The sequence below is a fragment of the Ochrobactrum sp. 19YEA23 genome (assembly GCF_029909865.1).
Classification (GTDB): domain Bacteria; phylum Pseudomonadota; class Alphaproteobacteria; order Rhizobiales; family Rhizobiaceae; genus Brucella; species Brucella gambitense.
Genome location: NZ_JASAMQ010000001.1, coordinates 459,061 through 574,403, shown reverse-complemented (window position 1 = coordinate 574,403; position 115,343 = coordinate 459,061). Strand labels below are relative to the sequence as shown.

Below are 115,343 nucleotides of genomic sequence, written 5' to 3'. Positions count from 1 at the left end.
TTGGCAGCGAAGCGATCCGCCACGTCGGGCCGCGCTTCTGCGCCAACCAGCATATTCCCGCGCGAAACCTCAATCTCGTCTTCGAGCACCAGCGTGACAGCCTGGCCTTCCGAGGCGCGAGGCAGATCACCGTCATAGGTGGCAATGCGCTTCACGCGCGACTGCTTGCCGGATTTGGCCACGACAACCGTGTCGCCCGCCGCAATCGAACCGGAGGCCACCGTGCCGGAAAAGCCGCGGAAATCCAGATTGGGCCGGTTCACATATTGCACCGGGAAACGGAACGGTTTGGCTGCGGCTTCCGTATCGATGCGCACGGTTTCCAGATGCTCGAGCAGATGCGGTCCCTGATACCAGCCGATGCGCGGCGACAGGCTGGTGACATTGTCGCCGAAACGCGCCGAAAGCGGGATCGGCTGGATGCTGGCAAAGCCAAGGTCCTTGGCGAAGCTCATATAGTCGGCAACGATGCGATCAAAGGCTTCTTGCGAGAAATCGACAAGGTCGATCTTGTTGACCGCCAGCACAATATGGCGAATGCCAAGCAGCGAGGCGATGAAGGAATGGCGGCGCGTCTGCGTCAGCACACCCTGCCGCGCATCGATCAGCACCACGGCCAGATCGGCGGTCGATGCGCCCGTCGCCATATTGCGCGTATATTGCGCATGACCCGGCGTATCAGCGACGATGAACTTGCGGCGCGGTGTCGAAAAGAACCGATAGGCGACATCGATGGTGATGCCCTGCTCGCGCTCGGCCTCCAGACCGTCAACCAGCAGCGCAAAGTCGAAATCATCATCCGTCGTGCCGAACTTGCGGCTGTCATTCTTGAGCGCGGCAAGCTGATCTTCGAAGATCAGCTTGGTGTCATAGAGCAGACGCCCGATCAGCGTCGACTTGCCGTCATCGACAGAACCGCAGGTGAGAAAACGCAGCAGCGTCTTGCGCTCCTGATCGGCCAGAAACGCGGTCACGGCTGCGCTGGTTACGGAAGGCTTGCCAAAAGGCTTTATCGCGGCATTCATCAGAAATAGCCCTCGCGCTTCTTCTTTTCCATGGAACCCGCTTCATCGCGGTCGATGGCACGGCCCTGACGTTCCGATGTGCGGGCGATCAGCATTTCCTCGACAATATCCGAAAGGCTTGAGGCGCTGGATTCAATTGCCCCGGTCAGGGGGTAGCAGCCGAGCGTGCGGAAACGCACAAGCCGATCTTCCACCTTTTCACCATCCCGCAGCTTCATGCGGTCGTCATCGACCATGATCAGCATGCCGTCGCGCTCCACCACAGGACGGCGGGCTGCAAAATAGAGCGGCACGATGGGAATATTTTCCTGCAAGATATACTGCCAGATATCGAGCTCGGTCCAGTTCGACAGCGGAAAGACACGGATCGATTCACCGGCTGCAACGCGCGTATTGTAGACTTTCCACATTTCGGGACGCTGGTTCTTCGGGTCCCAGCCGTGCTGCGCATTGCGGAATGAGAAAATGCGCTCCTTGGCGCGAGACTTTTCCTCATCGCGACGCGCGCCGCCAAAGGCCGCATCGAACTTGTACTTGTCGAGCGCTTGCCGCAGACCCAGCGTCTTCATCACATGGGTATGGACATTCGAACCATGGCTGAAAGGGCCGACGCCATCGCGCACGCCATCTTCATTGATATGGACCAAGAGTTCGAAGCCCTTTTCGCGCGCCTGTGCATCGCGAAACTCGATCATTTCGCGGAACTTCCAGGTCGTATCGACATGCAGAAAGGGAAATGGCGGTGGCGCTGGATAAAACGCCTTCATCGCCAGATGCATCATGACGGACGAATCCTTGCCCACCGAATAGAGCATGACCGGATTGGAAAAGGTTGCTGCAACTTCGCGAAAAATATGGATCGCTTCTGCTTCGAGACGCTGCAGATGCGTCAGGTTCTTGGTCAGGGATGCATGATGCACGACATTTACTCCCGGAAACCGGATAGAGACGAGAAAGCAGGATTACGGTTCTGACGGAGCGAAATCGGTACCCTGACTAAGTTGGCCGCATTGTCGTGAAAAGAAGCCCAAAAGTGAAAGAACGCTTTCGCGTATTCCGATGAACCTGCGCGAAAAACTTGCAGTCTTGGCCACAAGGCGGGAACAAACTTGCGCAGCCGGCAAAAAGCGAAATTTCGCTTAAATGACGGAAAATCCTACTAAAATTGTGATATTTAGCGCTTTTGGAGAGCAAAAGCCGGGTAAATTCTTGCTCAAAAAGCTGCGCGCCACACGAGCATCACCCGATGCGCGGGACGGATAGGCGCTCATTTTCAGAGGAAGATCTTGAAAGCACCCAACGGGCCAAACCGCCGTGGGGCTTAGAGTGGATCAGAGCAGGCCGAAGGTGCGTGCCTTCGCAACAGCCTGAACCTTGTTCACGGCAACAAGCTTGGTCAGCACGTTGCTGATATGAAAATTCACGGTACGCGTAGAAATATTGAGGATCGCCCCGATAATCTCGGCAGTCTTTCCTTCACTCGTCCAACGCAGGATTTCACGCTCACGCGCCGTCAGGCAAACTTCACTGGCACAATTCATACGCGGCACATTGACCAGTGTGAACATCGACAGATGCAGAAGATTGGTCACCATCTGCAACTGACGCCGCAGCGCTGTGACCTCGGCTGCGGTCAGCGGCTGGCCACTGCGCAGGAATGTCAGCATTCCAAACACGCCCTGAGCAGCCCAGCACGGCTGCGAAATGCCCACCTTCAGTCCATAGCTTTGCAGATCGGCCCATAATTGCGGCGTGTCGGCAAAAAGCTTCGGCGACCAGACCAGCGGGTCGATACTATGCAGACCAAGCCGGACCAGCGGGTCGACCTCGACATATTTCTTGGCGGTATAAAGTTCAGTCCAGCCTTTCGGCATGTCCTCGTGACGCACCCATTTGACCGCCCCATTCAAGGACGGAACCGACATGACATATGAAACATGGTCAAAGCCGATTTCGCGGGCATATTTTTTTACATATTCAAACAGCTTGTCCGCATTATCCGCAGACTGCATGGCATCGCATAACAATTCCCATTTCATTGCTGCCATCCTAATAATGTTTTCAATAACTTACGCACAATACAGCTTTTACGCTCACAAAATTCCGAACGCACAACCTTAAATAGCATTTTCCTGTAACTCTCTCCAGAACGATTGTTTTCAAAAAAGCTGGAACCTTGCGAAAAACAGCCGTTTTTAAACAGTTCTGGCGGCGGTCGATGAGAAAGCGCCAAAAATAAAAAGGGCCTCGCATCGCAAGGCCCTTCTTCTGTTGGTTGTAACAGTTTTTTCGACTATGCGGCTTCGTCGGCAACATCACCCGGAATGTAATTGAGGATCGGTGCAAGCCAGCGCTCGACGTCGCGAACGCTCATGCCCTTGCGGCTCGCATAATCCTCAACCTGATCGCGCTCCACCTTGGCCACACCGAAATAATAGCTTTCCGGATGGCCGATATAGAGGCCCGAAACCGACGAGCCCGGCCACATGGCGTAGCTTTCGGTCAGTTCCACACCGGTCTCAGCCGTGGCATCAAGCAGACGGAACAGCGTGGTCTTTTCGGTGTGGTCCGGCTGGGACGGATAACCCGGGGCCGGACGAATACCCTGATAAGGCTCGCCGATCAGCTCTTCCGGCGTATAGGTTTCATCCGTTGCATAGGCCCAGAATTCGCGGCGCACACGCTCATGCATCAGTTCTGCAAAGGCTTCGGCAAAACGGTCGGCCAGCGCCTTCACCAGAATGGCGGAGTAATCATCATTGGCGCGCTCGAAACGCTCGGCAATGGCAACTTCGCCAATGCCTGCCGTAACAACGAAGCCGCCGACATAATCCTGCTTTCCACTTTCGACCGGCGCCACAAAGTCGGACATGGCGACATTCGGACGGCCATCGCGTTTGCTGAGCTGCTGGCGCAAGGTGAAGAAGGTCGCAAGCTCCTCTTTCCGGCTTTCGTCGGTGAACAGCCGGATATCGTCGCCCACCGCATTGGCTGGCCAGAAGCCGACCACGGCTTTCGGTGTAAACCATTTTTCGTCGATGATCTTCTTGAGCATGGCCTGCGCATCGGACCAGAGCTGGCGCGCGGCCTCGCCCTGCTTTTCATCCTCAAGAATCGCAGGATAACGCCCTTTCATCTCCCAGGTCTGGAAGAACGGCGTCCAGTCGATATAGCGCGCGATTTCGGCCAGATCGTAATCGTCGAAAGTCTTCGTGCCGGTGAAGGTTGGCTTTACGGGAGCAAAGCTGTCCCAGTCGAGCTTGTGCGCATTGGCGCGGGCACGCGCTATCGGCAGGCGCTGTTTTTCCGCTTCGCTGCGGGCATGCGCTGCGGCGACCTTCGCATATTCATCACGAACGCCACTGACATAATCGCCCTTGGCTTCCGGCGACAGCAGGCTGGACACGACGCCAACCGCGCGGCTGGCATCGATGACATAAACCGCCTGACCGCGCTCGTAACGCGGGTGAATTTTCACCGCCGTATGGACACGGCTCGTCGTCGCCCCGCCGATCAAAAGCGGAATGTCGAAACCTTCGCGCTCCATCTCCGCCGCCACATGCGCCATTTCGTCAAGCGATGGCGTGATGAGGCCGGACAGACCAATGACATCAACCTTTTCGTCACGGGCGACTTGCAGAATCTTCTGCGAAGGCACCATGACGCCGAGATCGATGATTTCATAATTGTTGCAGGCCAGCACGACACCAACGATATTCTTGCCGATATCGTGCACGTCGCCCTTCACGGTCGCCATCAGCACCTTGCCGGCGCTCTGGCGTTCTTCGCCGCCATTGAGGCGCTTTTCCTCTTCCATGTAAGGCAAGAGAACGGCCACCGCCTGCTTCATCACGCGGGCAGACTTGACCACCTGCGGCAGGAACATCTTGCCCGCGCCGAACAGATCGCCAACCACGTTCATGCCAGCCATCAGCGGACCTTCGATAACGTGAAGCGCCCGCTCGGCAGATTGGCGCGCCTCTTCCGTATCGGCTTCGATAAATTCGGTGATGCCGTTGACCAGCGCATGGGCAAGGCGCTTTTCCACCGGCCATTCGCGCCAGGCGAGATCCTGTGCCTTGGCTTCCTTCGAACCGGAATCGCGGAAACGTTCGGCAATTTCCAGCAGACGTTCGGTCGCATCCGAACGGCGGTTCAGCACCACATCTTCGCAGGCCTCGCGCAGTTCCGGATCGATGGCATCATAAACCGCCAGCTGACCAGCATTGACGATGCCCATATCCATGCCCGCCTGAATGGCGTGATAGAGAAACACGGCGTGCATCGCCTCGCGCACCGGCTCATTGCCACGGAACGAGAATGACAGGTTCGACACGCCGCCCGAGACATGGACATGCGGCAAGGTCGTCATGATCTGCCGGGTCGCTTCGATGAAGTCGACACCGTAATTATTGTGCTCGTCGATACCCGTCGCTACCGCAAAAATATTCGGATCGAAGATAATGTCTTCCGGCGGGAAACCGACCTGCTCGGTCAGAATCTTATAGGCGCGGGTACAGATTTCGATCTTGCGTGCTTCGGTATCGGCCTGTCCGGTCTCGTCAAACGCCATGACCACGACCGCCGCACCATAGGCGCGAACGAGCTTGGCATGATGAATGAAGGCTTCCTCGCCTTCCTTCATCGAGATGGAGTTGACCACCGGTTTGCCCTGAACGCATTTCAGGCCAGCCTCGATGACTTCCCATTTGGAGCTGTCGATCATGATCGGCACGCGGGCGATATCCGGCTCGGCAGCGATCAGATTGAGGAATTCAACCATCGCCTTTTCGGAATCGATCAGGCCTTCATCCATATTAATGTCGATGATCTGGGCGCCATTGGCCACCTGATCACGCGCCACATCAAGGGCAGCGGCAAAATCACCGGCCTTGATCAGCTTGCGGAAACGGGCGGAACCGGTCACGTTGGTGCGCTCGCCGACATTGACGAAGGGAATGTCCTCGGTCAGCGTGAAAGGCTCAAGGCCGGAAAGACGCATCAGCGGCTCGACCTTGGCAGGCTTGCGCGGCGGGTGTTTTGCAACGGCCTCGGCAATGGCGCGGATATGTTCCGGCGTCGAGCCGCAGCAGCCGCCAACCACATTGACCATGCCGTCGCGGGCAAAGCCTTCGATCTGGGCGGCCATCGCTTCCGGCGTTTCGTCATACTGGCCAAATTCGTTCGGCAGACCGGCATTCGGATAGGCGCAGATGAATGTGTCGGCGATATTCGACAATTCATCCAAATGAGCGCGCATGGCATTGGCGCCCAGCGCGCAGTTGAGACCAATCGTGAACGGCTTGGCGTGACGCAGCGAATGCCAGAAAGCCGTTGGCGTCTGGCCCGACAGAGTGCGGCCGGAAAGATCGGTGATCGTGCCGGAAATCATCACCGGCAGGAAAATGCCCTTCTCTTCGAACACTTGCTCCGAAGCGAAAACGGCGGCCTTCGCATTCAGCGTGTCGAAGATGGTTTCAATCAGGATGATGTCGGAACCACCATCGATCAGCCCACGAATCTGCTCGGCATAGGCGATGCGCAGATCGTCAAAGGTGACCGCGCGGAAGCCTGGATTATTGACATCCGGCGACAGCGAGGCGGTACGGTTTGTCGGTCCAAGCGCACCGGCAACGAAGCGGCGACGACCGTCTTTCTGTTCGGCGCGCAAGGCGGCACGACGGGCAAGACGCGCACCGTCGCGGTTCAGCTCATAGACCTGCTCTTCCATGCCGTAGTCGGCCTGGGCGATCGTCGTGGACGAGAATGTGTTGGTTTCGAGAATATCCGCGCCTGCAATGGCGTAAGCGTAGTGGATTTCCTCGATAGCCTTTGGCTGGGTCAGCGTCAGAAGGTCATTATTGCCCTGAAGCTGGCAATCGCAAGCGCCGAAACGCTCGCCGCGAAAATGCTCTTCATGGAAGCCAAGGCCCTGGATCTGCGTTCCCATCGCGCCATCGAGGATCAAAATACGCTCGCGCGCTGCCTTCGTCAGCGCGGCCAGCACCTCCGAACCATCCGGCTTTGCAGCCGTTGCACCGAAGAGATCGTCGAGAGAAGACGCCATAAGAGTACCGCCTGTATTCTGATATGCATAATCGCAGAAGGACGCTTAATGACATAAACATATCTTTATGTCAATTATTGATCGGCTTTCAGGGCATGATATGTGCACCCAAGAAAGAGGCCGCTCAACGATGTGACCTCTCGGATTCACCTCACCGATCTGTTGCCGGACAGAAAGAAATCGTGACCGCTGAAAGCCACCGCTCCGCCACAATGGACAAGCAAAATTTCCGCACGGATGATTTGCTTTTATTAGGAGCGACCTATGAAAAGGTTTGGTTATTCCCTGTTTGCCGCGTGTCTGTCGCTTGGCATGGGTCTGTCAGCCGCCGCCGGGACGGCCAATGCAGCGCAACCCTCCCTGATGGCGGCACCGACCACCGCGTCGGCACAGTCCTCAACCCCCAATGTGCAGACCGTGCAATATTACGATTATCGTGGCGACCGGCGCTATTGGCGCTATGACCGGCCGCGCTACCGGCCCTATTATCGGCATGACCGTCGTTACTGGGGCCCGGGACCGGTTTATCGTCATCGTCCGGCGCCAGTCTATCGCGGCGGCAACCCGCATGTCCGCTGGTGCTACAACCGTTATCGGTCATACCGCGCCTATGACAACACCTTCCAGCCCAATTACGGGCCGCGCCGCCAGTGCTATTCGCCTTATCTGTGAGGCCGCAACCAACGAAGAAAGCCCCGCAATGCGGGGCTTTTCTCTAAACTGTCACGAAATATTTATGGCTGCTCAGGTAACATAGGCACCGATGGAAGCCGCGACCAGCCCGATTGCAACGGCAATCATCACGCCATAAACGCGCGGCTTGTCGAAAAGAACGGCGAAAGCTGAAAACCAGCCCACGACTGCCGCACCGAGCGCGAAGAGAAAACCCGGCTTGTCGCCATGATAAAGGTTTGCCGCCATCAACCCGCCGATGATCAGCGCGCCGAAAACGATCATTAACCCCGTGGCGTAACGCTCATAATCGTCCATTTAAATTCCTCGGTTCCGATCTCGCGAAAACTGCGACGGAAACTTATATCGACCTGTTTGGCCATTTAAGGGCATGGAATCTCTCACACCGCCATCCTGACCTTCTCGCTCACACAATCATTATTCGTGGCGTTCTTCAACCATTTCGCAGCGCCATTCGCTGCAAATGTTACAACTTATCGTTTGAGATCGCCGTTCAGTCGTAAAATCCATGCTATATTGAACCCATGGAACCGTCTGGAATCACCATTTTTGAAACACCTATTGGGGCGTGCGGCATTGCCTGGCGCGGTGCGAAAGTCATTGGTGTTGAAATCGCCGATACAGACGAGAAAGAAACCCGCTACCGTCTTGGTGAGCGGGTGGGCGAACAGTTCCCTGAAGCGCAGGCCGAAGTGCCAGCCTTTGTGGCGCAAGCGATCGAAAAAGTGCGTGTGCTTCTCGACGGCGGATCACCGGATTTCTCGGAAACGCCGCTGGCGCTCGATTCGCTCCCCGAGCTTAACCGGCAGGTTTACGAGATTATTCTCGAACTGAAAGCCGGTGAAACCACCACCTATGGCGCGATTGCGAGACGGCTAGGCGATGTCAGCCTGTCGCAGGCGGTCGGCTATGCGCTTGGTAAAAACCCGTTTCCGATCATTGTGCCCTGTCACCGGGTTCTCGGTTCCAACGGCAAGGTCGGCGGATTCTCGGCAGCTGGCGGAACTGCCACGAAACTGAAGCTTCTCAATATTGAGCGCGCCAAAATCTCCAGCGAGCCCGATCTGTTCGGCGGCCTGCCGCTTCAGGAACGGCCGCAGGCGGAGTGGTAACTACTCTTTACCGCTGACCACATCAGCCGAGAAGCGCAATTCGCGCATCGGGCGCACCAGCTGCGTCGTCGCATCGTAGGTCGGATGTTTCTTGAAAGCGAAAAGCGCTTCTTCATCCTTGAACTCGGCATAGACCACGAGATCGATGCGGTCGCACATCGGATCGACCCTGGAATTCGGCAGAACTTCGAAGACTTCGGAATACGGGATGGTGGCAAGCTGCTCCAGCCCTTTCCTGACTGTCTCGATATCCTGACCTTCCTTAACGCTGAAAAAAACAATGTGCCGGATCACGCCTCAACTCCCTGTAAGTGACAAGGCGTATCTAGCGCATCAAGACAGCCAAAAGAATGGCAAATAGTTGCGGGTCGCCACGCGCCTAATTTCGTTCCTGAGCTGGTGAAAATGGTGGCTTTCGAGAACCGGAGCGGAGTGTACTCCAGCATAGTCCCGAAAAGTTGCAGACTTTTCGGATAAGACTATGCGTCAAAGAAAGATACGTGAGCACCGGAAGCGGAGACGCATAATCCCAAAAAGTTGCAGACTTTTTGGATAAGATTATGCGCAAAAAAGTGCCATTTGCAGACGCTCAGGGGCGAAATTCAGCCCGCTTTCACGCGACGCCAGGCAAACCCGCCTTCTTCCGGCACGGAACCACGCCCCGGCTGGTAGTAGCCGGGTGTATCAACCAGACGGTTTTCGCCGAGACGACCTTGCGCAACCTTGTTGGTTACCTGAAGGCTGTCGAAACCGGTGCGCAGCATCAAGGCGGCCTGATCGATCAGCACATCGCCAACAGCGCGCAACTCGCCGGTAAAACCTTCGCGGCGCAAAATCTCGGCCTTGGAATAGGAGCGACCGTCATTGAAAGCCGGGAACTGCAAGGCGATCAGCGGCAGGCTGCCCAGATCATCCAGCAGCGGTTCAATTGCTTCGCCCGGCGCAACCGAAACGCCGATCCGGTGATTGGAGGCGCGGCGGCGCTCTTCATCCAGTCCGAGCCAGACGGCCAGCGGAATGATGATCGCCGGGGCGTCGCCAGCAGCTTCCAGATCGTCGGCAAAGACATAATCGTCTTCGCGAAAGCCCTCGGCAGACCAGAGTTTGGTTTCGTTGATATCGCTCATTTCCGGTCACCTGCTCCCAAATTCTTCAAGCTGTCGGACAGACCCGACAGGTGGATGCCGCATTCTGTCTTTTCCGATCCCGCCCAGCGTCCGGCACGCTGGTCTTCGCCGTCGTTCACGGGCCGCGTGCAAGGCATGCAACCGATGGAACGGTAGCCCTGCGCAGTCAGGGGATGCGGCGGCAGATCATGCTTTTCGGCATAGGCCTTGAGATCGGTTGCCTGCAAACGCGCCAGCGGATTGATACGAATGCGCGGGCCGACCGACTCAAACACGGGCAGGCTTTCGCGTGTCGATGCCTGAAACTGCTTGCGGCCCGTCATCCAGGCCCGATAGGGCGCGACGGCGCGCGCCATCGGCTCAACCTTGCGGATGAAGCAGCAGCGGTCCTTGTCGGTCATCGACAGCGCGCCGAACGGATCATCCGCCTTGATGCTGTCCTCCAGCGGCAGGATATCCTGCACATCGGTCAGACCCAGCCGATCCACCAGATCGTGACGATAATCGAGCGTCGCCCGAAAATGCTTTCCCGTATCGAGAAACAGAACCGGGGTTGCAGGGTCGATTTCCGAGATCATGTGCAGGAGCACTGCCGATTCCGCCCCGAAGGAAGACACGACCGCGATCTGCCCCTCATAAAGTTCACGCGTGACGAGCGCGATCACTTCCTGCGGGGTAGACGCACCGTGGCTGGCCTCCAGAAGGCGGGCTTCGGCGCTGGCACTTTCTTCAGCATCAAGCTGCACGGCTTATTTCTCCATAAAGCGCGCGTTTGAACGGCTCCATGCCGACGCGGCGATAGGCGGCGAGGAAGGTTTCCTCCGGGCTTTCACGCAAGGCGAGATAGGTATCCACCACCGTTTCGATGGCATCCACCACTTCTTCCGACGAGAAGCCGCGACCGGTGATTTCACCAATGGCCGAATGCTCGTCCGCCGAACCGCCAAGCGTGATCTGATAGAGTTCCTCACCCTTCTTCTCAACGCCCAGAATGCCGATATGGCCAACATGGTGATGGCCGCAGGCATTGATGCAGCCGGAAATCTTGATCTTGAGATCGCCGATTTCAAGCTGGCGCTGCTGATCACCGAAACGCTCGGAAATGCGCTGTGCCACCGGAATGGAGCGCGCATTGGCAAGGGCGCAATAATCGAGACCCGGGCAGGCGATGATGTCGGTGATGAGACCGGCATTCGCCGTCACCAGACCATCCGATTGCAGCAGATCGTAGACAGCTGCGAGATCGGCCTTGGCCACATGCGGCAGAACCAGATTCTGCTCGTGGCTGACGCGGATTTCATCAAAGGAATAGGTTTCGGCAATATCCGCCACCAGTTCCATCTGCTCGGCACTTGCATCGCCTGGAATACCGCCAATGGGCTTCAGTGAAATGGTGACAACCGCATAATCCGGGTTTTTGTGCGGCGTGACATTGCGCGCCACCCAGCTTGCAAATTCCGCATCGGCCTTCTGGGTGACCGCCAACACTTCCCAGCCTTCCGGCCTCTGCGGCAGGTTCGGCATGCGGAAATAGCTTTCGATGGCATCGATATCGCGCTGCGGCAGCTTCAGCTCGCCGTAACGAATATCTTCCCATTCGGCATCAATCTCGCGGGTCAGTTCTTCGACGCCCGTTTCATGGACGAGGATCTTGATACGCGCCTTATATTTGTTGTCGCGACGGCCATGCAGATTATAGACGCGCACGATGGCCGTCACATAGGTCAGCATGTCCTCGAGGGGCAGGAAGTCGCGGATTTTCTTCGCCACCATCGGCGTGCGACCCTGACCGCCGCCAATATAGACGGCCAGCCCCAGATCGCCTGCCTCGTTCTTCTTCAGCTGCAAGCCGATATCATGCACCTGAATGGCGGCGCGGTCGTGCTCTGAACCCACAATGGCGATCTTGAATTTGCGCGGCAGATAGGAAAATTCCGGATGCAGCGACGACCACTGGCGCAGAATTTCTGCAAACGGACGTGGATCGGCCACTTCGTCGGCGGCAGCGCCTGCGAAATGGTCGGCAGTCACGTTGCGAATGCAATTGCCGGATGTCTGGATGGCGTGCATCTCGACTTCCGCCAGTTCTTCCAGAATGCGCGGCACATCCTTCAGGGCAGGCCAGTTATACTGGATGTTCTGGCGCGTGGTGAAATGGCCGAAGCCACGATCATAGTCGCGTGCAATCGATCCAAGGCGGCGCAGCTGGCGGCTCGACAGCGTGCCATAGGGGATGGCCACGCGCAGCATATAGGCGTGCAATTGCAGATAAAGGCCGTTCATCAGACGCAGCGGCTTGAACTGGTCTTCGGTCAGCTCGCCAGTCAGGCGGCGCTCGACCTGATCCTTGAACTGGGCAACGCGGGCCGCAACAAAATCACGGTCGAATTCATCATAACGGTACATAGTCTAAATCCAGTTCAGAGCATTTCCTGCAAAAGTGGAAACCGGTTTTGCGTCCGGAAATGCGTCAACAGATATTACGAGGCGCGCTTCAAAGCAGGCTTGTCGAGAGGCAGATCACCAAAGGTCACGATGGTCGGGCCGGACAGGCGGATGCGCTCGCGCAGGCGGATCGGGTAAAGCCCCTCCTCGCGCTCCTCGACATCGATCACATTCACATCGACGACCAGATTGGCTTTCGCTGCAACCTTGCCCGCCTCTTCAAGCGCCGTCACGGCTTCCGCATGGCGGGCGATCAGCGCGCCATCGATGGTCTCCTGCCACGAACCGTCGGCACCGAGCCACACAGCCTGCCCGTCGATCAGCCGGTTTGCAGTGAGAACTTTTACGACCATTTCCAAACTCCAAACTTATGTTAACCGCGCATCCTGCGGGTTTAGGCTGCGACGGAAACCGGCTTGAGGGCCAGCGCTTCGGCTTTGTCGATTGCGGCACCGGCGACGGCATCGCCAATGATCACCATGACCGGGCCGGAAAGTTCCTTGCGGTTTTCCAGATCCGGCAAATCCTTCAGCGTGCCGTGGAACAGGCGCTTGTCCTGTCGGCTCGCATTTTCCACCACCGCCACGGCGGTATCTTCGTGCAGGCCCGCACCAATCAGCCGCGCAGCAACCGACGCCGCGACCGTGGAGCCCATATAGACGGCAATGGTTGCACCCGAGACGGCGAGCTTCGCCCAGCCCGGCAGCACATCGCCCGTCATGTCATGACCGGTGGTGAACACCAGCGACGAAGCAACACCACGCAATGTCAGCGGCAATTCCATATCGGCAGCGGCGGCAAAGGCTGACGTAATGCCGGGTACGATTTCGAAACCGATACCGGCAGCACGCAGCGCCGCCATTTCTTCGCCTGCGCGTCCGAATACCAGCGGATCGCCGGATTTCAGCCGCACAACGCGCTTGCCTTCGCGCCCGAGCGTTACCAGCAGGCGGTTGATCTCTTCCTGGCTTTTGGAATGGCAGCCCTTGCGCTTGCCAACGGCAAGGCGCTCGGCGTCACGACGGCCCATGGCAATGACGCCTTCGGGCACCAGCGCATCATGCACGATGACATCGGCTTCCATCAAAGCGCGATGGGCGCGCAGGGTCAGCAGATCTTCAGCACCCGGACCGGCGCCAACCAGCCAGACATAGCCGGCTGCATTGTCACGCTGCTCGATCATATCGCTCGCAGCCTTGTAGGCTTCCACGCGGTCGCCATTTTCAATGGCGCTGGCAACGCGGCCCGAAAAGAACCCGCGCCAGAAACTGCGGCGCGCCAGACCCTTGGGCAGTACTCGCTCGACCAGCGGCCGCCAGCTTTCGGCGAAATGCGCAAGCTCGCCAAGGCGCGGCGAAAAGGCAGCATCGATACGCGCACGAACCATCTGCGCCAGAACCGGAGCGCTTCCTTCCGAACCAATCGCAATCGTCAGCGGCGCACGGTTGACGATGGCAGGCGTCAGGAAATCGCAAAGTGCTGGACGGTCAACGACATTGACCGGAACCTTCTCGGCCTTGACCACGGCAGCAATGGCGCGATCCTGCGCTTCATCGCCAGTCGCCACGAAAACCAGCTTTGCGCCCTCGACATGTTCCGGTGCAAAGGGTGCAGCAATATGCTCTGCACCATGGCTCGCGATGAAATCGGCCAGATGGTGTTCCGTTTCTTCGGCAATGATGCGAAGACGTGCGGATGTCTGCGCCACGAGGCGCGCCTTGTTCAAAGCTTCCTCGCCGCCGCCAACGACGACAACCACCTCTTCCGACACCCGGAAGAAGGCAGGAAAATCAGCCAGTAAACGCTTTTGCGGTAGAGACACGGCGCGATCCTTGGGAGCATTTCCAGCGAAAGCCGATACCGGTTTCAGTTACGGAAATGCGTCTGGTAAAAAGATGGCGCCATTATCCATGGAGAGCGGGAGATTTATAAGAAACGGGCTTGCGCGTGAAAATCACGGCGAGCATCACTTTTTCTCAAAACGGTCGATTGCGGGATTTTAATTTCCCATAAGGCCAGAAATATATCCCACAATTTTTATAGGGTTTACATAGGCTTATAGATAAGCATCGCTCGTGAAAAAGGCCGAAACGTGTTTCGGCAGGCGGCGCGGCAGCACGGCAATCAGATCGAAACGCAACGACAGACGGGCATGATCGGGCTGGCGTTGCAGCCAGAGATCGGCTGCGGCTTCGATACGGCGCATGGCCTGCGGTGTGACCGCGAGATGCGCGGCTTCCAGGCTGCTGCGCGCCTTGACCTCGACAATGAGCACAAGATTGCCCCGCCGGGCGATCAGATCGATTTCGCCGAGCCGGGTTCGATAGCGCCGCGCGACAATGCGAAAACCTTTCAAAAGAAGTAGTACAGACGCAAAGCGTTCGGCGCTGTGTCCGCGAAAGAAAGCAATGCGCTTTTTCTCGCGGAGGTCTGTCATCGCTGATCCGATTTCAGTTGCATGAGGCGCTGATAGAGAACCGATTTCTGCCCGCCGGTCATGCGCGCGGCCTCGCCTGCAGCCTTGGATGGCGGCAGTTCGTCTGCAAGCGACAGAAGCAGCTTGTCGATATCTTCCTCGCTTTGCGGAATGGTGTTGCCCGTCGGCGGACCGACCAGCAGAACCACTTCACCGCGAATGCGGTCTTCACCGTCAAACTCTGCTGCAAGTTCACCCAGTGGCGCGGTGCGAATGGTCTCATAGGCCTTGGTCAGTTCGCGACAAAGCGCGCCCAGACGATCCGGCCCAAACACTTGGGCCATTTCGGCCAGCGTCGCCGCTGTCCGGTTTGGCGATTCATAGAACACCAGCGTCGCATCGATGCCCTTGAGGCTTTCGAGCTTCGTCTGCTTTTGCCCGTGCTTGGATGGCAGGAAGCCGCAGAACATGAAGGCGTCGGTCGGCAGGCCAGAAGCGGCAAGTGCGGCCAGAACCGCGGAAGCACCCGGAATGGGGACGACGCGAATACCCGCCTCGCGTGCTTCGCCAACCAGACGAAAGCCCGGGTCGGAGACAAGCGGCGTGCCCGCATCGGACACCAGCGCAACGCTTTTGCCCGCTGACAGCGCGGCAATCAGCTTCTCGCCGGCTTCGGCGGCATTGTGCTCATGATAGCTGATCGGACGGCGGGAAATGCCGTAACGGTCGAGGAGAACGCGGGTCACACGTGTATCCTCGCAGGCAAGAACATCGGCTGCGGCGAGTGTTTCGATGCCGCGCAGCGTCATGTCGCCAAGATTACCGATCGGCGTCGACACGATATAAAGTGCTGGCTCCAGCGGACGGGCGCGCATGGCTGTGCCACCCACCACATAATCGCGCCGTCCCTCGTCAATATTCTGGGCGCCCATATCTTCAGTCATTGCTTATCCCTCATGCCGCGAGATCCGCGACCAGCGCATCCAGCACCAGCGCACCGTCCGGCGTCGCGCGAATGATGCTGCCGCCCATCGGCTCGATCATGCCCTGGGTGATCAGTTTCGCCAGACGCTTCTGGTCAATGTCATGCCCCGACAGCCGCTTGTAGCGATCCAGATCGATGCCTTCGCGCAGGCGAAGCCCCATCATCAGGAACTCATCGCCCTCCTGCCCGCCATCGAGATATTCTTCCTCGATAATGCCGTGGCCGCGTCGTTCAACCTTGTCGAGCCAGGTTTCCGGATGCTTTTCGGTAATCGTCACCGTGCGAACGTCGTTTTCCACGAAACGCCCATGCGCGCCGGGGCCGATGCCGACATATTGCCCATAACGCCAATAGACGAGATTGTGCTGTGACTCACGCCCCGGCACCGCATGATTGGAAATCTCATAGGCCGGGAGACCATGCTCTGCCGTTACCCTTTGCGTTTCTTCATAAAGTGCCGCGGCGTGATCCGGTTCCGGTGTGGTCAGCTTTCCAGCCTTCCAGAGATTATAAAACTGCGTGCCTTCCTCGATGGTCAGCTGATAAAGCGAGAGGTGATCGGCGGCCAGTCCGATGGCCTCCTTCAACTCTTCGCGCCAAGCCTCCATGCTCTGGTTCGGGCGAGCATAGATCAGATCGAAAGACAGGCGCGGGAAAATCTCGCGCGCCAGGCGAATAGCCGCCTTCGCTTCCTCAACCGAATGCATGCGCCCGAGACGGCGCAAGTCGGGATCGTTGAGCGCCTGAATGCCGAGCGACACGCGATTGACGCCTGCCGCGCGATAGCCGCGAAAACGATCGGCCTCCACGCTGGTCGGGTTGGCTTCCAGCGTCACTTCGATGTCGGGTGCGACAGACCAATGCAACGCAATATTATCGAGAAGTGCGCCCACCGTTTCGGGCTGCATCAGCGATGGCGTGCCGCCGCCCAGAAAAATGCTGGTGACCGTGCGCGGGCCAGTGCGCTCGCGTAGCGTTTCCATCTCGCGCCGGAACGCTTCGGAAAACCGCGCCTGATCCACCGGCTTGTGACGGACATGGCTGTTGAAGTCGCAATAAGGGCATTTGGCCAGACAGAACGGCCAATGCACATAAACGCCGAACGCATTTTCCCCGTTCACCCGCGCGATAGGAAACGCACTGGCTGTATCGATCGCCTGCAAAGGGGGAAACAGCTTGTTCATTTCGCGGAAGCCGGCTCCACGTTGAGCGCCTTTTCGGCGAAAAGCTTGAAGGCGCGGGCGCGGTGCGACAGAGCCTCGGCGTCGCCCGGCTTCCAGCCATGCTTCTCGTCGGCGGTCATTTCGCCAAAGGTCTTTTCGTGACCATCCGGCAGAAACACCGGATCATAGCCGAAGCCGGTCGTGCCGCGCGGCGGCCAGATCAGCACGCCTTCCACTTCGCCACGGAAATAATCCGCTTCGCCGTCCGGCCAGGCAAGGCAGATGACAGAGACGAAACGCGCGCCGCGCTTGTCTGCGGTCGTGGCACCCTTTTCCTGCAAAAGATCTTCGACCTTGCGCATCGCCATGTCGAAATCGCGCGTGCCGTCTTCGGTCTCGGCCCAGTTGGCCGTGTAGACGCCCGGCTCGCCGTCCAGTGCATCGACCATCAGGCCGGAATCGTCAGACAATGCGGGCAGGCCGGTGGCTTCAGCCGCAGCAAGCGCCTTGATATAGGCGTTTTCCTCAAACGTGGTGCCGGTCTCGTCCGGCTCCGGCAGGCCAAGTGCTGCAACAGAGCTGACATCGAAGCCGAACGGACCGATCAGCCCGTCGAATTCCTTCAGCTTGCCTGCATTATGCGAGGCGACAATCAGCTTGCCTTTTTCCAGCGTTCTCATTTTCAATTCCATAGTTTGGGTTCGGCAATCTCCAGCGAATTGCCGGATGGATCGCGGAAATAAATCGAATGTGCGCCATTGGGCCAATCGAAATCGGCCTCAATGGCGACGCCATGCTTTTCCAGATGTTTCCGCCAGCCCTCGATCTCGGCGCGGCTTGCGGCAAAACATACATGACCCGGCCCCGTCGTGCCATGTGGTGGCACCGGCAGATGGCACGGCAAAGGCGGCTTCAAGGTTTCTTCCGCCTTGAAGAGCAGCAAAATGCCCTCACCACAGCGGAAGAAAGCATTGCGCTCGCTGAGCTGGCCCACCGGTTCCAGCCCCATCGTATGGCGATAGAATTCTACCGCCTCTGCGACGTCGCGGACATAGAGTGCCGTTTCAAGAATACGTGCAGCGCGCATGGATCAGGTCTCCTCATTCAGATGGAGCAGACACTGTCCTAGCAGAGCCTGTTCCAAAAGTCGTCCTGTGCGGCTGCAAATACGCTTTTTTGAGTGAGGCTCTTAAGCGACGGCCATTTTCTGCAGCGACACAAGACGATCGACACCGCTGCGCGCCAGCTTCATCAGATTCAGGAACTCTTCTTCCGAGAAAGGCGCGCCTTCGGCAGTGCCCTGAATTTCAACAATGCCGCCAGCGCCGGTCATGACGAAATTGCTGTCGGTCTGGGCGACGGAATCTTCCGCATAATCCAGATCGAGAACAGGAGCGCCTTCATAGATGCCGCAGGAAATGGCGGCGACATGGTCCTTCAGCACCTTCTCGACCCGCACCATCTGGCGCGCTTCCATCCAGCGCAGGCATTCATGCAAGGCCACCCAGCCGCCGGTGATGGCTGCGGTGCGCGTGCCGCCATCGGCCTGAATGACATCGCAATCCACCGTGATCTGTACTTCGCCCAGCGCCTGCATGTCCACGACAGCACGCAAGGATCGTCCGATCAGACGCTGGATTTCCTGGGTGCGTCCGCCCTGCTTGCCAGTGGCGGCTTCGCGGCGCATGCGGTCGCCGGTCGAACGCGGCAGCATGCCGTATTCCGCCGTGACCCAGCCCTTGCCGGTGTTGCGCATCCAGCCCGGCACCTTTTCCTCAAGGCTTGCCGTGCACAGAACATGCGTGTCGCCAAATTTGACCAGGCAGGAGCCTTCCGCATGTTTGGAGATGCCGCGCTCGAAAGAGACGGCGCGCATTTCGTCGGCAGCACGCTTGGATGGACGCATATATTAATTTCCTTGATCGAGTTTTTGGGGAGTCAAAGTCTTCCGTGCGGCTTTTTAGGCTCCCCGGGCGCAAATAGAAAGGAATTTTGCGCTTCGCCAGCCCAAAGACATGTCGAGAAGTGTTGAGAGGAATGCCAGTATGGAGCTAAAGCCTTTGACGCTTAGCGCCGCAACCTTATATTTAGGGCAAGCAATCAACAGGTTCGCCGCTCTATCATGATGAAATCGCCTGAACATCAGCTTTTGAATTCGCTCGACCAGCGGTCGCGCGAAATTTTCCGGCTGGTCGTCGAGAGCTATCTCAACGACGGCGACCCGGTCGGTTCGCGCAATTTGTCCCGCCTGCTGCCGCATTCGCTCTCGCCAGCCACCATTCGCAATGTGATGAGCGATCTGGAGCATCTGGGGCTGATCTATGCGCCGCATGTGTCGGCGGGTCGTCTGCCGACGCAGATCGGCCTGCGCTTTTTCGTCGATGCCTTTATGGAAGTCGGCGATCTGGCACCGGGCGAACGCTCGTCCATCGAGGCGCAGGTGCGCGCCGCCGGTAACAGCAATTCGGTCGAGAGTGTACTGACCGAGGCAAGCCAGGTCCTGTCTGGCCTGTCGCGTGGCGCAGGTCTCGTGCTCGCCACCAAGACGGAAGGCGCGCTCAAGCATATCGAATTCGTGCGGCTGGAGCCGACCCGCGCGCTTGCCGTGCTGGTGATGCAGAATGGCGATGTGGAAAACCGCGTCATCAATCTGCCGGTCGGCATCAGCGCATCGCAACTGGTCGAGGCGTCGAATTTCCTCAACGCCCATATTCACGGCCATACGCTTTCCGAAGCCAAGGCCGAACTGAAGGTGCTGATGGAGGAAACCCGTCAGGAACTGGACCAGCTTTCGCAGGAACTTGTCGAACAGGGCCTCGCCGTCTGGGGCGGCACCGGCTCCGACCAGCCGTCGCGGCTGATCGTGCGTGGTCGCGCCAATCTTCTGGAGAACATTCACGCGCAGGAAGATATCGAGCGTCTGCGCCATCTCTTCGACGATCTGGAAACCAAGGACGGCATGGTCCAGCTTCTGGATCTGGCCGAAACCGGTTCAGGTGTGCGCATTTTCATCGGCTCGGAAAACAAGCTGTTTTCGCTGTCCGGTTCATCGCTGGTGGTCGCGCCCTATCGTGACAGCGAACAGCGGGTCATCGGGGCGCTCGGCGTCATCGGCCCGACCCGCCTCAATTATGCGCGTATCGTTCCGATGGTGGACTATACGGCCCAGATCGTGTCTAGACTTTTGCGGTGAGGTGTCAATCTTACCGGGTCACCAGAAATTAAGCCTTGATTTTAATGGCCTGAAACTCGATATCCGCCCCAGAAGATATTCAAGACGGAAGAAGCATTATGTCTGACGAAAAAAACAAAACCCAGAACCCCGATCTTGAGCAGCGCGACATCAACAATCCTCGGGATCGTGAGGCGCTGAACCGGGCTGCCGCCGATTTCCTGAAAGCGCGCAAGGCGGAAGCCAGCGCCGAAGTTGCGGAAGACGAAGCGGACAATGCGGCTGATGAAACCGCAAACCGGATTCTCGCGCTCGAAGCCGATAACAAGGAACTCAAGGATCAGGTTCTGCGCGTTGCTGCCGAAATGGAAAACCTGCGCAAGCGCACCCAGCGCGACGTGCAGGATGCCCGCACCTATGCGGTGACCAATTTTGCCCGCGACATGCTGTCGGTTTCCGACAATCTGCGCCGCGCCATCGACACCATTCCGGCAGAGATGCTGGAAGCCGACGCCAGCCTGAAGTCTCTGGCCGAAGGCGTGGAAATGACCGAACGAGCCATGTTGCAGGCGCTGGAACGTCACGGTGTCACCAAGCTTGAGCCGGAAGGCCAGAAGTTTGACCCGAATTTCCATCAGGCCATGTTCGAAGTGCCGAACCCGGATCTGCCGAACAACACCGTGGTGCAGGTTGTGCAGGCTGGTTACGCCATTGGTGACCGCGTCCTGCGCCCTGCCATGGTCGGCGTTTCCAAGGGCGGCCCAAAGGCTGCTGCCGAGACCGGCGGCGCGGAAGGCGACAGCTGATAAGCAGCGTCATCGAAATTACAAAAAAAGCGGCGGTCCATCCGCCGCTTTTTTGTATCTGCTGACCTGCGTTCATACAGCCATATTGCCAAGGCGCGCAGAGCAATAGAAAATCGCATCACATATCTTGCTGGGGGAGCCGCGTGACCGTCGTACAGTTTCTGAACTTTGCGGGTGTTTTCGTCTTCGCGGCAACAGGCGCGCTTGCCGCCTCGCGGCGACAGCTCGACATTGTCGGCTTCATCTTTCTTGCCAATATCACCGGTATCGGCGGCGGAACGCTGCGCGATCTCATCCTGAGCACGCCTGTTTTCTGGGTTCAGGAGCCGATCTACCTGCTGGCGGGCACACTGGCCGCCTTCGCGGTCTACTTTACCGCCCATATGGTGGAATCACGCTATCGCGTGCTGCTCTGGCTCGATGCCATCGGTATGTCGGCCTATACGGTAATGGGTGCGGCCAAGGGGCTTGCGCTCGGCGTCAGCGCGCCGGTGGCCATCGTCACCGGCATTTTTACAGCCACACTCGGCGGTATCCTGCGCGATATGGTGGCTGGAGAGCCATCGGTGATCATGCGGCGGGAAATTTATATCACGGCGGCGCTGGCCGGAGCCTGCCTCTATGTCGGGCTGGCGCGCCTTGGCGTCGACCCGTTCTTTTCGGCAGTGGTCGCGGCGCTGACCAGTTTTACCGTGCGCGGCGGAGCGCTTTATTTCGGCTGGAACCTGCCGGTTTATAAAAGCCGTCCCGGCCGCACGGAAGAAGAACTCCAGCGCGACCGGATCATTCGGTCCGAATAGTCAGATCAAATCAGGCCGGCCTGACTTGCAGCAGCCTGAAGGCTGAGCAGCGGACGCGGGCCCATCTGCTGGATGATGAGACCGGCGGCAAGCGAGCCGAGCCGTGCGCAATCTTCCAGCGAGCGGTCCTTGGTATAACCATAGAGGAAGCCAGCCGCATAGAGATCGCCTGCGCCGGTCGTGTCGACCAGTTCGTCGATCTCGATTGCGGGAACGGTCAGCGTCTGATCGGGCGTCACAATGACTGCACCCTTTTCTGAGCGCGTGATGATCGACAGCTTGCAATCCATACGCATCGAGGCAATCGCCGTTTCGAGCGACTTGGTCTGGTAGAGCGACTTGGCTTCGTCCTCATTGGCGAAAACGATATCGACCGTGCGCTTGCGCATCAGGTCGAGGAACTCTTCACGATAACGGTCCACACAGAACGGATCGGAAAGCGTCATGGCCACTTCATGGCCCGCCTCATGCGCGATCTTCGAAGCCATCACGATGGCTTCCTTGGCGCGGGGCGGATCCCAGAGATAGCCTTCGAAATAGGTGACCTTGGCATCGGCGACCTTGGAGGTCTCGACGTCTTCCGGTCCAAGCTCGACGCAGGCGCCGAGGAAAGTATTCATCGAGCGTTCGCCATCCGGCGTCACGAAAATCATCGAGCGGGCGGTCGGCGAACCCTTTTCCAGCGGACGCGTATCGAAGGCCACGCCCTGTGCGCGGATGTCATGCGCGAAGACACGTCCGAGATGGTCGGTCGCCACCTTGCCGAAATAGGCGGAGCGTCCGCCGAGGCTGGCGACACCTGCCGCCGTATTGCCCGCGCTGCCGCCAGACATTTCGGTCGCCGGACCTGCAATGCGGCTATAAAGCAATTCTGCGCGATCGGCATCGATCAGGTTCATTGCACCTTTGACGATACCGTTGGTTTCGAGGAATGAGTCGTCCGTACGCGAGAGAATATCGACAATGGCATTGCCGATGCAAAGAACGTCGAATGTGGCCATGAGCTCGAAAAGCTCCCCTTTTTTCAATTCTCCAGCCCGCCCTTCATCTGGGCAGGGGGAGGCTTTGGCGCCAGCTATCTATCCTGCACATGATGCGGTGGGATAGATATTCGGGTGCGGGTTTAGCCTTTTGCTCTCTCTTTGGCTACCCCGCCGCGATCCTGCGATGTGGGTAGCCCGGCTTGCACGGCCCGTTGGCCGTACCTATTTTCATTTCGTCCACAGCCAAAACAGGCTCAAAACGGAAAAAGAATGATCATAGACGCCGCCTTGAAAGCCCTGAATCGTCTGCTGACGCCGGAGTTTCGCTCGGTTTTCTGGAAGACTCTGGGTTTGACGCTTTTGCTGCTGGCCGGTCTCTGGGTCAGTATTCGTCAAATCTTTTTTATCTATGCCTGGCCGTGGATGGAGCAATTGCTGCCCGGCATGCCTGCATGGGCAGGCTGGCTGGGTATTGTTGCCGCCATCGCGGCGGGGCTTGGTCTAGCGCTTGTTCTGGCGCTGATGATCGCGCCCGTCACGGCGCTGGTGGCGGGTCTGTTTCTTGATGACGTTGCCGAAGTGGTCGAGCGTACGGATTATCCGAACGACCCGGCAGGCAATGCCCTACCGCTTGGACGTTCCATCGTCGTTTCACTGAAATTTCTCGGCGTGGTGATCCTCGGCAACCTTGTGGCTCTCGCCCTGCTGTTTGTGCCGGGGATCAACCTGATCGCCTTTTTCGTCATCAACGCCTATCTGCTCGGGCGCGAATTTTTCGAATTCGCCGCCATGCGCTATCGCACCGAATCGGAAGCCAAGGCGCTGCGCTCCCATTATGGCGTGACGGTCTTTCTGGCAGGCCTGCTGATTGCCGGTTTCATGGCCATTCCGCTGGTCAATCTGTTGACCCCGCTTTTTGCAGCAGCGCTGATGGTACATCTGCACAAGGCCATTTCGCAGCGCGAGGCTGCCAGACCTGTCAGAACTTACGCCTGAGGCGGAAGCGGAATCAGCGCGGCAGGCACATCGCAGGTTTTTTCCGGCGACTTGCAGATATCGGCGATGACACAATGCTCGCATTCCGGCTTGCGCGCCTTGCAGGTATAGCGCCCATGCAGGATCAGCCAGTGATGGGCGTGCAGCATATATTCCGCCGGAATGACCCGTACCAATATGGCCTCGACCGCATCCGGCGTCTTGCCCGGTGCCAGACCGATCCGGTTGCCGATGCGCAATATATGCGTGTCCACCGCCATGGTCGGCTGGCCGAACGACATGTTGAGCACGACATTGGCCGTCTTGCGCCCGACACCCGGCAGCTTGACCAGCGCGTCGCGGTCGCCCGGCACCTCACCGCCATGGTCGCGGATCAGTGCTTCCGAAAGCAGGATGACGTTCTTCGCCTTATTGCGCCAAAGGCCGATGGTGCGAATATAATTGCCAACCTTTTCCTCGCCCAGCGCCAACATTTTCTGCGGCGTGTCGGCGACGGCAAACAGACCGCGCGTTGCTTTGTTCACGCCCGCATCGGTCGCCTGAGCAGACAACACCACCGCCACCAGCAAGGTGAACGCGTTCACATGCTCCAGTTCGCCCTTCGGTTCCGGGCGCTGCACGGAGAAACGGCGGAAGATTTCGTGAATCTCGTCGGCCGTATAAAGCGTACCGGCCACGCGGCGCGGGCGGCGAACGGCAGAGCTCGCTGCCGGGCTGCTTGCGGCGACGGAAACGGTCACGGGCGATTTGATTTTGGCCTTTTGCATTCTGTCTCTATACTGAGGTCTGTTCCTGGAAGACAACCCGCAGCTTGACGCAGGCGGTTTTCAGATCAAGGGTTCAGACTTTGATGCACCATCCAGACGGCGCTGAACCGGACAGGTTCGAGACCCCTATTTTTGAAGCCTTGCTGACGCCCTATCGCTCACTGGGACGCACGGGCTTCACCGTCCTGATGGCAGCACTCATCGCGTGCTGGCTGTTTGTCGGCATTCTGTTCTGGTCCATCGGTGCATGGCCCATCTTCGGCTTTTTCGGCCTCGATGTGCTGCTGATCTATCTGGCATTTCGCTGGAACTACCGCTCCGCCCGGGCTCGTGAAGAGATTTCCGTTTCGCGCGCAGCCCTGCATATCCGCCAATATGCCCCTTCCGGCAAAATGACGGCGCATCGGTTCAATCCGTTCTGGACACGCTTTCGCGTGGCGCGAAAGCCGGATATCGGCATTACGGATATGAGCGTTGAAAGCCGCGACAAACATGTCGCCATCGGCAGTTTCCTCAATCCCGACGACCGCGAAAATTTCGCCAACGCCTTTCGCGCAGCCTTGGCCGAGGCACGACGGTAGAGCGCGTTTCAGTATGTGCTAAGTTTGACACTACCCGCCCCGCAACAGTGGCGGGTATCGCCCTCCCCCATCGTCGTTTTACGATATGACGAAGGGGGATTCCGGCATTGGCCCTTGAAGTCGGGCTTTTCACAAGCCATATCAGTTAGCGGAGAGATACGCCGAACGGGTTCTCTTCATAACGGTCGCTTCTCATCAAGGACTGATGCAATGACAAGAATGACTCCGTTTTCGAGCCCTCTCTTGCTCGGATTCGACACGATGGAAAAGACACTCGAACGGATTGCCAAATCCGGCGATGGCTACCCACCCTATAATATCGAACGCCTGCGCGGTGAAACAGGCTCCGAGCGCTTGCGCATCACGCTTGCCGTGGCAGGTTTCTCCAGCGAAGATCTCGACGTCATGACGGAAGACAACCAGCTTGTCATTCGCGGGCGGCAGACCGACGACACCGAACGCGAATATCTGCACCGCGGCATCGCGGCCCGTCAGTTTCAGCGTGTGTTCGTGCTGGCCGATGGCATGCGGGTGCTGGGTTGCGAGTTGAAAAACGGTCTTCTCGCTGTCGACCTCGACCGACCGGAACCGGAACGGCTGATCAAGAAAATCAACATAGCTGTGAAAGACTGAAAAACGTTCAGGTTTCGTTCAGTCATTAAGGCTATGATAACTATCGTGAAGCTCTGGTGCGGCATAGCCGTGAATGGTGTGCCGCTCAAATGGAGGCTAAGACCATGAACAGACAGGTTCTCACCGAAAATGAATTCGCTCATCTGGGCGAAGGTGAAATTGCCTACGTACGCAAGATCCGCTCCGACGATCTTGCACGCAGCTTCCCCGCTCTCCCACCAATCGAGCCTGGCCTTGAACTCTGGGCTCTCTTTGGCGCAAGCGGCGAGCCGATTGTGCTCTCCGATGTCCGCGCCACGGCGTTGCAAGGCGCACACGAACACGAATTACGCACGGTGCTGCTCAACTAACATGGCAGCCTTGTTGAATGTGCAGTGATAGCGGCTCCACCATGTAGAGCCGCTATCGCGATCATTGTGTGATTGTCGTGATTTAACGGAAGTTATTGTTTATTGCTTCGCGCAGCGCTCATTAATGCTGCTCACGCATCTCTTATATGCTTCATGAAACGCGTCTCCGTGTCCGTCCTTAATGGCCTCTTGCTGAGCCTTGTCGCAAGCCGCCATTTCCCGCTTGAAGCACTGATCAGCACTCTCAGCATTCGCTGGCAAGGTACAAAGCGCAACAGCCAGCATAAAAAAAGTGAAAATATACTCTCTCAAAGTATTAAAAGGCCCCTCTTAAATCCTGAATTAATCCCTTCAATCATGAATAAATCGACTATTCCGGCTTTATAATATTTCCTTCACACATAATTGTTCTTTCCCGGACACACCCTAGATTTACTTCTGAGAATAGATCTGGATGTTTCGCATTGCAATACTTCACCGCCGCATCGTAACAAACCTTAAATTCCTCAGATGAGGCAGCACTCGAAATAGACGAAAAAGCAACTAATGAAAAAATTAATTTCTTCAATTTATATTCCTCAGAATTTTTAATTGGAAACTATATAGTTATAGCGAGTATATAATTATATATTTACAAATTTTATTCTATAGTTAACTATTTTTAAAAATTTAATTTAACCGCCGAAACCCGGGCAAAATGGCATTTTTCTCGATAAACAATCATGATAATCGGCATTGAACTCCAATAAATCGCTCCCGTGCTCTGCGGTACACTCTTTGGCGACACGTTCAGCACACTCACCTTTAGTTTCTTCAGCACAAGCAGCACCTGAAAACATTGCCGCGACAATCAAAGCTGAAACATATTTCTTCAATTTATTTTCCATCAATATGAGTCTTACAAAATCCTTCTACATGAATGCCATCGCTTGCATAATCCATATATAATGTGAGCCTAATAATACTATGTGGCATGGCTGAAATAGAAAAAGCCGCCACTCTGATGGAGTGACGGCTTCGCTAAAATCGGTTTCAAAGCGCCGGTACAAACAAATCCGGCGCTTTTAGTCTCAGGCGGCGTTGGAGGCCGGCTGGGCTGTCAAAAATGAATAGAGCGCCTGTGCATCATGGGTGCCTCGCAGCTTGGCGACCATATCCGGATCGCGGAGCATACGCGCAATGCGCGACAAGGCTTTCAGATGATCAGCCCCGGCATTTTCCGGAGCCAACAGCAGGAAAACGAGATCGACAGGCTGATCGTCCAGCGCCTCGAAATCAACCGGCGTTTCAAGGCGCGCGAAGATACCGGCAATCTTGCCGATATTCGCCAGCTTGCCGTGTGGAATAGCCACACCGCTGCCCACCCCGGTCGAACCGAGGCGTTCACGCTGGAGAATTGTTTCGAAAACTTCACGCTCAGGGAGACCGGTCAGTTCCGCAGCCTTTTCAGACAAAATCTGCAAAAGCTGTTTTTTGGAGCTGGCTTTCAGCGCGGGGATAATCGCCCCCGGCTGAATCAGATCACTAAGATCCATTCTCTCCGTTCCTTCTTCAATCAGGCCGTTTTCGGCCCGGTTTTAGGAAGCGCACGCAACTACCCACGAATGGGCCCGCCCTTCACAGCGGTTACGCATAACGTGCGCTTCGGGTTTGCCGTCAGACGCGAGGCGCGGCCTGGCGGGTAACCGTCGATGGGTCAACCCAGCCGATATTGCCGTCCGCTCGACGGTAGACGATGTTTACTTCATCATTGCCCGCGTTCCGGAAAACCAGAACCGGATTTTCAATCAGATCAAGCTCGACCACCGCCGAAGCCACCGACATGGTGCGCAGGGCGACAGACGTTTCCGCCACGATGGTAGGCGCATAATCGGCCGGAAGCTCCTCCTCTTCCTCCGGAAGCGGTGCCATAACACGATATGCCACGTCGTCATAGATCGCATTTGGCTGAGTAGCCGTACGCGACTTCAGACGGCGCTTATAGCGCCGAAGGCGGGTTTCAATCTTGTCCGCTGCCGCATCAAAAGCCAGCTGCGGATCCTGCGCATCACCAGTACTTTGTAGCGTCGCACCACTGTCGAGGTGCAATGTACAATCCGCACTGAACCGTGAGCCGGACTTCGAGACCGTTACCTGCCCGGAAAAGCCATGATCGAAATATTTGCCGACCGTTTCATTCACCCGATCTACGATCCGGGTTGTGAAAGCTTCACCGACGTCCATATGCTTTCCAGATACACGCAGAGTCATTTGGCACACCTCATTTGCGTTACACCACAGGGCTTAGTCTAATCACAAGGCAAGCGAAGCGCAAAGCGAACCGTCATCAAAGATGGCATTCATCCTACGGGTTTTTCAGACTTGTTCCGGTTTGCCGGTCAGAGCCTTGAAGCACCTTCAAAATCCACGCTTTTCCGATCAAAAACCGGTCAAACGGCACCTTGAACATTCCTTGTCTTATGCAACGCCCCAAACGCGTGATCGTTGCCCTTTCTGCTAAACTGCCTTTCCTTTAAGCAATCGGACATCCGCTAACTCTTTCAGAAAAAGCCGATGCATATTTTGTGCCACATTCGCAAAAGCCCGCAAAACCGGACTAATCCAGCTTTTTCGGGCAAGCGCTGCAGCGCGAGCCGGGCTTCTATTGATTGAAACGTCGCTTGTCAATTGGTCCTCCTGCCAGTTGGCCAACCCGAAGCGCTGCCGGTTCTCCCGATCATGATCGATTTTTTCTGATCGAACGGCGCTTCAAGTTCAAAATTTCAGAGCCTTCTTTTGGGTTTGAACCGGTCAAAAATCGCTCTGGAGGTACAATCGTCTATTCCAGACCACCGGGTAACCGGTGGTTTAAACAGTTGTTTTGACACACATCTCGTCCGAAAACAGCTTCGCGTTCCGGGATGCGCTCATCAAGAGACAGAAAGCTTGGCTTTCTTCTCGCGCCTGCGCTGAACCGATGAAGCAATATTCATCGATTCCCGATATTTTGCGACAGTTCTTCGCGCAATATCCACACCGTCTTTCTTCAACGCATCAACAATTGCGTCGTCAGACAGAACATCATCTGGCTTTTCAGCATCGATCATCTGGCGAATACGATGCCGAACACTTTCGGAAGAATGGGCGTCACCGCCCTCCGACGAGGCGATGGAAGCGGTGAAGAAATAGCGCAACTCAAACACGCCGCGCGGCGTTTCCATGAACTTGTTCGCCGTCACGCGGCTGATGGTGGATTCATGCATGCCCACCGCATCGGCCACCATCCGCAAGTTCAGCGGCTTGAGATGGGTGACGCCGTGGCGCAGAAAGCCGTCCTGCTGGCGCACGATTTCCTGCGTCACCTTCAAAATTGTTCGCGCACGCTGATCGAGACTGCGCACCAGCCAGCTCGCCGTCTGCATGCAATCGGCCAGAAATGTCTTTTCCTCAGCCTTCACCGAAGCGCTTACCTCGGCATAATATTCATTGTTGACGATCAGCCTCGGCATGGCCGCCGGATTGAGTTCAATGGCCCACCCACCGTCGCGCGAAGGTGTGACGACCGCATCCGGCACGATGGCGTCTGCTACCGCCACTTCGAACAAAGCGCCCGGCTTCGGATCCAGCGTGCGGATCTCGGACAGCATGTCGAGAATGTCGGCCTGATCAACCCCGCAGAGTTTTTTCAGCGTGGCGAAATCGCGCCGCGCCAGGAGGTCGAGATTATCGACCAGTGCTGCCATGGCCGGATCGAAACGGTCCTTCAGGCGCAGCTGGATCGCAAGGCACTCCCGCAGGTCGCGTGCAAAAATGCCAGGCGGATCAAAGCTTTGCATCACAGCCAGAACGCGCTCCACCTCCGTGGTCTCGACGCCGAGATTTTGCGCCAGCCCGATAATGTCCACGCGCAGATAGCCGCTCTCGTCCAGCGCATCGGCCAGAGCCATAGCGATGAAACGATCGGAAGTTTGCGAGAAGGTCAGCGCAATCTGCTCACCCACAAAATCAGCGAGCGAGATCCGGCTTGCCGTCACCTGATCGAGATCGTACCCGCCACCGCCACTGCTGCTATAGGTGTCGAGCGTCGACGATTTCCACTGGGCGGCGAGGTCTGGATTGATCTCGTCATAACGGCCCGGATCGTCGGGAAAAATGTTTTCCAGTGAACTGTCGAAAGTCGATGATAGGTTTTCAGCGGCGTCCGGCGCATCGGTCTTGAACCAGTCGGCTTGCCCCTCATCAAAGGGACCATCCTCATCCGACTGGCGGTCATCTGTCAGGTCGCCGCTTGCGGAAGAACGCTCATCGTCAGGTGCAGCGTCAGCGCCTGCGAAATCATCATTCGCTGCCTCTATTCTGTCCAGCAGCGGGTTCTTTTCTATTTCCAGATCGAGAAAATGCTCAAGTTCAAGATGCGTCATCTGCAGCAGTTTTATCGACTGCATCAGCTGGGGTGTCATCACCAGCGATTGTGACTGACGGAAATCTAGCTTGGGCGACAGAGCCATACGACGCGTTATTCCCCCTGCGAACGACCGGTCGACCAAAACCCTGAGCCGCTATTTCACCCGGTCTTTCTGACCGGAGTTTCCTCCCGATCAAAACTGGTATGATCCTTGCTTGTCAATTCAGAATGTGCAGTTTTGGGACAAAAGGGGAAAATAGTCGCAAGATTGATGCATTTTTTGGAGCGGCTTTTATGTTAGCCAGCTCAAATAGACCCGAAAGCCAGAGCTTTCAGGTCAAACAGATTTTCAGTCAGGCAAACTTAAAGCGTGTCGCGTTCAATCATATTCAAGTGACACGCTTTAAGCTTTTGTTTTCCGCATATCTTTATCCCGAAACCGGTTCCCACTTTCGGGAGACATGCTTTAGAGCGTGAACTGATCGCCGAGATAGAGACGGCGCACGTCCGGATTGGCGACGATCTCGGCCGGGCGGCCATGGGTCAGCACCTGACCGGCGTGGATAATATAGGCGCGATCGATCAGACCGAGCGTTTCACGCACATTGTGGTCAGTGATCAGAACACCGATACCGCGACTGGTCAGATGGCGCACGAGCTGCTGAATATCCGAAACCGCGATGGGATCGACGCCAGCGAAAGGCTCATCGAGCAGCATGAAGTTCGGGCGCGAAGCAAGCGCGCGTGCGATTTCCAGACGACGACGCTCACCACCCGAAAGCGAGATGGCAGGTGCTTTGCGCAGATGCGCGATATGGAATTCTTCCAGCAGTGCGTCGAGTTCGGAAGCGCGCTTCTTGCGGTCCTTTTCGACCACTTCAAGCACGGCCTTGATATTGTTCTCGACCGAAAGGCCGCGGAAAATGGACGCTTCCTGCGGCAGATAGCCGATACCGAGACGCGAGCGGCGATACATCGGCATCGACGTCACGTCGAAACCGTCAATCTCGATGGAACCGGCATCGGCCGGAACAAGACCCGTCACCATGTAAAAACAGGTTGTCTTGCCAGCGCCGTTTGGACCAAGGATGCCAACCGCCTCACCGGCGCGCACGCCGAACGAAACACCATTGACGACCTGGCGACCACGATAGCTCTTGCAGAGACCGCGCGCGACCAGCGTGCCCTTCAGGCGCGCTGTCTTGCCCGGCTGTGCTGGCATGACGCCATGCGCATCGCCCGAAGAGTCGACACTCTCGGCAACCGCCTGCGGTTCACCGGACTTCTTGTTCCAGAACAATCCCACGCGTGACGCCTCGGTCAGTTCTGCTTGGGCGCGGCACCGCCCTGCTGTTGATCCTTCGGCGCCATGATGATCGACACGCGACCCTTGCTGTTCGCACCGCTCTTGCAGCTTTCGACATTGGCGCGGCCAGTGTCGAGATGCGCCGTCAGCTTGCAGCCGGTGACGACATTGTCGCCGTCGGTCAGAACGACCTTCGAGCCCTCGAGAATCATGATCTGATTCTTCGCGTCGTAGCGGCCGGTATCACCCGTGGCGACCTGCGTGCCGGACTTCAGGTAAACCTTGCCGGAAATATCGATGTGATCGATGCTCGACGAATCAAGGCCGCCGACACCGGCGCTTGCCGGTTCCTTCGGGGCATCGCCGTCTTTGGCAGCCTTGTTGTAATAGACAGTCATCAGGCCTGCCTTCAACAGTGCATCGCCCTGCGCAACGGAAACATTGCCGGTGAAAACCGCAACGCCTTCCTTGTCGCGCATTTCCAGCTTGTCGGCGTCGATCTTGACCGGCGCCTTGCTGTTGGAAAGCTTGAGCCCGTTCACTGCGCCGCCGCTTGCAGCGTCCTGCGCCGAAGCGGCAAAAGGAGCGGCAACGATGCCAAGCGCCAGAACTGCGAATCCTGCCCGCATTGTGCGAGCCATAGTGCCCTTGATCATCTTGCCCGTCTCACGTTCCATAAATTTTCAGTCCCCCGAATGCAGGCGTCTAAGCTTTGAGTGGCCTGCGTCCAGATGCAACATTAAGCACTTTGCCGCCAAATGGGAACATTAGGCTTCGCAAAATGCGTACAAAAAACAAATCCGCGCCATCCCAAAAAATACGGTTGAACGCCTGATATGCCGTTATCGAGCACCCGGTCAGGGCGTCTTGTTTCCCGAAACCACGCTGCCGTCAACGGTCATCTGAACGCGGTTCTCAAAAATCAGAACCTTGCCATTGTCCTTGACCTGCATGCTGTCGGCCAGAATATGCGTATTTCCGCTGCGAATATCGACCGGTTTGTCCGTTGTGATCTGTCCACTCTTCAGATTGACATCTGCCGAGTGCATCACAGCACGCAAACCTTCATTTGTGGTTACGACAAAGTCCTTATCAAGTTGCAAACGACCATTCGCATTGTCGTAAATGCCCGATGCCGCCTCGACCTTGGCCACGCCGCGATCGCCCACCGGCAATTCGGCCTGAATGCCTTCGAGCGTGATGACGCCGCTGTTATTGGCTTCCTGCGTCGCCTTGGAAGCGGTCATCGAATAGGGTTTGTTGTCCTTGTTATAGCCATTGAGATGCGGGCTCGACATGACGAGCTTGCCGTTTTCGCCGCCATTATTCATCTCCACCTTGATCGGTGTGGCGGGCGTTGCAAGAAACGTATACCAGGAAAAAACAGCCGCAAGCGCGACAGCTGCAACCGGCAGAGCGGTTTTCAGCACCCGAACACGGATCGAATGGCGCTGCGCGGCATGAAAAAGTGAATCGGACTTCTGGGACGCACCAAAACGCACGCCGCCCTTACCGCGCCCGGAAGGGGCTGCGGTCTGCGCAACAGGGCTGTTTGTGGTGTCGGTCGTCATGATGTCCTTCAGATAATCCACTGTAGTCAATTCAATAATTTCCAGTCAAAGATCAGATTGCGCTCGATGTAGCGGTTCATTACCTGCAATCAATAGGCGCTCTTTCACTTCAATATGGTTTATTTGGGATAATTTGCCCGGATGCTCAATAGTGTGATGGCGGCGCAAAACATCGCACCTGTCCAAAAAACATAGACAAGTCCTGCTATCTCATTGATAAATCATCGCAATCAGCACCCGCACGAAATAAGTAGAATGCTAATCAACTCTTTGATACCACAAAATGGCCCTGCATTACAGCGCATCATGAGCGCTCGTAACTTGCGATTGAACACCTTGTTTCTGGTCAAAGACAGAATCTCGCATATGAATGTCATGACAATGCAGTTGTGCAGCACTATCTCTTTGAAAAGCGTAATTGAAGCGTCTTGCCGCCTGACTTAATTGGGGGCACAAAGATCGACATGGATTTTCATGACCGCCCGTTGAGGCTGGTCGCATTTCTAAAGACGAATGGATGGACAGAATGGCCCAGGACGCCGAAGCAATAATCGAAAGACGAAAGCTGCGCCGCAAGCTGACCGTCTGGCGCGTGGCATTTCTGCTTCTGCTCGCCCTTCTCGTCGTCGGTTTCGCTTCATGGTCGATGCGCGGCACGAATTTCAGCCAGCCGCATATCGCCAAGGTGCGTATCGAAGGCACCATCTTCGAGAATGAAGAGCTTTTGAAACGCCTCGACAGGATCGCCAAGAACGATGCGGTCAAGGGCGTGATTCTGGTTCTCGATTCGCCCGGCGGCACCACTGTCGGCGGTGAAGCGATTTATGAAGCCGTCCGCAAGATCGCCGAAAAGAAGCCGGTCGTCACCCAGGTCGGCACACTCGCGGCCTCTGCCGGTTATATGATCGCCAGCGCTTCCGACCATATCGTGGCGCGACAGACGTCCATCGTCGGCTCCATCGGCGTGCTGTTCCAGTATCCCGACCTTTCGAAGCTTCTCGATACGATCGGCGTAAAGGTCGAAACCATCAAATCCGCGCCGCTGAAGGCGGAACCCAATTATTTCAGCCCCGCCAGCGAAGAAGCGAAGGGCATGATCCGCAACATGATCATGGATTCCTACGCATGGTTTGTGGACATTGTGGAAAAGCGCCGCTCGTTTACGCATGAACAGGCGCTCGCATTGGCCAATGGTGCGGTGTTCACAGGCCGTCAGGCGCTGCAAAACAAACTCATCGACGGGCTTGGTGGTGAAGACGAAGCCGTTGCCTGGCTCGGCACCAAGGGTGTTTCCACCACATTGCCGCGCCTTGAATGGAAGCCAGTCAATAATGAAACAGGATTTTCGCTGCGCGATCTCCTCATTCATGCCGGTGCGCGGCTGATTGGCGTGCCGCAGGAAGCTGATAGTATGCTCAAGGAGATAGCAAAGGATCGCATCTTTCTTGACGGACTTCTCTCGGTTTGGCACGTTGACGGAAAGCCAGACGTAAACTGACGTAAATTCAGCGACCTAACATGTCTGGCGTCAGGCCTGACAGTACAAGAACAGGAAACAGGGGTTTAAAGCCGTGATCAAATCGGAACTCGTTCAGATTATCGCCAGCCGCAATCCGCATCTCTTCCAGCGCGATGTTGAAAACATCGTTGGCGCGGTATTCGACGAGATCACCAATGCCCTCGCGGACGGCAACCGCGTCGAGCTGCGTGGCTTCGGCGCTTTCTCAGTCAAGAACCGCCCGGCCCGCAGCGGCCGCAACCCGCGCACCGGCGAAACGGTGGACGTGGAAGAAAAGTGGGTTCCCTTCTTCAAAACCGGTAAGGAACTGCGCGACCGTCTCAACGGCGCTGTCTGATAGAAGATCATGCTGGCAAAACGTATCGTCGCAATCGTCATTCTGGTCCCGCTCGCGGTCATTCTGATCGCGCTGTCGGTTGCCAATCGTGCCACCACGATCCTGACGGTCGATCCGTTCAATCCGGGCAATCCGGCACTCTCCTACAGCGCGCCGCTGTTCATCTGGCTGTTTGGCGCGTTGCTGGTCGGCGTGGTGATCGGATCTGCCGTCACTTGGGCGACCCAGGGCAAGCATCGCCGCAGAGCGCGTGATCGCAAGCTGGAAGCGACCCGTCTTCTCGAACGTGCCGAAGCCGCCGAAAGGCGCAACACATCGGTCGCGAACTCCTGAAACGTCCGCTCTTTTCAAGCCCGGAAGCGAAACTTGCCGGTTTTCCGGCCCTGAAAAGGCCTGCGCGCGCGAAAGAACGTCGTTTTCCCCTTCCACACCGGCCTTGTTTATCCTACCTAGACCCCAATCATCGTAATTGGAGTTTCGGGTGAAAGCGCCAAAGGGAAAAGGCAAAAAGCCGTCGGGCGGCAAACAGGATCGCGGTTTCGAACGCGCGAAGCATGATGCACCGCGTCATGAAAACAAGTTCGATTCTGCCAATCCGGGTAAAGGTTCGGCCTTCAAGAAGCCGCGCCCGCAATTTGCCAAGGCCGCACCCAAGCCGGTAGCCACCGAAGAACGCGAACGGGTTGTCGCCCCGCTGCGCGAAATCAAGCCCTATACCGGCCCTCGCCCGGGCGAAAAATTGCCGGTCATCCTCGAAACCGAACCATCCGCCGATTATGCGCTGCTCGACAGCGGCAACGGGCTGAAGCTTGAGCAATACGGTCCTTACCGCATCGTTCGCCCGGAAGGCCAGGCAATCTGGCTGCCCAGCCTGCCGCAAAAGGAATGGGATCAGGCCGATGCGGTCTTCACCGGCAATACGGATGAAGAGGGCATCGGACGCTGGGCCTTCCCGAAAGTGCCGCTCGGTGAAACATGGCCGATGCAGCATGACGGCATCTCCTTCCACGGTCGCTTCACCTCGTTCCGCCATGTCGGCGTGTTTCCCGAACAGGCTGCGCACTGGTCTTACATGGATGGCCTCATCCGCGATGGCGTAAAATCCGGGCGCAGCGTCAAGGTGCTGAACCTGTTCGGCTATACGGGCGTTGCCTCGCTGGTTGCCGCCCGCGCGGGCGCGGAAGTTACCCATGTTGACGCCTCCAAGAAGGCCATTATCTGGGCGCGCGAAAATCAGGAAATGGCAGGACTGTCGGACAAACCGATCCGCTGGATTTGCGAAGACGCCATGAAATTTGTGGCGCGCGAAGAACGCCGCGGCAGTTTCTACGACATCATCCTGCTCGACCCGCCTGCATACGGACGCGGACCGAGCGGCGAAGTCTGGCAGTTGTTCGAGCACTTGCCCGCCATGGTCGATACCTGCCGCTCGATCCTGACGCCAAAACCACTTGCCGTGATCCTGACCGCCTATTCGATCCGCGCATCCTTCTTCGCAATTCACGAACTGATGCGCGACCGGTTCACCGGCCTTGGCGGCACAGTCGAATCGGGCGAACTTATCCTGCGTGAGCGTTCGGCAGGGCGCGCGCTTTCAACATCCATGTTCAGCCGCTGGGTAGCCAAATGAGCCGTAACGACGATTTTTCCAGAAACAGCGGTTCACGCGGTGATCATTCATCGGGACATTCGAAAGTCGGTCAGGTGAAGGAAGTCACCAGCCTGACCAATCCGATCGTCAAGGATCTGCGCTCGCTGGCATTGAAGAAATTCCGTGACCAGCAAGGCGTGTTTCTGGCCGAAGGGCTGAAGCTCGTCATCGACGCGCTGGAGCAGGACTGGCGCATCAAGACGCTGGTTTTCGCCAAATCCGGCAAGGGCAACAAAATGGTCGAGCAGGTTGCCGCCCGCACTTTCGCCAAGGGCGGACTGGTGCTGGAAGTGACCGAAAAGGTGATTTCCGCGATCACCCGCCGCGACAATCCGCAGGTGGTGGTTGGCGTTTTCGAACAGCAGTATCAACCGCTGGCAAGCCTCAAGCCGAAGTATAATGATGTCTATATCGCGCTCGACCGCGTGCGCGATCCGGGCAATCTCGGCACTGTCATCCGCACCGCCGATGCAGTCGGTGCGAAGGGCGTTATCCTGATCGGCGACACCACCGACCCCTATTCGCTGGAAACCGTGCGCGCCACCATGGGCTCGGTCTTTTCCGTACCGCTCTACAAGACAACGGAAAATGACTTCCTCAACTGGCGCAAGGGTTTCTCCGGTCTGATCGTCGGCACGCATCTGAAGGGCGCTGTCGATTATCGCACCATTCCCTATGCCAACAAGCCGGTTGTGCTGATGATGGGCAATGAGCAGCAGGGCCTGCCGGACAACCTCGCCAATGCGTGCGACAAGCTTGCGCGCATTCCGCAGGCAGGCCGCGCCGACTCGCTCAATCTGGCAATCGCCACGGGTGTCATGCTCTATGAAATCCGCCGCGATGCACTCGCCCTCGACGAAAGGGGATAATGATGAAGCGTCACGCGGTTCTGTCTTCGCTTCTCGTCGTCATTCTCACGGTTCTCATTGATCAGGGCGTCAAACATCTGGTCGAAACCCATATGGATTACGCCCAGCAGATTGACCTGCTGCCGTTTCTGGCCCTGTTTCGTACGCATAATGAAGGCATCGCCTTCTCAATGCTTTCCTGGCTGCACGACTGGGGGCTGGTGGCGATCACCGCTGCGGTCATCGTCTTCGTGCTTTATCTCTGGTGGACCAATGCGCCGGACCGTGTCTTTGCCCGCTATGGCTTTGCACTGGTGATCGGCGGCGCGCTCGGCAATCTGATCGACCGCGTGATGCACGGCTATGTGGTGGATTATATCCTGTTCCACCTGCCGACATGGTCTTTCGCCGTCTTCAATTTAGCCGACACCTTTATCACCATCGGTGCGGCACTGATCATTCTGGAAGAGTTTCTCGGCTGGCGGCGCGAACGCGCTGCCCGTTGAGCCTATTGATTGAGCGTCTAATATGACGCCCAATTTATTGCCCATTGAGAGGGTAACTTGATCGTTATCGGGCTTTCGCATAACGTGAAGCCCGTAATTTTAAAGACATTTGAAGGGGATAAGCGGCTCCCGTCCGAAATGACACATTGGTGACACGCTTCTGTCATCCTCACGTAGCACTCGCTCTCTAGTACCTCGGCATGCCGCAGTTTATCTGCGCCGCCGTCCTACGAATGAGAAAGCCAATTTCACTGCGTAATCAGTGGGAAAAGGTTCAGGAATACGTGAATAGACAAATCAGGAGCGAATCATCATGACAGTACTGCTTGGAATGGGCCAGCAAATCATTGATGATACGGTCATGTCAGGCTTAGAAGCACAACAGGCGCTATTCGCAACGGGTGATGACCCGATCGTTCTCGGACGTATCGGCTCGCTCGAAGTGCGACTTGCAAACTCTCGTGAAGCCATTGAAGCCGCGCAGGAACTTCGTTTCCGCGTGTTCTTCGAAGAAATGGGTGCGCGCAAGGAATCCATCGAGGCCGTGGAGCTTCGCGATGCCGACCGTTTCGACACGATCTGCGATCACCTTCTCGTCTATGATACTGCCCTGCCAGTCCCGGAGCACCAGCAGATCGTCGGCACCTACCGGTTGATGCGCAGCGATCAGGCCGACAAGGCGCTCGGCTTCTATTCGGCGGATGAATATGACGTGCAGCGTCTGGCGCTGTCCCGCCCCAATCTCAATCTGCTCGAGCTTGGCCGCTCCTGCGTGAAGGCGGAATACCGTTCGAAGCGCACGGTCGAGCTGCTGTGGCAGGGTGCATGGGCCTATTGCCGTCGTCATTCGATTGACGTCATGTTCGGCTGCGCCTCGTTCCACGGACCAGTTCCCGCCGCCCACGCGCTTGGCCTGTCGTTCCTGCACCAGAACTGCCGCGCCACGCCGGATTGGGATGTGCGCGCACTGCCGCATCGCTATCAGCCAATGGACCTGATGCCGAAGGAAGCGATCAACAACAAGGTTGCGTTGTTTTCCATGCCGCCACTGGTCAAGGGTTATCTGCGTCTCGGCGCGATGATCGGCGACGGTGCAGTGATCGATGAGGCCTTCGGCACGACCGACGTGTTCATCATCCTGCCGATCGAACGCATCTCCAGCCGCTACATTACCTATTACGGCGCTGAAGCGAACCGCTTCGTGTAGTCTGTAGATATTCCGGTTCTGACAGCCTGCAAATGGCACTGTTTTGCTCGTGGATACGCATGCAGCTACCGCGTACGGGAACATGCGCTATATCCAGATAAAGAATTCTTTTATTCCAATGTATAAAATACCAGTTTCAAACTATAAAACTCCATTTATATTACTTATGTAATATTTAAATAGGAGAAAAATTATGTTTGATAAATTGATTATTGCTGGCGCCATTTTGTTTTTTAGCAGTCCTTATGCATTTTCTGCCGATAGAGAAATATTTGGAAATTGCGAAAATTATAAAGGAGTTGTTGGAAAAATTAACTCTGTATCGGTAGGAGTAGACGAAGAAACAGCTGGTTACATCTCATTTGAATTCACAAAGAAAGATGGAACCGCAGGAGGTCCAGTTTCTGTGAAGAGTGCGACGGGGGACGCGGGAGGCCATGAAATGTTTCTGGCTTTAATGACTGCCACTATATCAAATTTAGATTTTGAAATTTACCGTTGTTTTAATGATCAATTAGCTGGATTTATTCTATTTCCTCCAGATAAACCAAAGACAAATACTGAAAAATAAGCCATTTCATTTCCGCCGTCTGAATATTCTCACGGTATACTGCTCAAGAACTAATCAGATCCTTGACAGTTCCTTTAGCTTGTAGATCAGGTCGAGCGCTTCACGGGGTGTCAGCTCGTCAGGGCTGATGCCTGCCACTGCCTTTGCCAGTTCGCTGTCCTTTGCCGATGCCTGTGGCTTCGGCTTTTCCTGCTGCAACACCACGGAAAACAGCGGCAGATCATCGATCAGCTTGTCAGCTTTGCCGGATGTTTCACCAGCTTCAAGCTGATGCAGCACATCGCGCGCACGGTTGACGACTGCTTCCGGCAGACCGGCCAGCCGCGCAACCTGCACACCATAGGACCGGTCGGCAGCGCCCTTGGCCACTTCATGCAGGAAGACGACATCATTGTCCCATTCCTTGACGCGCATCGTAACATTGGAAAGCCGCTCCAGCTTTTCCGACAGCGCCGTCATTTCGTGGAAATGCGTGGCGAACAAAGCGCGGCAGCGGTTCTTTTCATGCAGATATTCCACCGCCGCCCAGGCGATGGACAAGCCGTCGAAGGTGGCGGTACCACGACCGATCTCGTCGAGAATGACTAGCGAACGCTCGCCTGCCTGATTGAGAATTGCCGCCGTCTCCACCATTTCGACCATGAAGGTCGAGCGTCCGCGCGCCAGATCGTCGGAAGCGCCGACACGGCTGAACAGCCGGTCCACCACGCCGATTTGCGCCGCACCCGCAGGCACGAACGAGCCCATCTGGGCAAGGATCGCGATCAGCGCATTCTGGCGCAGGAAGGTCGATTTACCACCCATATTCGGGCCGGTCAGCAGCCAGATCGCGCCATTGCCGCCGTCGCTTTGTGGCGATAGATCGCAATCATTGGCAACGAAGGGATTGGCTGCCTGACGGCGCAGCGCCTGTTCCACCACCGGATGGCGACCCGCCACGATGTTGAAGGACAGGCTGTCATCAACCAATGGGCGGCAATAGCCCTGCTCATCGGCAAGCACGGCAAGGGCGGCCGAAACATCGAATACCGAAAGTGCCGCTGCAGCAGCGCGGATACTGTCGGCATGGGAAACGGCTTCAGCCGTCAGTTCTTCAAAGATGGCGAGTTCGATAGAAAGCGCCCGGTCGGCAGCATTGGCGATCTTGCTTTCAAGCGCGGCCAGTTCCGTCGTCGTGAAGCGCATGGCACTCGCCATGGTCTGGCGATGGATGAAGCGGCCCTTGGCGGCATCCGTATCGGTCATCGCGCCGGAATTATTCGCCGTCACTTCGATGAAATAGCCAAGCACATTGTTATGCTTGATCTTCAGCGACTTGATGCCGGTTTCCTCGATATAGTCGGCCTGCAAGCCAGCGATCACGCGGCGGGACTGATCACGCAAGGCGCGCATTTCGTCGAGTTCAGTGTTGTAGCCTTCGCGCACGAACCCGCCGTCACGCTTCAACAGCGGCAGCTCATCGGCCAGCGCCCGGTCGATATGTGCTGCGAAAGCCGCAGGCATGCCATCGAGCGCATCGCGCGCCGCGCCCAGCTCTTGCGGCAGAAGCGAACCTTCCAGTACAGAGACCAGCGTGCCCGCCGCCTCAAAGCCGCGCTGCAAGGCACCGAGATCCCGCGGGCCGCCGCGGCCCACTGCCAGACGTGACAGCGCGCGCGGCATATCCGGCACGCCTTTCAGTTCACGTCGCAGCGCATCGCAAAGCGTCTGTTCGCTGAGAAAGAACGACACGGAATCGAGCCGCATCGCGATTGGCTTGGGATCGGTCAACGGCGCGGTCAAACGCTCGGCCAGAAGCCGTGCGCCGCCGCCGGTGACAGTGCGATCCACCGCCTTGAGCAAGCCGCCATCACGGTTGCCCGACATGGTGCGAACCAGTTCCAGACTGGCGCGCGTTGCCGGATCGATGAAGATCGTGCCGCCTTCATGTTCGCGCTCTGGCCGCATCAGCGGCGGGCGTTCGGCAATCTGCGTCTTTTCGATATAGGCGATGGCGCCGGAAATGGCCGACAGTTCCGAGCGGCTGAACTGGCCGAAACCGTCAAGTGTGGCCACATCGTAATAGCGCTGAATGCGCGTCTGCGCGGCAGCGCTGTCGAACAGGGTTGCAGGCTGCGGCGACACCGCCTTGCCGATGAGATCGAAAGCCGGGCGCAATTCGGGATCGTGAAACGCCGTATCGGCCACCACCAGTTCGCGCGGATCAACGCGCATAATATCGGCAAAAAGCCGCTCTTCTGTCGTTTCAGCAACGCGGAATGTGCCCGTCGAAATGTCGATCCAGGCCAGTGCCAGCGCCCCGTCTCCCTTGGTGCGGCCAAGCGCCATCAGGAAATTGGCCTCAGACGGGTCGAGGAGCTTTTCCTCGGTCAGCGTGCCCGGCGTCACCAGACGGATGACATCGCGGCGCACCACGGATTTGGAGCCGCGCTTCTTTGCTTCCGCCGGATCTTCGATCTGTTCGCAGACGGCGACGCGATAGCCCTTCGTAATGAGCTTTTGCAGATAATCGTCGGCAGCATGGACGGGGACACCGCACATGGGCATGTCTTCGCCCAGATGTTTGCCGCGCTTGGTCAGTGTGATGCCGAGGGCTGCCGACGCCTCCACAGCATCGTCAAAGAACAGTTCGTAGAAATCGCCCATGCGATAGAACAGGAGCGAATCAACATTCGCCGCCTTGATCTCGATATACTGCTCCATCATGGGTGTGAGGCGAACAACAGTGTCCTGCGGGGTATTTTCTTCCGCTTCCGGCTTGTCGTTTTCGCCCCGCACGTCCATGCTATAAAACCTTCTTTTGTTGCGCGTTTCACGCGCCTAAAGTTATTAAATTTCTCATTCATTCGTTTTTGAATGAATAACTATTCCCAAAAGCGCTGTTTACACATTTCCAGACTGGCGCTATCGAATGCGACCGCACAAGATTCCGGAGGGAACATGCCAGTCTCTACGCCGAAGGGCAACACGCCAGAACGCACACCCACAGCCAGTGAGAAAGAAGCGCTCGACTTTCACGCGCAGGGCCGTCCCGGCAAGCTGGAAATCAACCCCACCAAGCCCATGACCACGCAGCGCGACCTGTCGCTGGCCTATTCGCCGGGCGTCGCCGTGCCGGTCAAGGCCATCGCGGAAGATGCCGCGCGCGCCTATGACTATACGGCCAAGGGCAATCTCGTCGCCGTCATTTCCAACGGCACCGCCATTCTGGGCCTCGGCAATCTCGGCGCGCTGGCGTCGAAGCCGGTCATGGAAGGCAAGGCCGTCCTGTTCAAGCGCTTTGCCGATGTCGATTCCATCGATCTTGAAGTCGATACGACCGATATCGACGCCTTCATCAACGCCGTGCGTTATCTTGGGCCCTCCTTCGGCGGCATCAATCTGGAAGACATCAAGGCGCCTGACTGCTTCATCATCGAGCAGCGCCTGCGCGAGCTGATGGACATTCCGGTTTTCCACGACGACCAGCACGGCACCGCGATCATCGCCGCCGCCGGTCTGATCAATTCGCTGCATCTGACCGGACGCGACATGAAGACGACCAAGCTCGTCTGCAATGGCGCGGGTTCGGCAGGCATCGCCTGTATCGAACTGATCAAGGCCATGGGCTTTGCGCCGGAAAACATCATCCTGTGCGACACCAAGGGCGTCGTCTATCAGGGCCGTGAAGAAGGCATGAACCAGTGGAAATCGGCGCATGCGGTGAAGACCGACCGCCGCTCGCTGACCGACGCCCTGAAGGATGCCGATGTGTTCTTCGGTCTCTCGGCCAAAGGCGCCCTGACAGAAGAGATGGTGCGCGCCATGGCGCCAAACCCGATCATCTTCGCGATGGCCAATCCCGATCCGGAAATCACCCCGGAAGAAGTCGCCCGCATCCGTGACGACGCCATCGTCGCCACCGGCCGTTCGGACTATCCGAACCAGGTCAACAATGTGCTTGGTTTCCCCTATATTTTCCGCGGCGCTCTCGATGTACGCGCCACGACCATCAACGATGCAATGAAGATCGCCGCCGTCAATGCGCTGGCCGAACTTGCCCGCGAAGACGTGCCGGACGATGTTGTCGCCGCCTATCAGGGCAGCCGTCCGCGCTTTGGCCCGAGCTACATCATTCCGGTGCCCTTCGATCCGCGTCTGCTCGCTTCGGTTTCGGCCGCCGTTGCCAAGGCTGCGATTGAAACCGGCGTTGCCGGTCGCATCATCACCGACCTCGAAGGCTACAAGAGCGAATTGTCGGCGCGCCGCGATCCCATCGCCTCGACGCTGCGCGGCATTTACGAGCGTGTGCGTCGCCAGCCAAAGCGCATCGTCTTTGCCGAAGGTGAAGAAGAACAGGTCATGCGCGCTGCGGTTTCCTATGTGAACCAGGGGCTGGGCACCGCCATTCTCGTCGGTCGCGACGAGCGCATCAAGGACACCGCGAAAGCCGCCGGTATGGATATCGAGCGCCCCGGCATCGAGATCATCAATGCGCGCCTTTCCAGCCGCAATTCGGCCTATGCCGACTATCTCTATGAGAAATTGCAGCGCAAGGGCTATCTGACCCGCGATTGCCATCGCCTCATCAACAATGACCGCAATCATTTCGCGGCCTGCATGGTGGCACTGGGCGATGCCGATGGCATGGTGACGGGTGTGACCCGCAATTATGCTACCGGCCTCGACGATGTGCGCCGCGTGGTCGATTCCAAGCCGGGCCATCGCGTGGTCGGTGTTTCCATCGCGCTCTGCCGTGGTCGCACCGTGTTCATCGCGGATACCGCCGTGCACGAGAAGCCAACAGCAGACGAGCTTGCCGATATTGCGGTGGAAGCCGCAGGCATGGCGCGCCGCATGGGCTATGTTCCGCGCGTTGCACTCACCGCCTTCTCGACCTTCGGCCATATGGGCGGCGAAACCTCTGCCCGTATTCAGGAAGCGGTGCGCATTCTCCATACGCGCCATGTCGATTTCGAATTCGACGGCGAAATGAGCGCTGATGTGGCGCTGAACCCGAAGCTGATGGAACAATATCCGTTCATCCGCCTGTCGGGCGCGGCCAATGTCATCGTGACCCCGGACAATCACTCGGCATCGATTGCCGCCGATATGCTGCAGGAACTGGGCGGCGCGACCATTATCGGCCCGCTGCTGGTCGGTCTCGACAAGCCGGCGCAGATCGTCAGCATCGGAGCCAAGGATTCCGACATCGTCAATATGGCGGCCATTGCCGCCTATAATGCGACGAACTAAGTGTCTGAATCAAAAAGTGGCAGGCCGTGGCGAAAATGGTGATTTCGAGAACCGGAGCGCAGCGTACATTTGGGTACGTGAGCACCGGAAGCGGAGAAATTGCCATTTGCAGCCCGGCATGGCTTCTTTTTGATGAGACACTGAAATATTAGAAATGAAGCATGATAGGGCCGGGGAAACCCGGCCTTTGCTTTTGCATATTCATCCATTGTAAAAGCCGCTATAGGATAGTCTTGTCACCGCAATTCCTTTCCCGAAAAGCCGGACCTGCAAGCCGCATGAGCGCACACGACCTGAAGCTGGAAGAGATCGTCAATCCCGACACGCTCCGTCGCAAGCTCAACGAGCTGGCGGATTCGACTGACGAAAGCTATACGAGCCTTCCCGTGCGCAAGGTGGTGCTGCAGGCGCTGAAAGATGCACTGGTGCGTGGCCGCGCCAATGCGGAAGGACTGCTGATGAAGGACGGCGGCGGCACGCTCTGCGCGCGACGCCTCTCCTATCTCATGGATACGTTGATCGAGGTGCTGTTCGAATTTGCGACCACCAAGGCCTATCCGATGGTCAATCCGTCCAAGGCGGAAAACATGGCCATCGTCGCGGTCGGCGGTTATGGGCGCAACGGACTGGCGCCGGGTTCCGACATCGACCTCCTGTTCCTTCTGCCCTACAAGCAGACCCCCTGGGGCGAGCAGGTCGTCGAATATATGCTCTACATGCTGTGGGACATGGGGCTGAAAGTCGGCCACTCCACACGCAATATCGATGAATGCATCCGCCTGTCGCGCGAAGACATGACGATCCGTACCGCCATTCTCGATGCGCGTTTTCTCACCGGCAACAAGGATCTGTTCACCGCGCTGGTGACCCGCTTCGACGAGGAAATCGTCAAGGATACCGGGCCGGAATTCATTCAGGCCAAGCTTGCCGAGCGCGACGAACGCCACCGCAAGGCGGGCGAGACGCGCTATCTGGTGGAGCCGAATGTCAAGGAAGGCAAGGGCGGCCAGCGCGACCTGCATACGCTGTTCTGGATCGCCAAATATTTCTACCGCGTCAAAACCAAGGAAGAGCTGGTCAAGCTCGGCGTGCTGTCACGCGCCGAATTGCGCATCTTCAACAAGGCGGAAGATTTTCTCTGGGCCGTGCGCTGCCACATGCATTTTGCGACACTGAAAGCGGAAGAGCGCCTCTCCTTCGACATTCAGCCGGAAATCGCCCAGCGCCTCGGCTATACCGCGCATCCCGGCCAGAACCATGTCGAACGCTTCATGAAACACTACTTCCTCGTGGCGAAGGATGTGGGCGACCTGACCCGCATCATCTGCGCCGCACTTGAGGAGCAGCAGGCCAAGCATGTGCCGGGCTTCAACCGCATTTTCCTCACCTTTTCGCGCCGCAAGCGCAAGCTTTCGACGGATGGCTATTTCGTCTCCGAAAATCACCGCATCAACACGGCGCACCCCGACGTGTTTTCGGAAGATCCGGTCAATATCATCCGCATCTTCCAGCTGGCCGACAAGCATGGGCTGGAATTTCACCCGGAAGCGATGCAGCAGCTCACCCGCTCGCTGAAACTCATCAATGCCGATCTGCGTGAGAACCCCGAAGCCAACAAGCTTTTCCTCGACGTTCTGACATCGCCGCGCAATCCCGAACTGATCCTGCGCCGCATGAACGAATCCGGTGTGCTGGGCAAGTTCATTCCGGATTTCGGCAAGATCGTCGCCATGATGCAGTTCAACATGTATCACCACTATACGGTGGACGAGCATCTGCTGCGCTGCATTGCCGTTCTGTCGGAAATCGAACATGGCGAACTGGAAAACGAGCATCCGCTTTCCAATCATCTGATCACCACGATCAAGCGCGACCGCAACCTGCTTTATGTGGCGCTTCTCCTGCATGATATCGCCAAGGGCCGCCCGGAAGATCATTCGATTGCCGGTGCCCGCATTGCCCGCAGGCTTTGCCCGCGCTTCGGCCTCACCCCTTCCGAGACGGAAACCGTGGAATGGCTGGTGCGCGAACATCTGACCATGAGCATGGTGGCCCAGTCGCGCGATCTCAACGACCGCAAGACCATCATCGACTTTGGCGATACGGTGCAGACCATGGAACGGCTGAAGCTGCTGCTGATCCTGACCGTTTGCGATATCAAGGCGGTCGGTCCCGGTGTCTGGAACGGCTGGAAGGGCCAGCTTCTGCGCACGCTTTTCTATGAAACCGAACTTGTGCTGACCGGCGGTTTCTCCGAACTTTCACGCGCCGACCGCGACCGGCAGGCCCGTGAAGCGCTGGCCGAAAAGCTTTCCGACTGGCCAGCTGCAGAGCGGGACGCCTATCTTGGCCTGCATTACATCAACTATTTCCTGACCGTCAGCCTCGACGATCAGGTGCGCCATGCGCATTTCATCCGCGAAGCCGACCGGGAAGGTCGCGCGCTTGCCACCATGGCCAAGCCGCAGAGCTTCGAGGCCGTGACGGAAATCACCGTTCTGGCGCCCGATCACCCGCGCCTCTTGTCGATCATCACCGGTGCTTGTGCTGCCGCAGGCGGCAACATTGTCGATGCGCAAATCTTCACCACCGGTGACGGACGTGCGCTCGATACGATCCTGATCAGCCGCGAATTCGATCTTGACGAAGACGAGCGCCGCCGCGCAGAGCGCGTGGGCAAGGTGATTGAAGACGTACTTTCCGGCAAGGCGCATCTGCCCGATGTGCTGGCCAAGCGCACCAAGCCGAAAAAGAATGCCAAGGCGTTCACCGTGGAGCCGCGCGTCGAGATCAACAACACGCTGTCGAACAAGTTCTCGGTCATCGAAGTGGAAGGTCTGGACCGTCCCGGCCTGTTGTCGGAACTGACCGGCCTTATTTCTGACCTGTCGCTGGATATTGCTTCGGCGCATATCACGACCTTTGGCGAAAAGGTCATCGACAGTTTTTATGTAACGGACCTCGTGGGTCACAAGATTTCCAACGCCACCCGCCAGGGCAACATCCGGCGCAAGGTTCTTGCACTGCTCAGCGGCGAAAACGGCAGCAAGGCCAATGGTCGCTCGTCGCAGGCTGCAGCATAAGTTAGGTTTCTCAAAAGCATGAGTCTGGTAAAAAAGTTCGCCACAGTGGCATCCGGCACGCTGATGAGCCGCATATTCGGCTTCACACGCGAGATGTTCATGGCGGCAGCACTCGGCACCGGCCCGGTCGCCGATGCTTTCAACGCAGCATTCCGCTTTCCGAACACGTTCCGGAGATTGTTTGCCGAAGGCGCATTCAACTCCGCTTTCGTGCCGCTTTTCGCCAAGGAAATCGAAAAGAACGGCATGGATGGTGCCCGCCGCTTCTCCGAAGAAGTGTTCGGTGTATTGTTCACGGTGTTGCTGTTCATCACCATCGTGATGGAACTCTCGATGCCCTTCATCGTGCGCACCGTCATTGCGCCGGGCTTCATGGATGACCCGGTCAAGTTCGACAATACGGTGCGGCTGGCAACCATCATGTTCCCCTATCTCGCCTGCATGTCGCTGGCGGCCATGATGGGCGGTATGCTCAATTCGCTGCACCGCTATTTTGCGGCAGCGGTTGCGCCGGTCTTCCTCAACATCATCCTGATTGGCGTGCTGGCGCTGGCCTGGTGGCGCGGCTATGACGCGCTGGCCGTGGGCTATGGCCTCTCCTGGGGTGTCATGGCGGCAGGTCTGGTGCAGCTTGCCATCGTCTGGCTCGCCGTGCGCAATGCGGGCATCAAGATCGGTTTCCGCCGCCCGCACCTGACGTCCAACGTCAAGCGACTGCTGGTGCTGGCGCTGCCTGCCGCAATCACCGGCGGCATTACGCAGATCAACCTGCTCATCAACACCAATATCGCTTCCGGCATGGAAGGCGCTGTTTCCTCGCTGGTCTATGCCGATCGCATCTATCAACTGCCGCTGGGCGTGGTGGGCATTGCGGTTGCCACTGTGCTGCTGCCGGAGCTGTCACGCGCCTTGCGCGGCGGCCACATGAAGGAAGCCTCGAACCTGCAGAACCGCTCGGTCGAGTTCACGCTGTTTCTTACGCTTCCCGCAGCAGCAGCGCTTCTCGTCATGTCGGAACCCATCGTGCGGCTTTTGTTCGAGCGCGGCAAATTCAGCCCGGATTCCACAATCGTCGTCTCCAACATTCTGGCGATTTACGGTCTCGGCCTGCCCGCTTTCGTGCTGATCAAGGCGTTCATTCCGGGCTTCTTCGCCCGCGAGGATACGCGCACGCCGATGATCTTCGCGGCCATTTCCGTTGCTGTGAACGTGTCGCTTGCCGTCACGCTGTTCCCGCGCCTCGGCCCGACCGGCATCGCCACGGCAGAAATCGTGGCTGGCTGGGTCAATGCCGTCCTGCTGTTTGCAACGCTGGTGAAGCGCGGCCATTGGGGGCAGGATATTCCACTTCTCACCCGCATTCCGCGCCTGTTGATCGCGGCGGGCGTGATGGCATTCGGCATTCATTATGCCATCGGCCATTTCGCCTATGAGCTTTCTTCCGCCGCTCCCTTTGCGGTTCGGGCCGGTACGGTCTGCGCCATGGTGGTTGCCGCGATGATCGTCTATTTCGGCCTCGCCTTCGGTCTCGGCGGCGCAAATACCGGCATGATCCGTCGCAATGTTAAACGCGGCGCGGTCAAGAAAGAGCCCGAGAGTGACGCATAATTGTCCTTGAAAGGCGATTGTGCCTCTGCGAAAAGACCTGCGTTCAAAAATTCCTTCGCTCTCCACCGGCGAAGGCCAACATCAGGATTTTATCATGAGCACGTTCAAACCGCTTATCTTCTCCGGCGTCCAACCGACCGGAAATCTTCACCTCGGCAATTATCTGGGGGCGATCAAGCGGTGGGTAGAGGTCCAGAAGACCGAAGAATGCATCTATTGCGTCGTGGACATGCACGCGCTGACCGTGTCACCCGACCCGGCTGAACTGCTGCAATCCACCCGTGAAGTGACGGCGGCGTTTCTGGCTTCGGGCATCGATCCGAAGAAGAGCATCGTCTTCAACCAGAGCCGCGTCATGCAGCATGCGGAACTTGCCTGGGTGTTCAACTGCATTGCGCGCATCGGCTGGATGAGCCGCATGACGCAGTTCAAGGACAAGGCCGGCAAGGACCGCGAAAATGCTTCGCTTGGCCTCTTTGCCTATCCGAGCCTGATGGCTGCCGACATTCTGCTCTATCGCGCCACCGCCGTGCCGGTTGGCGAAGACCAGAAGCAACACCTCGAACTCACACGCGATATCGCGCAGAAGTTCAACAACGACTATTCCGACCGTATCGCATCGCTTGGTATCGGCGTGGATATGCAGGTCGGCGACGAGAAGGTTTCGGGCTTCTTCCCGCTGACCGAGCCGATGATTTCGGGTCCGGCCATGCGCATCATGTCGCTGCGCGACGGTACCAAGAAAATGTCGAAATCCGATCCGTCCGACCTGTCGCGCATCAATCTGATCGACGACGAAGACACGATCACCAAGAAGATCCGCAAGGCCAAGACCGATTCCGATGGCCTGCCGTCGGAACTGGACGGTCTGTCCGGTCGCCCGGAAGCGGACAATCTGGTCGGCATCTATGCAGCTCTCGCTTCGCAATCGAAGGAAGATATCCTTGGCGAATTTGGCGGACGCCAGTTCTCGGAATTCAAGGCGGCATTGGCCGAGCTGGCTGTGACCAAGCTTTCGCCAATCACCCATGAAATGCGCCGTCTGGTGGCTGATCCGGCCCATATCGACAGCGTTTTGCGTGATGGCGGCGAGCGCGCAGGCGTTCTCGCCGAGAAGACGATGCATGATGTGCGCGACATCATCGGCTGGTTGCAAGACTGATTTTCATTCCTGCCAATACGTGTCTGATCCAAAAGTCGCCATACCGGTCTGCAAATGGCAATTTCTGCGCTTACCTAGGCTCACGTACCTTTAAGTACGCTGCGCTCCGGTTCTCGAAATCACCATTTTCGCCACGGCCTGCCGCTTTTTGATTCAGACACTAAGGGCGACCGATTTTTTGCGGTCGCCCTTATCTTCATTTTTGCTTTGACGCACATCTTATCCGAAAACCGTTTCACACTTTTCGGGATGCGCTTAGAAAAAACGCCTGTCGTTTACGGTCACAGCAAACAATGCTGGCTTGCGGGCAGCCAATCCTGATGGCAAATTGCGCCCATGGTATCCAAACGACTGAGCCGGGAATCCGGTCACCGACGCAAATTTCTAGCCGTCATCGACGAAACGCCTGAATGCGGGCGCGCCGTCGCCTATGCCGCACGCCGTGCCAAAAACACGGGCGGCTCGCTCATTCTGCTATTCGTTATCGATGACTCCGATTTCCAGCAAATTTTGGGCGTCGGTGAAATCATGCGGTCCGAAGCGCAGGATCGAGCGCGATCTGCACTGGAAAAATTCGCCGCTGTTGTGCGCGAAGATCAGGGCATAGAACCCGAACTGAGCATCCGTGAGGGCCAGACAGCCGAAGAGCTGCTCAGCTTGATTGAGGAGGATCAGGATATCGCTATTCTGGTCCTTGCTGCCGGTTCTGGCAAGGAAGGCCCCGGCCCTCTTGTTCAATCGCTCGCTGGCCGCGCCCAGTTTCCCATCCCCGTCACCGTGGTTCCCGCAGGGTTGACCGATGACGACATTGATGCGGTGACCTGACACAACAGTTGCATTCTTCGTGATGCCGGGCTGCAAAGAGCAATTACCCGCGCTCTGGTGCTCGAAAATCACTCTTTCGCCACGGCCTGACGAATTTGCAACCGTCGTGCAATCACCCTATATTGATAGTAACTGAAACGCGCCTGAGAGCGACAGCCCTTGTTTCCGCGCGGTTTCGCGATTATTAGAACAGTTCCAAAATTGAAAGCGGAGAACTGGCATGTTCATCCAGACTGAAACCACGCCCAATCCGGCGACCCTGAAGTTTCTGCCCGGCAAGGTGGTCATGCCGGAAGGCACCGCCGATTTCCGCGATGCTTCATCCGCAGGCAATACATCACCGCTGGCGGCCAAGCTGTTTGCCGTTCCGGGCGTCACCGGCGTTTTCTTCGGCTATGACTTCATCACCGTCACCAAGGACGATGGTGAATGGCAGCACCTGAAGCCTGCGATCCTCGGCACGATCATGGAACATTTCATGTCGGGCGCTTCGGCAATGGCTGGCAATGCCAATGCAGATGCCGCCGCCGCGCATGGTGATGAAGAATTCTTCGATGAAGCCGATACCGAGATCGTTGAAACCATCAAGGAACTGATTGAAACCCGCGTTCGCCCTGCCGTTGCGCAGGATGGCGGCGACATCACCTTCCGTGGCTTCGAAAACGGCACTGTGTTCCTCAATATGAAGGGCGCATGCTCCGGCTGCCCGTCTTCGACTGCGACGCTGAAGCACGGCATCCAGAACCTGCTCCGCCACTTCGTACCGGAAGTCCAGCAGGTCGAACAAATCTGATCGGTATCACAAACTGAAATCTGAAAAACGCCGGATCATCAGTCCGGCGTTTTTTATGGAACCTCACTGCGGGAGCAATCCAGACACCGCTAATGGCGGGGCTTGAGGCATATCGTATATTAAGTAAAAACGATATCGCGGCACTTATCATGGACCAAACTATGGCGATTGCGACGCCACAGAAAAAGTATAAATTCGTCAATGTTTCAAGTCCGCTTTATAAAAATGCGAACTACATTGCTCTGAAAATAAACTTTAAGTTATTTAAGAATAAACTCGGCGATACACGATCACCACTTTAATGTCGTGTATCGCCGATATTGTATCATTTACTGCTTCACGATGACCTTTGCGCCTTGCTCGGCGCGATCATAGAGATCGATGATGTCCTGATTCATCAGGCGGATGCAGCCCGACGACATGGCCTTGCCGATGGTCCACCATTCCGGCGTCCCATGCAGGCGATAGCCGGTATCACCACCCTTGTTGAACAGATAGAGCGCACGCGCGCCGAGCGGGTTCTTGAGGCCCGGATCCATGCCATTGCGGAACTTTGCCAGTTCCGGCTGACGCTTGATCATTTCAGATGGCGGCGTCCAGGTCGGCCATTCGCGCTTCATGGCGACGCGGGCCGTGCCCGACCAGCCGAAGCCTTCGCGTCCGACGCCGATGCCATAGCGCATCGCCTTGCCGTCCGGCATGACGTAATACAGGAACTTCTCGGGGGTATCGACGATGATCGTGCCGGGGGCTTCATCGGTTTGATACTTCACGATCTGGCGACGATACTGCGATGGTATCTTTTCGCTCGGAATGGCCGGAACAACATAGCCAGCATCGGTAACCGACGAGTATGAGGCCGTGTAGAACGTTCCGCCGACAGTAGAGCAGCCAGCGAGTGCACCTGCCAGAAAAAGCGCCGTCGTCAGTTTAAGGACGCGAGAATTCATGCATTCCCCCAAGGTAGAATCTATTGTGCCGTCAAAAAGAGCGAATCGCCCATTCATGCTTGAAGATGCGGCAGTATTGTTAACTGTGCGTTAACCGTAAATTGAAAAATTCTTTATTAGGCCATTTTTTTGCCTTTTTTGGCCTTGTTTCACCCGCGAATACTCAACAAACGCCATAAAGAAGCGTACGTTTTCAGTTGTTTCGCCCTGCAACCGCACGCAAAATGCGGCCATGCCCATCGTGATTCCCAACCAGACCCATCCCCTGTCCGACGGACGGCAATCGGAAAACGCCATGCTTGTGCGCCGTGGCGTGCAGCGCCTGTTTCTGGATATGGGGCTTGCAACCTTGCCCGAACTGCCGCTCGCATCCGGCCGCCGCGCCGATCTGATTGCGGTCAGCCGCAAGGGTGAAATCTGGATTGTCGAGATCAAATCATCGATCGAGGACTGGAAGGCCGACCGCAAATGGCCGGACTATCGCGACTATTGCGACAGGCTGTTTTTCGCTACCCACCCGGCGGTACCGCGCGAGATATTTCCGGAGGAATGCGGCTTCATTCTCTCGGACGGCTATGGCGCAGAAATCCTGCGCGATGCGCCAGAACACAAGCTGGCAGGCGCCACACGCAAGGCGCTGATGCTCCGCTTTGCCCGCGCAGGCGCGGCGCGCCTGACCTATGCGGAGCTTTCCGGACTGGAAATGCCGGGCGGTGATTTTTAGACAAACAAAAGCGGGGAAACCGATGTGGTTTCCCCGCTTTCAAATGTTTGCTTTTGCCTGTTACTGCCGTGAACGGCTGCGGCTGATCGCGATGATTGCGATAAGCGAAATCAGCACCGTCACCAGCAGATAGGCGGCGACTGCATGCCAGCTGCCTTCATATTTGGCGAGCAGCCAGGTGGCGATCAGCGGAGCGGTACCGCCAGCCAAAGCGGCACCCAGCTGGTAGCCGAGCGTGATGCCGGTATAGCGCACCTTGGTGGCAAAGATTTCCGACGACAGCGTGCCCAGAACGGCAGTGATCGGCGACCAGAGAACGCCGAAGCTGATGACCGTTGCCAGGGTCAGGCCCCAGACGGTCTTTGTGTCGAGCAGCATGAAGTAGGGAATGATGAACAGACCAAGCAGCACGCAACCAACGACATAAACCGTCTTGCGACCCACATAATCGGAAACGAGACCCATGGTCGGGATCAGCACCGAAGCGACCAGCGCACCGATCATCACTGCGTTTAGCGCGGCGCTCTTGTCGAAGCCCAGTGTGCTCACGGCATAGCTCACCACAAAGGTGGAGAAGATATAGAACGGAGCGGTTTCCACGACCTTCAGGCCAGCGGCGATCAGCACTTCGCGCCAATGGTTCTGGAGCGTTTCAACAAGCGGCATCTTGGCGACATTGCCGCTTTCCTTCGCCTGCTTGAATTCCGGCGTTTCGTCGAGACCGTTACGGATCCACAAACCGAGGAAAACCAGACCGGCGCTCAGCACGAAGGGAACGCGCCAACCCCATGCCATGAAGGATTCATCCGGCAGGGTGACCATCAGGCTAACCGAAAGCGTGGCCAGCAACATGCCGATGGTCACACCAACCTGCGGAACGCTGCCGAAAAAGCCCTTGCGGTTGGCGGGCGCGTATTCATAAGCCAGCAGCAGAGCGCCGCCCCATTCGCCGCCGATGCCGAGACCCTGCACCATGCGCAGCAGGATCAGCAGGATGGGAGCCCATACGCCGATATGCTCATAGGTTGGCAGCAAGCCGATGAGAACGGTTGCGCCACCCATCAGCGACAGCGTGATGACCAGCGTCTTCTTGCGACCGATGCGATCACCGATATGCGCGAAAATCACGCCGCCGAGCGGACGGATGAAGAAAGTCAGCGAAAACGACAGGTAAGACAGCATCAACCCAACGACGGGGTCGAAATTGGGAAAGAACAGCTTGTTGAAAACAAGTGCGGCTGCGGTGCCGTAGAGAAAATAATCGAACCATTCGATAGAACTGCCAGTCAAACTGGCGATAAGCGCGCGCCGACGAGCGGCCGCGCTTGAAGATGCATCAATATGAGCAGTCATGTGTTGCCTTGAATGTTAGATAGCGCATTCGGGCGCAAGAGAATTGGGCCTGCGGCTCCAAAAGCGCAGTATTCTCCTCCGAATGGCCTTGGAGCGGCTTCAGACCCGCTCCAATTATTTGTTTTTGGAGCACATCTTATCCGAAAACCGTTTCACACTTTTCGGGATGTGCTCTAGTTGCCTTATTATTATAGATTTTTATATTCAACTTTAGATCAATCCCCTAGGAATTGCGCATAATATAGTGAAAATACCTTAAAATTCTCAGTAAATAAGAAAATCCAGTAAAACCATCTGGCTTTACTGGATCTTTCACTAAGTTAAGAAACTACTAAACTTTCAGTACAAGCCGCCAAAAGCCGGATTGCTTCCCGTCACGCTCAGCGCGGCGCGCGCTTGGCGAGAATACGCTGCAAGGTGCGGCGATGCATGTTGAGGCGGCGTGCAGTTTCAGAAACATTGCGCTCGCACATTTCGTAGACGCGCTGGATATGCTCCCAGCGGACACGATCAGCGGACATCGGGTTTTCCGGCGGCGCGACCTTCTCGCCCGGACGGCGGGTCAGAGCGGCGAACACCTCATCCGCATCAGCTGGTTTCGACAGATAATCGATGGCGCCGAGCTTCACCGCATTCACGGCGGTCGCGATATTGCCGTAACCGGTGAGGACGATGGCGCGCGTATCGGAACGGCGCAGGCGAATGGCTTCGATGACGTCGAGACCGTTGCCGTCTCCCAGCCGCATATCCACCACGGCATAGGCGGGTGCTGCTGCCTTGGCGGCGGTGATGCCTTCTTCAACCGATTCCGCTGTGGTCACCTGGAAGCCCCGGCTCTCCATGGCGCGGGCCAGACGTTGCAAGAAAGGTTTGTCGTCATCAACCAGAAGAAGGGTGGGGTCGTTGCCTATGGCTTCGCTGTCTTCCTGCTTCAAGTCGTCCATCGGGTGCTTCCTGCCTGTATTTTTGATCCCTTATTGATACCCCTGCGTCAAAAAGTCAAATAGCCATTGAATCGTTGAAGCAATTTCTACGGCCCTGAATTTCGCGCGAGACTATAAATCATTGTATTTGATTAATAATTCTAAAAGACAACACAAGAAGTTGAGCAAAAACAAATTTGAAAACAGGTTTTGGCTCATACCCTCGTGAAGGTTGAACGCGGCCAAACCACTTTGACTTCGGCCCCCTGCCCCGGATTGCTTCGATTACGGAAAGCAATCTGTGCGCCGGAACGCTCCAGCAAGGTTTTCGCGATGAACAGCCCGAGGCCAAGCCCGCCGCCATGGCGGGTGTTGTCGCGGCTGGTCATATAGGGCTCGCCAATGCGATCGAGGACTTCCGGCTTGAAGCCTTCGCCATCATCCTGAATGGTCACGCTGACCTGATTGTCCGTCCAACCCCAGGTGACGCTGACATTGCCGCGTGCGAAGTCGACCGCGTTTTCCACCAGATTGCCGAGACCATAAAGCAGGCCGGGATTGCGCCGCGTGACCGGCTCCGGCTTTGGCCCTTCCACTTTCTGCACATCAATGACCACACCGAAATTGCGATGCGGTGCAATCACTTCCTCGATCAGCGAGGACAACGGCAGACGCGACATGTGCTCCTCGTTTTCCGAGGACAAGCTGGTCAGCCGTTGCAGAATCTCGCGGCAGCGCTGCGTTTGCGAATGCAACAGCGCAATGTCTTCACCAAGACCCGTGTCGACCGGATTTTTGGCATAGGACCTCTGCATTTCCTTCACCACCAGCGCGATGGTGGCAAGTGGCGTTCCCAGCTCATGGGCGGCAGCGGCGGCGAGACCATCCAGAGCAGTCAGGTGCTGCTCACGCTGGAGAATGAGTTCCGCAGCGCTCAGTGCGTCGCCCAGCTGGCGCGCTTCTTCTGCAATGCGATAGGCATAGACGCCGGTAAAGCCCAGCGCCGATGTGATGGCGCACCAGATGCCGATCACAAACAGGAAAGGCAGGTTCAGCTCTTCGCCCGGATACCATGGCAGCGGTTCATGCCGGACCGAAAGCACAGACGTACACGCCACCACCAGCAAAGCCAGCGTCAGGGTATGCCGGGCCGAAAGCGAGGTAGCGGAAATGATGACCGGCACGATCATCAGGATGACGAAGGGGTTTTGCAGCCCGCCGGTGAGATAAAGCAGGCCCGCCAGTTGCAGAATATCGAAGGCCAGCACAAGGCTTGCCGCTTCCGGGTTCAGCCGATGATTGGTCGGGAAACGAAAGGCCAGATAGAGATTGAGCCAGGCCGAGCAGGCAATCAGCGCAAAACAAATGCCGACTGCAAACGGAAATTGCAGATAAAGCGCCACCAGCATGACGGCAGCGGTCTGCCCGGCGATGGCAAGCCAGCGCACGCGAACCAGCGTGGTCAATCGCGGACGACGCGAAAGATTGGAAGCGCGATTCTCGAATTCTGCGTGCATAGTCTGCTGTCCCTCTATCCCGCTCCTTATGGGGCAAGCGAAGACAGGAATGCAAGCGGAACTGCGTTATCCGGTCGCAGGCGGTTAATGCTTCGTTTTAGGTGCCACGCGGCTTTGCCCGGCGGGTTGCTTCCGCATTGGCCGGGTCTTCCGGCCAGACATGTTTTGGATAGCGCCCGCGCATATCGGACCGGACATCGGCCCATGATCCTTTCCAGAAACCCGGCAAATCGCGGGTGATCTGGATAGGGCGATGGGCTGGCGACAGCAGTTCCAGCAACAATGGCACCTTGCCATTGGCGATGGACGGATGCTGACCCAGACCGAACAATTCCTGCACGCGCACGCCAAGCACCGGCTCTTCGGCATCGTAGCGGATCGGAATATGTGAGCCGGTCGGCACAGTGAAATGCGTTGGCGCAAGTTGATCTACACTGCGCTGGAGGTCGAAGGGCACAAGGCTCATCAGACCATTTTTCAACACATGACCCGGAATGCGGTCGAGCTGCGCCTCGCCAGTCAGGAAGGGCAGCAGCCAGTCTTCCAGCGTCTCCAACAGATGCTCATCTTCCATGGACGGCCATGGATCGCCAAGCCCGCGATAAAGCCAGCCAAGACGGCGGCGCAGAATATCGGCTTCCTTGCCCCAGGGCAGAATGCCAAGCCCGTACTCGTGCACGGCGGCAATCACACCCTCATCGGCTGCATTTCCCGATGGTGCGGCCAACGGCTTTTCCGAAAGGGCGATAGCGCCGATGCGCACGGCTTCTCGCGCCCTGAGCGCGTTCTTTTCAGGATCGTAGACAACCTGACGGCCGCTCTCGATCCGGTCGCCAAGGGCAGACCGGATTTCCGCCTCCGAAACTTCGGCCGCCGAAAGAACCCGCGCGCGGCCTGCCTTGCCCGACATGTCCGCCACGACCAGCCAGGGCGCACGGCTGAGACTGATCGAACTATCCACTTCCCCGCCACGACCATTGGCCAGCAGAAACTGCCCGGTCTGGCCGCGCGCTCTGGCGATCCGGTCGGGATAGGCGTCGATCAACATGCGACCGATCCCTGATCCTGCGGGCGTACCCTGATTGGGCACATTGGCCGCAAGACGCTTTGCCAGCCCCTTGGCCCTTTGGGCGCGGTCAGAACGATCATTGCGAAAGCGCGAAAAACGCGTGTCGAGATCGGTTTCGTTGCCGCCAAGCCCACGCTCCGTCAAAAGCACGGCCAGTTCGGCAGCCTTTGAGGCTTCGCCACGCTTGCCCGCCTCGGCCACCATATGCGCAAGACGTGCGGGCAAAGCGAGCTGACGCATGGCTTCGCCGTCGGCGGTCAGACGCCCGGCCTCATCCAGCGCGCCAAGCCGCCGCAACAAGGTGCGGGCTTCGTTCAACGCCGGCTTCGGCGGTGCATCGAGAAAGGCAAGCGTCGTCGGATCGGTCACGCCCCACGCAGCGCTGTCGAGCACGAGGCCAGACAGATCGGCCTCCAGAATCTCGGGCGGCGAAAAAGCGGGCAGCGATGCCGTCTGTCCCTGATGCCAGAGACGAATGGCGATACCCGGCTCCGTTCGCCCGGCGCGGCCCGCCCGCTGATCGGCGCTCGCGCGGGATGTGCGCACGGTTTCCAGCCGCGTCAGGCCGGTGGCCGGTTCATATTTCGGCAGACGGGCGAGCCCGCTGTCGATCACCACGCGCACGCCGTCAATCGTGATGGAGGTTTCGGCAATCGAGGTCGCCAGAACCACCTTGCGCTTGCCTTCCGGTGCGGGCTTGATCGCCGCATCCTGATCGCGGCCTTCCATCGCGCCATAAAGCGGCGCAAGCATCACATGGGCTGGCACGCGATCTTCCAGAAGGCGAACCGTGCGTTCGATCTCGCCCTGCCCCGGCAGGAAAGCCAGAATACTGCCCGTCTCGTCGGCCAGCGCATCGCGAATGCTGCGCGCCATAGCATCTTCCACGCGTTCGTCGGCTTTTCGTTCCCGATAACGAATATCGACCGGGAAAGCCCGGCCCTCGCTTTCGATCACCGGCGCGTCGCCCAGAAGTGCCGCTACACGCGCACCGTCGAGCGTTGCCGACATGACCAGAATCTTCAGATCGTCGCGCAAGGCCGCCTGCACATCAAGCGCCAGCGCCAGCCCGAAATCCGCATCGAGACTGCGCTCGTGAAACTCGTCGAACAGCACCGCCGCCACGCCCTTGAGGTCAGGATCGTCAAGGATCATCCGTGCAAAGACACCCTCGGTGACGACGAGGATTTTCGTCTTGCCCGACACCTTGCTTTCCAGACGCATCCGGTAACCGACCGTTTCGCCCGGCTCCTCGCCCAGAAGCTGCGCCATGCGGCGCGCGGCAGCGCGGGCAGCAAGACGCCGCGGCTCCAGAAGCACGATCATGCCATCGCCGCGCCCATCGCCGCGCCATGTCGCATCCAGCATATGGATCGGCACCAGCGTCGTCTTGCCCGCGCCCGGCGGCGCAACAAGCACCGCGCTTGCATGGGCGTTCATCGCCGCATCCAATTGCGGTAGAATGCGTGTAACGGGAAGATCGGGCAGGCTCGTCAAATGAATTTCCATAAGATAATGCGTCAGTTCAGTGCTTATCACACAAGGAGCAGAGATGATCCATATCCGAAAATCTATTCCGGCTGATGCCCCGGCTCTCACGAAAATCTGGCGAGCCAGCGTACTGGCAACGCATGACTTTCTAAGCCGCGAGGATTTCAATGAACTCGAAAAGCTGGTCGGTGAACAATATCTGCCGAATGTGGAAGTCGATGTCATTGAAAACGATGGCAAGCCGGTCGGCTTCATGGGAATGACCGAGAACAATATCGACAGCTTGTTCATTTCGCCCGACCAGCGTGGCAAAGGCATTGGCAAATATATGATTGCGCACGCCAAACAACGTGGCGCACTGACCGTCGATGTGAACGAGCAAAATACCCAAGGCGTGGGCTTTTATCGCCATATGGGCTTTGTCGAGACAGGTCGCTCGGAAACCGATGATCAGGGACGCCCTTATCCGCTGCTGCATCTAAGGCTTGAGGCTTAAAATCCAGACCATACCGACTGCAGAGAAAACCATTCTTGCAAAAGCCAATTCCGGAGCAATTGACATACTCCCCCATAGTATATAGGTTCTCGCAAGATCGAGAGGTTTCATGCCGCATTCACCGGAAGATAAAAAGCGTGCGCTGACCCGCCTTCGCCGCATCCGTGGACAGGCGGAAGCGCTGGAACGCGCCGTGGAAGCGGGCACGGAATGTGCGGCGCTGCTGCAGCAGATTGCGGCTTTGCGCGGTGCGGCCAATGGCCTGATGGCGGAAGTTCTGGAAAGTCACTTCCGCGAGACATTCGGGCAGGCGCGTGAGACCATTGTGGGCGACGTTGCAACAGACCCGGATGCCGAGATCGATCAAATCATGCAAATTTTGCGCACCTATCTGAAATAGAGCGCCAAGTGTTTGTTTTTACGTATTTCCCTATGCAAAAGCCGTTTCGCACTTTTGCTGGAAATGCTCTATTGTTCAACTGGAAGGGAACATCGTCATGAAATCACGTGCAGCCGTTGCCTGGGAGGCAAAGAAGCCTCTCACCATCGAAACCGTCGAAATTGGCGGACCACGGGCTGGCGAAGTGCTGGTCGAAATCATGGCGACCGGCGTCTGCCACACCGACGCCTATACTCTGTCGGGCCTTGATTCCGAAGGCAAGTTCCCGGCCATTCTTGGCCATGAAGGTGCAGGCATCGTGCGCGAAGTCGGCGCTGGCGTGACCTCCGTCAAGCCGGGCGACCATGTCATTCCGCTTTACACGCCGGAATGCCGCCAGTGCAAAACCTGCCTGTCGCAGCGCTCGAACCTCTGCACCTCGATCCGCGCGACCCAGGGTCAGGGCCTGATGCCGGACAAGACCACGCGCTTCTCCTGCGATGGCGGCGAAGTGTTCCATTATATGGGCTGCTCGACCTTCTCGAACTTCACCGTTCTGCCGGAAATCGCGGTCGCCAAGGTGCGTGAAGACGCGCCATTCGACAAGATCTGCTATATCGGCTGCGGCGTCACCACCGGCATCGGTGCAGTGATCTATACGGCAAAGGTTCGTCCGGGTTCGAATGTCGTGGTGTTCGGCCTCGGCGGCATCGGCCTCAATGTCATTCAGGGCGCACGCATGGTCGGCGCGGACAAGATTATCGGCGTGGATATCAACCCGTCCAAGGTCGAAATGGCGAAGAAGTTCGGCATGACCGACTTCGTCAACCCGCGCGAAGTGGGCAATGACAAGGTGGTTCAGGCCATTCAGGACCTGACCGATGGCGGCGCGGACTATTCCTTCGACGCAACCGGCAACACCGATGTCATGCGTCAGGCACTGGAATGCTGCCATCGCGGCTGGGGTGAATCCATCATCATCGGCGTTGCCGAAGCTGGCAAGGAAATCGCCACGCGTCCGTTCCAGCTGGTCACGGGCCGCGTCTGGAAAGGCACCGCCTTCGGTGGCGCGCGCGGTCGCACCGATGTGCCGAAAATCGTCGACTGGTACATGGACGGCAAGATCAACATTGACGATCTGATCACACACACCATGCCGCTGGATGAAATCAACACGGCTTTCGACCTGATGCATGAAGGCAAGTCGATCCGTTCGGTGATTGTCTACTGATGAGCGAAAAGACGCTGATATCCCGCTGGGACGAGCTGGACGATTTTACCCCGCGTGCACTTTATGCGCTGCTGAAATTGCGCGTGGATATTTTCGTGGTGGAGCAGGAATGCCCCTATCCCGAAATCGACGGCAAGGACATTGGCGCTTTCCACCTGCGCATTCTTGACGGTGAAGAACTCGCAGCCGCATTACGGGTTCTCCCGCCGGAAAGCGAAGGCAAACCCGCCAAGATCGGGCGTGTGGTCGTGGCCCCGGATTATCGGGGCTACCAGCTCGGCCGAAGGCTGATGCAGGAAGCAATCGCCTTTTCGGAAGAGCGCTTTCCCGGCGTCTTCATCGAACTGGGCGGCCAGAGCCATTTGCAGAAATTCTATGGCTCGTTTGGTTTTGAAGCGATATCGGACGAATATCTGGAAGATGGCATCCCGCATGTCGACATGCGGCTGCAACCGCAAAGAAAGAGCAACTGATGTTCCTGCTGCGCCGCCATATGTCCTTCTATCTCGCGGCTATCGGCGGCGCGGCAGCCTTTATCGTCTCCTGGCTTCTGAAAAGCCCGCTTGCGCCAGTCATCGGCGCAAACACATTCTTCGTGCTTTATCTGGCGCTCACTTTGACGGTCATGCCGAAGCTCACGGCGGCATTTCTCAAAAAGCACGCGGCCAGCACCGATGAGCCGGCATGGATCATCTTTCTGGTGACTTTCGCAACTGTCATCGTGGCGGTTGTATCGCTGTTCATCGTGGTCAACAGACACCCGCAGGCCGACAGTTTCACGCTGGTGACCACGCTTGCATCGGTGCCGCTCGGCTGGGCAACCATTCACATGCTGACGGCCATTCACTACGCCCATGCCTATTGGCAGCCCCGTGATCCGGCTGGCGACGACAGCAGCCATGCCAGCCGCTATCGCGGCGGCTTCGACTTTCCCGGCACGCCGGAACCATCGGGTTGGGACTTCGCCTATTACGCCTATGTCATCGGCATGACCGCGCAAACATCCGATACGAGCGTCACCACCACCACCATGCGGCGGCTGACGCTGATGCACAGCGTGGTATCCTATTTCTTCAACACCATTCTCGTCGCGGCAGCGGTCAATGCCGCCGTAGCGCTCGGCAGCTGATGTTGCCCAATCCGCGCGCCAAATCAGGAACTGGAATTCTTATGACAACGACCCTGGAAACGATTTCGACTGCGAAGTGCTTTGGCGGAACGCAAGGCGTCTATCGGCACAAAAGCGAAACCACCCAGTGCGACATGACCTTTGCCGTCTTCCTGCCGCCACAGGCTGCAAACGGACCGGTGCCGGTGCTCTGGTATCTGTCCGGACTGACCTGCACACATCAAAACGTGATGGACAAAGGCGAATATCGGCAATTGGCCGCAGAACTGGGAATTGCCGTTATTTGCCCCGATACGAGCCCGCGCGGTGATGACGTTCCGGATGAGCCGGATAACTGGCAGTTCGGCAAAGGTGCAGGCTTTTACGTCGACGCGACGCAGGAGCCTTTCGCAAAGAATTACCAGATGTATAGCTATATCACGCAGGAACTGACCGAACTGGTTGCGGCTGAATTTCCGCTCGATATGGCGCGGCAGGCCATTACCGGCCATTCCATGGGCGGCCATGGGGCGCTGACGATTGCGCTGAAAAATCCCGACCGGTTCAAATCGGCCTCGGCTTTCGCACCCATCGTGCAGCCATCGACCGCCGGATGGTCGAAGCCAGCACTGGAAAAATATCTCGGGGCCGAAGAGCGCGCGTGGCGTCCCTATGACGCGTCACTGCTGATTGAGGACGGCTACAAATTTCCGGCGTTTCTCGTTGATCAGGGCACCGCAGACGGTTTCCTGAATGACGGCCTGCGCCCGTGGCTGCTGGAAGAAGCCTGCAAGAAGGCCGGCATTCCGCTCACGCTCAATATGCGCGAGGGCTACGATCATTCCTATTTCTTCATTTCGACATTCATGGACGACCATCTGCGCTGGCATGCAGCGCGTCTTTGACAATAAGGAAAAAGCCCGGCTTGGCCGGGCTTTTTGCTATCGCTTCATCACCTTCATGGGCAGACCGCCCTGCGGCTGCGTGGTGAGCTTTTGCACCGGCCACGGCTTTGTTGTCTCCAGCACATCGAAGCGATGACCATCGAGCAGGGTCGCCAGCGCGATCACCGCTTCCTGCAAGGCAAAGCTGGCCCCGATGCAGACACGCGCACCAGCCCCGAATGGCAGATACTGGAAACGGTCGAGCCGGTCGCGGTTTTCCGGCCAGAAACGCTGCGGCATGAAGGCATCCGGCTGATCCCAATAGAGCCGGTGACGATGGATCACCCATGGCATGACCAGAACGGTTGCGCCCTTCGGTATTTCCAGATCGCCATAGCGATCATTTTCCGCCGCCTCGCGATTGATCGATGGCGCAGGCGGATAAAGGCGCATCGCCTCTTCGAAAGCGGCGCGCGTGAAAGGCAGGCTGGCCAGCCACTCATGCGGCGGCAGATCGCGCCCGCCCTTTTCGAAGAAAGCGTCGATCTCCACTTCAACCCGTTCGCGTTCTTCGGGGGCCTTGGCGAGCAGATAAAGCGTCCAGCCAAGCGCCCGCGCTGTCGTTTCGTGGCCAGCGCCAATGAAGGTGATGATGTTGTCTTCGATCTCCGAGCGGCTAAGCCCCTCCGGTCCTTCGGCACGCAGAAGCAGCGTCAGGAAGTCGCTCGGCACTGCGTCGCCCTTATCCATACGCGCCTTGCGCATGGCAATCGTGTCCGAGACAAGCGCGCGGAAAAAGCCCAGCGACTGCTGGCCGCGCAAACGCGTGAGACGTGGCAACCAGTCGGGCAGTCCAAGCAAGTCAAAGGGATCGACGCGACCCATGGTTTCGAACAGCTTGTCGATCTGGCGCGCGAAATCATTGGGATCGCCCGCGATCTCGCCGGAAAACAGCGTTTCTGCCAGAATATCGTAGGTCAGGAGCGTCATGTCATGGGCGACGTCTGTGATCATGCCACTGGTCTTGTAGCGCTCCACAAACAGGCGCGAACGGTCGCGCATCGCTTCCGCAAAGCCGCCGATATGGCGCGGCGTGAAAACCGGCGCCATGGCTTTGCGCGAGCGCTTCCACACCTGGCCCTCAGCCGTCAGGAGACCGTCGCGCAGCAGCGGACGCAGCACGCGCTGGCGGATGGCGGACATGGGATAATTGGCGGCATTATCCACCAGCACGTGGCGGATCAATCCGGGATCGTTGGCGATGATGGTCTTGAGGCCGAACCAGCTGACGGAAATCCAGCGTTCATTGTAGGATGGCTCACCCCACAGCTCGAGCGGGTTCTTGTAAACCACGCGCATCATCTCGAAACGACCGACCGGCTTTTCGCGCGGGCGCGGCGCTGGCGGCACAAAGGGTTCAAGTGCTTCCCGCATCATCGTCGCAGTTTCCATCGGGCGCTCCAAATACCGTTGTTTTATGACATATAAGGGGTAATTGTGGCGCTTCCAGAAGCCGATCCGCAGTCCGTTTCGCGATATGCAGCAGAGATGCGCTCAAACGACCGGAATCCCCGGTAAATTTGCCCTGAAAATTTGGAAAATAAGCCGTTAGCGCCTATATTAAAGCCATGTTTGTCGTGTGATTCGACAGTATTTTTGATGCTGCAATTGCAGCAGGCTTCAAGGCTGCAGTCGCAGCACGTTTTCGAAAGATTTTCATGAGCGAGACGCCCGAGATGAATTCCGAAGCCCCCGCCGAATATGGCGCGGATTCCATTCGTGTTCTGAAAGGTCTGGATGCCGTTCGCAAGCGTCCGGGCATGTATATCGGTGACACGGATGACGGCTCCGGCCTGCATCACATGGTTTATGAAGTCGTGGACAATGCCATCGACGAAGCGCTGGCAGGCCATGCCACGCTCGTGACCGTGACGCTCAATGCCGACGGCTCCTGCACCGTGACGGATAATGGTCGCGGCATCCCGACCGACATCCACAAGGAAGAAGGCGTTTCGGCTGCCGAGGTCATCATGACCCAGCTCCATGCGGGCGGCAAGTTCGACCAGAACTCCTACAAGGTTTCCGGCGGTCTGCACGGCGTGGGCGTTTCGGTGGTCAATGCGCTTTCGGTCTGGCTGAAGCTGAAAATCCGCCGCTATGGCAAAGTTCACGAAATGAGCTTTACCCACGGCGTCGCCGATGCGCCGCTGGCGGTGACGGGCGACGTGGCCGACGGCGAGACCGGCACCTCGGTGACCTTCCTGCCCTCGACCGAAACCTTCAGCATGGTCGAGTTCGACTTTGACACGCTGGAGCGTCGCCTACGCGAGCTGGCCTTCCTCAATTCCGGCGTGCGCATCAAGCTGACGGATAACCGTCATGCCGACGCCAAGGAACATGAGCTGCATTACGACGGCGGCCTGGTCGAATTCGTCAGATATATCGATCAGAGCAAGAAGCCGCTGATCGATGAGCCGGTCTATATCCGCAGTGAAAAAGACGGCATGACGGTGGAAGTCGCCATGTGGTGGAACGATTCCTACCACGAAAAGGTGCTGTGCTTCACCAACAACATTCCGCAGCGCGATGGCGGCACCCATCTGGCCGGTTTCCGCGGCGCCCTGACCCGTCAGGTCACGGGCTATGCGGATGCGTCGGGCATGACCAAGAAGGAAAAGGTTCAGCTGACCGGCGACGATTGCCGCGAAGGTCTGACTGCTGTTCTTTCCGTGAAGGTGCCGGACCCGAAATTCTCGTCGCAAACCAAGGACAAGCTGGTTTCATCGGAAGTGCGCCCGGTGGTCGAAAGCCTCGTCAACGAAGCGCTGTCGATCTGGCTCGAAGAGCATCCGGCGCAGGGCAAGGCCGTGGTCGAGAAGGTTATTCAGGCCGCCGCCGCCCGCGAAGCTGCGCGCAAAGCCCGCGACATCACCCGCAAGAGCACGCTTAGCGTGACCTCGCTGCCGGGCAAGCTTGCCGATTGTCAGGAACGCGATCCGGCCAAGTCTGAAATCTTCATCGTCGAAGGTGACTCGGCAGGCGGCTCCGCGAAAAGCGGCCGCTCGCGCCAGAACCAGGCGATCCTGCCGCTGCGCGGCAAGATCCTGAACGTGGAACGCGTCCGCTTCGACCGCATGTTGTCTTCCGATCAGGTGGGCACGCTGATCACGGCGCTCGGCACGTCGATCGGCAAGGATGAGACGCACGGCTTCAACGCCGACAAGCTGCGTTACCACAAGATCATCATCATGACCGATGCTGACGTCGACGGTGCGCATATTCGCACGCTGTTGCTCACCTTCTTCTTCCGCCAGATGCCGGAACTGATCGAGCGCGGCCATATCTATATCGCGCAGCCGCCGCTTTATAAGGTGTCGCGCGGCAAGTCCTCGCAATACATCAAGAACGAAGCTGCCTTCGAAGACTTCCTCATCGAGACGGGTCTCGAAGAAGCAGCCCTTGAAATGGCGAGCGGCGAAGTGCGCGCCGGTCCTGATCTGCGCGCTGTCGTTGACGATGCGCGCACGCTGCGCCAGCTTCTGCATGGGCTGCATACGCGCTATGACCGTCGCGTCGTGGAACAGGCGGCCATTGCCGGTCTGCTCAACCCCGATGCGTCGAAGGACAATGCAACAGCACAGCGCTCCGCCGATACGGTTGCAACGCGCCTCGACATGATTTCGGAAGAAACCGAGCGCGGCTGGACCGGCCACGTCATGGAAGACGGTGGCTATCGCTTCGAGCGCATGGTGCGCGGCGTCAAGGACGCTGCCATTCTCGACATGGCGCTGCTCGGCTCTGCCGATGCCCGCCAGATCGACCGCGTGGCAGGCCGCATTGCCGAGACTTTCGGCGAGCCGCCAGTGCTGCGCCGCAAGGACAAGTCGGACACCCTGTCCGGTCCGATGGCGCTGCTTGACGCCATTTTCGCGACCGGCCGCAAGGGCCTGACGCTGCAGCGTTACAAAGGCTTGGGCGAAATGAACGCCGAGCAGCTTTGGGAAACCACGCTGGACCCGAATGTGCGTTCGCTCCTGCAGGTCAAGGTGACCGATGCGACCGATGCGGACTCGCTCTTCTCGCGCCTGATGGGCGACGAAGTGGAACCGCGCCGCGAGTTCATTCAGGAAAACGCGCTGAGCGTTGCCAATCTGGACGTCTGATCCAGTTCTGCACCGTTACGAAAAAGGCCTCTGTTCGCAGAGGCCTTTTTATTTGTCCGCCGTTTGATGGCGACCCGCTAGACGGCAAAAAGAAAGGCCCCGCATTGCGGGGCCTTTCTCATGCAATCCTTCAACGAAGGATCAGAACTTATAGGCAACGCCCAGACGAACTTCGTTGGTCTTGAAGTCGTTCTTGACGCTCAGGTCGCCGAAGTTGATGTCCTTGTCGCCGTAATCGGTGTAGCGATATTCAAGACGCAGGATCAGGTTGTCGGTCGCAGCGTAGTCCACGCCGCCGCCGATGGTCCAGCCGGTAAGTGTCTTGCTTTCAGAGAAGCCGACGCCACCGATTGAGCCGCTGTTCTTGACATCGCCGAACGCCACACCGCCAGCGATGTAAGGCAAGAAGCGGTCAAAGGCGTAACCAGCGCGGGCACGAACGGCGCCCGACCAGCGCAGCTTGTTGTCAAACGAACCGACTGCGAGGTCGCCATTGTAAATGTCGATACCCTTAGACACGTCGTTATAGGTGACGTCGCCGTCGATACCGAGAACAACATTGTTGCCCAGATCGAAGTTGTAACCGGCATAAAGACCACCGAGGAAACCATCCGGCTTCACATCGCCATAGGTGTAAAGGTCACCGCTGAAGTTGGACTTGCCCCAGCCGTAGCCAACCTGGCCACCGATGTAAGCACCGTTCCAGGTGAATGTCGGAGCAACAACAACCGGAGCAGGTTCCTGCTCAACAACTGCGTCAGCGGCCTTTGCGCCGGTGGCAGCAATAAGGGCGACAGTGGATGCGAGAAGAAGCGCTTTGAGCTTCATGATGAACCTCCTGAAGGAAATTTACTGAACCAAGCTTGCCCTCAATATAAGCGATTGCTCACAAAAGTCTGTAGCAGCGGGGCCACAGCAAGAGAAATCTGCAAAAACCCGTACACGAAGCCGTGAAACCCCGTCTTATAGTTAAAAAACGGGCAATATTCGCCAGAAAGGCCGCAAGACCTGCACGCTATATTAATCTGGGTCCAATCAAGCTATAGACATTCGGGCTTAATGGGGCGGGAGACTGATATGCGGATAGCGGGCAGCAGCGAACGGATCGACTGGGTCGATATTGCCAAGGGCATCTGCATTATCTTCGTTGTCATGATGCATTCGACACTGGGTGTCGAAAAGGCAGCCGGCGCAGAAGGCTGGATGCATTATGTGGTCGCCTTCGCAAAACCATTCCGCATGCCCGACTTCTTCATGATCTCAGGGCTGTTTCTCAGCCTTGTCATCGACCGGCCATGGCGCCGCTATCTCGACCGCAAGGTCGTGCATTTCCTCTATTTCTACATTCTGTGGCTCACCATCCAGTTTGCTTTCAAGGCGCCAGGCATAGCCAGTGCAGCCGGTATTGCGGGCGTGGTGCAGGCCTATCTCATGGCTTTCCTTGAGCCGTTCGGGACACTTTGGTTCATCTATATCCTGCCTGTGTTCTTTGTTGCGACGCGGCTTTTGAAGCGTGTGCCGGTGGGTGTAACCTTTACAGTGCTGGCCGTGCTGGAAATCCTGCCTGTGCATACGGGCTGGGTGATGATTGACGAATTCTGCTCGCGTTTCGTTTATTTCTTCGCAGGCTATGCCTTTGCACCGGCCATCTTCAAGATCGCCGACTGGCTGCGCCAACGCCCGCTCGTCGGCGTTGCCGGGCTGCTCGTCTGGGCCCTTGTCGAATACAAGCTTGTTTTCATGCCGGTGCCGGAGAGCCTCGCGTCGCTGATCGCCCCCGCCAGCGATCTTCTGAACGGACGCGGTGCCGTCAGCGATCTGCCCGTCATTTCACTTCTGCTGGGACTGGTCGGCGCGCTGGCGATCATTTCGATCTCCTCGCTGTTAAGCCTGATGCCTGCACGCAACTGGCTGCATCGCGCCCTGAGCTGGCTCGGCGCGCATTCGATTGTGATCTATCTGGCATTCTTCCTGCCGATGGCCATTGCACGCACGGTGCTGCTGAAACTTGGTTTCATCGATATCGGCACGGTGTCGCTTTTGACCACCGCATGCGGTGTGGTCGGGCCCGTCATTCTTTATGGTCTCATCCAATGGACCGGCTATGGACAGTTTCTGTTCCGCCGCCCGGCATGGGCTTATATTGATCAGGCGCCGCAAAAGAAAACGGCGGCCACAGCCGCCGTTTGATGGGACTCAATATTCGCACCAAGCCTTAGCTATGCGCGAAAATATCCTCTTCCGGCCAGCCCATCAGATCAAGTTCCGAACGGGTTGGCAGGAACTTGAAGCAGGCTTCAGCCTGTTTCGCGCGGCCATCACGCTCAAGACGCTGTTCCAGAACTGCCTTCAGACGATGCAGATAGAGCACGTCGGAAGCGGCATATTCGAGCTGCGCCTGCGAGAGGATTTCCGCTGCCCAGTCGGATGACTGCTGCTGCTTGGAGATCGAAACATCCAGAAGCTCGTTGCACAGTTCCTTGAGACCGTGACGGTCCGTATAGGTGCGGGTGAGCTTCGATGCGATCTTGGTGCAGAAGACCGGCTGCGGCATGGTGCCGAAAGCATGGGCCAGCACCGCCAGATCGAACCGGCCGAAATGGAAGATCTTGGTGATCGAGCGATCCTTCAGAAGCTTGACCAGATTGGGGGCCTTCTTCTGACCGGCTTCAATCTGGATCACGTCTGCCGTGCCGTCGCCCGGTGAAATCTGCACCACGCAGAGCCGGTCGCGATGCGGGTTCAGCCCCAGCGTCTCAGTATCGATGGCGACCGCATCCACCTGATAATGATCGAGGTTCGGCAGATCGTTTTTATGAAAACGGATGGTCATTCAGTTGTCCTTGTTTCGCGGCAGTTGCCGCCGTAATGCGGGCCTGTTTAGCGGCGACAGCCGCCATAATGCGAGCCCTAATTGGCGGCGATAGCCGCCATAATACGCGCCCACGAGCGTTGCCCTTTGTGGAAGGAGTTCAGCTCGTATTTTTCGTTGGGCGAATGGATGCGGTCATCTTCGAGACCGAAGCCGACGAGAAGCGATTCCATGCCAAGGAACGTGTCGAAATCGCCGACAATCGGGATCGAGCCGCCCATGGCAATCAGCACAGCTGGTTTCGGCCATTCGTCGGACAATGCGTCCTTGGCCTTGGAAACCAGCGGTGAATCATAAGGCAGCTGGATCGCAGGCGAACCGCCATGCGGGTGGAACTCCACCGAACAATCGGCTGGAAGACGTTCCTGCACAAAAGCGCGGAAGGCTTCGCGGATCTTCACCGGGTCCTGTTTGTGGACGAGACGGAACGAGACCTTTGCCGAGGCTTGCGCTGCGATAACGGTCTTGAAGCCTTCGCCGGTATAACCGCCGATAATGCCGTTCACTTCCGCCGTTGGGCGCGCCCAGGTGAGTTCCAGAACGCTGCGGCCCTTTTCGCCGGACGGGATCGAAAGGCCAATAGGTCCGAGGAAGTTTTCCGCCGTGCGGCCGAGACCTTCCCAGGATTGCAGGATTTGCGACGGGGTTTCTTCCACGCCTTCATAGAAGCCCGGAACGGTGATGCGTCCGGTTTCGTCGTGCAGATCGGCTAGAATCTTGCTCAGAATATGGATCGGATTGGCCGCAGCACCTCCGAAGAAGCCCGAATGCAGATCGCGATCGGCAGCCTTGATGACGATTTCCTCGCCAACCAGACCGCGCAGCCCGACGCTGATGGCAGGCGTTTCCGTGTCCCACATCGAGGTGTCGCAGACCAACGCCACATCGGCTTTCAGTTCCGCCTTGTTTGCATCGAGGAACGGCTTCAGCGACGGCGAACCGGATTCTTCCTCGCCTTCGAACAGCAGCGTCACCTTGACGGGCAGATTGCCATTGATCGCCTTATAGGCGCGGCAGGCTTCCACAAAGGTCATCAACTGGCCCTTGTCATCGGACGTGCCGCGACCGGTCAGGATTTTACGACCGTTGCCCACATCCTTGATCGCAGGATCAAAAGGATCGTTTTCCCACAGGTTGAGCGGGTCGACCGGCTGCACATCATAATGACCGTAGAAGAGCACATGCGGCGCATCGGGCGTGGCGCCGTCATGATGCGCAACCACCATCGGATGGCCCGGCGTGTCGCGCACGCTGGCGTCAAAGCCAATCGTCTTCAGATCAGCCACAAGCCATTCCGCAGCCTTGCGGCAGTCGGCCTTGTAGGCCGGGTCTGTCGAAATCGACTTGATACGCAGCAGTTCGAACAGGCGTTCGAGGCTGTTATCAAGATTGGCGTCGAGGTGGCTGAGTACTTTGTCGAGCGATTGCGCAGACGGTTGCTGGGACATGGAAACTTCCTGACGAGTCGAAACGTAAACTGGCGGCACAGTACAACCAGCACTTCCCGCTGGAAACCCAATTCGCAAGTGATTACCGCAAATTGAAGGCCTTTGTCAGGGTGAAAGACTTTCGCGACGGCTGACGCTCAGGAGAAAGACCAGCAATGCGAATATTGCCGGTTCGCGCCAGACAAGCGGCGCAAAGGCTGTCCAGAATGTTTCGGCAAATGCCAGCAGGGCCGCACCGCCTGCCGAAGCAAGTGGCGAGAAATAGCCGCCCACGGCGCCAATCATCAATATCTTGAGGCCGAGCAGCAGCCCATCGCCGGAACTCATCGTGCCGTAATAGGCCGTCATCAGAATACCGGACAAGGCGGCAATCAGCACCGCGCCCATATAGGCGGCAAGGAAGACCCGCCCTGCATTGATCCCGCAAAGCTGGGCCGCCAGAACATCATCGCGGACCGCCCGCCAGTTGCGACCAAAACGGCTGCGCTGCAAGGCGAAGCTGCCGATCAGCACGATGGATGCCATGACAAGCGTATTGATGATCTGCATCATGGTCAGCACGACCGCCTTGTTGCCCTCGCCCCAAAAGATGATCTTGTCCTGCAACAAGGGCGGCAGCCAGAGGTTCCTCGATCCGGCGGCAAGACGAACGCTTTCCATCAGCACCACCGCCACGCCCAACGCCGCCACCATTGCCATATTGGGAGACGCCCGACTAAGCGGCCGCATGACGAGACCTGCAATCACCGCTCCGGCAGCAAGCGTATAAAACAGCGCCCCGGCTATACCGACGCCAATCGCGGCAGGCAGAACCAGCCAGAGCCTGCTCCAGCCAAATGCCGTGAAGATGAGAAGAAGCTGGCCGGAAAAGGCCACCAGCGCGCCATAGCTGATATCTGCACGCTTGAGGACGGCGAAGCTCAGCGCATAGCCAAAGGCCAGCATGGCATAGGTTGCCGCCAGCGGCACCGCATTTGCGAATTGCTGCAAGAGGTAGGCCATGGATACGCCCTCGCTACACTGGCCAGATTATAACTGTCAAAACGGCTTTTACCAGTTATAATGTGCCATGAGCTTTTCCTGGACGCCACATCGTTTTTCCGGCGGCGCATTGGCGCTGGATGTTGCCAATAGCGTTATCCTGCGCGGCGACGCGGCGCGCAGCGTGGATCGTTTTGCCGAGCCGGCTAATCTGAAAAGCTTTGCGCACGCGGCGGCAACGTTCTGCGCGGAGAAAGACCTGCCTTTGCCGCTTGTCCCGGTCGAGCCAGAAAATCTGCGCCGGTTTCTTTCCCTGCGTGAAGCCATCGATGGCTATTTTCGCGCATTCGTTCATGCGCAAGCCGATGACCGGCTGCTGGCCGATCTTCTCGAATGCATAGCCGATGTGCTGCGTCAGACCACGTCGCCCGCAGCGCTGGAGAAGGCTGCCGCACATTCAGCGCTTCGGCTGATGGGAAAATGCCAGTCAGGAGCCGATGCGGATCGCCTGAAAATCTGCGCCAATTGCGGCTGGCTTTTCCTCGATCAGAGCCGCAATCGCAGTCGGGTCTGGTGTGACATGACAGTCTGCGGCAACCGGGCCAAGGCCAGCCGCCACTATTATCGCAATCGGGAGGTGGAGATGTGAAACCGCTCGTCGCAATCGCGCTCGCTTTTCCGCTGCTGGCGGCATGCCAGCGCGAAAAGACGACCGGACCTTACGAGATTTCGGGACGGCTCGTGGTCTTCAATTATCGCATCGCCCGCGCAACCTTTCTGGTCACGCTGCGCAAGATCGGCCCGGTGGAAGAAGGAGCGACGGTTACTGCGGCCTTTGACAATCCCGCGCAGGGCGCACCAGTCATGATCGACCGGAAAGTCTTTCCCAATCAGGACCAGCTTTCGCTGGAGACCGGGCCTTTGCACTGCATCGTGAAGGACAAGCCCTATGATGTTTCCATTCGCGTGACCGCAAGGAATGGAGACCTGTTGCAGACACTTGCAACCACCGTCGTTTCCAGTGAGGACCAGTCCATATTACCGGCGGAACCGCTCGTCGTCGGCCCCTTCTACGATCCGAACCCGAAAGTGTTCAAACCGGATGGCAGCCGGGATTTCTCGCCTGAGAAAAACTGTCCGAAAGCATGAGGGAAAAGATGCCCCGGATATGATTTGGCCGCTGCGGTGAGGGGATACCACAGCGGCCATATCACTACACTCAAAGCGGCAGCCCGGAGAGGGGAATGAGGCTGCCGCTAGCATCCGGCATCCAACGGGGGACGGGTCAGAAAACCGGCGACCGACGAACTGTCGATGACTAAAATTTGGTTTTCAATCGTGGCTATTCAAGGGCACGGAAGATTACAAATCTGTAACAAACTCGTTATCTTACCGTGATGGATTTCTTTCGCGTGGATCATTGTTTCTCCTGACACGGAGCCGGTTCCCTTTGCGGCTGCTTTCCTTTAGTTCTTGGCCTCCAGTTCCGGGCCTCCTGTTCCCGGAACAATTCAGCAAAAGTGCGAAACGGTTTTGCGTCCGAAAGTGCGGAAGGATAAAAAGAAGCCATGAAAAAAGGCGATCATCTCTTTCTCGTTGACGGCTCGGGTTATATTTTCCGCGCCTATCACGCCCTTCCCCCGCTGACCCGCAAGACCGACGGCTTGCCGGTGGGCGCCGTATCGGGCTTCTGCAACATGCTGTGGAAGCTGCTGAAAGATGCGCGCAACACCGATGTCGGCGTGGTGCCGACCCATTTCGCGGTGATTTTCGACTATTCGTCGAAGACGTTCCGCAACGAGCTTTATCCTGAATACAAAGCCAATCGCACCGCCCCGCCGGAAGACCTTGTTCCGCAATTCGGCCTTATCCGTCAGGCGACCCGCGCCTTCAACCTGCCCTGTGTCGAAAAGGCCGGTTTCGAAGCCGATGACCTGATCGCGACCTATGCGCGCCTTGCCGAGCAAGCGGGCGGTGATGTCACCATCGTCTCCTCCGACAAAGACCTGATGCAGCTCGTGACGCCAAATGTGTCCATGTATGACAGCATGAAGGACAAGCAGATTTCGATCCCGGAAGTGATCGAAAAATGGGGCGTACCGCCGGAAAAGATGATCGACCTGCAATCGCTGACTGGCGACAGCACGGATAATGTGCCGGGAATTCCGGGCATTGGCCCCAAGACGGCAGCGCAATTGCTGGAAGAATTCGGCGATCTCGACACGCTTCTGGCCCGCGCCTCGGAAATCAAGCAGAACAAGCGCCGTGAAAACATTATCGCCTTCGCGGACCAGACCAAGATTTCGCGCGAGCTGGTCACGCTCAAGACCGATGTGCCGCTGGATGTCGATCTGGACGCTCTGGTTCTCGAACCACAAAATGGTCCGAAGCTGATCGGCTTCCTCAAGGCCATGGAGTTCACCTCACTGACGCGGCGCGTTGCCGAAGCGACCGATACGGATGCTTCCGCCGTCGAGCCGTGCCATGTCGAAACGGAATGGGGCGCGGATGCGCATGGTCCCGATGTCGATGTCCCGACCAAGGCCGCTGACACGGCTGCAACCGGCACTGACGCCGTTGCACCAACTGCCGCTGCGCCTGCGGCAGTCGATGGCTACACGCCGAAAGCACTGGCCGATAAGCGGGCCGCAGAAGCCACCGCGCAGAAGATCGATACCAGCGCCTATAGCTGCATTCGCGATATCGCCACGTTGAAGCTCTGGCTGGCCGAGGCCGTAGAGACCGGTCTCGTGGCTTTCGACACGGAAACCAATTCGCTTGATCCCATGCAGGCCGAACTCGTTGGCTTCTCGCTGGCGATCCCCGGCCATAACGGTACGTCCAAGGCGGCTTATATTCCGCTTCAGCACAAATCCGGTCAGGGTGATCTGCTCGGCGGCGGCATGGTCGACGGGCAGATACCGCTCGATCAGGCGCTTGAAGCGCTGAAAGCCGTTCTTGAGGATGCCTCCGTGCTCAAGATCGCACAGAACATGAAATATGACTGGCTGGTCATGCGCCGTCACGGCGTCAACACCGTGTCCTTCGACGACACGATGCTGATTTCCTATGTGCTCGACGCAGGCACGGGTAGCCATGGCATGGACCCGCTTTCGGAGCGTTGGCTCGACCATACGCCAATCGCCTACAAGGATGTTGCGGGCAGCGGCAAAAGCGCCGTGACTTTCGACTTGGTCGATATTGATCGTGCGACGGCTTACGCAGCCGAAGATGCCGATGTGACGCTGCGTCTATGGCAAGTCCTGAAACCGCGTCTGGCGGCGGAAGGTCTGATGTCGGTCTATGAACGGCTCGAACGCCCATTGGTCGATGTGCTGGCGCGCATGGAAGAACGCGGCATTTCCGTGGACCGTCAGGTGCTGTCGCGCCTGTCCGGCGATCTGGCGCAGGCGGCTGCCGGTTACGAAGATGAAATCTACGAACTGGCCGGTGAGAAATTCACTATTGGCTCGCCCAAGCAGCTTGGCGATATCCTGTTCGGCAAGATGGGCCTGCCCGGCGCTTCCAAAACCAAGACCGGCCAATGGTCCACCTCGGCGCAGGTGCTTGAAGATCTGGCCGCCGAAGGTCATCCGCTGCCGCGCAGGATCGTCGACTGGCGTCAGCTGACCAAGCTGAAATCCACCTATACGGATGCGCTGCCCGGCTTTATCCATCCACAGACCAAGCGCGTCCATACATCCTATGCAATGGCGTCCACCTCGACGGGTCGCCTCTCCTCATCCGAGCCGAACCTGCAGAACATTCCGGTGCGCACCGCCGAAGGCCGCAAGATCCGGACGGCCTTCATCGCGGAACCGGGCAACAAGCTGATCTCCGCCGATTACAGCCAGATCGAATTGCGTGTGCTGGCCCATGTGGCCGATATTGCGCAATTAAAGCAGGCTTTCGCCGATGGCGTCGATATTCATGCCATGACCGCATCGGAAATGTTTGGCGTGCCAGTGGAAGGCATGCCATCGGAAGTGCGTCGCCGGGCCAAGGCGATCAATTTCGGCATCATCTACGGCATTTCCGCCTTCGGCCTCGCCAACCAACTTTCCATTTCGCGTGAGGAAGCCGGGCAATATATCCGCACCTATTTCGAGCGGTTCCCCGGCATCAAGGATTATATGGAAGCCACCAAGGCTTTTGCGCGCGAGCATGGCTATGTGGAAACCATTTTCGGACGCCGCGCCCATTATCCCGATATTCGCGCCTCCAACCCACAGGTCCGTGCCTTCAACGAGCGCGCGGCGATCAATGCGCCCATTCAGGGTTCGGCGGCAGATATTATCCGCCGCGCCATGATTCGCATGGAAGATGCACTTGAAAACGAGAAGCTCGCAGCCCGCATGTTGTTGCAGGTGCACGATGAATTGATCTTCGAAGTGCCTGAAAATGAAGTGGAAAAAACCATTCCGCTGGTGCGCCATATCATGGAGAATGCGGCCCTTCCGGCGGTGTCTCTGACGGTTCCGCTGCATGTTGATGCGCGTGCAGCGCATAACTGGGATGAGGCCCATTAAGGCCTCGCCCGGTTGACCTGACGATCTTAACCCTATAGGGAAGCGGCAATTCTGTTGCTTCGGTGGTCGCCAGGGGAGCCGTGAACGTTAGGTTTACGGCCAATGGGTTTGCGACTTGTGAAGCTTTTGTGAAAGTTGTCCATGTCTCTGCCCGAAACCATCGCTCCGGCCCTGTCCGGAGCTCTTGCCGCTCGCGGTTATAATACCCTCACCGCCGTTCAGAACGCCGTGCTGGCGCCTGAAACCCTTGATTCCGACCTTCTCGTTTCCGCCCAGACCGGCTCCGGCAAGACCGTTGCCTTCGGTCTCTCCATGGCCAACACCATTCTGGAAGACGAGCTTCGCTTTGGCGAAGCGGGTGCACCGCTTGCCATGATCATCGCGCCGACGCGCGAACTGGCGCTTCAGGTGCGCCGCGAGCTGGAATGGCTTTATGCCGATACCGGCGCGCGCATCGCATCCTGCGTTGGCGGCATGGATATCCGCACCGAGCGCCGTGCGCTTGAACGCGGCAGCCATATCGTCGTTGGTACGCCGGGCCGCCTGCGCGACCATATCACCCGCTCCGCGCTGGACATGTCGCAGCTGCGCGTCGTCGTGCTCGACGAAGCCGACGAAATGCTCGATATGGGCTTCCGCGAAGACCTCGAATTTATCCTCGGTGAAGCGCCGGAAGACCGCCGCACGCTGATGTTCTCGGCAACGGTGCCGAAGCCCATCGCCCAGCTGGCCAAGCGTTTCCAGAACAATGCGCTGCGCCTCACCGTGCAGAGCGAAACCAGCCAGCACGCCGATATCGATTATGTCGCCATGCCGGTTCCGCCGCATGAGCGCGACCACGCGATCATCAACACGCTGCTTTATTACGATTCACAGAACTCGATCATCTTCTGCTCGACCCGTGAAGCAGTGAAGCATATGGCAAGCCGCCTCTCCAATCGCGGCTTTGCCGTGGTGGCCCTGTCGGGCGAACTGAGCCAGGCCGAGCGCAACAACGCGCTGCAGGCCATGCGCGACGGCCGCGCCCGCGTTTGCGTGGCGACCGACGTTGCCGCACGCGGTATCGATCTGCCGAATCTCGATCTGGTTATCCATGCCGATCTGCCTAACAATCCTGAAACCATGCTGCACCGTTCGGGCCGTACCGGCCGCGCCGGTCGCAAGGGCACCTGCGTGCTGGTCGTGCCGTTCTCGCGCCGCCGTACCGCCGAGCGCCTTCTGCATATGGCGAAGCTCGATGCGCAGACCATTCCAGCGCCGGGCATTGCCGCTGTTCAGGCCAAGAACAACGAACGTATTCTCAATTCCGAGGCCTTTGGCCAGCCGGTCGAGGAAGAACATCAGGACGTGCTGAAGGCGCTTCTGGAGCGTTACACGCCGGAACAGCTGGCTGCCGCCTATCTCAATCGCGAATTGTCGCTGGCGCCAGCACCTGAAGAAGTCTCGGACGCACCGGTTCATCCGGTTGGCGGCAAGAAGCCACGCGAACGTGCGGACCGTGGCGACCGTTTCGAGCGTAACGACCGTTTTGATCGCGGAGAGCGCGGCGAGCCGGGCGAACGCTTCGACCGCAATGCGCATTTCGACGGCGTCTGGTTCTCGGTTTCTGCCGGTCGCAAGCACCGCGCCGATCCGAAGTGGCTGCTGCCGCTGATCTGCAAGGCAGGCGACGTATCGAAGCGCGACGTCGGTTCGATCAAGATTCTCGACGGCGAAACCCGTTTTGAAATCGCCGCATCGAAGGCCGAAGAATTCCGTCAGTCTGTCGCCGAACGTGGTACGGGCGAAAAGGGTCTGGTGATCCGTCCTGCGGTTGCCGGTGCTGGCGAAGATGCCGGACGCCGCGAAAGCAAGAGCTTCAAGCCGCGTGGTGAAAAGTCTTATGGCGAAAAGTCGTGGGGCGACAAGCCGCGCGGAGACAAGCCTTGGGGCGACAAACCTCGTGGTGAAAAGCCTTATGGCGAAAAATCGTGGGGCGACAAGCCGCGTGGCGAGAAGTCCTGGGGTGACAAGCCTCGCGGCGACGGTTTCAAGAAGGGCCCACGGAAATCCGAAGGCGGCTACAGCAAGAAGCCGCGCGGCGAATAATCCGTCGACAATTTGATAAAGCCCGCCTCATGGCGGGCTTTTTATTAACAGGCGATTTACGTCCCTTTAAACCGCCGCATTTACCCTTCACCGGGTACACCCTTGTTCGCATTCGCCGACGACGTGACGGCAATGCAGAAATATTTTTGGAAAATGACCGGTTCGCATGCATGACGAACCGGCGCGCAGGTGGGCGACTTAGGCAGAATATGGCATCGCGAGACGACAGGAACGGACGCATCGACCCTTCTTTCGGCAACGAAAAGAAAAGGACAGACGAGGACGATTTCCATGTCGATGAGGAGGAGCGTATGGCGCGCTCGCAGCAACGCAAACGGACACCGTCCCGGGATCGCGAACCGCGTGCAGCACGCCGCGGCAAGGCGAAGCCGCGCGGCTTCTTTGGCTTTCTGCGCCGTGCGATTTACTGGTGCTTCGTCCTTGGCCTGTGGGGCGGCATCGGCCTTGCCGGTGTACTCGTCTATTTTGCCGCCAAGATGCCGCCGACGACAGATTGGGAAATCCCCGACAGGCCGCCCAATGTGCGCATTGTCGATGTGAGTGGAAAACTGATTGCCAATCGCGGCACCACCGGCGGCGAAGCGATTGGCCTGCACGAAATGTCGGCGTTCATTCCCAAGGCCGTTGTGGCCATTGAAGACCGGCGCTTCTACTCGCATTTCGGCATAGACCCCATCGGCCTTGCCCGCGCCATTGTCACCAATGCCGTTTCGGGCCGCGCGGTTCAGGGCGGCTCCACGCTCACCCAGCAGCTTGCCAAGAACCTGTTCCTCTCGCCTGACCGCACGCTGGAGCGCAAGGTTCAGGAAGTGATGCTCGCTTTGTGGCTTGAGCATAAATACACCAAGGACCAGATTCTGGAGATGTATCTGAACCGGGTCTATCTCGGTTCGGGCGCTTATGGCGTCGATGCTGCCTCGCGGCGTTATTTCAGCAAGTCGGCCAAGGATGTGAACCTGATGGAAGCGGCCACGCTGGCTGGTCTGCTGAAAGCGCCATCCCGCCTGTCGCCTGCCCGCGATCCCGAAGCTGCCGCCGCCCGCGCCAAGCTGGTGCTGGGCGCGATGCGCGAAGAAGGCATGATCGACGACAAGCAGGTGGCCATTGCCGAAAGCGAACCGCCAACGCGCGCGCCATCCTTCTGGCAGGGCTCGGAAAACTATGTCGCCGACAAGGTCGTGGCTGCATTGCCAGCGCTGATCGGCGAGGCGAAGACCGATATCACGGTTGAAACGACCATCGATCTCAATCTGCAATCAGCCGGTGAAGAGGCGATCAAGGATCAGATTTCCCAGAACGGGAAGAAGATGAATGTCAGCCAGGGCGCACTCGTTTCCATCGACGGCACCGGCGCGGTACGCGCCATGGTCGGTGGCGTGGACTATGCCGCCAGCCAGTTTGACCGCGTGACGGATGCCCGCCGCCAGCCTGCATCCTCCTTCAAACCGTTCGTCTATCTTTCGGCGCTGGAACAGGGCCGCACACCGGATTCGGTGCGCAATGATGCGCCGGTGCGGATCGGCAAGTGGACGCCCAGCAACGACAACGGCAAATATATGGGTGAAGTGACGCTGGCGACCGCGCTGTCGCACTCGCTCAACTCGGTTTCTGCCCAGCTCGTGATGGAAGTCGGCCCGCAGACGGTGGTCGATACGGCGCATCGCCTCGGCGTGCAGTCGAAGCTCGACCCGAATGCCTCGCTGGCGCTTGGCACCTCGGAAGTGACGCTTCTGGAACTGGCCGATGCCTATGTGCCCTTTGCCAATGGCGGCTATCGCGCGCCGGTCTATTTCATCACCAAGGTGACGGATGCCGACGGCAAGGTGCTTTATCAAAAAGACGACGCCATCGGTCCCCGCGTCATCGATGAGCGCAATGTCGGCATGATGAATGCCATGCTGCGCCGCACCGTCGAAGATGGCACGGCGCGCAAGGCAGCCTTTGGCGGCTGGCCCGCAGCAGGCAAGACCGGCACCAGCCAGAATTTCCGCGACGCATGGTTCGTCGGCTACACCTACAATCTGACCACTGGCGTCTGGTTCGGCAATGACGACGGCAAGGGCATGAAACGCGTCTTCGGTTCGACCTTGCCCGTTGCCGCCTGGAAGAGCTTCATGCAGGTAGCGCACAAAGGCGTGCCCATTGCAGAACTGCCCGGCCATTACGACATCCAGAATGTCGTTCCCGGCGGCAGCGACGGCATGGATCCGAATGCGCCTTACGATCCCAACATGATGCCGCAAGGCGGTTATGGTGATCAGCCGATGGCCGGAAATGGCGACGATGGCTACTGGCCGCCCGCGCCTGAGACCACCATGCGCGGCGACATTCAGCAGGCCGCGCCACAGGAAGCACCGACCTATCCTGTGAATGCGCCCGGCCCACAGGGCAATGCACCCGGCGGATATGACGACACCTACCGCCCGATGCCGCCCGGCGATGTCGGCGGCGAGCCGATACAGCAGCCTGCCCAACAGCCGCAGCGACGTCAGGGCGGCTCGACCACGCTGCTCGATATCATCATGGGCAATTCGCAGTAAGGATTGGCGAGAACCGGAGGAGCGGGTGACAGTTCGCTCTCCGGTCGCGATCAAGTGAAGCACCTTCTACGCGCAGTTACTAGAGCGGTTCCGGTTAGAACCGGATCGTGAAACCGCTCTATCTATTTATTTTGACGCATTATCCGACGCAAAACCGCTACGCACTTTTGCTGGAAATGCTCTAATTCCCCTCGAAATCTTGAGCGGCATGGTCTATTCAAGATTTGAGAGCGAGGTTTTCCCATGACCCAAATGACCAAAACAGACGCGTCCCAGTCCGAAGGCCCGAAGGTTGACGAAGAGCGCAAGACGCTGGTTCTGACCGGCGCCAGCCGCGGTATCGGCCACGCGACCGTCAAGCGTTTTTCACGTGCAGGCTGGCGCGTGATTACCTGCTCGCGGCAGGATTTTTCCGATAATTGCCCATGGCCCGCCGGACCGGAAGACCATATCAAGGTCGATCTGGCTGATCAGGAAGATGTCGGCAAAGCAATCGCCGAAATCCGCCGCCGCCTGGAGGCCAATGGCAGCAAGCTGCATGCGCTCGTCAACAATGCAGGCATTTCGCCGAAAGCCGACGGTGGACGCCGCCTGAACTCGATCGAAACACCGATGGCCGTCTGGCGCGACGTGTTTCAGGTCAATTTCATGGCGCCTATCATGCTGGCGCGTGGCCTGTTCAAGGAACTTGAAGCAGCACAGGGTTCGGTCGTCAACGTGACCTCGATTGCTGGTAGCCGCGTTCACCCCTTTGCGGGCACCGCCTATGCCACGTCGAAAGCAGCACTTTCCTCGCTGACCCGCGAAATGGCTTCGGATTTCGGCCCCTATGGTATCCGCGTCAACGCCATTGCGCCGGGCGAAATCGACACAGCGATCCTGTCGCCAGGCACGGAAAAGCTGGTCGAACAATTGCCCATGCGCCGCCTCGGCAAAACCTCGGAAGTCGCGGAAACCATCTACTTCCTGTGCACCGAGGCTTCGTCCTATGTCACAGGATCGGAAATTCATATCAATGGCGGCCAGCACGTCTGACAAAAATACAAAGCGCGGCTGTTGAAAAACACCGCGCTTTTTGTTTAGTTCGCTTTAATCGATTTAAAATCCAATTCAACAGTAGACCGAGCCATGATCCTTTGTTGCGGTGAAGCCCTGATCGACATGCTGCCACGCGAAACCGCGACCGGCGAAACGGCCTTTGTGCCTTTTGCGGGTGGTTCGGTTTTCAATTCGGCCATAGCGCTTGGGCGGCTTGGCGTGCCGACGGGCTTCTTCTCCGGCATTTCCTCCGATTTCTTCGGCGAGGTGCTGCGCGACACGCTGGCGCGCTCGAATGTGGATTATTCCTTTGCAGCCATTTCGGATCGCCCGACGACGCTTGCCTTCGTCCGCCTTGTGGACGGTCAGGCGCGCTACGCTTTCTACGACGAGAATACGGCTGGCCGCATGCTTTCCGAAAGCGATATGCCTTTCGTGGATGACAGCATCGACGCCATGCTGTTTGGCTGCATCAGCCTGATTTCCGAGCCGTGCGGCAGCGTCTATGAAGCGCTGATGACCCGCGAAGCGCCAAAGCGGGTGATGTTCCTCGACCCCAATATCCGTGCCGGTTTCATCACCGACCGCGAGAAGCATCTGGCCCGCATGAAGCGCATGATCGCGCTGGCGGATATCGTGAAACTGTCGGACGAAGATCTCAACTGGTTTGGCGAACATGGCAGCCATGACGAAATCGCCGCCGAATGGCTGAAGCTCGGTCCAAAGCTGATCGTCATCACGAAGGGCGCTCATGGCGCCGATGCCTATACGACGGACGCGACAGTGCGTGTGCCCGGTGTCAAGGTTGATGTGGTGGATACGGTCGGTGCGGGCGATACGGTCAATGCGGGCATCCTCGTCAGCCTGCACAATCAGGGCCTGCTCAACAAGGCCGCCATCGAGAATCTCAACGAAGAGCAGATTCATTCCGCTGTCGCGCTTGGCGTTCGGGCTGCGGCCGTCACCGTTTCTCGCGCAGGCGCAAACCCGCCCTGGGCCGCAGAAATGCGCGATTGATTCCGTCATCTACAGATAAGACAGCACCTTCTAACCTACGCCATTGACCCGACTCAATTCCCGCCTTCTATAGAGAGTGGGTGGGAGAGAATCGAATATGGCGAAGGACAATTCAGTGGACGTCTTGCGCATCGCAGCCTTCTCGCAAGGCAATCAGGGCGGCAACCCAGCAGGCGTGCTGATTGCGGACCGCCTTCCCTCTCCAGAGGAAATGCAGAAAATTGCCAAGGAGGTTGGCTTTTCTGAAACGGCTTTCGCCATGCCCGATGGCGAGAGCTGGCGCGTACGCTATTTCGCGCCTGAAATGGAAGTTCCGTTCTGCGGCCATGCCACCATTGCGCTTGGTGCAGCGCTGGCCATGCGCATGGGCGACGGACATTTCAATCTGAAGCTCAATGGCAGCACCATCAGCGTTGACGGTCGCAAGGAAGGCGAGTTGTTCGCCGCCAGCCTGCAATCACCGCCGACGCGCAACCGTGCAGCCGCCGAAGTCGAGGTGGAACAGGCTCTGTCGCTGTTCAACTACGACAAGGATGATCTTGCGCCGGGCATTCCGCCTGCGCTGATCCATGCGGGCGCAGACCATATCCTGTTGCCGCTGCGCTCACGCGAAAAGCTTGCCTCGATGCATTATGATCTGGCGCGCGGCCGCGTGATGATGAAGCGGCAGGGCTGGACGACCATCCTGCTCATCCATTCGGAAACGCCACAGCGCTTCCACAGCCGCAATCCGTTTGCTGCCGGCGGTGTCTATGAAGACCCGGCGACGGGCGCTTCCACGGCGGCCTTTGCCGCCTATCTGCGCGATATCGGCTGGCCGCATGGCGGCGAGATCGAAGTGTTTCAGGGTGAGGACATGGGAAGCCCATCGCATATTCGCGCCAAGATCGGTACGGAACGCGGCGGATCGATCCGCCTGTCCGGCACAGCACGATTGATGGAATAAAGAGGTTGAGCAGCCCGTCACACTCTGACGAGCTGCTCGACCCGCTCTTCATTGCCGAAGAATTTGAGATAACGCGCCACTTCTTTCGGATCGCCAGTCGCTTTCTGCGGATTGTCGGAAAGCTTGACCGCCGGATGACCATTGGCATCCGTCACCTTACAGACCAGCGAAATGGCGTTCAGCCCTTCGATGTTTTTCGGCGCACAACCCATGAAATCATTGGTGAGGTTGGTGCCCCAGCCGAAGCTCATGCGCACACGGCCTTCGAAGTGACGATAGGTATCTTCGATCGTATCGACGTCCAGTGCATCGGAAAAAATAAGCAGCTTTTCACGCGGGTCTTTGCCGCGTGATTTCCACCATTCGATGATGCGCTCGCCGCCTTCGACGGGCGGGGCGCTGTCGGGACGGAACCCCGTCCAGTCGGCAACCCAGTCCGGCGCATTGCGCAGGAAGGCCGCCGTGCCGAAGGCATCCGGCAGGACGATCAACAGATTGCCGCCATAGTAGCGATTCCAGTCCTGCAACACGCGGTAAGGCGCGCTTCGCAGTTCCTCGTCTGTCTTGGCGAGCGCCGCCAGCACCATCGGCAGTTCATGCGCATTGGTGCCAAGCGCTTCAAGGTCGGTATCCATCGCCAGAAGCACGTTGCTGGTGCCAGTGAAGGAATCGCCAATGCCTTCCTTCAGCGCCTCGACGCACCAGCGCTGCCACAGGAAAGAATGGCGGCGGCGGGTGCCGAAATCCGAAATTTTGAGGTCCGGCAGCAGGCGCAGCCGCTCCACCTTGCTCCACATCTTGGCCTTGGCGCGGGCATAGAGCACATCGAGCGAGAACGGCCCGAGATTCTTCATCGCCGCGCGCGAACGCAACTCGTTGATGATGGCAAGTGCTGGAATTTCCCACATGGAGGTGTGAGACCATGGCCCGTGGAAATGCAGCTCATACTGCCCGTCCTTGCGACGAAGCTCATATTCCGGCAATTGGAAATCATGCAGCCATGCCAGAAATTCAGGCTGGAAAATCTGCTTGCGGCCATAGAATGTATTACCCGCCAGCCAGATCATTTCCTTTTTGGAAAAGCACAGCGTGCGCGCATGATCGAGCTGCGCGCGCAGCTCGCCTTCGTCGATCTCGTCGGCAAGGCGCACCGAGGTCGTGCGGTTGATGAGCGAGAAGGTCGCGTCGACCTTGGGATAAAGACCCCAGATCATCTGGAGCATCAGAAGCTTGTAGAAATCCGTATCCAGCAGGCTGCGGATAATCGGATCGAGCTTCCAGGCGTGGTTATAGACGCGGCGCGCGATATCAGTTCTGGCCATGACGGCCTCCAGCAAATAACAAGTATCCGATGGCACAAGGACCCAGATCTACTTAAAGCATTTCCAGCAAACGTGCGTAGCGGTTTTGCTTGGGACAATGCTCAAAAATAAATTGCCCTGAGTCGTGCAAAAGGCGGGTTTTCACCCGCCTTTTTAATCGGTTCACTTCTGTTTGGGAAGCTCTACCACAATTTCGTGTTCGCCATCCGGCTTGATCGGCACGCCTTCATCCGGTTTGCCGACCTTGCGACCGTTGAGCTTGATCGTCTTGTCCTTGGCACCAGCGACAACCTTGACCCGATAGAGCGCCTCGCCGAAGCGAAGTTCAGCTTCATAACCGTCCCATTCCGGCGGCAACGCCGGATCGAGATGCAGCCTGTCGCCGCGCTTTGTCACGCCGAGGATGCCCTCGGTCGCCACGCGGTAGAACCAGCCTGCCGAGCCTGTATACCAGGTCCAGCCGCCCTGTCCGCGCCGCGGCTCGACGGAATAGATGTCGGCTGCGATCACATAAGGTTCGACACGATAGACGTCCGGGTTGCGGCCATGATTGACCGGGCTGATCAGCGAGAACAGACGCCAGGCTTCCGCCGCCTTGCCCATGCGGGCCAGCGCCAGAATGGCCCATGTTGCGCCATGGGTGTACTGACCGCCGTTCTCGCGAACGCCGGGCGGATAGCCCTTGATGTAACCCGGCTCCTGCACGGTCTTGTCGAAAGGCGGTGTGAAGAGACGAAGCAATTCGCCCTCCTCATCCAACAGACGCTTTTCGAGCGAAGCCATTGCCTGTTCGGCGCGCTTCGGATCGGCAACGCCGGACAACACGCTCCACGACTGCGCAATGGCGTCGATCTGGCATTCGTCGCTGTCTTTTGAGCCAAGCGGCGCGCCGTTGTCGTAGAAACCACGGCGATACCATTCGCCATCCCAGCCGTCGCGATCCAGAGCAGCCGTCAGGCTTTCCAGATGCGCTTTCCAGATGTCGACGCGCGTCTTATCCTTGCGCGCCTCGGCAATCGGGATGAACTGACGCAGCGTATAGGCCAGGAACCAGCCGAGCCACACGCTTTCGCCTTGTCCCTTCACGCCGACAAGATTCATGCCGTCGTTCCAGTCGCCGCCGAGGATCAGCGGCAGACCATGCTGGCCGGTGCGATCAACCGCGAGGTCGAGCGCCAGCGCACAATGCTCATAAAGGCTCACCGTGTCCTTGGAGATTTCCGGCTCATAGAAGGCATCATGTTCGCCTTCTTCCAGCTTGCGCCCGACAAGGAAAGGCAGCTTTTCATCGAGGATCGAACGGTCGCCCGTCGTCTCGACATAAAGCGACGTGCCATAGCCGAGCCAGACCACATCGTCCGAAATCAGCGTGCGCACACCGGCGCCCGTGGCAGGCAGCCACCAATGCTGGACATCGCCTTCAGGGAACTGGCGCGATGCCGCATTGAGAATCTGCGCACGGGCGAGCGTCGGATCGACGAGCAGCAGCGACAGCGTGTCCTGCAACTGGTCGCGGAAGCCGAAGGCACCGCTGGCCTGATAGAAGGCGGCACGCGCCCATATACGGCAGGCAATCGCCTGATAAGGCAGCCAGCCATTGACCAGAAGATCGAATGATGGGTCAGGCGTCTTCACCTGCACGCGGTTGAAGAGCGTTTCCCACTGGTTCTTCGCCGCCTGCAGCTTGTCTTCGAAAGACGCGCTGCGGGTGTCGGAGATCAGCTTCTTCGCCTGCGCCTGATCGGCAGCATTGCCGAGCAGGAACACCAGTTCACGGCTTTCGCCCGGTCCGACTTCAATGTCGAGCGCGAGCGCCGCGCACGGATCGCGTCCGGCTTCCACCGTATTGGACAGTGCCTTGCCTGCAAGCACGACTTCCGGCCTGTCCACCGAACCGGTGGTGCCGATGAACTCGCTGCGGTCGGCAGTCACCGATTGCGGCTTTTCGGTCGCCGCAAAGAAGGCGATCTGGCCAGACTTGTCGGGATGGTACGGATTGCCTGCGAAGAGCGCGCCCAGTTCGTCATCATGCGACGGCACGATGAACGGCACGTTCTTGGCGCGGGCATTGCCGAGCACCCATTCGACATAACCATAGGCGCGCAGCTTGCGCTTGGAGCGGCCCTTGTTGGTGACCGTCAGGCGCGACAGGCGCACCGGCTTGTCTGCATCGACGATATGGGTCAGCTCCAGCGCCAGTTCGCCATGCTGCGCCGCAAAGGTGCTGTAGCCATGGCTGTGGCGCGCTTCATAGGTCACCGCCTCGTCACGCAGCACATTCGACGTTGGCGCGAAGGTGCGGCCTGTTTCGCGGTCGAGGAGATAGATCGCCTCGCCCGGACGGTTGGTGACCGGATCGTTGGCCCATGGGGTCAACTGATAGTCGCGGCTGTTGCCAGCCCAGGTGAAGGCCGAACCTTCCGCCGAGACATGGAAACCGAAGGACGGATTGGAGATGACGTTGATCCACGGATGCGGCGTGTTGGTCAGGCCATTGACCCGCACAACATAGCTGCCGTCTTCGGCAAAACCGCCATAGCCGTTCCAGAACTGGAGATCGTCGCCCGATGGAGCCGGACGATTGGTGACCTTTGGCTTGACGACCGGACGGCGTTCTTCCGTGCTGCCGGAACCGCGCTCGATAACCGCCGGCGCAAGACCGGCAGCCCCGAGACCCTGAACCGCCGCCTGACCGGTCGTTGCCGACTTGGCGTCACGCGCGGCCAGATCCACCGTGATTTCCTCACTGCGGCGCAGCTGCTCGGCAAGCGAGCCGTTCTGCGCATGCATGACGATGCGTGCCGACGCCAGAAGCGTGTTGTAGCTTTCGTCGCTCATCTGGTCGCGGCGCACCGCGAAGATGTGCGGCTGTCCACCACCCCGGGCGCGGAAGCCTTCCACGATCCAGTCGATGGCTCGCTGTGTGTCCTGCGCATAAGAGAAGGCGCGTTCGTTGACCGCCACCACATCGACGGTGAGGCCCTTGCTGCGCCAATATTCTTGCGCGCGCAACACGCCACGCAGCACTTCGAGATCGGCTTCGTTGTCGATCCGCAGGGCGAAGATCGGATAATCGCCGGAGATCGACATCGGCCACAGATCGGACTGTTTGCCGAGACCGCTGGCGATGGTTTCCGGCGGCTGGCGCAAGGTCCGCTCCGGATAGAGCAGATAGGCCGCGACCTTCTGATAATCGGCAGCTTCTGCCGGCTTGATACCGATATGGTACAGCTGCACCTGCGAGCTGGTCCAAGACAGCGAGAACTCGCGGGCAAAGCTTTCCGGATGGCGATGCATCGCTACGGCATGTTCCACCGCATCGCGGCTGCCACCGGCAAAGGTCCAGAAAACGAGGCTCACCTTCTTGTGCGCCGGAACGCGGACGCGTGTGCGCACCGAAGCAATCGGATCGAGCACGCAGCCCTGGCTGCCGGTGAATTTTGCACCCGGTTCAAACGCGATGGCATCGCGCAGGCTGCGGCCACGACCGATGAAGGCGCGACGGTCGGTTTCGACCTCGGTTTCACGGACAGCGCCCGTCAGATCGGTGACGAAATGCGCCACATGGATATCCGGATCGGACGGCGCGCGCTTGCGGCGCTTGGCATAGATGGTCGAACCGTTATCGGCGATCTCGGTTTCGACGAACATCTTGGCAAAGGCCGGATGGGCGGCATCGCTGTCCTTGTCGGTCAGCACCAGTTCCTCATAGGAGGTAACTTCGATGATGCGGTCACGCGCAGACGTATTGATGATGTCGAGCCTGCGGCCCTCACCGTCATATTCCGACGAGACAATCACTTCCATGACGGTCTTGATGTCACCGGCGGTCTTGTAGAATTCCGCCTTGTCTTCGGTGAAGACCGTCTTGGTTTCTTCGTCCGGATTGCGCACCGGCTCGCCGGTTGCCGACCACCAATAGCCGCTTTCCATATCGCGCAGGAACAGGAAGGAGCCCTGAAGGTCTTCCGACGCATCGGCGTGGAAACGGGTGATGTCCCAATTGTGCCAGCGGCTGTAGCCGGAACCATTGGCCGTGACCATCAGCGCATATTGGCCGTTCGACATCATATGCGTGGTGCGCGGCGCCTTGAACGGCTTGTCGATGATGCGCATCGGCGCATCGTCGAAACCGCCCGAATCCACACGCATCGGATTTTCCGTCTTGGCGTAAATCATCGGGATTTCGCGCGGCGCCTTTTCCTGCAACAGCAGTTCGGCTGCTTCAATCACCGGATCGGAGTGGAAACGCTCACGCATACGGCCTTCGAAGATCACGTTGTTGACCGCGATGATCGCCATGCCATGGTGGTGGGCATAATAGTTCTTCACGACCGCACAGGTTTCGCCTTCGCGAACACGCGACGGGGTGAAGTCCACCGAATCGTGGAAGCCATAGCGGCCCAGCGCGCCAAGCTTGGCCAGACGCTTGAGGTTGGCGACGGCTGCGGCTGGCTGATATTGCGATGCCAGCAGGCTCGCATAAGGCGCGATGACCGCATTGCGCGACAGGCCGCGCTGGAGACCCAGATTAGGCACGCCGAAATTGGAATATTGGTAGTTCATATGCGCGTCACGCGCATTGAACGCCGCTTCCGAAATGCCCCATGGCAGACCGCGCGAGGTCGCATAGTCGATCTGGCGCTGCACGACGAGCTTGTTGGTCTGGTCGAGCAGCGAACCGAGCGGCTCGGACATGACCAGCGGCGGCATCAGATATTCGAACATCGAGCCGGACCAGGAGAGCAGAGCGCCCTTCCAGCCCACCGGCACCAGAAGACGGCCCAGCTTGAACCAATGCTCGACCGGCACGTCGCCCTTGGCGATGGCGAACAGGCTCGCCAGACGCGCTTCGGATGCCAGAAGATCGTAGCAGCTTTCATCCAGTTCGTTTTCCTGCACGCGGAAACCGATCGACAGAAGGCGACGCTCCTTGCGCTCAAGGAAGCCGAACTGCATGTCGAAGGCCAGCTGACGCGAACGGGTTGCGAGATCGCGCAGGCGCTCGCGCAACGCGTCGGTATCGCGTTCGCCCATGGCGTCATCGGTATGCGCCTGACAGGTATCGACCAGAATACGCGCCCATTCCTTGGCTTCGCCGCTGGCGGGCGTCTCGATCTCGCTATCGAGTTCTTCCATCAGACGTACGATGTCATTGGCAAAAAGCGACAGGTTGATCGTGCGGAAGGATGCCGTTTCCGGCTCTTCCTTGATGGTGCGCACGGCGCGGCGGAAATTGGCGGTACGTTCTTCCAGACGGCGGCGCAGCGGGCGCAGGATGCGGCGATCGTCCGGGATATTCGCGATGGTTTCCTCAAGGATGTCGTTGACATCGAGGATGCCGTCGAGATCGCCCTGCACATAGACGGACGGTGCTTCCGCCCATTCTTCGAGCGCCGAAGACAGCGTTACCAGATGGCCGGCGAGATTGCCGCTATCGACCGCCGAAACATAGAGCGGGCGCATCGGGGTCAGCGTGTTGGTTTCGTACCAGTTATAGAGATGGCCCTGATACTTCTCCATCTTTTCCAGCGTATCGACAGTCGCCTCGACACGCTGGACCGTTTCGTCAAAGCCAATCCAGCCGAAATCGCGGGCTGCGACAATCGACAGAAGATAGACGCCGATATTGGTCGGCGAAGTGCGCTGCGCCAGCACAGGCAGCGGGTCTTCCTGGAAATTGTCCGGCGGCAGATGATGGTTTTCGTCGTTCGCAAACTCGGCGAAATAACGCCAGGTCCGCCGCGCATAACGGCGCAGATCCGACTTGTCGGATGACAGAACCTCAAGCGTATCCTGCGGCTTGGCCGAACGGCTGACGAGCCATGCGATCAGCGGCGAGACGAACCAGATCACCGCAAAAGGCGCTGCAATCAACGCGGCATGGCTTTCGGCAGCAAGCGGGAACAGGATCGCCAGACCCGCAATGGCCATGGCTGGCCACATGAGCTGGAAATAGAACAGCAGCGTGTCCGGTGAGGTCTTGGCCTGAGCGGCCGTGCGCCATTCCAGAAGGTTACGGCGCGAAACGAACAGACGATAGACCGTGCGCGCAATGGCATCGGCCATCAGGAAGGCCGAATGCGCGATGAAGGTGGTGCGCAGCGCCACATCCGCCGTGCCGAGCGCGATATCGGTCAGAACCGATTGCGCATGGCCCTTCAGCGAATAATCCATATTCACCGGGATCAGATTGGTGACGATACCGAACGTCGGCGCCACAAACATGCTGACGATCAGGAAGCCCTGCCAGACGGCAGCCGCACCAAGCGGCAGCACACTCCAGCCGACCACGGCGGCGAGAAGCCACAGGATCGGATTCAGCGAACGGCGCAGATTATCGACCATCTTCCAGCGGGTCGTGGCGCTGACGCCGCGATTGGTGGAGAACAGCCATGGCAGAAGCTGCCAGTCGCCACGCGCCCAGCGATGGTGGCGCGACACGTCGACATTATAGCCGGTCGGATAATCTTCCACGACTTCCACGTCGCTGACCAGAGCCGCGCGGGCATAGCCACCTTCGAGAAGATCGTGGCTGAGCAGCGTGTTTTCCGGCACGCGATCCTTCAGCGCCGCCTCAAAGGCGTCGATGTCGTAGAGACCCTTGCCGGTGAAGGTACCTTCGCCGAGCAAGTCCTGATAGGTGTCGGAAACCGCGAAGACATAAGGATCGATGCCGCGATTGACCGAGAAGACGCGCTGCAGGAACGACGCTTCGTCGCCGGTGGTCAGCGACGGCGTGACGCGCGGCTGCAGGATGCCATAACCGCGAACGACCTTGCCGGTCTTTTCGTCGATGACCGGACGGTTCAGCGGATGGCTGAGCTTTCCGGCCAGATTGGTGACGGATTCCGGCGTCAGACGCGTATCGGCGTCCAGCGTCATCACATATTTGATTTCTTTCGGCAGACGCTCGTCCGGCGGGAAGAAGCTCGTATCCTGATCGCCACGCAGAAGAAGGTTCAGCTCGTGCAGCTTGCCGCGCTTGCGCTCCCAGCCCATCCAGCAATTCTGCTTGTCGTTGAACAGGCGACGACGATGCATGAGGAAGAAGCGCGGCTGGTCGCCGCCCGTATAATGCTCGTTGAGCTTGGCGATTTCCTCACGCGCATATTCGTAGATTTCCATATCCCCAGAGGAGATTTCCTGCTTCGCATCCACCCAGTCGCTGACCAGCGCAAAATAAATCTCGCCGCGCGGATTGGTGAGATAATGTACTTCCAGATTGCGAATCTGCTCGTCGATGGAATCACGCGAGGTGATGAAGGTCGGCACAGCAACAAGCGTGCGCGCCTCTTCAGGCAGACCTTCCTTGTATTCAAAGCCGATCAGACGCGTCGGCTGCACAAACCACGGCACCAGCGCATTGAACAGCGAATAGGACGCATCCATTGCCGGGAAAATCGCCAGCAACGTGAATAGTGTACGCAGATCGGCCGAAAGACCGGCGCGGCTCATGCAGTAATTGACGAGCAGCAGAATGAGGATTGTGAAGATCGCCGTCGGGATGAACAGCCCGAGAAGTCCAAGTCCGCGATAAAAGCGCAGCGCCTTGACGCCAAACGGCGCCTTGTAACCGCAGACTTTCTCCAGCTCACTACGACCGTCGCCGGACAGATAATAGGCGATGGAGCCCTTGCCTTCGGCTTGCGGATGGCCTGCCTGCTCGGCGCGCTGTCCTTCTTCGGCAAGCTTGAGCGCTGCCCAGGTGATGTCGATTTCGCTCATATCCGAATAGCGGGCGAGCTTTTCAATCGTCACGCGATAGGCGTTGCGCGAGCGGAAATCGAGAAGTTCGAAATCGCTGTGATCGCGCAGGATCGCATCGACCTCGTTGACGGTTTCGAACCAGGTTTCCCAATCCACGTCATCGATGGATTTCAGGCTACGGATGATGTTACCCATCGTCACGCCGCCGGTGGACTGGCGCGCATGTTCCTCGACGATGGCGTCTTCCGGATTGCTGCCTTCCTGCTCCAGAATCCGCTCCAGCCAGCTTGCAGCAGCCGTGGTGTCGGTGGATGCAGAACGCAGACGATAGAGAAGATGCGTGGCAAAAGTGCTGTCGCGCGCGGCCTGCGCATATTGCGCCAGAACGGAATCGAGCTCCGCACCATCGGCAACGACGATGCGGTCGGCAGCCGTGTTGGCGAGGTTGCGCATGTCGCGGGCGCGGTCAACGCGCAGCGCCAGACGGCGCGCATTCTCGATCAGGAAATAGCGAACTGCGGACGGCAGCGCCCACAATTCACCGATCTTGAGCGGCTCGACCTCCTGAAAGCCCTGAACGATGGCCGTCAGGGTTTTCAGCGAAAAATTGCTGTCCGTGTGAGCGACATAAAGCCAGGCGAGCGCGAAAATGCGCGGCATGCCTTCAACCGCCTTATAGGGCGGCAACTGGCGAATGAAGCGGCGCGGCAGATCGCGGCGGGCCTGCTGGACATTCTTGTCGATCTGATAATGATTATCGAGCAGCCATTGCGCGGCAGGCGTGATGGTCTCACCCGCACGCGACGCAGCGTCAGACGCGCGATAGGCGTGCAGGATCAGCTTGCCGTTTTCGGACAGACGCTGATCGAACGGAAACGCCAGATAGCCCGGCAGCGGGATGTTCTCCCCGCGGGCGACGGTGCTTGCCAGAACACGCAGCTCATCTTCTGTCTTGTAGAGAGCGCGTATCGGCGATGGCTGTTCCGGCGGAATCTGATCAAAACCGCCCTGCCCGGTGGATTTCGGCTCCATCGGACTATTCGCTTTGGGTGGTTTTGACGATGTATTCTCGGTTGAGGTTGAATTGGAGTGCGAAGAAGACAATTCCGGCATCTGCCTTAACAGCCTTTCCGAAGGAAATGAGTAATCTGCGGCGGTGGATACTAAATTCGATTCAGTCTAGGGAAACGACAGTATCCTTGATCGGTTCCCTGCATGTCGCCCGCTTTTGGCCAAAATGCGATGGCGCATTGTGCTGATATTCAAACCGTTTAAATCGCAACGCACAATTCTTTCCGAACAGTAATGTTGCGTTATGAAATTCATGGCCTTTTGCAATCCTAACATATTGAAATTTAAAATAATACCACCCTGAGTAAGCGAGCAGGAAATTTACACGTCCGCCCGCGCTCGCGCCTGACGGCACGAAAAAAGCGGCTGCCGCGCAAGAATCACCGCGCGACAGCCGCCTTTTGTCAGTTTATCGGATCGAAAACCGCGATTCAGGCGTCGATTTTTGCCGAAGTTCCCGCCGATGCCTTTTCGGGTCCGCCCGCCGGAAACAACTTCCAGTAGCGCGGGCGAAACGCGATGCGGCTTTTCTCCGCAGCCGGGTGTTCCGCCGGAATTTCAATCTCGATGCGCTCCCGCGCACCACCCACTTCAAGCTCCACGCGCCGCTTGCCGCCGGAACGGCGGCTTGCCACCACCGTGCCAGCGATGCAGCCGCCACAACCGTCGAGCAGTTCGACATCATGCGGGCGGAAATAGAGCTGCGCTTCGCCGCTTGCAGCGCCCTCGGCGGTGAGGCCGATATTGCGGTCCGTCAGCCAGACTGCGCCATTCTCGACGCGGACCGGAAGCGTGCTGGACTCGCCGATAAACCCATAGACGAAAGGCGAGTTCGGATCGTCATAGACCTCATCCGGCGTGCCCACCTGTTCGATGCGTCCCTGGCTCATGACCACAACGCGGTCGGCCAGTTCCAGCGCTTCATCCTGATCATGCGTGACGAAAACAGTGGTGTGGCCGGTCTTGTCGTGAATCTCGCGCAGCCAGCGGCGCAATTCCTTGCGTACCAGCGCATCGAGCGCACCGAAAGGCTCGTCAAGCAGCAGGACTTTCGGCTCGATGGCCATGGCGCGGGCAAGCGCGACGCGCTGGCGCTGGCCACCCGAAAGCTGGGCGGGGTAGCGCTTTTCCAGACCCTGCAACTGAACCAGATCAAGCAGTTCCAGCGCGCGGCGGCGGATTTCACCGGTGGCCGGGCGGGTGGAACCCGGACGTACCTTGAGGCCGAAACCGATATTGTCCGCAACCGTCATATGGCGGAACAGCGCATAATGCTGGAAGACAAATCCGACATTGCGCTCCTGCACGCTTTTCTGCGAGGCGTCTTCCTCACCGAAGAAAATCGTACCTTCGGTCGGGGTTTCCAGTCCGGCGATCAAACGCAACAGCGTCGTCTTGCCCGAACCGGAAGGGCCGAGCAGCGCGATCAGTTCGCCAGAACGGATATCCAGCGACACATTATGCAAAGCCGGAAAACGGGCGAACTCTTTACGCACATCGGCAACACGAACTTCCATTCCCAATCCTTTCCCCTGCCGCTTCGCGGCCATCGTTCTTTCAAGCGCGTTCAAGCGCATGGGATCAGCATCCCAGATTATTTTCAGTGCCCGTTGCTGCCCGCCAGCTCATCACTGTAGCGCAGTTCGAGAATTGTCTTGATCGCCAGCGTCAGAAGCGCCAGCAGGGCCAGAAGCGAGGCCACCGCGAATGCCGCGACGAAGTTATACTCGTTATAGAGAATTTCCACATGCAAAGGCATCGTATTGGTGAGACCGCGAATGCGACCCGATACCACGGATACGGCGCCGAACTCGCCCATGGCGCGCGCATTACAGAGCAGAACGCCATAGAGCAGGCCCCATTTGATATTCGGCAGCGTGACATAGCGAAATGCCTGCCAGCCATTGGCGCCAAGCGAAATCGCCGCTTCTTCATCACCGGTTCCCTGCTCCTGCATCAGCGGGATCAGTTCACGCGCCACAAACGGAAATGTCACAAAAACCGTCGCCAGCACGATGCCGGGCACTGCGAAGAGTATCTGGATACCATGTTGCTCCAGCCACGGCCCGAGCAGGCTGTGGCTGGAGAACAGCAGCACGAAGACCAGACCGGAAATCACCGGCGACACCGAAAACGGCAGGTCGATCAGTGTGGTCAAGAGCGCCTTGCCCTTGAACTCGAACTTGGCGATTGCCCATGCCGCGGCAACGCCGAAAACCAGATTGAGCGGCACGGCAATTGCCGCGACAGTCAAAGTGAGCCTGATTGCCGACCAGGCGTCCGGCTCCAGCAAGGCCTCGACATAGGCCGTGGGACCTTTGCGGAAAGCTTCCACAAAGACTGCAACCACCGGCAGGATCAGGAAGAGAGCCAGAAACGCCAGCGCAAGCCCAATCAGGATGATGCGCGTCGGCAGGCTTTCCGTCACAGCACTACGGCTGGCGCGGCCAGTGCGACTAGTGCGTTTTGTTTCATTCGCCATAGCCGTATTTCTTTCTTGATCGCGCCTGAATGAGATTGATGAGCAAGAGCATCGCGAAGGACAGCACCAGCATGATGGTGGCAAGCGCCGTCGCACCGGCGTAGTCAAACTCCTCCAGCTTGACCACGATCAGCAGCGGCGCAATTTCGGACACATAGGGCGTATTGCCCGCGATGAAGATGACCGAGCCATATTCACCAACGCCGCGCGCAAAGGCGAGCGCGAAGCCGGTCAGAATGGCGGGCTGAAGGCTTGGCAGGAGCACGCGCCAGATGGTCTGGAAGCGCGAAGCGCCAAGCGTCGCCGCAGCCTCTTCAACCTCACGGCTGATTTCTTCCATGATCGGCTGCACGGTGCGCACCACGAATGGCAGGCCAATGAAGATCAGCGCGATAACGATGCCGAGGCGTGTAAACGCGATGCGAATGCCGAAAGGCGCAAACAGGCTGCCAATCCAGCCGTTCGGCGCATAGATGGCGGCCAGCGCAATACCGGCAACCGCCGTCGGCAATGCGAAGGGAATATCAACGATGGCATCCACAAAGCGACGGCCGGGGAAGCGATAACGGGTCAGCACCCAAGCCAGAATGACGCCGAACACGACATTGACCAGAGCGGCGATAAACGCCGTTCCGAAGCTGGTTTCGAGCGCCTTCAGCGTGCGGTCGTCGGTGATGAGCCGCCAGAAACCGGCGAAACCGACATCCGTGGAGCGCAGCACGAGAGCTGCCAGCGGGATGAGAATGAGAAGGGTGAGATAGGCAACACTGAAACCGAACGTCAGTCCGAAACCTGGAATGACGCTCGGCTTGCGAAAGTGAAACCCTGCTCTGGCCCGTGCAGGGAGCGAAGACATGCTTTTGTTTTGTTCCCTTTTTCAGTGGCTGCAAATATCAGCTCCGGTTCATGCGGGCTGACTGTGCTTTATCTGCACATTAAACGGAAAGCCGCGTCTGCCGCGGCTCCTCGAAATGGCTGCCTCTTATTTGCCAGGCTTGTAGATCTGGTCGAACGTGCCCCCGTCACCGAAATGATAAGGCTGCGCCTTGGCCCAACCGCCGAAAATCGGATCATCGATGGTCACCAGCGTCAAGTCGGGAAGTTTGCGCTGCTGATCAGCCGGGATCAGATCTGGCTTCGACGGGCGGTAGAAATGCTTGGCTGCAATGGCCTGACCTTCCGGCGAATAGAGATACTCGAGATAGGCCTGCGCCAGCTTGGTGGTGCCGTTTTCCTCGGCGTTCTTGTCAACGACCGCGACCGGTGGTTCAGCCAGAATCGATTGCGGCGGCACGACGATATCGAAAGCGTCTTCACCAAATTCGGCAACCGAGAGATAGGCTTCATTTTCCCAGGCCAACAGCACATCGCCAAGCTGGCGCTGCACGAAGCTGGTCGTCGCACCGCGTGCACCGGTATCGAGCACCGGCACATGGCGGAACAGGTCAGCGATGTAATCCTTGATCTTCTGTTCGTCGCCGCCATACTGCTTATAGGCCCAGGCCCAAGCGGCAAGGTAGTTCCAGCGTGCACCGCCGGAGGTCTTCGGGTTCGGCGTGATAACTTCCACGCCGTCCTTCACCAGATCGCCCCAATCCTTGATGGCCTTGGGGTTACCCTTGCGCACCAGAAAAACGATGGTCGACGTATAAGGCGATGAATTGTTCGGCAGGCGCTTGCGCCATTCCTTGTCGATCTTGCCCGTGCGATCCGCAATGGCGTCGATATCGCTTTCGAGCGCCAGCGTCACCACATCAGCCTTGATGCCGTCGATCACCGAGCGGGCCTGTGCACCCGAACCGCCATGCGATGCGCGGATGGTGACGGTTTCGCCGGTTTCTTTCTTCCAATGCGCCGCAAAGGCCGCATTGTAATCCTTGTACAGTTCACGCGTCGGATCGTAGGACACATTCAGAAGCGTCTGATCCGCATGGCTTGCCTGAACGGTTCCGGCCAGCGACGCCGCTGCCACCAATGCCGCCAAAGTGAGTGAAAGTTTCGATAATTTCACGACCGCCTCCATTGTTTCCTTTGGGTCCCCCCACGGGTTATCCCTCGAGTATCCATTGGTCAGGACAGTATCAGAGGTCTTTGACGACAGGATGCCACAACCTCACCGAAATTTAAAACGGCTTCGAAAAATCTACTCCCTTTTGAGGATATTTCGGGGATATTTTTTCCGACACCCTATCGAAACACGCCGGACGTAGCATCATTAACTCACCGGGCGGGCGCGGGAATCATCGCCGAAGCTGCGTTCAATACAAGGGGCGGCTGTTTCGGCTCGTTCCAGCCCATGTAGTTGTAAAAGTCGTAGCGCCAGATGCCGAGGGCTTCATGCAGCGCCATATCGGTCACCAGAAAATAGAGGCCGCCGGACAGCAGATTGGTTGTTAGATAGCCGGCTGCGACCGGCTCAGGCGTCACGCCGAAATGCGCCAGATACAGGAGGTCACGCTTGATGATAGGCGCATTCTGCAACAGCACAATTTTCGCAGGCTTGATCGCGCGCAGAATAGTGGCCGTGCTTTTGGCATTCTGCCAGGTGTTTCGGCTCTTCTCATCCAGCAGGATAGAAGCGGGATCGATCCCAGCCTTCACCAACTGCCCGGCAATCGACTTGGCTTCTGAAACGCCTGTTCCGGCCACATCCGCACCGCTCACGATGAAGGTGCACTTCAAGGCACTCGCGACACACTGATGGTTCATACTCGCAGCGGCAAGGATCGGCCCATAGGACAAAGCGACCGGCTCAACCACTTTCTTACCACGCTCGGTGACTGTCTGCGTCCCCATGCCGAAAACGATAAAGGCGGTGTTGTCTTCGATTGGCGATTGTAGCGTCGATGAATAGGGCGACTGCAAGCGGTTCATCAGAAAATCAGGCAGAATTGCCGATGCGATCGCACCGTAAAGAACAATGCCGATGGCAATAGAAACAAGGCCAAGCTTGCGGCATTTGAAATAGTGAAGCAGCAAGCCAACAACGATGAATGCAACGGTGAGATTAAGCGTCATATCCAGAAAACCGATTATTATTATAAGTTTAGCAATAATTAATACAGTGAGACCACACATCGCGCAGGCAGGCAATCCCAATATATTCGGGCCCAAGAAATTCGGATTAGTGGCCAAGCGCACGCCTGCCCGCCCCAAAAACAGGCGGGATCAGCCATTCGAATGAAAATCGGCTAGAGTAAAAGGAAGTCGAGCCTGATCAAGGCACCAGATAATGCTTATCCCACTGATCTTCGGGGACTTCATCGCCAATATCATATTTGAACGACGTGATATTGATGTGCTCGTCATCGGTCTTGCAGGTGAAGGCGAGCTTGTACCAGCGCTCGCGGCTACGGAATGCGGCACCCTCTGCGTCGATAGAATTCTTCTGCGTCACCGGATCGGAAAAAGCGTAGGCCAGCACCTTGTCGACCGAGAATTTATTCTGTTCGCGGGTTATCCGCTCCATGGCTTCCACATCGCAACGCTGCTCCAGACGGGTATCTGGATCGAGCTTTTCGAGTTGCGCTTTTTCGGAAGCATTCATTGCGGAAGCTGGCAAGGCCATCGAAACCAGAGCAACAAGGCAAGCGACGGCAAAAGCCGGGGACAGAACAGACATAAATTTCATGAGACCTTCGGATACTCCTCGCAAATGCATCGGTGTATGGTGAAAATTGTTCCTCGACGCGGCGCGCGGGACTATAACAGCGATTTGGGACGCAAAGCCGATCATCACCTGAAATTGATATATTACCAGAGCAATTGTGACCTATCGCTTCTTTTGACCACAGCTTTTGGTCATGCGGTCGGTCGGTTTCGAACACGATTTGCAGCGGGTGAACAGCCTCCATTCCGCAATGGCTCTTGATTTCGTCCGCCCGACCGTGTTTGAAACCTCGAACGCCGCCATCGATGCGAAAGGTAGAGACATGAAGCCCGTTTTCCTGCAACTGCAGTGCGCTCCCGGCAAAACCTATGAGGTTGCCGACACTCTCTTCCAGCGCGAGATCGTGTCCGAGCTTTATTCGACCAGCGGCGAGTTCGACCTGCTGGCGAAAATCTATATCGCGGAGGGTGATGATATCGGCAAATTCATCAACGAGAACGTGCTCAACATTCCCAATATCGTGCGCTCTCTGACCACGCTGACGTTCACAGCGTTTTGAGTATCGGCTAAACATCGGCTGATTCTCTTCGGGACCTCTTTCTGCAGTAAAGATTTGATTCACCATAAGTGAATTATCATGCAGCGAAGGGAACCACCCTTAGTGCTCGCGCATTTTCTGATTGGAAGCGCGGGCCTCGCAACGTGGGCTCCCGTAGAGGTGAAAGACAGTGATGAACGATCTTGAACAGCGGCGCATACTGGTTGTGGAGGACGAGATTTTCGTCGCTCTCGACGTTGCCGCGACTGTGGAAGATGCGAACGGGACGGTTATCGGTCCGGTCGGCACTGTCCGGCAGGCCATGGATCTCATCAGCCGAAACGAAGTCGACGCCGCCATCCTCGACGTGAATCTGGCCGACGGCAATGTCGAGCCCATTCTCGACTGGCTGAAAAGCCGCAACAGATTTGTCGTCATCCATACCGGCGGCGGACTGCCAGCTGAGCTTGCGGCGCGCTATCCCGAAGTGCCGGTCTTCCAGAAGCCGATCCCGCCGACAATCCTTACCCGCACATTGGCCACTGCCCTGTCAGTCGCTGCGGTGCGCTGACACCGATGCGGCAGGCGTTCCCGGATTTTGCAACTGTCCTGAAAGAAGCCGAAGCAAGCTCCGGTCAGGAAGAAACCGTTATCCGGCCACAGATCAATCTCGCATCGGCAGTCTTCTCCGCAGGGTTTGGCGATAGTGTCGCGCCATCGCGCCCGGAAGTCGATCTTGCGCCCCTCTTTGATCTTGAGGAAAAAAGTGCGGAGAGTGAACGGCGTGAAACGCAGCTTGAGACCGAGCAGCGTGAAATCGCATCACGCATGCAAATTCAGTCGCCCGACGCCATAAGGCGCGAGCTCGATCTTCACTCCGGACTGAAACGCATTGAACTACAGCGCCTGCGACGGAGCTTTGCTGCCAACAACCATCCAGACCGCCTGCCGCCGGAGTTTCGTGCCGATGCGGAACAGCGTATGAAGACGGCGAACGCCTTGCTCGATGCCGCCATGGCAATGGCCGCAAACTGAGCTCAAGCAATTTCGTTACGTTTTAAGCCTTAATTCTTTTGCATTATAACAATAATCTGCTAGATTGAGGTTGCCTGTGCCTGCGAAAGCTGTCGCACGCCGGAACCCTTCTCGTTGTCTGCAAACCTGCAAACGGCCCCGCCGCTGGCAATATGGGGCAATTTGCGCTTTGCCTGTCGCAAGGGGTTCTGTCATATCGGCAATGAAGTTAGAATGTTTCCAGCAAAAGCGTGATACGGTTTTGTGACAGGAAACGGGTTACTATCAATGGATGGGGCGGTTCGGATGAAATCGCTCCGGTTTAATTCCTAAAAGGTCAGAAAATGCCTCCTTATCGTTCGCGAACAACCACCCACGGCCGCAATATGGCGGGTGCGCGCGGCCTATGGCGCGCCACCGGCATGAAGGATGAGGATTTCGGCAAGCCGATTATTGCTGTGGTGAACTCGTTCACGCAGTTCGTGCCGGGCCACGTTCACCTCAAGGATCTCGGCCAGCTCGTCGCGCGCGAAATCGAAAGTGCTGGCGGCGTTGCCAAGGAATTCAACACCATCGCGGTCGATGACGGCATCGCCATGGGCCATGACGGCATGCTTTATTCGCTGCCGTCGCGCGAACTCATCGCCGACTCGGTCGAATATATGGTCAATGCCCATTGCGCCGATGCGATGGTCTGCATCTCCAATTGCGACAAGATCACCCCCGGCATGCTGATGGCCGCATTGCGCCTCAATATCCCGGTCGTGTTCGTTTCGGGCGGACCGATGGAAGCAGGCAAGGTTATCTGGGACGATCAGGTCAAGAAGCTTGATCTCGTCGACGCCATGGTTGCTGCCGCTGACGATCACTATACCGACGAGCAGGTCAAGGCGATTGAACGTTCCGCCTGCCCGACCTGCGGTTCGTGCTCGGGCATGTTCACCGCAAACTCGATGAACTGCCTCACCGAAGCGCTTGGCCTGTCGCTGCCGGGCAACGGCTCGACGCTCGCAACCCATGCCGACCGCAAGCGCCTCTTCGTGGAAGCCGGTCATCTGGTCGTCGATCTCGCCCGCCGTTATTACGAGCAGGACGACGAAACCGTGCTGCCGCGCTCGATTGCAAGCTTCCCGGCCTTTGAAAACGCCATGACGCTCGACATCGCCATGGGCGGCTCGACCAATACGGTTCTGCATCTTCTCGCTGCCGCGCAGGAAGCCGAAATCGATTTCACCATGGCCGATATCGACCGTCTGTCGCGCCGCGTGCCGGTGCTCTGCAAGGTCGCGCCTGCCAACAACACGGTTCACATGGAAGATGTGCATCGTGCAGGCGGCATCATGGGCATTCTCGGCCAGCTCGACAAAGCCGGCCTCATCAATACCGATCTGCCGACCGTGCACAGCCAGTCGGTTGCCAAGGCGCTGGATCATTGGGACGTGACGCGCACCAACAGCGAAATGGTGCACAAGTTCTACTCAGCTGCGCCCGACGGCGTGCCGACACAGGTGGCTTTCAGTCAGGAACGCCGCTTCGACAGCGTCGATACCGACCGCGAAAAGGGCGTCATCCGCTCCAAGGAACATGCGTTCAGTCAGGACGGCGGTCTGGCCGTGCTTTACGGCAATCTGGCCGAAGACGGCTGCATCGTGAAGACCGCAGGCGTGGATGATTCCATCCTGAAGTTCTCCGGCCCGGCACGTATTTTCGAAAGTCAGGATACGGCTGTGCTCGGCATTCTGAACGGCAAGATCAAGGCTGGCGACATTGTGCTAATCCGCTATGAAGGCCCGCGCGGCGGTCCCGGCATGCAGGAAATGCTCTACCCGACCAGCTATCTGAAGTCGAAAGGTCTGGGCAAGGCCTGCGCGCTGATCACCGACGGTCGTTTCTCTGGTGGTTCTTCGGGCCTCTCCATCGGCCACGTTTCACCGGAAGCAGCCGAAGGCGGCACGATCGGTCTGGTGCGCGAAGGCGATATCATCGATATCGACATTCCAAACCGCAAGATCCACCTCGCCGTGGACGATGCGACACTTGCCGAACGCCGCGCCGAGCAGGAAGCAACGGGCTGGAAGCCGCTTGAAGAGCGCAAGCGCAAGATTTCCACCGCGCTGAAGGCTTACGCCTCCATGGCAACCAGCGCCGCCAAGGGCGCGGTGCGCAAGCTGCCGGATTGATTTGATCATAAGAAAAGCAAAAGCCCCGCACATGCGGGGCTTTTTCATTTTTGGCTCGTTGTAAACCAGTTGCTTCGCCCCTTCCCTCATCCTGAGGAGGAGCCCTGAGCTTGCGAAGGGAACCGTCTCGAAGGGCTGAGGGAAAAGAACAGCTCTGCAACTTCCGTGGACCAAAACGCTTTAAGGCCGATTGTTACTGAACAGCCTTCGCCACCGCAGGCATCAGATCATCGCGCACCGACTCCGGCGTAAACGGTCCGACATGCTTGTAGATGATCTTGCTGTCCGGGCCGACGAGGAAGGTTTCCGGCACGCCATAGACGCCCCATTCGATGGCTGAGCGGCCTGCACGGTCGGCACCGACGGCGGCAAAGGGATTGCCGAGATCGCCCAGAAAACGGCGAGCGTTTTCTGGCTGGTCCTTATAATTGAGGCCCACCAGACGGATGCGGCTGTCCTTGGCGATTTCCATCAAAAGCGGATGCTCCTGACGGCAGGGAACGCACCATGATCCCCAGACATTCACCAGTGTCAGCTTGCCCTTGAAATCTTCGCTGTTGAGGCCCGGCACCGGAACCCCGTCGCGCATCAAGCCTTCGACCGCCGGGAGATTGGTTTGCGGCGCTTGCTTGCCGATCAAAGCGGATGGAATGGCCGAGCCATCCTTGCCGGACAAAAGCTGCACGGCAAAGACGGCGGCAAGCCCCACAAAGACCAGCAGAGGCAGAAGCGCCACCCATGTGGCACGCTTTTTCGGCGCAGCGGGCTTTTGCGTGGCCTCACTCATCGTGCCGACCCGGCTGGCGTTGAGGACCGGCGGCGCACGCCCTGCGCCTCAAGCCGCTTCAGCTCGTTTTTCTGGATACGCTGATCGATGAATATCCAGCCGACAGTCAGGACAAGCGCCACAATTGTGATGCCATAAGCGGCCACGACGAAGCCGAGATGATTGCTCATACCGCGCCCTCTTCCTGCATTTGTTTGCCGCGTTTGCGGTCCGCGTTGCGGGCGGCCAGCTTCTTCATCGAAGCCACGCGGCGACGCCAGATTTCGTTGCGCATCGCCATCATATGCAGCGCAAAGAACAGTAGCGTGAAACCAATCGCCATCACGAACAACGGGCGCAGCATGGACCCATCGATTGTCGGCCCGCCCATACGGAAAACCGACGCTGGCTGGTGCAGCGTGTTCCACCAGTCGACCGAGAATTTGATGATCGGGATATTGATGAAGCCGACCAGCGTTAGCACGGCCACAGGCTTGGCGCTCTTGGCCGGATCGGCGAAGGCGCGCGACAATGCAATGATGCCAAGATACATCAGGAACAGCACGAAAACCGAGGTCAGGCGTGCGTCCCACACCCACCATGTGCCCCACATAGGCTTACCCCAGAGCGAACCCGTTGCAAGCGCCAAGGCCGTGAACACCGCGCCAAGCGGCGCGGCGGCCCGGATCGAGACATCGGCCAGCGGATGCCGCCAGACCAGCGTTCCCAACGCCGATACGGCCATGATCGAATAGCACATCATGGAAAGCCATGCGAAAGGCACATGGATATACATGATGCGGACCGTGAGGCCCTGCTGGTAATCGTCGGGCGACAGGAAGACCATGGCGAGACCGCCAACAAGGAACAGAACGGCAAGCCCCGACAGCCACGGCAACACCTTGCCCGCAAAGGCAAGGAAGCGGGTGGGGTTGGCCATATCGAGCCAGCTTGCGGTTTTCACAGCGTCTTTCGTCATGACCTATACTTAACCTCCCCCCTCATGCCGTTCAATTGACCGTAATCAACTGCGTCAATCCGCCGAACATGATCGATTCCGAAAACCGGTTCCCACTTTTCGGGATCGTGTTCAATCCGCCGAATTTTTCAGCGCGGCGCTCGCGGCCAGCGGCCCCAGTACGGCGAAAAACAGCGTCAGCGCGGACAGAACCAGAAATGGAGCGACAAAGGGGGCGTTGTCTACCGTCGCTCCGTAAGAAGCAGATACACCAAAAATGAGAACCGGAATGGTAAGCGGCAGCACGATGACGGAAACGAGCAGGCCGCCCCGCGGCAGGGCCACTGCCAGCGCCGCACCCACTGCGCCGACAAAGGCAATGGCGGGCGTGCCGACCAGAAGCGTCAGGGTCGTAGCGCCGATGGCTGCTGCATCCATATTCATGAAAAGGCCGAGCATGGGCGACGCAATCACCAGCGGCAACACGCTCGACGCCCAATGGGCAATGCATTTGACCAGCACCGTGAGCGCCAGCACATGCCGGTCAGAGCCGATCAGCAGAAGATCGAGCGAGCCATCGTCGCGGTCGACCTGAAACAGCCGGTCAAGCCCGAGCAGCGTCGCCAGCAAGGCGCCGATCCACAACATGGCAGGACCGATCCGTGCCAGCAGGTTGAGGTCCGGGCCGACGCCGAATGGCATCACCGAAATGACGGCGAGAAAGAACAATATGCCGACCAGCGCACCGCCGCCCGCGCGAAAACTCAAGCGCATATCGCGAAGGAACAGCGCCAGCATCAAAAGGCCTCATGCGAGAAGCTGGCCATATCGAGCGTGTTCGCACCTTCCAGCCCCAGCGGAATATGCGTGGCGGCAATGATCATGCCGCCTTGGTGCAGATGGTCGTGCATCAGCCCGGCAAAACGCGCTTCGGATGCCTTGTCGAGACCTGCCGTCGGTTCATCGACAATCCATAGCGGACGATAGCTCACCAGAAGCTTGGCAATGGAGACACGGCGTTTTTGCCCGGTGGAGAGATAGCCGAAAGGCAGATGTTCAACGCCGGGCAAGTTGACGGCCTCCAGCGCGTCATCGATTTCGAGCGCTCCCGTGCCATTAAACCGCTGCCAGAACAAAAGATTCTCGCGCACGCTCAAGGCCGGTTTCATCGCATTCTGATGGCCGAGATAATGGCAGGCTGCCTGCACCGGCAGCGATGCGCCGCCTTCGGTCAGTTCGATCCGCCCCTCTTCGGGCGCAAGCAGACCGCAAATGATCCGCAGCAAGGTGGATTTGCCGGACCCGTTCTGGCCCGTGACCACCAGCGCCTCCCCGCTCTCGAGCGTGAAAGAAAGGTTGGAGAAGACCGTCTCGCCGCCCCGCTCGCCGCCCAGATTTTCGGCCTCAAGCCGCATTTTCTCTCCTCAAAAACCAACCGCTTCCCAGCTCGATGAAACAACCGGGAGGATCGCAACATTTCGCCGCAAGCAGGCGAATTCACGAAATTCAGTCTGGAATCGTTTTAGGAAACTCTCTATATAGCAGCTACCACGCCAGCGGTCGGCGTGGAAACCATTTTTGGCCGATCTCTAACACTTGGCGCCCGTAAGGACCCAGGCTTCGGGACGGACAGCGGAAATGACTGCACCCGCACCTTGGCGCGTCCTTGAAACGCTAGCCTAGGCGTTCGTCCTGGTTTTCCGGCCAGTAGCATAAGGACGAATGCAGTGTCACACATTGACAGCTTCAAATGCCGCAAGACCCTCACCGTAGGTGGTAAAGACTATGTCTATTACAGCCTGACCGAAGCCGAAAAGAACGGCCTCGAGGGTGTTTCCAAGCTTCCTTTCTCCATGAAGGTTCTTCTTGAGAACCTGCTTCGCTTCGAGGATGACCGCTCCGTCAAGAAGTCGGACATCGAAGCCGTCGCCAAGTGGCTGGCCGACCGCGGCAAAGCCGGCGCAGAAATCGCCTACCGCCCAGCCCGCGTTCTCATGCAGGACTTCACCGGCGTTCCAGCCGTTGTTGACCTTGCAGCCATGCGCGACGGCCTCAAGGCGCTCGGCGGCGACCCGGAAAAGATCAACCCGCTCGTGCCCGTAGATCTGGTCATCGATCACTCAGTCATCGTTGACGAATTCGGCAATCCAAGCGCGTTCAAGGCCAATGTGGACCTCGAATATCAGCGCAACGGCGAGCGCTACCGCTTCCTGAAGTGGGGCCAGCAGGCGTTCCAGAACTTCCGCGTTGTTCCTCCTGGCACCGGCATCTGCCATCAGGTGAACCTCGAATATCTGGCCCAGGCAGTCTGGACCAAGGAAGAAGACGGCGAAACCGTTGCCTATCCCGACACTTGCGTCGGCACCGACAGCCATACCACCATGGTCAACGGCCTTGGTGTTCTGGGCTGGGGCGTGGGCGGCATCGAAGCTGAAGCAGCCATGCTCGGTCAGCCGGTTTCCATGCTCCTGCCGGAAGTCATTGGTTTCCGCCTGACCGGCAAGGTCAAGGAAGGCGTCACGGCGACCGACCTCGTGCTCACTGTCACGCAGATGCTGCGCAAGAAGGGCGTTGTCGGCAAGTTTGTCGAATTCTTCGGCGAAGGCCTCGAAAACATGACGCTGGCCGACCGCGCGACCATTGCCAATATGGGCCCGGAATATGGCGCAACCTGCGGCTTCTTCCCGGTTGACAGCGAAACGCTGAACTACATGAACACCACCGGTCGCGATGAGCATCGCATCGAGCTGGTTGAAGCTTACTGCCGTGCGCAGGGCATGTGGCGCGACAAGGGTGCAGCCGATCCGGTCTTCACCGACATTCTCGAACTCGACATGGCCGACGTCGTTCCGTCGATGGCCGGTCCCAAGCGTCCGGAAGGCCGCATTCCGCTGGAAAACATCGGCTCCGGTTTCGCAACCTCGCTGGAAAACGAGTACAAGAAGACCACCGGCCAGACCACGCGTTATGCCGTTGAAGGCGAAGACTTCGACCTTGGCCATGGCGATGTGGTGATTGCCGCTATCACGTCCTGCACCAACACCTCGAACCCGAGCGTGCTGATTGCTGCCGGTCTTCTGGCCCGCAACGCGGTCGCGAAGGGCCTCAAGACCAAGCCTTGGGTCAAGACGTCGCTTGCTCCCGGCTCTCAGGTCGTTGCCGCCTATCTCGAATCCGCTGGTCTCCAGAAGGATCTCGATGCGCTCGGCTTCAACCTCGTCGGCTTCGGCTGCACGACCTGCATCGGCAACTCCGGCCCGCTGCCTGCGCCGATCTCCAAGACGATCAACGAAAAAGGCCTGATCGCGGCTGCCGTTCTGTCCGGCAACCGTAACTTCGAAGGCCGCGTCTCGCCGGACGTGCAGGCAAACTACCTTGCTTCGCCGCCGCTCGTCGTCGCCCACGCTCTTGCCGGTACGGTCACCAAGGACCTGACCAAGGAGCCGCTCGGCGAAGACCAGAACGGTAACCCGGTATTCCTGCGCGATATCTGGCCTTCCTCGAAGGAAATCCAGGAGTTCATCGCCAAGAACGTCACCCGCAAGATCTTCTCGGAGAAATATGCGGATGTGTTCAAGGGCGACGCCAACTGGCAGGCCGTTCAGGTTCCTGCGGGCCAGACCTATGCATGGGACGACAACTCGACCTATGTGCAGAACCCGCCTTACTTTGTTGGCATGGGCAAGTCGGCTGGCACGATCGGCGACGTCAAGGGCGCTCGTATTCTTGGTCTCTTCGGCGACAAGATCACGACCGACCACATTTCGCCTGCCGGTTCCATCAAGGCTCAGTCGCCTGCCGGCAAGTACCTCATTGACCATGGCGTTGGTATTGCCGACTTCAACCAGTACGGCACGCGTCGCGGCAACCATGAAGTGATGATGCGCGGCACCTTCGCAAACATCCGTATTCGCAACCACATGCTGGGCGAAAACGGACGTGAAGGCGGCTACACCATCCACTACCCGTCGAAGGAAGAAACCTCGATCTATGATGCTGCCATGCAATACAAGGCCGAGGGCGTGCCGCTCGTCGTCTTCGCAGGTGTCGAATACGGCAACGGTTCTTCGCGTGACTGGGCTGCCAAGGGCACCAATCTGCTCGGCGTCAAGGCCGTGATCGCACAGTCCTTCGAGCGTATCCACCGCTCCAACCTCGTCGGCATGGGCATTGTGCCTTTCGTCTTCGAGGAAGGCACGAGCTGGCAGACGCTTGGCCTCAAGGGCGACGAAATCGTCACCATCGAAGGTCTTGCCGATGTGCGTCCGCGTCAGAAGGTCGATGCTTCCATCACCTATGCCGACGGCTCGGTGAAGAAGGTACCGCTGATCTGCCGCATCGATACGCTGGACGAGCTGGACTACATGAAGAACGGCGGCATTCTGCAGACCGTTCTGCGCGATCTCGCTGCCTAATCAGCGTCTGATTGAAACAAAAAGCCGCCGGAGCAATCCGGCGGCTTTTTTATTTTCCGGCAGTTTCAACGCCGAAACTCTCATTTTCGCGGTTTTCGCGCGCGAATCTCGAAATTTCGGGATCCATATGACGCAAATAGAGCACACTTGGCCCAGAATCTCACCGCAACGTGAATTCCCATTGATCGGCGTAATTCCTACATAATAGATGTCATCATCAATTAGTGCAGGATGAAACTAAAGTGACCGTGCAGCCCTCTTTTTATGGAACAGCCACTTGGCTGACCGGCGATTCCCTGCCGGCCTGGCGCAACGTATGCGCCGTTCTTGGGCTGGCTTTCACCGGCTGTGTCTCCATGCAAGGCTCTGCTTTAGCGCAAGATGCGCCCAAGAAGACCGCCGTCATCGAGCTTTTCACCAGCCAGGGCTGCAAGTCCTGCCCGAAGGCTGACGACAATTTTGCCAAATTCGCCGATGATCCGAGCGTGCTGGCGCTGTCGTTCCACGTCAATTACTGGGATTATATGGGGTGGCGCGACACACTTGCCACCCAGGATAATACCGACCGGCAGAATGCCTATCGCAATTCCTTCAACGCACGCATGATCTATACGCCGCAGGCCATCATCAATGGCCGCGCGGAGGTCAACGGTCGCGATGCAGGCGCTATCAATGCACAGATTGCAGCCGACAAGCTGACTGTACCTGTTGCGATCAACCGTCTTGACGATGGCCGTCTGTCCATCGAAATCGGTGCTGGCGAGAAGCCAAAAGTGCCGGTGCATGTGGTTCTGTTCTATTTCCGCGATGCGGTGACCATACCGATCACCGAGGGCGAGAATGCCGGTCAGGATATCACCTACCGAAACACGGTCAGCGAGATCAACACGATCGGCATGTGGGACGGCAAGGCGCTGAAAATCGAACTCCCCGCTTCCGAGTTGAAGCGGAAGGATGTTTCCGGTTGCGCGGTGATTCTGCAGGAAACCCGGGACGACAATTCCCTTGGGCGCATCCATGGCGCTGCCATGTTCAAGGAAAAAGCGCCAGTCGGCCTCTGACCGCGGCTGTTTCAGCACAAACCATAGTCTTCAAATCCGGCAGCATTGTCGGATGTCGAACATAGTCGTCACTTTTCGGGAAGGGCATCAGTCTCGGAGGTATGGAAGACCGTATCAGTGTTGCGGCTCGGTCGGACGAAGAAGGTTGGTTCGGCTCGGGCAGTCCTTTGGGCGGGGGGCTTGGGGTCGGACATACCCGAACCGAACCGTCTCAGGCAACACGTGGATGCTGAAGCCATAATCAGGCTGGAATGCGAAGCTGACAAGGCGAAAATGTGTTCGACGATCACCATTCCAGACAGACTTTCGTTTTTCGTGAACAACTAATGCACGATCAGACAGGCACCGAATCTGGCGTTTTATGAGGGATATCCCGGTCAATTGAACCGCCAGACCACCGCCCGCACTTGAATTTGTTTCACAAAAGCATCACCCTGCTGTCATGCGTTTCGTTGCGGCGAAGACGCGCCTGCCGCTTCGCCACCCACAGGGCTGAAAGGAAGGACATGGATATTTCAAGCGCAGCAAGTGAGGATTCATCATCCTCGTCCAACGCATCCGCGTCGCCAAAGGTCGTCTCACTCGACCGCGCCAGACCGACCCCCTCCACCATCAGTTTCGACCGGCATGAACTGGGCAAGATCCTGAACATCTATGGCCGCATGGTCGCCGCCGGGGCATGGCGTGACTACGCCATCGACCATTTGAGTGACCGGGCCGTCTTTTCCATCTTCCGGCGCGCCAGCGAGGTTCCGCTGTTCCGCATCGAGAAGAATCCCAAGCTCGCCCAGAAACAGGGCGCTTACGCGGTCATTGCAGCAAGCGGGCTGATCATGAAGCGCGGCCATGAGCTGGAACGTGTGCTGCGCGTTTTCGACAAGAGCCTGAAACTAGTCGAGGCCTGACCCGTCGACGCGCTCAGGATGAGGATAGTGGCATTTTGCCCGGTTCAAGCGTGCGCCCGCCATTGAGCGGCAACTGCATCAGCACCGTATCCAGCCAGCGCCCGTGCTTGAAGCCTGAACCCTCGATCCGTCCGCAATGCTGGAAGCCCAGGCTTTCATGCAGCCGCACGGAACCGATATTGTTCTCACCATCGCCGATGACAGCCAATAGCTGCCTGAAACCCAGTACCGTTACCCGTTCGATCAGTTCGCGCAGGAGAAGCTTGCCGACGCCCTTATTCTTGGCCTCTGGCGCGATATAGATCGAATCCTCCGCAAGCCAGCGATAGGCCGGTCTGGTGCGGAAATAGCTGGCATAGGCATAGCCCAGCACCACACCGTTCTCTTCCGCAATCAGAATTGGGAAACCCTGCTCGACAAAGCCCTCAAAGCGCTGTCGCAAATCTTCACGCGACGGCGGCTCAACCTCATAAGACCCGGAACCGTTCAGCACGGCTTCGGTATAGATCGCAGTGATGGCATCAATATCGGTGGGACGAAAATCGCGAACGACAGGCATGAGACAGAACCGGAGAAATGATTTTACACATTTCCAGAATGCATCATGAAACCGTCAGACAAAAGCAAAAAGGGCAGCGTTTCCGCTGCCCTTTCGCATTCCAGCTTCTTCTGTTGATTAGTTACGGTTGCCCATGAACTGCAGCAGGAAGGTGAACATGTTGATGAAGTCGAGGTAGAGACGCAGCGCGCCCATCACGACCTTGCGGCCCTGCGTATCCGAAGCATCGCCTTCGTAATACATTTCCTTGATCGACT

At 57.9% G+C, this 115,343-nt stretch carries 99 protein-coding genes (2 of these 99 only partly in view); 47 read left to right on the top strand and 52 right to left on the bottom strand.

The genetic code is table 11. From position 1 onward, the window contains the following. The 4 genes from cysN to metH all read right to left on the bottom strand — a co-directional run. Positions 1-1,025 carry the 5' portion of a sulfate adenylyltransferase subunit CysN gene (gene cysN, locus QBD01_RS02580; protein WP_280991481.1) on the bottom strand. Its footprint begins 922 nt before the window's first position, so only the first 1,025 of its 1,947 coding nucleotides appear in the window; the start codon lies at positions 1,023-1,025; its stop codon lies beyond the left edge, outside the window. Next, positions 1,025-1,945 carry a sulfate adenylyltransferase subunit CysD gene (cysD, locus tag QBD01_RS02575; RefSeq protein ID WP_280991480.1) on the bottom strand — a complete coding sequence of 307 codons (921 nt, stop codon included), beginning with the start codon at positions 1,943-1,945 and terminating at the stop codon, positions 1,025-1,027. The genes cysN and cysD overlap by 1 nt, the downstream gene beginning before the upstream one ends. A 411-nt stretch (positions 1,946-2,356) precedes the next feature. Next, positions 2,357-3,064 (bottom strand): LuxR family transcriptional regulator, encoded by a 708-nt coding sequence (locus tag QBD01_RS02570; RefSeq protein WP_280991479.1) that lies wholly within the window; start codon positions 3,062-3,064, stop codon positions 2,357-2,359. 254 nt (positions 3,065-3,318) lie between these two features. Next, positions 3,319-7,092: a methionine synthase gene (gene metH, locus QBD01_RS02565; RefSeq protein WP_280991478.1), complete on the bottom strand. Its 3,774-nt coding sequence runs from the start codon at positions 7,090-7,092 to the stop codon at positions 3,319-3,321. Positions 7,093-7,356: 264 nt separating this feature from the next. On the opposite strand from metH, the gene QBD01_RS02560 reads away from it, so the two are divergent. Beyond that, positions 7,357-7,764: a BA14K family protein gene (locus QBD01_RS02560; protein WP_280991477.1), complete on the top strand. Its 408-nt coding sequence runs from the start codon at positions 7,357-7,359 to the stop codon at positions 7,762-7,764. A gap of 72 nt (positions 7,765-7,836) precedes the next feature. Here QBD01_RS02560 and QBD01_RS02555 read toward each other — a convergent pair whose 3' ends face one another. Next, on the bottom strand, positions 7,837-8,082 hold the full coding sequence (locus tag QBD01_RS02555; RefSeq protein WP_006465911.1) for a hypothetical protein: 246 nt from the start codon (positions 8,080-8,082) through the stop codon (positions 7,837-7,839). Positions 8,083-8,309: 227 nt separating this feature from the next. On the opposite strand from QBD01_RS02555, the gene QBD01_RS02550 reads away from it, so the two are divergent. Further along, positions 8,310-8,897 carry a methylated-DNA--[protein]-cysteine S-methyltransferase gene (locus QBD01_RS02550; RefSeq protein ID WP_280991476.1) on the top strand — a complete coding sequence of 196 codons (588 nt, stop codon included), beginning with the start codon at positions 8,310-8,312 and terminating at the stop codon, positions 8,895-8,897. Here QBD01_RS02550 and QBD01_RS02545 read toward each other — a convergent pair whose 3' ends face one another. From QBD01_RS02545 to rph, 12 genes are all read right to left on the bottom strand, one after another. Then, complete coding sequence (locus tag QBD01_RS02545) at positions 8,898-9,191, bottom strand: Dabb family protein (RefSeq protein ID WP_280991475.1); 294 nt, start codon at positions 9,189-9,191, stop codon at positions 8,898-8,900. It abuts the gene before it with no gap. Between the two features lie 308 nt (positions 9,192-9,499). Next, complete coding sequence (locus QBD01_RS02540) at positions 9,500-10,024, bottom strand: DUF934 domain-containing protein (RefSeq protein WP_280991474.1); 525 nt, start codon at positions 10,022-10,024, stop codon at positions 9,500-9,502. Next, a complete protein-coding gene (locus QBD01_RS02535) occupies positions 10,021-10,770 on the bottom strand; it encodes a phosphoadenylyl-sulfate reductase (protein WP_280991473.1) in 750 nt (249 codons plus the stop codon). The genes QBD01_RS02540 and QBD01_RS02535 overlap by 4 nt, the downstream gene beginning before the upstream one ends. After that, on the bottom strand, positions 10,760-12,430 hold the full coding sequence (locus QBD01_RS02530) for a nitrite/sulfite reductase (RefSeq protein WP_280991472.1): 1,671 nt from the start codon (positions 12,428-12,430) through the stop codon (positions 10,760-10,762). The genes QBD01_RS02535 and QBD01_RS02530 overlap by 11 nt, the downstream gene beginning before the upstream one ends. Positions 12,431-12,504: 74 nt before the next feature. Then, positions 12,505-12,822 carry a DUF2849 domain-containing protein gene (locus QBD01_RS02525; protein WP_151654317.1) on the bottom strand — a complete coding sequence of 106 codons (318 nt, stop codon included), beginning with the start codon at positions 12,820-12,822 and terminating at the stop codon, positions 12,505-12,507. 41 nt (positions 12,823-12,863) lie between these two features. Further along, on the bottom strand, positions 12,864-14,291 hold the full coding sequence (gene cysG / locus QBD01_RS02520; RefSeq protein WP_280991471.1) for a siroheme synthase CysG: 1,428 nt from the start codon (positions 14,289-14,291) through the stop codon (positions 12,864-12,866). A gap of 234 nt (positions 14,292-14,525) precedes the next feature. Beyond that, complete coding sequence (locus QBD01_RS02515; protein WP_280991470.1) at positions 14,526-14,906, bottom strand: YraN family protein; 381 nt, start codon at positions 14,904-14,906, stop codon at positions 14,526-14,528. Further along, the gene (rsmI, locus tag QBD01_RS02510; protein WP_280991469.1) at positions 14,903-15,829 is read right to left on the bottom strand and encodes a 16S rRNA (cytidine(1402)-2'-O)-methyltransferase; all 927 of its coding nucleotides are present in this window, start codon (positions 15,827-15,829) and stop codon (positions 14,903-14,905) included. The genes QBD01_RS02515 and rsmI overlap by 4 nt, the downstream gene beginning before the upstream one ends. A 10-nt stretch (positions 15,830-15,839) precedes the next feature. Further along, a complete protein-coding gene (hemW, locus tag QBD01_RS02505; protein ID WP_280991468.1) occupies positions 15,840-17,054 on the bottom strand; it encodes a radical SAM family heme chaperone HemW in 1,215 nt (404 codons plus the stop codon). Beyond that, the gene (gene rdgB / locus QBD01_RS02500; protein WP_280991467.1) at positions 17,051-17,713 is read right to left on the bottom strand and encodes an RdgB/HAM1 family non-canonical purine NTP pyrophosphatase; all 663 of its coding nucleotides are present in this window, start codon (positions 17,711-17,713) and stop codon (positions 17,051-17,053) included. The genes hemW and rdgB overlap by 4 nt, the downstream gene beginning before the upstream one ends. 2 nt (positions 17,714-17,715) lie before the next feature. Beyond that, the gene (locus QBD01_RS02495) at positions 17,716-18,120 is read right to left on the bottom strand and encodes a VOC family protein (protein ID WP_280991466.1); all 405 of its coding nucleotides are present in this window, start codon (positions 18,118-18,120) and stop codon (positions 17,716-17,718) included. A gap of 102 nt (positions 18,121-18,222) precedes the next feature. Then, on the bottom strand, positions 18,223-18,939 hold the full coding sequence (gene rph, locus QBD01_RS02490) for a ribonuclease PH (RefSeq protein WP_078339626.1): 717 nt from the start codon (positions 18,937-18,939) through the stop codon (positions 18,223-18,225). A gap of 216 nt (positions 18,940-19,155) precedes the next feature. Here rph and hrcA point away from each other — a divergent pair, with 216 nt between their 5' ends. From hrcA to QBD01_RS02475, 3 genes are all read left to right on the top strand, one after another. After that, positions 19,156-20,226: a heat-inducible transcriptional repressor HrcA gene (gene hrcA / locus QBD01_RS02485; RefSeq protein WP_280991465.1), complete on the top strand. Its 1,071-nt coding sequence runs from the start codon at positions 19,156-19,158 to the stop codon at positions 20,224-20,226. A 98-nt stretch (positions 20,227-20,324) separates the two neighbouring features. After that, positions 20,325-21,011, top strand: coding sequence for a nucleotide exchange factor GrpE (gene grpE, locus QBD01_RS02480; protein WP_182519196.1), 687 nt, complete (start codon positions 20,325-20,327; stop codon positions 21,009-21,011). Between the two features lie 143 nt (positions 21,012-21,154). Further along, positions 21,155-21,811 carry a trimeric intracellular cation channel family protein gene (locus QBD01_RS02475; RefSeq protein WP_078339629.1) on the top strand — a complete coding sequence of 219 codons (657 nt, stop codon included), beginning with the start codon at positions 21,155-21,157 and terminating at the stop codon, positions 21,809-21,811. A gap of 5 nt (positions 21,812-21,816) precedes the next feature. Here QBD01_RS02475 and QBD01_RS02470 read toward each other — a convergent pair whose 3' ends face one another. Next, a complete protein-coding gene (locus tag QBD01_RS02470) occupies positions 21,817-22,812 on the bottom strand; it encodes an adenosine kinase (protein WP_182519195.1) in 996 nt (331 codons plus the stop codon). A gap of 252 nt (positions 22,813-23,064) precedes the next feature. Here QBD01_RS02470 and QBD01_RS02465 point away from each other — a divergent pair, with 252 nt between their 5' ends. Continuing rightward, positions 23,065-23,790: a sulfate transporter family protein gene (locus QBD01_RS02465; RefSeq protein ID WP_280991464.1), complete on the top strand. Its 726-nt coding sequence runs from the start codon at positions 23,065-23,067 to the stop codon at positions 23,788-23,790. On the opposite strand, the gene nth is transcribed toward QBD01_RS02465, so the two are convergent. Beyond that, positions 23,781-24,557 carry an endonuclease III gene (gene nth / locus QBD01_RS02460; protein WP_280991463.1) on the bottom strand — a complete coding sequence of 259 codons (777 nt, stop codon included), beginning with the start codon at positions 24,555-24,557 and terminating at the stop codon, positions 23,781-23,783. The two genes, QBD01_RS02465 and nth, sit on opposite strands and share 10 nt — an antisense overlap. A gap of 83 nt (positions 24,558-24,640) precedes the next feature. On the opposite strand from nth, the gene QBD01_RS02455 reads away from it, so the two are divergent. From QBD01_RS02455 to QBD01_RS02445, 3 genes are all read left to right on the top strand, one after another. Beyond that, positions 24,641-25,138, top strand: coding sequence for a DUF2244 domain-containing protein (locus tag QBD01_RS02455; RefSeq protein ID WP_280991462.1), 498 nt, complete (start codon positions 24,641-24,643; stop codon positions 25,136-25,138). A gap of 210 nt (positions 25,139-25,348) precedes the next feature. Then, positions 25,349-25,771 carry an Hsp20 family protein gene (locus QBD01_RS02450; RefSeq protein ID WP_078339634.1) on the top strand — a complete coding sequence of 141 codons (423 nt, stop codon included), beginning with the start codon at positions 25,349-25,351 and terminating at the stop codon, positions 25,769-25,771. A 104-nt stretch (positions 25,772-25,875) separates the two neighbouring features. Beyond that, on the top strand, positions 25,876-26,121 hold the full coding sequence (locus tag QBD01_RS02445; RefSeq protein ID WP_078339635.1) for a DUF1150 family protein: 246 nt from the start codon (positions 25,876-25,878) through the stop codon (positions 26,119-26,121). A 674-nt stretch (positions 26,122-26,795) separates the two neighbouring features. On the opposite strand, the gene QBD01_RS02440 is transcribed toward QBD01_RS02445, so the two are convergent. The 7 genes from QBD01_RS02440 to lptC form a co-directional block, all read right to left on the bottom strand. Further along, positions 26,796-27,008 carry a hypothetical protein gene (locus tag QBD01_RS02440; RefSeq protein WP_280991461.1) on the bottom strand — a complete coding sequence of 71 codons (213 nt, stop codon included), beginning with the start codon at positions 27,006-27,008 and terminating at the stop codon, positions 26,796-26,798. Between the two features lie 183 nt (positions 27,009-27,191). Further along, entirely contained in the window at positions 27,192-27,656 is a 465-nt protein-coding gene (gene ptsN / locus QBD01_RS02435; RefSeq protein WP_078339638.1) for a PTS IIA-like nitrogen regulatory protein PtsN, read from the bottom strand. A 121-nt stretch (positions 27,657-27,777) separates the two neighbouring features. Then, complete coding sequence (gene hpf / locus QBD01_RS02430; protein WP_078339639.1) at positions 27,778-28,371, bottom strand: ribosome hibernation-promoting factor, HPF/YfiA family; 594 nt, start codon at positions 28,369-28,371, stop codon at positions 27,778-27,780. Positions 28,372-29,030: 659 nt separating this feature from the next. Next, positions 29,031-30,608, bottom strand: a complete 1,578-nt coding sequence (rpoN, locus tag QBD01_RS02425; protein WP_280991460.1) for an RNA polymerase factor sigma-54 — start codon at positions 30,606-30,608, stop codon at positions 29,031-29,033. Between the two features lie 363 nt (positions 30,609-30,971). After that, entirely contained in the window at positions 30,972-31,811 is an 840-nt protein-coding gene (gene lptB, locus QBD01_RS02420) for an LPS export ABC transporter ATP-binding protein (RefSeq protein WP_182519186.1), read from the bottom strand. Between the two features lie 14 nt (positions 31,812-31,825). Next, complete coding sequence (locus tag QBD01_RS02415; protein WP_182519185.1) at positions 31,826-32,488, bottom strand: LptA/OstA family protein; 663 nt, start codon at positions 32,486-32,488, stop codon at positions 31,826-31,828. A 180-nt stretch (positions 32,489-32,668) separates the two neighbouring features. Then, positions 32,669-33,382 carry an LPS export ABC transporter periplasmic protein LptC gene (gene lptC, locus QBD01_RS02410; RefSeq protein ID WP_280992093.1) on the bottom strand — a complete coding sequence of 238 codons (714 nt, stop codon included), beginning with the start codon at positions 33,380-33,382 and terminating at the stop codon, positions 32,669-32,671. Between the two features lie 526 nt (positions 33,383-33,908). Between lptC and sppA the strand changes: the two genes are divergently transcribed. The 8 genes from sppA to QBD01_RS02370 all read left to right on the top strand — a co-directional run bounded on the left by sppA (position 33,909) and on the right by QBD01_RS02370 (position 40,021). Further along, on the top strand, positions 33,909-34,880 hold the full coding sequence (gene sppA / locus QBD01_RS02405; RefSeq protein WP_280991459.1) for a signal peptide peptidase SppA: 972 nt from the start codon (positions 33,909-33,911) through the stop codon (positions 34,878-34,880). 73 nt (positions 34,881-34,953) lie between these two features. Then, positions 34,954-35,238, top strand: coding sequence for an integration host factor subunit beta (locus tag QBD01_RS02400; protein WP_061344837.1), 285 nt, complete (start codon positions 34,954-34,956; stop codon positions 35,236-35,238). 9 nt (positions 35,239-35,247) lie between these two features. Next, positions 35,248-35,571, top strand: coding sequence for a LapA family protein (locus QBD01_RS02395; protein ID WP_280991458.1), 324 nt, complete (start codon positions 35,248-35,250; stop codon positions 35,569-35,571). Between the two features lie 148 nt (positions 35,572-35,719). Further along, a complete protein-coding gene (locus QBD01_RS02390; RefSeq protein WP_280991457.1) occupies positions 35,720-36,868 on the top strand; it encodes a class I SAM-dependent methyltransferase in 1,149 nt (382 codons plus the stop codon). Then, positions 36,865-37,758, top strand: a complete 894-nt coding sequence (locus QBD01_RS02385; RefSeq protein ID WP_280991456.1) for an RNA methyltransferase — start codon at positions 36,865-36,867, stop codon at positions 37,756-37,758. Before QBD01_RS02390 ends, QBD01_RS02385 begins: the two co-directional genes overlap by 4 nt. Before the next feature lie 2 nt (positions 37,759-37,760). After that, the gene (lspA, locus tag QBD01_RS02380) at positions 37,761-38,243 is read left to right on the top strand and encodes a signal peptidase II (RefSeq protein WP_280992092.1); all 483 of its coding nucleotides are present in this window, start codon (positions 37,761-37,763) and stop codon (positions 38,241-38,243) included. Positions 38,244-38,556: 313 nt separating this feature from the next. Further along, on the top strand, positions 38,557-39,450 hold the full coding sequence (locus QBD01_RS02375; protein ID WP_182519179.1) for a GNAT family N-acetyltransferase: 894 nt from the start codon (positions 38,557-38,559) through the stop codon (positions 39,448-39,450). A 193-nt stretch (positions 39,451-39,643) separates the two neighbouring features. Further along, positions 39,644-40,021, top strand: coding sequence for a hypothetical protein (locus QBD01_RS02370; protein ID WP_280991455.1), 378 nt, complete (start codon positions 39,644-39,646; stop codon positions 40,019-40,021). A 54-nt stretch (positions 40,022-40,075) separates the two neighbouring features. On the opposite strand, the gene mutS is transcribed toward QBD01_RS02370, so the two are convergent. Next, positions 40,076-42,805: a DNA mismatch repair protein MutS gene (gene mutS, locus QBD01_RS02365; RefSeq protein WP_280991454.1), complete on the bottom strand. Its 2,730-nt coding sequence runs from the start codon at positions 42,803-42,805 to the stop codon at positions 40,076-40,078. 156 nt (positions 42,806-42,961) lie between these two features. Between mutS and QBD01_RS02360 the strand changes: the two genes are divergently transcribed. From QBD01_RS02360 to QBD01_RS02335, 6 genes are all read left to right on the top strand, one after another. Next, positions 42,962-45,256 carry an NADP-dependent malic enzyme gene (locus QBD01_RS02360; RefSeq protein ID WP_280991453.1) on the top strand — a complete coding sequence of 765 codons (2,295 nt, stop codon included), beginning with the start codon at positions 42,962-42,964 and terminating at the stop codon, positions 45,254-45,256. A 278-nt stretch (positions 45,257-45,534) separates the two neighbouring features. Next, positions 45,535-48,339: a [protein-PII] uridylyltransferase gene (locus tag QBD01_RS02355; protein WP_280991452.1), complete on the top strand. Its 2,805-nt coding sequence runs from the start codon at positions 45,535-45,537 to the stop codon at positions 48,337-48,339. 18 nt (positions 48,340-48,357) lie between these two features. Then, positions 48,358-49,947: a murein biosynthesis integral membrane protein MurJ gene (gene murJ, locus QBD01_RS02350; protein WP_280991451.1), complete on the top strand. Its 1,590-nt coding sequence runs from the start codon at positions 48,358-48,360 to the stop codon at positions 49,945-49,947. 94 nt (positions 49,948-50,041) lie between these two features. Continuing rightward, positions 50,042-51,109, top strand: coding sequence for a tryptophan--tRNA ligase (gene trpS, locus QBD01_RS02345; RefSeq protein ID WP_280991450.1), 1,068 nt, complete (start codon positions 50,042-50,044; stop codon positions 51,107-51,109). A gap of 336 nt (positions 51,110-51,445) precedes the next feature. Next, positions 51,446-51,934, top strand: a complete 489-nt coding sequence (locus tag QBD01_RS02340) for a universal stress protein (RefSeq protein ID WP_280991449.1) — start codon at positions 51,446-51,448, stop codon at positions 51,932-51,934. Positions 51,935-52,154: 220 nt separating this feature from the next. Next, positions 52,155-52,727 (top strand): NifU family protein, encoded by a 573-nt coding sequence (locus tag QBD01_RS02335; RefSeq protein ID WP_109368170.1) that lies wholly within the window; start codon positions 52,155-52,157, stop codon positions 52,725-52,727. A gap of 329 nt (positions 52,728-53,056) precedes the next feature. Here the strand turns inward: QBD01_RS02335 and QBD01_RS02330 are convergent, their stop codons facing one another. After that, the gene (locus QBD01_RS02330) at positions 53,057-53,677 is read right to left on the bottom strand and encodes a L,D-transpeptidase (protein WP_078339653.1); all 621 of its coding nucleotides are present in this window, start codon (positions 53,675-53,677) and stop codon (positions 53,057-53,059) included. A gap of 232 nt (positions 53,678-53,909) precedes the next feature. On the opposite strand from QBD01_RS02330, the gene QBD01_RS02325 reads away from it, so the two are divergent. Continuing rightward, positions 53,910-54,401 carry an MmcB family DNA repair protein gene (locus QBD01_RS02325; protein WP_280991448.1) on the top strand — a complete coding sequence of 164 codons (492 nt, stop codon included), beginning with the start codon at positions 53,910-53,912 and terminating at the stop codon, positions 54,399-54,401. Positions 54,402-54,461: 60 nt separating this feature from the next. Here QBD01_RS02325 and QBD01_RS02320 read toward each other — a convergent pair whose 3' ends face one another. The 4 genes from QBD01_RS02320 to hrpB all read right to left on the bottom strand — a co-directional run bounded on the left by QBD01_RS02320 (position 54,462) and on the right by hrpB (position 60,760). Next, positions 54,462-55,754, bottom strand: a complete 1,293-nt coding sequence (locus QBD01_RS02320; RefSeq protein ID WP_078339655.1) for an MFS transporter — start codon at positions 55,752-55,754, stop codon at positions 54,462-54,464. 380 nt (positions 55,755-56,134) lie between these two features. Next, positions 56,135-56,698: a global response regulator transcription factor RegA gene (gene regA / locus QBD01_RS02315; RefSeq protein WP_280991447.1), complete on the bottom strand. Its 564-nt coding sequence runs from the start codon at positions 56,696-56,698 to the stop codon at positions 56,135-56,137. 194 nt (positions 56,699-56,892) lie between these two features. Beyond that, entirely contained in the window at positions 56,893-58,194 is a 1,302-nt protein-coding gene (locus QBD01_RS02310) for an ActS/PrrB/RegB family redox-sensitive histidine kinase (RefSeq protein ID WP_280991446.1), read from the bottom strand. A gap of 97 nt (positions 58,195-58,291) precedes the next feature. After that, positions 58,292-60,760: an ATP-dependent helicase HrpB gene (gene hrpB / locus QBD01_RS02305; protein WP_280991445.1), complete on the bottom strand. Its 2,469-nt coding sequence runs from the start codon at positions 60,758-60,760 to the stop codon at positions 58,292-58,294. A 55-nt stretch (positions 60,761-60,815) separates the two neighbouring features. Here hrpB and QBD01_RS02300 point away from each other — a divergent pair, with 55 nt between their 5' ends. The 6 genes from QBD01_RS02300 (at position 60,816) to fghA (ending at position 64,873) form a co-directional block, all read left to right on the top strand. Continuing rightward, complete coding sequence (locus QBD01_RS02300) at positions 60,816-61,250, top strand: acetyltransferase (RefSeq protein WP_280991444.1); 435 nt, start codon at positions 60,816-60,818, stop codon at positions 61,248-61,250. A gap of 109 nt (positions 61,251-61,359) precedes the next feature. Then, positions 61,360-61,650 carry a metal/formaldehyde-sensitive transcriptional repressor gene (locus QBD01_RS02295; RefSeq protein ID WP_280991443.1) on the top strand — a complete coding sequence of 97 codons (291 nt, stop codon included), beginning with the start codon at positions 61,360-61,362 and terminating at the stop codon, positions 61,648-61,650. 97 nt (positions 61,651-61,747) lie between these two features. Beyond that, positions 61,748-62,860 (top strand): S-(hydroxymethyl)glutathione dehydrogenase/class III alcohol dehydrogenase, encoded by a 1,113-nt coding sequence (locus tag QBD01_RS02290; RefSeq protein WP_078339660.1) that lies wholly within the window; start codon positions 61,748-61,750, stop codon positions 62,858-62,860. After that, positions 62,860-63,333 (top strand): GNAT family N-acetyltransferase, encoded by a 474-nt coding sequence (locus QBD01_RS02285; protein ID WP_280991442.1) that lies wholly within the window; start codon positions 62,860-62,862, stop codon positions 63,331-63,333. The genes QBD01_RS02290 and QBD01_RS02285 overlap by 1 nt, the downstream gene beginning before the upstream one ends. Then, the gene (locus QBD01_RS02280; RefSeq protein ID WP_078339662.1) at positions 63,333-63,989 is read left to right on the top strand and encodes a DUF1345 domain-containing protein; all 657 of its coding nucleotides are present in this window, start codon (positions 63,333-63,335) and stop codon (positions 63,987-63,989) included. The genes QBD01_RS02285 and QBD01_RS02280 overlap by 1 nt, the downstream gene beginning before the upstream one ends. Positions 63,990-64,042: 53 nt before the next feature. Next, a complete protein-coding gene (gene fghA / locus QBD01_RS02275) occupies positions 64,043-64,873 on the top strand; it encodes an S-formylglutathione hydrolase (RefSeq protein ID WP_280992091.1) in 831 nt (276 codons plus the stop codon). A gap of 36 nt (positions 64,874-64,909) precedes the next feature. Here the strand turns inward: fghA and QBD01_RS02270 are convergent, their stop codons facing one another. After that, a complete protein-coding gene (locus QBD01_RS02270; RefSeq protein WP_280991441.1) occupies positions 64,910-66,304 on the bottom strand; it encodes a cytochrome P450 in 1,395 nt (464 codons plus the stop codon). A 266-nt stretch (positions 66,305-66,570) separates the two neighbouring features. Between QBD01_RS02270 and gyrB the strand changes: the two genes are divergently transcribed. After that, a complete protein-coding gene (gyrB, locus tag QBD01_RS02265) occupies positions 66,571-69,015 on the top strand; it encodes a DNA topoisomerase (ATP-hydrolyzing) subunit B (protein WP_280991440.1) in 2,445 nt (814 codons plus the stop codon). Between the two features lie 141 nt (positions 69,016-69,156). Here the strand turns inward: gyrB and QBD01_RS02260 are convergent, their stop codons facing one another. Beyond that, on the bottom strand, positions 69,157-69,843 hold the full coding sequence (locus QBD01_RS02260) for a porin family protein (protein WP_280991439.1): 687 nt from the start codon (positions 69,841-69,843) through the stop codon (positions 69,157-69,159). A 249-nt stretch (positions 69,844-70,092) separates the two neighbouring features. On the opposite strand from QBD01_RS02260, the gene QBD01_RS02255 reads away from it, so the two are divergent. After that, complete coding sequence (locus QBD01_RS02255) at positions 70,093-71,205, top strand: acyltransferase family protein (protein WP_280991438.1); 1,113 nt, start codon at positions 70,093-70,095, stop codon at positions 71,203-71,205. Positions 71,206-71,230: 25 nt separating this feature from the next. Here QBD01_RS02255 and QBD01_RS02250 read toward each other — a convergent pair whose 3' ends face one another. The 3 genes from QBD01_RS02250 to QBD01_RS02240 all read right to left on the bottom strand — a co-directional run bounded on the left by QBD01_RS02250 (position 71,231) and on the right by QBD01_RS02240 (position 74,337). Beyond that, positions 71,231-71,848, bottom strand: a complete 618-nt coding sequence (locus QBD01_RS02250) for a ribonuclease D (RefSeq protein ID WP_182519156.1) — start codon at positions 71,846-71,848, stop codon at positions 71,231-71,233. 77 nt (positions 71,849-71,925) lie between these two features. Further along, a complete protein-coding gene (locus QBD01_RS02245) occupies positions 71,926-73,335 on the bottom strand; it encodes a dipeptidase (protein ID WP_280991437.1) in 1,410 nt (469 codons plus the stop codon). Positions 73,336-73,440: 105 nt separating this feature from the next. Beyond that, positions 73,441-74,337 (bottom strand): branched-chain amino acid ABC transporter permease, encoded by an 897-nt coding sequence (locus QBD01_RS02240; RefSeq protein ID WP_280991436.1) that lies wholly within the window; start codon positions 74,335-74,337, stop codon positions 73,441-73,443. 67 nt (positions 74,338-74,404) lie between these two features. Between QBD01_RS02240 and QBD01_RS02235 the strand changes: the two genes are divergently transcribed. From QBD01_RS02235 to QBD01_RS02200, 8 genes are all read left to right on the top strand, one after another. Continuing rightward, entirely contained in the window at positions 74,405-74,965 is a 561-nt protein-coding gene (locus QBD01_RS02235) for a CGNR zinc finger domain-containing protein (protein WP_280991435.1), read from the top strand. Beyond that, positions 74,962-75,465 carry a hypothetical protein gene (locus tag QBD01_RS02230; RefSeq protein WP_280991434.1) on the top strand — a complete coding sequence of 168 codons (504 nt, stop codon included), beginning with the start codon at positions 74,962-74,964 and terminating at the stop codon, positions 75,463-75,465. Before QBD01_RS02235 ends, QBD01_RS02230 begins: the two co-directional genes overlap by 4 nt. A gap of 419 nt (positions 75,466-75,884) precedes the next feature. After that, positions 75,885-78,845, top strand: a complete 2,961-nt coding sequence (gene polA / locus QBD01_RS02225; protein ID WP_280991433.1) for a DNA polymerase I — start codon at positions 75,885-75,887, stop codon at positions 78,843-78,845. A 141-nt stretch (positions 78,846-78,986) separates the two neighbouring features. Then, the gene (locus QBD01_RS02220; RefSeq protein ID WP_280991432.1) at positions 78,987-80,933 is read left to right on the top strand and encodes a DEAD/DEAH box helicase; all 1,947 of its coding nucleotides are present in this window, start codon (positions 78,987-78,989) and stop codon (positions 80,931-80,933) included. A 209-nt stretch (positions 80,934-81,142) separates the two neighbouring features. Further along, on the top strand, positions 81,143-83,494 hold the full coding sequence (locus tag QBD01_RS02215; protein ID WP_280991431.1) for a transglycosylase domain-containing protein: 2,352 nt from the start codon (positions 81,143-81,145) through the stop codon (positions 83,492-83,494). Between the two features lie 243 nt (positions 83,495-83,737). After that, positions 83,738-84,529, top strand: a complete 792-nt coding sequence (locus tag QBD01_RS02210; protein WP_280991430.1) for an SDR family oxidoreductase — start codon at positions 83,738-83,740, stop codon at positions 84,527-84,529. Between the two features lie 93 nt (positions 84,530-84,622). Then, the gene (locus QBD01_RS02205; protein ID WP_280991429.1) at positions 84,623-85,549 is read left to right on the top strand and encodes a carbohydrate kinase; all 927 of its coding nucleotides are present in this window, start codon (positions 84,623-84,625) and stop codon (positions 85,547-85,549) included. Between the two features lie 115 nt (positions 85,550-85,664). Continuing rightward, positions 85,665-86,495: a PhzF family phenazine biosynthesis protein gene (locus QBD01_RS02200; protein WP_280992090.1), complete on the top strand. Its 831-nt coding sequence runs from the start codon at positions 85,665-85,667 to the stop codon at positions 86,493-86,495. A 17-nt stretch (positions 86,496-86,512) separates the two neighbouring features. Here the strand turns inward: QBD01_RS02200 and pncB are convergent, their stop codons facing one another. The 8 genes from pncB to QBD01_RS02160 form a co-directional block, all read right to left on the bottom strand. After that, a complete protein-coding gene (gene pncB, locus QBD01_RS02195; RefSeq protein ID WP_280991428.1) occupies positions 86,513-87,817 on the bottom strand; it encodes a nicotinate phosphoribosyltransferase in 1,305 nt (434 codons plus the stop codon). 162 nt (positions 87,818-87,979) lie between these two features. Beyond that, positions 87,980-96,640 (bottom strand): GH36-type glycosyl hydrolase domain-containing protein, encoded by an 8,661-nt coding sequence (locus QBD01_RS02190; RefSeq protein ID WP_280991427.1) that lies wholly within the window; start codon positions 96,638-96,640, stop codon positions 87,980-87,982. Positions 96,641-97,029: 389 nt separating this feature from the next. Beyond that, complete coding sequence (locus tag QBD01_RS02185) at positions 97,030-98,115, bottom strand: sulfate/molybdate ABC transporter ATP-binding protein (RefSeq protein WP_280991426.1); 1,086 nt, start codon at positions 98,113-98,115, stop codon at positions 97,030-97,032. An 83-nt stretch (positions 98,116-98,198) separates the two neighbouring features. Beyond that, entirely contained in the window at positions 98,199-99,080 is an 882-nt protein-coding gene (gene cysW / locus QBD01_RS02180) for a sulfate ABC transporter permease subunit CysW (RefSeq protein ID WP_280991425.1), read from the bottom strand. Further along, on the bottom strand, positions 99,070-99,936 hold the full coding sequence (gene cysT / locus QBD01_RS02175) for a sulfate ABC transporter permease subunit CysT (RefSeq protein WP_138783933.1): 867 nt from the start codon (positions 99,934-99,936) through the stop codon (positions 99,070-99,072). Before cysT ends, cysW begins: the two co-directional genes overlap by 11 nt. Before the next feature lie 126 nt (positions 99,937-100,062). Further along, complete coding sequence (locus tag QBD01_RS02170) at positions 100,063-101,091, bottom strand: sulfate ABC transporter substrate-binding protein (RefSeq protein ID WP_280991424.1); 1,029 nt, start codon at positions 101,089-101,091, stop codon at positions 100,063-100,065. Positions 101,092-101,300: 209 nt separating this feature from the next. After that, a complete protein-coding gene (locus QBD01_RS02165; protein ID WP_280991423.1) occupies positions 101,301-102,098 on the bottom strand; it encodes a YdcF family protein in 798 nt (265 codons plus the stop codon). A 199-nt stretch (positions 102,099-102,297) separates the two neighbouring features. Then, positions 102,298-102,711, bottom strand: a complete 414-nt coding sequence (locus QBD01_RS02160) for a DUF930 domain-containing protein (RefSeq protein WP_280991422.1) — start codon at positions 102,709-102,711, stop codon at positions 102,298-102,300. 301 nt (positions 102,712-103,012) lie between these two features. On the opposite strand from QBD01_RS02160, the gene QBD01_RS02155 reads away from it, so the two are divergent. The 4 genes from QBD01_RS02155 (at position 103,013) to ilvD (ending at position 106,422) form a co-directional block, all read left to right on the top strand. Continuing rightward, positions 103,013-103,249, top strand: coding sequence for an Lrp/AsnC ligand binding domain-containing protein (locus tag QBD01_RS02155; RefSeq protein WP_280992089.1), 237 nt, complete (start codon positions 103,013-103,015; stop codon positions 103,247-103,249). Positions 103,250-103,421: 172 nt separating this feature from the next. After that, positions 103,422-103,799 carry a response regulator gene (locus tag QBD01_RS02150; RefSeq protein ID WP_280991421.1) on the top strand — a complete coding sequence of 126 codons (378 nt, stop codon included), beginning with the start codon at positions 103,422-103,424 and terminating at the stop codon, positions 103,797-103,799. 5 nt (positions 103,800-103,804) lie between these two features. Next, entirely contained in the window at positions 103,805-104,263 is a 459-nt protein-coding gene (locus QBD01_RS02145) for a hypothetical protein (RefSeq protein ID WP_280991420.1), read from the top strand. A 323-nt stretch (positions 104,264-104,586) separates the two neighbouring features. Beyond that, positions 104,587-106,422, top strand: a complete 1,836-nt coding sequence (gene ilvD / locus QBD01_RS02140) for a dihydroxy-acid dehydratase (protein ID WP_280991419.1) — start codon at positions 104,587-104,589, stop codon at positions 106,420-106,422. A 193-nt stretch (positions 106,423-106,615) separates the two neighbouring features. Here ilvD and QBD01_RS02135 read toward each other — a convergent pair whose 3' ends face one another. From QBD01_RS02135 to ccmA, 5 genes are all read right to left on the bottom strand, one after another. After that, positions 106,616-107,209: a DsbE family thiol:disulfide interchange protein gene (locus tag QBD01_RS02135; protein WP_280991418.1), complete on the bottom strand. Its 594-nt coding sequence runs from the start codon at positions 107,207-107,209 to the stop codon at positions 106,616-106,618. After that, positions 107,206-107,379, bottom strand: a complete 174-nt coding sequence (gene ccmD / locus QBD01_RS02130) for a heme exporter protein CcmD (RefSeq protein ID WP_280991417.1) — start codon at positions 107,377-107,379, stop codon at positions 107,206-107,208. Before ccmD ends, QBD01_RS02135 begins: the two co-directional genes overlap by 4 nt. Further along, the gene (locus tag QBD01_RS02125; protein WP_280991416.1) at positions 107,376-108,167 is read right to left on the bottom strand and encodes a heme ABC transporter permease; all 792 of its coding nucleotides are present in this window, start codon (positions 108,165-108,167) and stop codon (positions 107,376-107,378) included. Before QBD01_RS02125 ends, ccmD begins: the two co-directional genes overlap by 4 nt. Before the next feature lie 111 nt (positions 108,168-108,278). Next, entirely contained in the window at positions 108,279-108,944 is a 666-nt protein-coding gene (gene ccmB, locus QBD01_RS02120) for a heme exporter protein CcmB (protein WP_280991415.1), read from the bottom strand. Further along, a complete protein-coding gene (gene ccmA / locus QBD01_RS02115) occupies positions 108,944-109,561 on the bottom strand; it encodes a heme ABC exporter ATP-binding protein CcmA (protein ID WP_280991414.1) in 618 nt (205 codons plus the stop codon). Before ccmA ends, ccmB begins: the two co-directional genes overlap by 1 nt. Positions 109,562-109,873: 312 nt before the next feature. On the opposite strand from ccmA, the gene acnA reads away from it, so the two are divergent. The 3 genes from acnA (at position 109,874) to QBD01_RS02100 (ending at position 114,527) form a co-directional block, all read left to right on the top strand. Further along, complete coding sequence (gene acnA / locus QBD01_RS02110; protein ID WP_280991413.1) at positions 109,874-112,561, top strand: aconitate hydratase AcnA; 2,688 nt, start codon at positions 109,874-109,876, stop codon at positions 112,559-112,561. 356 nt (positions 112,562-112,917) lie between these two features. After that, positions 112,918-113,622 carry a thioredoxin family protein gene (locus tag QBD01_RS02105; RefSeq protein ID WP_280992088.1) on the top strand — a complete coding sequence of 235 codons (705 nt, stop codon included), beginning with the start codon at positions 112,918-112,920 and terminating at the stop codon, positions 113,620-113,622. A gap of 506 nt (positions 113,623-114,128) precedes the next feature. Next, the gene (locus tag QBD01_RS02100; protein WP_280991412.1) at positions 114,129-114,527 is read left to right on the top strand and encodes a DUF2794 domain-containing protein; all 399 of its coding nucleotides are present in this window, start codon (positions 114,129-114,131) and stop codon (positions 114,525-114,527) included. A 13-nt stretch (positions 114,528-114,540) separates the two neighbouring features. On the opposite strand, the gene QBD01_RS02095 is transcribed toward QBD01_RS02100, so the two are convergent. Both QBD01_RS02095 and QBD01_RS02090 read right to left on the bottom strand, forming a co-directional pair. Then, positions 114,541-115,086: an N-acetyltransferase family protein gene (locus QBD01_RS02095; RefSeq protein WP_280991411.1), complete on the bottom strand. Its 546-nt coding sequence runs from the start codon at positions 115,084-115,086 to the stop codon at positions 114,541-114,543. Positions 115,087-115,203: 117 nt separating this feature from the next. Further along, on the bottom strand, positions 115,204-115,343 hold the 3' portion of the coding sequence (locus QBD01_RS02090) for a Bax inhibitor-1/YccA family protein (RefSeq protein ID WP_078339693.1). 643 nt of this gene lie beyond the right edge of the window; 140 of the gene's 783 nt are visible here — the last part of the coding sequence; its start codon lies off the right edge, out of view; the stop codon is at positions 115,204-115,206.

Bases quoted from the DNA above. Each gene is read 5' to 3' on its own strand.
- QBD01_RS02360 (WP_280991453.1), top strand. From the start codon at position 42,962: ATGCCAGTCTCTACGCCGAAGGGCAACACGCCAGAACGCACACCCACA.
- nth (WP_280991463.1), bottom strand. From the start codon at position 24,557: ATGCAAAAGGCCAAAATCAAATCGCCCGTGACCGTTTCCGTCGCCGCA.
- pncB (WP_280991428.1), bottom strand. From the start codon at position 87,817: ATGGCCAGAACTGATATCGCGCGCCGCGTCTATAACCACGCCTGGAAG.
- QBD01_RS02495 (WP_280991466.1), bottom strand. From the start codon at position 18,120: ATGCGCGCTGCACGTATTCTTGAAACGGCACTCTATGTCCGCGACGTC.
- QBD01_RS02270 (WP_280991441.1), bottom strand. From the start codon at position 66,304: ATGGAAACTGCGACGATGATGCGGGAAGCACTTGAACCCTTTGTGCCG.
- QBD01_RS02555 (WP_006465911.1), bottom strand. From the start codon at position 8,082: ATGGACGATTATGAGCGTTACGCCACGGGGTTAATGATCGTTTTCGGC.
- regA (WP_280991447.1), bottom strand. From the start codon at position 56,698: ATGGACGACTTGAAGCAGGAAGACAGCGAAGCCATAGGCAACGACCCC.
- hpf (WP_078339639.1), bottom strand. From the start codon at position 28,371: ATGACTCTGCGTGTATCTGGAAAGCATATGGACGTCGGTGAAGCTTTC.
- QBD01_RS02415 (WP_182519185.1), bottom strand. From the start codon at position 32,488: ATGGAACGTGAGACGGGCAAGATGATCAAGGGCACTATGGCTCGCACA.
- ilvD (WP_280991419.1), top strand. From the start codon at position 104,587: ATGCCTCCTTATCGTTCGCGAACAACCACCCACGGCCGCAATATGGCG.
- lspA (WP_280992092.1), top strand. From the start codon at position 37,761: ATGAAGCGTCACGCGGTTCTGTCTTCGCTTCTCGTCGTCATTCTCACG.
- QBD01_RS02160 (WP_280991422.1), bottom strand. From the start codon at position 102,711: ATGAAATTTATGTCTGTTCTGTCCCCGGCTTTTGCCGTCGCTTGCCTT.
- QBD01_RS02340 (WP_280991449.1), top strand. From the start codon at position 51,446: ATGGTATCCAAACGACTGAGCCGGGAATCCGGTCACCGACGCAAATTT.
- QBD01_RS02550 (WP_280991476.1), top strand. From the start codon at position 8,310: ATGGAACCGTCTGGAATCACCATTTTTGAAACACCTATTGGGGCGTGC.
- QBD01_RS02560 (WP_280991477.1), top strand. From the start codon at position 7,357: ATGAAAAGGTTTGGTTATTCCCTGTTTGCCGCGTGTCTGTCGCTTGGC.
- QBD01_RS02125 (WP_280991416.1), bottom strand. From the start codon at position 108,167: ATGACGAAAGACGCTGTGAAAACCGCAAGCTGGCTCGATATGGCCAAC.
- QBD01_RS02525 (WP_151654317.1), bottom strand. From the start codon at position 12,822: ATGGTCGTAAAAGTTCTCACTGCAAACCGGCTGATCGACGGGCAGGCT.
- metH (WP_280991478.1), bottom strand. From the start codon at position 7,092: ATGGCGTCTTCTCTCGACGATCTCTTCGGTGCAACGGCTGCAAAGCCG.
- QBD01_RS02530 (WP_280991472.1), bottom strand. From the start codon at position 12,430: ATGTACCGTTATGATGAATTCGACCGTGATTTTGTTGCGGCCCGCGTT.
- rph (WP_078339626.1), bottom strand. From the start codon at position 18,939: ATGCGTCCATCCAAGCGTGCTGCCGACGAAATGCGCGCCGTCTCTTTC.
- QBD01_RS02540 (WP_280991474.1), bottom strand. From the start codon at position 10,024: ATGAGCGATATCAACGAAACCAAACTCTGGTCTGCCGAGGGCTTTCGC.
- QBD01_RS02445 (WP_078339635.1), top strand. From the start codon at position 25,876: ATGAACAGACAGGTTCTCACCGAAAATGAATTCGCTCATCTGGGCGAA.
- QBD01_RS02255 (WP_280991438.1), top strand. From the start codon at position 70,093: ATGCGGATAGCGGGCAGCAGCGAACGGATCGACTGGGTCGATATTGCC.
- QBD01_RS02145 (WP_280991420.1), top strand. From the start codon at position 103,805: ATGCGGCAGGCGTTCCCGGATTTTGCAACTGTCCTGAAAGAAGCCGAA.
- hemW (WP_280991468.1), bottom strand. From the start codon at position 17,054: ATGAACAAGCTGTTTCCCCCTTTGCAGGCGATCGATACAGCCAGTGCG.
- murJ (WP_280991451.1), top strand. From the start codon at position 48,358: ATGAGTCTGGTAAAAAAGTTCGCCACAGTGGCATCCGGCACGCTGATG.
- QBD01_RS02260 (WP_280991439.1), bottom strand. From the start codon at position 69,843: ATGAAGCTCAAAGCGCTTCTTCTCGCATCCACTGTCGCCCTTATTGCT.
- QBD01_RS02185 (WP_280991426.1), bottom strand. From the start codon at position 98,115: ATGGAAGTTCGTGTTGCCGATGTGCGTAAAGAGTTCGCCCGTTTTCCG.
- ccmD (WP_280991417.1), bottom strand. From the start codon at position 107,379: ATGAGCAATCATCTCGGCTTCGTCGTGGCCGCTTATGGCATCACAATT.
- QBD01_RS02100 (WP_280991412.1), top strand. From the start codon at position 114,129: ATGGATATTTCAAGCGCAGCAAGTGAGGATTCATCATCCTCGTCCAAC.
- hrcA (WP_280991465.1), top strand. From the start codon at position 19,156: ATGATGAAATCGCCTGAACATCAGCTTTTGAATTCGCTCGACCAGCGG.
- sppA (WP_280991459.1), top strand. From the start codon at position 33,909: ATGGCCCAGGACGCCGAAGCAATAATCGAAAGACGAAAGCTGCGCCGC.
- trpS (WP_280991450.1), top strand. From the start codon at position 50,042: ATGAGCACGTTCAAACCGCTTATCTTCTCCGGCGTCCAACCGACCGGA.
- QBD01_RS02240 (WP_280991436.1), bottom strand. From the start codon at position 74,337: ATGGCCTACCTCTTGCAGCAATTCGCAAATGCGGTGCCGCTGGCGGCA.
- rdgB (WP_280991467.1), bottom strand. From the start codon at position 17,713: ATGAGAACGCTGGAAAAAGGCAAGCTGATTGTCGCCTCGCATAATGCA.
- QBD01_RS02385 (WP_280991456.1), top strand. From the start codon at position 36,865: ATGAGCCGTAACGACGATTTTTCCAGAAACAGCGGTTCACGCGGTGAT.
- QBD01_RS02310 (WP_280991446.1), bottom strand. From the start codon at position 58,194: ATGCACGCAGAATTCGAGAATCGCGCTTCCAATCTTTCGCGTCGTCCG.
- cysW (WP_280991425.1), bottom strand. From the start codon at position 99,080: ATGGCGAATGAAACAAAACGCACTAGTCGCACTGGCCGCGCCAGCCGT.
- rsmI (WP_280991469.1), bottom strand. From the start codon at position 15,829: ATGACTGAAGATATGGGCGCCCAGAATATTGACGAGGGACGGCGCGAT.
- gyrB (WP_280991440.1), top strand. From the start codon at position 66,571: ATGAGCGAGACGCCCGAGATGAATTCCGAAGCCCCCGCCGAATATGGC.
- QBD01_RS02295 (WP_280991443.1), top strand. From the start codon at position 61,360: ATGCCGCATTCACCGGAAGATAAAAAGCGTGCGCTGACCCGCCTTCGC.
- QBD01_RS02220 (WP_280991432.1), top strand. From the start codon at position 78,987: ATGTCTCTGCCCGAAACCATCGCTCCGGCCCTGTCCGGAGCTCTTGCC.
- QBD01_RS02455 (WP_280991462.1), top strand. From the start codon at position 24,641: ATGCACCATCCAGACGGCGCTGAACCGGACAGGTTCGAGACCCCTATT.
- QBD01_RS02210 (WP_280991430.1), top strand. From the start codon at position 83,738: ATGACCCAAATGACCAAAACAGACGCGTCCCAGTCCGAAGGCCCGAAG.
- QBD01_RS02190 (WP_280991427.1), bottom strand. From the start codon at position 96,640: ATGCCGGAATTGTCTTCTTCGCACTCCAATTCAACCTCAACCGAGAAT.
- QBD01_RS02290 (WP_078339660.1), top strand. From the start codon at position 61,748: ATGAAATCACGTGCAGCCGTTGCCTGGGAGGCAAAGAAGCCTCTCACC.
- QBD01_RS02215 (WP_280991431.1), top strand. From the start codon at position 81,143: ATGGCATCGCGAGACGACAGGAACGGACGCATCGACCCTTCTTTCGGC.
- QBD01_RS02105 (WP_280992088.1), top strand. From the start codon at position 112,918: ATGCAAGGCTCTGCTTTAGCGCAAGATGCGCCCAAGAAGACCGCCGTC.
- QBD01_RS02515 (WP_280991470.1), bottom strand. From the start codon at position 14,906: ATGACAGACCTCCGCGAGAAAAAGCGCATTGCTTTCTTTCGCGGACAC.
- ccmB (WP_280991415.1), bottom strand. From the start codon at position 108,944: ATGCTGGCGCTGTTCCTTCGCGATATGCGCTTGAGTTTTCGCGCGGGC.
- polA (WP_280991433.1), top strand. From the start codon at position 75,885: ATGAAAAAAGGCGATCATCTCTTTCTCGTTGACGGCTCGGGTTATATT.
- rpoN (WP_280991460.1), bottom strand. From the start codon at position 30,608: ATGGCTCTGTCGCCCAAGCTAGATTTCCGTCAGTCACAATCGCTGGTG.
- ptsN (WP_078339638.1), bottom strand. From the start codon at position 27,656: ATGGATCTTAGTGATCTGATTCAGCCGGGGGCGATTATCCCCGCGCTG.
- QBD01_RS02280 (WP_078339662.1), top strand. From the start codon at position 63,333: ATGTTCCTGCTGCGCCGCCATATGTCCTTCTATCTCGCGGCTATCGGC.
- QBD01_RS02150 (WP_280991421.1), top strand. From the start codon at position 103,422: ATGAACGATCTTGAACAGCGGCGCATACTGGTTGTGGAGGACGAGATT.
- QBD01_RS02285 (WP_280991442.1), top strand. From the start codon at position 62,860: ATGAGCGAAAAGACGCTGATATCCCGCTGGGACGAGCTGGACGATTTT.
- QBD01_RS02335 (WP_109368170.1), top strand. From the start codon at position 52,155: ATGTTCATCCAGACTGAAACCACGCCCAATCCGGCGACCCTGAAGTTT.
- QBD01_RS02465 (WP_280991464.1), top strand. From the start codon at position 23,065: ATGATCATAGACGCCGCCTTGAAAGCCCTGAATCGTCTGCTGACGCCG.
- QBD01_RS02375 (WP_182519179.1), top strand. From the start codon at position 38,557: ATGACAGTACTGCTTGGAATGGGCCAGCAAATCATTGATGATACGGTC.
- QBD01_RS02135 (WP_280991418.1), bottom strand. From the start codon at position 107,209: ATGAGTGAGGCCACGCAAAAGCCCGCTGCGCCGAAAAAGCGTGCCACA.
- QBD01_RS02325 (WP_280991448.1), top strand. From the start codon at position 53,910: ATGCCCATCGTGATTCCCAACCAGACCCATCCCCTGTCCGACGGACGG.
- QBD01_RS02370 (WP_280991455.1), top strand. From the start codon at position 39,644: ATGTTTGATAAATTGATTATTGCTGGCGCCATTTTGTTTTTTAGCAGT.
- QBD01_RS02440 (WP_280991461.1), bottom strand. From the start codon at position 27,008: ATGGAAAATAAATTGAAGAAATATGTTTCAGCTTTGATTGTCGCGGCA.
- QBD01_RS02320 (WP_078339655.1), bottom strand. From the start codon at position 55,754: ATGACTGCTCATATTGATGCATCTTCAAGCGCGGCCGCTCGTCGGCGC.
- QBD01_RS02205 (WP_280991429.1), top strand. From the start codon at position 84,623: ATGATCCTTTGTTGCGGTGAAGCCCTGATCGACATGCTGCCACGCGAA.
- QBD01_RS02330 (WP_078339653.1), bottom strand. From the start codon at position 53,677: ATGAATTCTCGCGTCCTTAAACTGACGACGGCGCTTTTTCTGGCAGGT.
- QBD01_RS02155 (WP_280992089.1), top strand. From the start codon at position 103,013: ATGAAGCCCGTTTTCCTGCAACTGCAGTGCGCTCCCGGCAAAACCTAT.
- mutS (WP_280991454.1), bottom strand. From the start codon at position 42,805: ATGGACGTGCGGGGCGAAAACGACAAGCCGGAAGCGGAAGAAAATACC.
- ccmA (WP_280991414.1), bottom strand. From the start codon at position 109,561: ATGCGGCTTGAGGCCGAAAATCTGGGCGGCGAGCGGGGCGGCGAGACG.
- QBD01_RS02250 (WP_182519156.1), bottom strand. From the start codon at position 71,848: ATGACCATCCGTTTTCATAAAAACGATCTGCCGAACCTCGATCATTAT.
- QBD01_RS02095 (WP_280991411.1), bottom strand. From the start codon at position 115,086: ATGCCTGTCGTTCGCGATTTTCGTCCCACCGATATTGATGCCATCACT.
- QBD01_RS02450 (WP_078339634.1), top strand. From the start codon at position 25,349: ATGACAAGAATGACTCCGTTTTCGAGCCCTCTCTTGCTCGGATTCGAC.
- QBD01_RS02570 (WP_280991479.1), bottom strand. From the start codon at position 3,064: ATGAAATGGGAATTGTTATGCGATGCCATGCAGTCTGCGGATAATGCG.
- QBD01_RS02300 (WP_280991444.1), top strand. From the start codon at position 60,816: ATGATCCATATCCGAAAATCTATTCCGGCTGATGCCCCGGCTCTCACG.
- QBD01_RS02245 (WP_280991437.1), bottom strand. From the start codon at position 73,335: ATGTCCCAGCAACCGTCTGCGCAATCGCTCGACAAAGTACTCAGCCAC.
- cysT (WP_138783933.1), bottom strand. From the start codon at position 99,936: ATGTCTTCGCTCCCTGCACGGGCCAGAGCAGGGTTTCACTTTCGCAAG.
- QBD01_RS02235 (WP_280991435.1), top strand. From the start codon at position 74,405: ATGAGCTTTTCCTGGACGCCACATCGTTTTTCCGGCGGCGCATTGGCG.
- QBD01_RS02355 (WP_280991452.1), top strand. From the start codon at position 45,535: ATGAGCGCACACGACCTGAAGCTGGAAGAGATCGTCAATCCCGACACG.
- grpE (WP_182519196.1), top strand. From the start codon at position 20,325: ATGTCTGACGAAAAAAACAAAACCCAGAACCCCGATCTTGAGCAGCGC.
- QBD01_RS02165 (WP_280991423.1), bottom strand. From the start codon at position 102,098: ATGACGCTTAATCTCACCGTTGCATTCATCGTTGTTGGCTTGCTGCTT.
- QBD01_RS02470 (WP_182519195.1), bottom strand. From the start codon at position 22,812: ATGGCCACATTCGACGTTCTTTGCATCGGCAATGCCATTGTCGATATT.
- QBD01_RS02395 (WP_280991458.1), top strand. From the start codon at position 35,248: ATGCTGGCAAAACGTATCGTCGCAATCGTCATTCTGGTCCCGCTCGCG.
- lptC (WP_280992093.1), bottom strand. From the start codon at position 33,382: ATGACGACCGACACCACAAACAGCCCTGTTGCGCAGACCGCAGCCCCT.